An 87,533-nucleotide genomic window follows, 5' to 3' on the forward strand; every position below is an offset into this window, starting at 1 on the left:
CTTCGAACATAAATCAACCCCCGGTATTTTTGTCCTAAGCCCCTTCCACTCCGCTCTCTAAACGCTTTCCTTCACACCTTACTTCAATCCAATCCTCCCAAAAATCTCATCAACCCTGCGGATATGATAATGGTAATCAAAGGCATCGTCAATATCATCCTCTGATAGATGCGACATGATGGTTTCGTTTCCTTCCACTAGTGGTCGGAACTGAACGCCTTCATCCCAAGCCTTTGCTGTTAGTGGTTGAACCAAATCATAGGCCGTTTCTCTAGTTAAACCAGCATCAATCAGCTTCAACATGACCCGCTGGCTGTAAATCAGGCCATAGGTCAAAGTCATATTATGCTTCATCCGCTCTGGGAAGACCGTCAGATTCTCAACGATTCTTGCGAAGCGATGCAACATATAATCCAACGTTGCTGTTGTGTCTGGCAAAATAATCCGTTCAGCTGATGAATGGGAAATATCACGTTCATGCCATAGGGAAACATCTTCATATGCAGTTTGAACATGGCCCCTCAATACTCGAGCCAGTCCGGTAATATTTTCTGAGCCAATTGGGTTACGTTTATGCGGCATAGCTGATGAACCCTTCTGCCCTTTATTGAAATGTTCCTCAACTTCATGAATTTCAGAACGCTGCAACGAACGAATTTCAGTGGCAAATTCTTCTAAACTTGTGCCAATCAGTGCTAATGTCGCAATGTAGTTAGCGTGCAAATCACGCGGTAGGACTTGGCTAGTGATTTCTTGAGCTCGGATCCCTAATTTATCGCAGACGTATTTTTCAACGAATGGTGGCACGTTGGCAAAAGTACCCACTGCGCCACTGATCTTACCTGCTTCAACTTCCTTCGCCGCTGCGTTAAAGCGATCAATGTCGCGGTTAATTTCAGAATACCAGCGGGCTAATTTAAGTCCAAAAGTAGTTGGCTCCGCTTGAACACCGTGTGTCCGGCCAATCATCACAGTATCCTTATACTTAAGCGCTTGTTGTTTAACAACTTCTTTTAAATGTAATAAATCCTGTCGTAACAGTTCGTTGGCCTGCTTCAACCGGTAACCTTGCGCTGTATCCACAACGTCGGTACTAGTCATGCCATAATGGATCCACTTGCGTTCTTCCCCTAGTGATTCAGAAACGTCACGGGTGAACGCCACAACATCATGATGAGTAACAGCTTCGATTTCGGCAATTCGATCCTCATTAAAGGTAGCTTTCTCGTTAATCTTGTCAACGTCTGCTTGAGGGACGACGCCTAACTTAGCCCACGCTTCATCCACCGCAATTTCGACTTCCAGCCAAGATTGGTACTGGTTATGGAGTGACCAAATTTTCGCCATTTCTGGGCGTGTATATCTTTCGAGCATTGTAATCCTCATTTCTGATTGATTTCATTAAAAGACGAACATTATTTGAAATTCAACACTGAATTTCCACTAAAATCATAACATAATATAATCATCATTGCATGCTTAATTTAATGATATGGCGTTTAATCGTTAATAAAAACTCCACTATTAGCTATCGATACAACAAATAAGAACGTTTGCGGAATATATCTTGATATTATTCGTATTTCTCTTGCTTTTTTGTCTTCAACTTGTTAGTATATAAATTGCTGGGTTGTTCGTGTTTAACTTCCACAGCAATTTAAAGATATGAGGTGTTCTAATGTCATCTATCGTAGTAGTAGGGAGTCAATGGGGCGACGAAGGTAAGGGTAAAATTACTGACTTTCTGAGCAAGCAGGCAGATGTTGTCGCGCGTTATCAAGGTGGCGACAATGCTGGGCATACCATTGTCTTTAAAGGTGAAACTTACAAGTTACACTTAATTCCATCTGGGATCTTCTACTCAGACAAGTTAAGTGTCATTGGTAACGGTGTTGTACTTAACCCTAAATCATTGGTTGAAGAACTCCATTACCTACACGACCGCAACGTTTCTACGGATAATCTGCGGATTTCTAACCGGGCACACGTTATTTTGCCCTACCACATCCTCATTGATCAATTACAAGAAGCAGCCAAGACAGCTAAAATTGGAACAACTAATAAGGGTATCGGTCCAGCTTACATGGATAAAGCTGAGCGAATCGGTATCCGGGTAGCTGATTTACTTGAAAAAGATACTTTTGAAGAAAAACTCCGTCAAAATCTCGAGGAAAAGAACGAAATGATCACGAAGCTGTATGATCATGAACCATTGAAGTTTGAAGATATTTACGAACCCTTCTATGAATATGGTCAAGAAATTAAACAGTACGTGACTGACACATCAGTCGTCATCAACGATGCCATTGATGCAGGTAAGCACGTTCTCTTTGAAGGTGCTCAAGGCGTCATGTTAGATATCGACCACGGAACTTATCCATTCGTCACTAGTTCCAGCCCTGTTGCCGGTGGGGTAACGATTGGTAATGGCGTTGGTCCTTCTAAAATCGACGAAGTGGTTGGTGCCTGCAAAGCCTACACTTCCCGAGTCGGTGACGGACCATTTCCAACTGAATTGAATGACGAAACTGGCGACTTCATCCGTGAAGCTGGCCACGAATACGGGACCGTTACTAAGCGTCCTCGCCGTATAGGCTGGTTTGATTCCGTTGTTATGCGCCATGCTAAACGGGTGTCTGGTTTAACTCACCTTTCACTCAACTGCTTGGACGTACTGACCGGGCTTAAGACTTTGAAGATTGCTTCGGCCTACGAACTTAATGGCAAAACGATTTACCACTACCCTGCTAGTCTGAAGGAACTTAGAAACTGTAAACCAGTCTACGAGGAATTTCCAGGCTGGGATGAAGATATTACCGGTGTTAAGAATTTTGAAGATTTGCCAGTTAACGCTCAAAACTATGTTAACCGTTTGGCTGAACTGGTCGGTGTCGATATTGCCACCTTCTCAGTTGGCCCTGACCGGAATCAAACCAACGTTTTAATTGACGCTTGGCAAGATACCGATACAACCGTTAAAGAATAAGGAGACATGCAATGATGAACCCAGAAGTATTTGACTACGAAGACATTCAACTGATCCCAAATAAATGTATTATTGAGAGCCGATCCGAAGCCGATACTTCAGTCAAATTTGGTCCACGGACATTCAAGATCCCGGTGGTTCCCGCCAATATGGAAACCGTGATTAACGACGACCTGGCTGTTTGGCTGGCGCAACACGAATATTTCTATATCATGCACCGTTTCCAACCAGAAAAGCGACACGACTTCGTTAAGATGATGCACGGTAAAGACCTCTTTGCTTCAATTAGTGTCGGCGTTAAGCAGGAAGAACTTGATTTCATTCAGGAGTTAGCAGCTGCCAACGATGTCCCAGAATATATCACCATCGACATCGCGCATGGGCATTCTAACTCCGTGATTCGAATGATTCAGCACATCAAGAAATACCTGCCTGATAGTTTCGTCATTGCTGGTAACGTTGGTACGCCCGAAGCTGTCCGGGAACTGGAAAACGCCGGTGCCGACGCTACTAAAGTGGGCATTGGTCCAGGTAAAGCCTGCATCACCAAACTCAAAACCGGGTTCGGTACCGGTGGTTGGCAATTAGCAGCGTTACGGCTTTGCTCTAAAGCTGCTAGCAAGCCTCTCATCGCTGATGGCGGCATTCGCTATAATGGCGACATTGCCAAATCAATTCGCTTCGGTGCGACCATGGTCATGATTGGTTCACTGCTGGCCGGACATCAACAATCTCCCGGTAGCATCATCAAAATTGATGGTAAAACCTACAAACAATACTGGGGTTCTGCTTCAGAAACGCAAAAGGGCGCCTATCGTAACGTTGAGGGTAAACAAATGCTTGTCCCTTACCGTGGTGATATTGCTGATACACTGTCAGAAATGCAACAAGACCTGCAAAGCTCGATTTCTTATGCCGGTGGTAGCAAACTGATGGATATCCGCCTGGTTGACTACGTAGTGGTTAAAAACTCAGTTCTAAACGGCGATTCTTATTAATCTATATATAAAGATGACCAACGATTTGCGAATCGTTGGTCATCTTTTGTTTGCTAAAATATCAGTCTTCCTAATGGCTTTTCAAACTGCCAATGTTTATAATCAACGTGATTGGTAACCAGCTCTGCAAACAACACCACTAATTTAGAGAGGCGGTGGGCAGTATGCCACTAATGAGAATTGATATGTTGAAGGGCCGCAATGAGGAAGAAATCAAACAAATCCTCGATATTTCCTATCGAGTGATGTTAGATGCTTTTAACGCCCCTGAAGGTGACCGTTATCAAGTCGTCGCACAACACGAACCGTATGAAATGCAGATCCTCGATACCGGTTTAGGATTTACCCGTACCGAAAAGGTATTGGTCTTTAGCATTACTTCACGACCTAGAACGCAAGAACAAAAGGAAACTTTCTACCATAATCTAGTTAAGGAACTTTCAGATCAAGCTGGCGTTCGACCCGAGGATGTCATGGTCAACTTAACCATGAATTCAGACGCTGATTGGAGTTTTGGCAACGGCAACGCGCAATTTTTGACTGGTGAACTTTAGAATATGTTTGTGACATAAGTCTATCTCGACAAGGATTTAGTTCAATTTCTCAACTCACACACATCCTAAAATTTGCTTTAGTTCGTGACTTGCATATAGCCTTAACCTGTTCCACAACTTCAGATTCCGGCCATATAACACCAAAAACGCCATCCCGATAAAACCCATCGGAATGACGTTTTTGGTATTATATTCTGGAATCTACCGAGTTGTGTCACAGCCTCATGATTAGTGATGATATTTTGCAACCACCAACTGATTATTTCTGAACTCTGCTAAATAGACGTCCTTGATACGTTCGATTCCTTGTCGGCGCAAGGCTTCTTCTAACCACGCCTGATCCTTTTCCATCAGGTCAAGAACGTCCGGATCCACTGTACCATCCGTAATCACCGGGAACTTAATGTTAGCGTCACCCTGATTGACAATCGTCAGCTGACCGCTTTGCTCCAATACGGCGCGCTTGACCATGGTCACATCAGTCACGCCAGCCATTCTCAGCTTTAAAGCGACTTCTTTGGCGGGCAAGTTCGCTCGCAAACAATTTTCCACTAATATTTCGCCGTTTCGAACCACGGTTACCGGATCGCCATTTAGAAATTTTTGCATCACCTGACTATGTATCGTGACATATCGCATGATCAAAATCAGTAATGACCAGATCAGTAAAATGATAATGAATTGAATGAGCGTAATACTTGGATTATAGAGCACACCACCAACGATGCCACCTAATACATAGTTTTGAATTTGGTCCATCGCTGAAGTTGGGGCTAAGTTACTCTTCCCAGTCAGATTAATTAAAACGGTAATGAACAAAAAGCCAATCACTAATTTGATTAACACATCACTATACGCAAACATTAGTATTCCCCCACTACTTTCAGTTTTGTTTTTGTTAACTGGACGTTAATTTTCTCAGTCATAAAGCCGGATTGATCATCGTTATACAGCACCCGATAATACTGATGGTGCTGGCTATCCCGAACCAACATTTGATCACTGGCTGTAGCTGTATTGGTTTGCAGATCTCGCGGTGAGACGTGATTTTGCTTTGCAATCCTGCTTAGGATCCCCAACACATTATTACTATTATGCTTAGTATTTTGAAGGATTGAAAAATTTTGAAACTGAAAACTAATTAACAATAGACTCGCTGTCAAAAAGATCACTAGCAAATCACGGTATTTTACTGAAGTTCGATCCCGAAAATACTTTAGAAAAACCACCGCTGCCGCAATCAACAGAATGGTTAAAATTGTGAGTCGAATATAGCTCGTGGTGAAGTTTTGATTTTTCAAGTATGAATAAGTGTAAAAAGTCATCACAAAATGATTCCTCCCTTGGCAAGGTTGCCCGATATTTAGATTCTACCACGCTCGTAAAGTTACCTTGATACTCAACTAAATAAAGCAGATGAACAAGATTACAAGTCTTTGACCATCTGCTTTATAAATTATTTTGGAATTTTTTTAAGACTTTGCTGCACTAGTTTGTGGTAACCTCTTCAAACCAATTCCCGTGTACCCACTCAGAATTGAGAAGACCGGCGACAAAAGGCTGAAGAAACAAAACGGTAGAAATGCTAACGTGCTGACACCTAACGTCCCAGCGGCAAAGGAACTAGCAACGCCCCACGGTACTAAGTAGTTGATAACTGTACCACCATCTTCCAATACTCGACTCAATGCCAGGTTATCAAGGCCATGATCATTGAACGGCTTCTTAAAGGCTTTACCAGGTAAAATTGTCGATAGGTATTGCTCTCCTACGAACAGATTCACACCGATTCCAGCAAAGATTCCGGCGGTTACTAAATCCCCGTTACGATGCAGGCGTGAGACTAACGGCTTCATGGCAATTTGAATCAAATCAAATTTCATCAGTAGGCCACCCAGTGAAAGGGTCATGAAGATCAGCGAGACGGTCCCCATCACAGACGAAATACCACCCCGACTCAGTAAAGCATCCACCGCTTGATTACCGGTGTGAGAAACAAACCCCGTCTCCATCATTTTTACCAAATCCGGAATCTTAGTTGCTGGATTTTCAATAAAAATCATGACGACAGCCACTGTAATATTGATCAATAACGTACCAATCGCTGGAATCTTCATGAACGCACACACGAACATCAGCAAAATCGGTAATGCCGCCCACCAGGTGATGTCATAGTGACCGCTAAGGATGTTCACCGTTGAAGACACCTTAGTCAGTGCATCACTGCTGGCAGCACCGTGACCTAAAATGGCGTATAAGATCAGCGAAACTAAGAAGGCTGGAATCGTCGACCACATCAGGTTCTTAATATGCTTAAACAAATCGGCATCCGCAATCGCTGACGCCAAATTAGTTGAGTCTGATAGAGGTGACGTTTTATCGCCAAAAATAGCACCAGAGATAATTGCCCCTGCAACCAGTGCGGGATTCAAGTTCATCGTAGTTCCCATCCCAAACAGCGCGATTCCAACGGTTGAAATCGTGGTAAAGGCGCTCCCAATCGAAGTCCCAATCAGCGCGCAAACAATAAACACTGATGGCACAAACCATTGAACACTAAGCATATGAAAGCCAGCCACCATTAAGGATGGAATAATTCCAGCTGCGATCCAAACACTAATTAATACCCCAATCAAAATAAAGATAAAAATTGGTACGATTCCTGTCGTGACACCTTCTGTAATCCCCTTATGAATCTCATTCCAACTGAAGTGCCGAAATCTAGCCCACAGCAGTACTAGGGCAATCACCACCAGTACTGGAATCTGCGGACTAATTTTAAAGCCAATCACCCCTACCCCCATCACCACTAACATTATTAATAAAACGGCGATTGCTTCGCCAAATTTTACGTCTGATCTTTTTTCCATCGTTAACAACCCCTTCGAATAAAAAATCGTCCCTGCTACGTCAAAGACGCAACAGGGACGATTGGACTAACCGTGGTACCACCCAGCTTAGAAGTACGCAAATACTCCTCACTCACTAGATGATAACGGATCTAGAACTTTCCGTACGATACTTCTCAGTATTTGGTTACACAGCCCTGATCGGTTCGCAGCAACCACCGACTTTCTGACACCCAGACTGAGCACTACTTGAGTTGAGAAGTAATAAAGTAGACTCATGCTATCATGCTGAAAGGTAATGTGTCAAGCAAAGACCAATTTAAATCAAACTATTGACCCGATCTACCCTTGCTCAATTCATTTCCGCGTCTACCAGCCCTATTTAAACGGCTTAACCCGTTCTTCTTTCGCCCGTTTTTCTAACACATCCGTTAGTCGATTAGTCACACTCAGCGGGACTTGGATAAGCGGCGTCAAAATACTCGGGTGTTCTGGATCTGGTACTTCCGCCGTATTCTTCCGGTCTGGCATCATAGCTTCCAAGTCCACTTTCGTTAAATGAAATTGGCGCGCGTAATAAATCACTTCTTGATAAGCCATATTTTTGAAGTAAAAGTAGTACATAAAACCGGCAGCAGCAATATACCAGAAAACGGTCCATGACAAGCCGATTTTCGCTGGGTCAAGTAACTTGAATTCTACTGCACAGATGACAAAAATCACGTAAATGATAACGGATATCGTCATCCATTTTGCTCGATGCGTCAAAAAATCGCCCCTCTGCTTAGTTGCTTCAATCGTTTAAGAAACCCTATCGTTATTCTAACGAAGCTGAGCTAGTGAAGCAAACCTAACGACAAAAAATAGTCTGAATATCAGTCAGACGACTGCTACTCAGACTATTAAACTTTTTATTTATTTACGGGCACCGTATTCCTGAGACTTTTTCAGCCATTCGGTGTTTTGAGGATCCGGACCAACTCGCTTACCCTGATCTAATTTAGCAATCTCAGCCATTTCAGCTTCATCAAGTCCAAAAGCGAAGATGTCGCGGTTATTTTTAACCCGGTCTTCATGAATTGACTTAGGGATCACGATTTCTTCACGTTGAACGTGCCAACGCAGAATCACTTGTGCTGGTGTCACATTGTGGGTTTTAGCTAATTTTTCAAACAAGGGATCCTTGATGGCGCTGTTTTTACCGCCACCAAGTGGACTCCAAGCTTCATGCTGAATGCCTTGACTCTCTAAATAAGCGTGAAGTTCAGTTTGTTGGAAGTAAGGGTGCGTTTCAACTTGGTCGATTTCTGGTTTGATGTCGGTCTTACTCATTAAGTCTTCCAGTTGATTTTGTTCAAAGTTAGAAACACCGATGTTTTTAATCTTGCCATCGCGGTAAAGATCTTCCATGGCTTTCCAGCTCTCAACGTAACCCGGTGCTGGCCAGTGAATTAAATAAAGATCGAGATAATCCAGACCTAGTTTATCGAGGCTTTCTTGAAAGGCCTGCTTAGTTTCGTCGTAACCGCGAACGTTATTCCAGAGTTTTGAGGTCACAAATAAATCTTTGCGATCCAAACCACTTTCACGAATCGCTTCGCCGACCCACTGTTCATTAGCATAGTAAGCCGCAGTATCAATATGACGGTAGCCGGCTTCTAATGCCCACTTCACCGAGTTTTTAATATCACTTTCGTTATCAACTTGAAAAACACCTAAACCCAATTGAGGAATCGTATTACCATTTGCTAACGGAATCTGAGGAATATCATTATGCACAATTAAAACCACCTTTCGCTATACAATGCTAACTCTAATTTTACCATATTTAATCCTGAGAAATTCGCATCAAATTTTACAAAATGAGCAAAAAATAGTAAACTTTAAGCCTAAATGAGTTAAACTGTCACTAGTAGTATTTCATGGCTTGTTCGCCCGTTCTTGATATTGGAGGTATTTTACGTGAATAATCAAGAACCGCAATCGCGCATGCAACGCTATAATTTCAACACCGACAAGCAATCAGCTTCAAAGCGTAAGCCACCGAAACGGCCATCGCATTTTCGGCAGATTCTCATCAGCATCCTGGTCACATTGGTGCTGGTCATCGGTGTTGGCGTTTGGCTTGCTAACCGCTCGACTAAAGTCGAAAATGGTGCTCAAAACACCGAACAATCTGTTAATGATAATAGTTCAAGTAGTAACACTGGGTCTGATAGCGCATCTGAAAACGATACGCCCAATTCAAACCCTAATAATTCTAGTGCTGGCTCGGCAAACGGGTCAACCTATGCTGATAAAGGGATCACTTCGTCTCAGCGAAGCTCTTTGCAAAGTTCGATTAATCAGGAATCAGATGCAACAATTAAGAACAGCGAACAAAAAAAGCTAGACAACACCAAGCCTAAGGGCAACACTCAGCAGTCGTCTAGCTCCGCCAATACTACTTCTAACTCAGCTGGGTCATCTTCCAAGAAAACCGATAACAGCAACAACAACTCAGGATCCATCACATTCAGTCAGCCCCATACCTTCTCTTCCGTCTCAGACGCCAAGAGTTGGGCCCAAGCCACGAAATCGCAATGGCTGAAGGATGGATATTCCAACTATACGATTACTTCAGATGCACAAGGCAACTACGTGCTTCGTTTTGTGAAGTAATGAGTCGCGCAATATTCAGTCGAACTTGATCAAAAGCAGCGTTCACAAGCTCCCATCAGGGTGCATTGTGAACGCTGCTTTTGAGTACCACTATTTAACTGACTGAAACCGTGAAAAATCGAGTTGCATGATTAGAATAGCAATAATGATCAGCACACCGCCGAGTAACAAGTGCGTTGTAAAGGGTTCGAATCCGAGGACCACTGAGAAAATACTGCCAAACATGGATTCAGTCATCAAAATCAATCCGGCTGGGGTTGGATCGGTAAATCGCTGTCCCAAAATTTGAAGCGTTTGAGCACCAAACGAGGACAAGATACCCAGAACTACCACCGGCCACAGACCAGCCTGCCAATTAATAGCGCTGTAACTGGCATGTTCGAATATGAGTGACCATACCAAGCCAAAACCGCCCTGGGTGATTCCCAACATAAACGACAACGCAAACGGACTGGTACTGGTTGTTCGCATCCCAAAGTAGACAATTTGCAAGGCGTAGAAAAAGGCCGAAATTAACGTTAATAAATCGCCGATATGTAAAGTAAACCCATTTTGAACGACATTGGTTAAAAAGCCCATGCCAATAATGGCAATAATAATTGCGGGGTAACTCTTCGCTTCTGGGCGCCGCTTATAGATAACCCAAATAATGACAGGGATAATCACGACGTAAATCGCAGTCAAAAAAGCGTTATTCGAAGGGGTAGTAAACCGTAATCCCCAAGTCTGAAACTGGTACCCTAAAAAGTTGATAAAGCCGGCAGTTAAACCGGTCCTCAGATCAAGTCTGGTCATTTTGAGAATCGCCTTATGGAAAAAAATAAAAGCTAGACCGGCATAAATGAATCCCCGAATCGCGTTGATCATACCCGCCTGCATATTGGCGTTAGTGGCCAGCTTAGAAAAAATGTATCCGGCGCCCCAAATCATAGCAGCGATAAGCAGCATGAAGTTGGCGTGCCCCTTTGAAATTTGCATGGTTGTTCCTCCAAAAAATAAGGTGCGAGGCCAGGCGATTAGATAGCGGAGTGTAACGGCGTGTCGACAAAGATCCTGGTCTTAGATTTTAGTTGATACGCCGTTACATGTAGCTGTCTGCCTGGAGTAGCCCATTTAGACACCATAACCTCAATCTACCAAAAACGCCAAAGCCAATTGCCGATACAGCAACGTCGCCTGCAAAAACTGATTAATTTCAACATATTCATCCGCTTCGTGAGAAGTATTAGTGCCAGGCCCGTATACAATTGCGGAGAATCGCGCCTTTGATTGCAGAAATTCTGAGGCATCACTAGCTCCGCCAGCACCCACTGGAATGACCCGATTGCCAATCACTCGATGACCGATCTTTTGAGCTAACTTGACCAATGGAGCATCCGGTCGGCCTGGAATGGCCTCCTCTGGATAGCTATACGACAGCTTCAGTTGGAACCCTGGTCTATCGTTTAAGTGATGCACAAGTCTTTCCAGCGTGTCGTATATCATCTGGTTAGGATAAGCGGGAATGGTACGAACGTTAGCCGATAAACGAGCTTTGTCAGGGATTGAGTTGATTTGTTCGCCACCAGAGATCAGGTCAACATTATGCAGAAGACCGCCTAATACCGGATCCATCTTATCGAATTGTTTCATGATTTCAGTCACTTCGTTGTAGAACACAATCAAATTATCAATGGCGTTAATCCCCTTAGCAGACTGCGCACTATGGACAGATTTACCAATGGAATCTACGTGATAATCAATGACCCCGCGAGCGGTGTAGGCAATTTTATCTAACCCAGTGGGCTCGGCAATCACTAAGCCGGCCAAATGATCTGCGTACCCGGCCTTCGTGAGTTGTGCGGCACCGTACTCACCAGTCTCTTCACCCACCGTCGCTAGCAGCCGAACCGAGCCATTTAAGTGGGTGCCGTTTTCCAGTAACTCCAGCATGGCAATCACAATAGCTGCCAGCCCGCTCTTCATATCAGAGGCACCACGCCCAAATAAATGACCATCAACAATTTCTCCAGCGAATGGATCGTGATGCCACGCAGCCAAATTCCCTGGATCCACCACGTCTTCGTGGCCGGATAATCCTAGCTGTTTACCTTCTGGCTGACCGATGGTGACCACCAAATTGTCCCGTCCAGGTGAATACGTCACAAGTTCCACTTTAGCTGACTGGTGATAGGGCTCAAATAAGGACGCCAAGTAATGGGCAACTACAGCTTCATTGCCGTTGACTGACTCGATTTGAACGAGTTTTTGTAAAATTGCAATTTTATCAGTATTCTCCACTTTTGCCTCCACCTTAACATCTTTAAAATAGCATAACCCGCCCAGAAGGCTAAATGCAATGCGAAATCTAGACTATTAGCGATTATTTTGACTTGGTGTCCCCCGTTAAACAGTAGTTGTCGCGCTACAGTTAAATTGCGTTATAATAGAAACAAGTTCAACAAAGGACGTGATACGATGGAAATCAAAGTGCCAGTTACAAACGGTTACTTGCCTGATATCTACGGTAAGTACGCACCCAAGGAGTATCGAATCGATGATGGTCCCGTTCGCTCATTTCCAATTGAAATAAAAGACGCACCTGCAGGGACTGAAACCTATGCAGTTACTATGATCGATCACGACGCAATTCCAGTTGGTGGGTTCACGTGGATTCATTGGGTAGCTGCCAACTTGCCCGGTAATCTAACTGCGATTCCTGAAAACGCCAGCCAGTCTGGCGACGTTCCTATGACTTTCGGTAATAATTCCACTGCCGGACGCTTAGTCAATAACCAAAATCTGCAGACCAGTCAGCACTATACTGGTCCGCTGCCGCCAGATAAGGATCATCGTTATACTGTGACGGTTTACGCTTTGGATGCTAAACTGCCTTTACACGATGGCTTCTGGCTTAACCAGTTACATGACGCGATGGCAGGTCACATACTGGCAGAAGCAACTCAAGTCGTTTTAGGTCGGGTATAGGTCACCCAATTTAAACCTGATTCATCCAATTACAAGCCCAACCTGCTTGATATAGGGGAGTAAGACACATGTTAAAATACAATTCAATCGTTGTACCACTGGATACCTCAAAGTTTGCGGAGTTAGCACTCGCAAAAGCCATCGGTGTTGCAACTCGAAATAAATCACACCTTGATTTGCTGAGTATCATTGATACCCACCAATCCAACTATTACGGCGGATTATCAAACGGTGCCATCGTCAACTCCTTAGTCGAGGATGCAACGGAATACTTAGCTGAATTAGCTAAGCAAGTCAAAGAGAAGTATGGTTTAACTGATATTAGTACCCACATCCGTTTCGGAAATCCTAAAACAGTGATTGCCTTTGACTTCACCAAGGATCACCAAAACGATTTGATCATGATGGGTGCTACTGGAATGGGCGCACTGGAACGGGTAATGAACGGTTCTGTGACGGACTTTGTTACTCGAAATGCAACTTGCGACGTCCTGGTGGTTCGGACGAATCTAGCTAACGAACCTGGTCAAAAAATTGAGAGTCCTTTCCGAACAAAGATGAGTCAGGATCAAGAATAATAAGCTGGGAGGGTCGAATTGGCAATCTTTCAATTCGGCCCTTCTTTCATACATACTTGTAACATTTAGAATATAAAAAAGGGAGGACAGCATATGGAAGCACCAAAATTCAAAAAAATAAACCTCTTCCAACTAGTCATGCTGGCGCTGGGTTCCTTGATTGGGTCTGGCTGGCTGTTTGGCTCGTGGGAAGCCACCAAGATTGCTGGCCCAGCTGCCATATTCTCCTGGATCATCGGGGGCTTAGTCATTGGCTCCATTGCCTATGACTACGTTGAAATCGGAGCGATGTTCCCTGAATCTGGCGGTATGAGCAAATATGCCCAATACTCCCACGGCTCCTTGTTAGGTTTCATCGCAGCCTGGGCTAACTGGGTATCTTTGATTACGTTGATACCCATCGAGGCCGTGGCAGCAGTTCAGTACATGAGCACCTGGCCATGGTCTTGGGCACGCTGGACTCACCATTTTCTCAGCAACGGCGTGATTACGACCAGCGGCTTATTCGTCGTATTTGGTTTCATCATTGTTTTTACGGCACTGAATTTCTGGTCAGTCACCATCTTGACTCGCTTCACCAGTTTAATCTCAGTGTTTAAAATTGGTATCCCGTTATTGACCATCGTGATGCTGACCTTATCAGGCTTTCATCCTGGTAACTACGGCAGTAACCTTCATGACTTCATGCCATATGGTTCTGCCCCCATTTTTACTGCTACTTCCGCCGCAGGGATCATCTTCTCCTTCGACGCCTTTCAAACGGTCATTAATATGGGTGGTGAAATTGAACACCCTAAGAAAAACATCGGTCGCGGAATCACCATTTCTTTACTGATCAGCGGGATCTTGTACGTGATCCTGCAAAGCACCTTCATCACGGCAATTCCACCAAAAATGATTGCAGCTACTGGCTGGCACGGCATCGTCTTCAACTCCCCATTTGCGGACATGGCAATCTTACTGGGAATTCATTGGCTATCCGTCCTGTTGTATATGGACGCTTTTGTCTCTCCGTTTGGTACCGGCGTTTCCTTCGTTGCCAACACAGCTCGGGCACTTTTCGCTATGGAAGGTAACCGTCACGTGCCTCATTTTCTGGGGAAAATCAACTTAAAATACGGCATCCCACGTAATGCCATGATGATTAACACGCTGTTGAGTATGGTCATGGTCACCGTCTTTAGATCATGGGCTGTACTAGCAACCGTCCTCTCAACAGCCACTTTAATTGCCTACTTAACTGGACCGGTCACAGCTGTGTCCTTACGAAAAATGGGGCCGAAACTCTACCGCCCGATTCGCCTAAAACGATTGTCGTGGATCGCGCCATTTTCATTTGTGCTCGCGTCATTAGCAACCTACTGGGCAATGTGGCCCACCACCGTTCAAGTTATTTTAATTATCCTATTAGGATTACCCTTCTACTTCTACTATGAATGGCGTAACCACTTTGTTTCAACTCGACAGGCCTTTAAAGCCAGTGGTTGGATGATTGGTTACCTGATTTTTATTTCAATCATGTCCTACATTGGCAGTCATCAATTTAACGGCCAAAACTGGATTCCCTACCCACTAGATTTCATCGTCATTATCATCGCGTCACTAGGCTTTTATTGGTGGGGAATCCGCAGCTACGTTGTCACCGAAGACTTTGGCAAAGCCCAAAAACTCAATCAAGAAGCCAAGGAACGAGGCGAAATGGAAGATGACCAATAAGCTCTTGGAAATTTATTTGGAAGACGATGATGAGTCATTTATTGTCGGTAGCGTCGTGGGCGAAAACCCTCACCAACTGCTCATTATATCCATTGATGATAACGGACAAGTAGATAGTGTGGAAATCATTAACCATTCGCGCATTGCTAAGATTGTGACTGATTCTGCTTACCTAGATTTTTGTCAATCAATGACCAGAGAAAACCAAGCTGCCGGTATTTTTGATCCGTTTCAGCTCGCAACACAACTCCCGCACAGCTGGCAGACAGTTGACCGATTACTGGCGGAATGCCAAGGAGAACAGCGCCTCATCAGTTTGGTCACTGCTCCAGAGGTCTATGCCGGGCGAGTCTCCATGATTAGCGAACATCAAATTGGGTTACAGTTGGTCGACTTCGAATCTGTCTCCTTTGGCGCACCTACCCTAATCGATAAGGCAGACGTCATGGTGATTGACTATGTCAGCAGACAGAATTATTACGTGACTAAGTATTGGAAAAGTAAGGGACAAAATAAATAAAAGAGATTGATTTTCCATTTTTTTGGAAAATCAATCTCTTTTATTTAACTTCTAAGAATGGTCCAAACGTTACCGAATCACCAAGACAGAGATCGGGGCATACTTTGCCATATAGGCTGCTTGGGATCCAAACCGCTTCCGAATCCCTGTCTTGGACAATGATCCAATGATCAACAAATCGGGTTTAACTTCGGGAATAATCTGCTTAACGATGGTTTCTCCAGGATCACCTTCACCAATGATGACGTTAACCTTTTTGATACCAAACCGTAGCGCTAAATCCCGATAACCCAAAACGTGCTTTTCTAATTCATCACGCTTGCCGTGTACAAAGTCTTTACTTAAGGCCTGATACACATTCATATCATCAGATTCCAGAACTGAAGTAATGGTCATCTCCGCGTCATCTTCTTTAGCGCGGTTCATGGCATACCGGAACGCTAATTGAGCATCCGGCGAGTCATCAACCCCAACTAAAATGTGTTTAAATTTTTTCGGATCTAACTCGGCCATTTCAATCACTCCCTCATCATCGGTTAAAAAGGTTTAACGAACTTTGACTTCACTCTGCATTGTACCAAAACTTAATCCTTTGCACCAATCGAAATTTGGTTTTTACCGTTTCGTTTGGACACATAAAGCAATCGATCGGCACGTTTAAAAATATCTAGTGCGTCTTTGTCATCCTCACGTCGGTTTTCGACACCCATTGACACTGTCACTCTGATCTGCTGACCCTTTTCAGTGGTTGTCCGCAAATCATGAACGGCAGTTTGCAGAATCTCCGCTAGCTGGGTTGCAACTTCTTCAGTAACACCTGGATAAAGAATCGTAAATTCTTCTCCACCAGTCCGATAGAGTCTTGCGCCTTCAGTATTTTGAGCTAAGATTTTCTCTAGTTGATTGGAAAATTGAATTAAAGTGGTATTTCCTGCTAAATGACCATAAGTATCATTAATATGCTTAAAATTATCAATGTCCATGGCAATAACGTTTAAAGCACTATAATTTTGAAAATAATCGTCGGCATCGGATCTAAAACTCAGCCAGTTACGGGCATGCGTCAAATTATCGAAGAGCACGTTACGCGCTGCATCCACGTTATTAAGGTGTTCTCTTCGAATAAGTACCATGTAGTAGTAGGTTATAAATGTTACAACTAAGTATACAACATACATCGTCAACAGCACTATAAATGACAAGTGGAGCATCGCAGTCAACCCCAACCAAGAGATTGCACCAATACACGCTTTAACGCTTAAAACCACAGCTGGATGCCTGTCAAAGGGAAAGAACCATTGACGCTCTCCCATGAGCGCAATAATGCCAATCGCCAGTGTCATGAGTAACCAGTAACTGAAAGAAGTCGTGGTCAGGAAAAACAATCCCACTGTGACTACCAATGCCAAAATTATATTTAGCCGGGTTTTTACCGCATCTGTATAACTCATCATCAACACTAACACACAATTTACCCACATCAATCGTTCCACAGTTGTAGGACAACTGAGCGCCATCCCAAAAACGAAAGCTGTCACAGCCGTAAAATACAGCGTGTACAGTAATTCAGTCCGCCATGGTGACGTGTTTTTGCCTTCAAGATCATAATCCAGCACATGCATTAACCGTTGCAGGATGCTGATAAAGCCAATATTGATAAAGCTGAGTAAAAAAATAGCTATTACCATTTCCATCACGGTATCATCCCCTGACGACGCGTTTCCTTAATTATAGAAGTTTTAAGTTCAATGGTAAACAAATTAGTTGTCATGTTGCCCCGACAACTCTCCAAATTCAAAATAATCTAAAAAGTTAACGAATTAATTGCAAGAAATTATTGAACATCACACAAAGAACACCATATTGCAACAAATAGATTTGGTTAAAAGCCTCTACCTAGGGCTATATCACTATTCATTCCCGAATATTTCATTATCGGAATAAATCCTTGCAATTTTAATATTAACCTGTCATAATGAGCAGTCTTATACAGTCTCTGTATATTAAGACCGTCTTTACGATGTGTAGAGATTGTGATATCATCACAAATAATTGTTATTCCACATATCACGTTTATCTCAAAGGAGAATGCATGCAAAAATTACTGTTTACTTTCAGCCTGCTAATTGCCCTTCTTGGAGGAGCATTGGTCACTTCTACATCAGCTTCCGCAAAATCCTTGCCCAAGCTCAAAACGGAAAAAGTCACGTATGCCTCATCTCGATTAAATACGAAGGTTACAGCGCCAAAGTCTGTAAAACTACTGGCTGTGAAGTACAATCACCATACTACCTACTATAAATTAAAAAATAAAGCTTACAAGTTAAACTATAAATTCTCTGGGTACAAAACTTTTGAACTATACGGTACAACCAGTAAACATCAACGTGTTACCCAGATCAAAAAATTATCAAGTTCAACTTACGCAACTACTGATGTCATCGATCTTGGCGAAATTCGTACCTCTTCAGATGCGACCATCGTCGTCCACACATTAGGTACCCACCGCACTGTTCGGGTATATAGCGGACATAAACTACTCCAGGCTCAAAACACTGGTAGCAGTAAACAAGCTACGTTCAAAATCGCATTAAACCAATACAAGCCTAAGCTAACTTATACAGTTGCTGCAGCTAACAAAAAAGCCACCCGGAATATTTACATTCCATACTTAACTAAGCCTAGCAACCTTGACGTTATCGCTTAGATAAAGGAAATATTTTAACATCCATCTATATGCATCTTAAGCAAACAAGAAGGTCAAACTTTGAGAATACCTCAAAGTCGAACCTTCTTGTTTTGTATTACTCGATTACCTTAAATTCAGAAAATATTCATGTCGCATTACTCACGCACCATATCTATACTTTTCATTAATTCATCTTTTACTTTTTCAGTATCCCATTTCTTCAGGTCGTCCGAAAATGGCTCAAAAGCATACAGACCCTTATAACCGGCAGCTTCAAATCTTTTTGCCCACTGTGCAGATTCCATAATATCATTTTTATCTAGCATATATCGATCTTGGTCATCCAAAACGTTACGTGCTTTTTTGTCGATAACTGAACTAAGGTGTACTAAACCAATATAATTAACGTCAACTTTTTCTTCAAATTCCTTTGGTGTCACAGATGCTAAGTAATAATGAAAAGTATCGGCTACTAATTTAAAATTATCAACGCCCGACGCTTTAATAACATTCTGCCCTTCCCAAGGGGTTCTTAAGGTACTGTCTTCGAAACCTAAAGGTTCCAGCAATCCACTAACGCTATACTTTGCTAATAATTTTGAATATTCTTTAATATTAGCGATTGCCTCTTTTTGTCGTTGTTCAGAACTGCGTGTATCATCCTTTGATCGTACTGGACAAAAGATAATGTTTTTTAATGAAAAGTCTTTACTCATCTCCAGCATCTCTGTCAAGCTTCGCAAATTATCCTCAATTAAATCACGCTTATCCATGTTACCAATAGCGTTAATAGTTTCTACACTTACGTGATTTTCCTTTAATAAGTCAGCCACCTGTTTACCTGAGAGATGATCTAAGATTGTGTTGTTATCAGCACTTCCATACAGATCATTACGCAACTCAATATTAGTCACTCCAACACCTGCCACAAGCGGAATTGTTTTCTCCAAAGAAATTCCAGGTGCTGCCTTACGATTTAAACAAAATCTATTTAATTCAATCATTTTAGATCTCCTTTACAATCCTAAACCCTTTTTAATATTTGGTAGAGTTTGATTATTCGACCAAACCACACGATCAGGCCAAGCAAATACATTATTTGTAACAATCCCATTAAATTTGATTTCCTTCAGCGCTTGATACATAGCTTCAAAATCCACTTCCCCTTCTCCAGGGTTCAAGTGTTGATGAATGGTAACTGGTGCTTCTGGAGGATTAATAATATATCTAAGACCAAAATTACTCTTATAGTTCAACGTATCTGCAATTAAAACATGAGTAAGGACATCTTTACTGCCTAAAATTTGTTTTCGAACATCTCCAACACCACCATCAGAATAAAACGCATGAGCTGAACACCATACTTGGGAAACCCAATCTTTATCCAATGACCGAATCAATTTGGCTGCTTCGTCACTAGATTCGATAAAATCGTTGGGATGAGCTTGAATTTCAAGCTTAATATGATTCCTTTCAAAATCTGGAATTAACTCTTCCATTGATTTGTACCATTGTCCCTCAGACGCCACTGGATTCTGCTTATCACCCGAAAATTCAGTGTTTAGCGTATCAACGCCTAATTCAGACGTGATTTCAATGGTCCTTCGCATATTTCGAACAGCCGCCTGACGTTCTTGTTCATCAGGGGATGACCACTGTTGAACAGGCAAAACGGAAGATAATGCCACGCCAGCGTCATTCAACCACTTCTTAACGTTTTTAATCATTGAAGAATTCACTTTAGGATATTGATAGAACCAAATAAAGTCTTGCCGTGGCGATAATTCTATATACTTGTAACCGAGTTTTGCGGTTTTCTCAATCATGTCATGAAATGATGTGTTATCGCGAAACATCGATGGATCATATGCTAATTTCATTAAATCTTCTCTTCCTTTCTGTAATAAATTAATAAAGACTTGGCTTCTTGTCAGGCAGAACTATAGCTACTCGTTCGGCATCATTATCACGTGATTTGGCTAATGCATCACAAGTTACCATGGCTACCAAACCATCCCAAGAACTTGGCCCCGTAACCTTATCTGCTTCTACGCCGTTAACCCATTCTTGAATTTCATTATCGTAAGCGGTTGCAAAACGTTCCGTACAATCTTTTGGAATATAGGTCTGGTCATACAAGCCCTTTTTAACCGATGAGTTAAATGGAGAACGTAAGCTAATGATACCGTTTTCACAAACAACACTACAATTAATATCGTAGCCAATCTGATCGTTAACAAAGACTTCTAGATCTATATGCACACCGGACTTTGTGTCTAGAGTAATAATTTGAGGATCATGTAACTTAGAATGAGTATATTTTGTCTGTTTCTTCGGTAGGAAAGTAGTCCCTGATTCATAATCCTCACCCAGCAACCAGTGTAACACGTCGGCTTCATGGATGGCAGTTTCTATGATTGACATCGAAGTATCATACGTTTCATCAACTGAACAATTACGATGAGTCGCATGGATTAATAATGGCTCACCATATACATGGTCGTCGATTGCCTTTTTAATTTCAATATAACCAGGATCAAAACGTCTCATAAATCCAACTTGAACTAGCCGTTTCCCACCTTTCACTTCAGCATCTACAATTTTTTTACATCCAGCTGCAGTTAAAGTCAATGGCTTTTCACAGAACACATACTTTCCAATTTCAATGGCATGCAGCACAAATTGCTCATGTGTCTCATGTGGCCGCGTTACAACCATTACTGCATCAATATCTGGTGAATCAATTAAATCAATACCACTCTTGTAAATCTTGGCTCCATATTCCTTAGCATATTTTTCTGCTAAGTCTTGTTTTAAATCCGCTACACCAGCCAACCTTGCCCCGTTAATTTTAGTGGCAACGCGTTTAACATGATCCGATCCCATAAATCCTAAGCCAATAATACCAATATTCAACGTCATAATGAATACCTCCTCAAGGTTAGTTTAAATTATATTTCACAATTAAATTAACATTGATTTTAGCTATTTTCCATGTACAAAAGTTCCAATTATTTGTAAAAAACAACACTTTGTATATTTATTATTAATGTATATTTTAAATAATATAACTAATAATAACGGTTTCATAAGCTCTTTTTATACGAAGGTATTATTGGTGCTTGTAAAATAACACTTCCCTAATATCTTATTAATATTACAGTAGAATTCGATATTTTGTGATAATATGAATTTATAGAGGTGACAACCATGGAAGACTATTCTGCATACATACCGAAAAATGAAGAAGGCAAAACTACACTGCAGGGGCTTTTTTTCAATAACCCCTCAAATACTGCAAAAGAGCTATACCTATACCCTCTCTGGGGCGCTGAATATGAAGTCAATTATACTTATCATATCGATCGTCACTATATGAATTCTTATATCCTTTTTCTGATTGAAAAAGGCAAATTATACTTTACCTTCGATAATAATCAACGTTTTACTGCATCTGAGAATTCTATTGTATTGATGGATTGCAGAAAACGGAACCAATATCACGCAGAATCAAATTGCCGATTTATGTTTTTTCATTTTAATGGCGTGCAAGTTCAAACCCTGTATGACTATCTCACTCAAAATCAACAACATCTTTTTACAAGTACAAACCACTTAACAAACCTTTTCATTCAATTAATGAACTTGCTTTCCAAGAACGAATTTACAGGAAACGACTTACATTACTCCGAACTGCTTTATGAAATTCTTATTAACATGACAGCTACCGACATCACAGAACTAGATCGTTCAATATTACATCAGACACCTGAAATAATAAAACGAGCTATTGCGTACTTAGACACTCATTACAATGATAGTGTCACAATCGAAGAATTGTGTCGTAAACTAAATATTAGTGCAACACGATTGTCAAAAGAATTCAAGACTTATACATCCACAAGTATTCACCACTATCTAATGTTAGTACGACTATCACATGCACAACAACTGCTAACCAGTCGACCGGATCTTAGTATTTCTGAGATTGCACCTATGTGCGGATTTCATGATTCATCACATTTAAATAAAACTTTTGATAAAGAAATTGAAATGACTCCTAGCAAATTTCGTAAGCTGTGTTTCTAAATATATTATTACGTTGATATAACAAAAGAGTTAAGAAATAGCGACCTAATGACCCTCAAAACTGATGTTCAGCTTTTAGTAAAACTAGCGTACTTTTCTTGTCTGCTGATGTGCCTTAATTGCCTGATTGAGTGCGATAATCAGCACCAGTGCAAGAATAGCAAAAAATGCCGAACCTAACCCAATATTTTTCAAACCAATCGCACCAGCTAGAATCGATGAAGTAGCAGATCCTAGCGAAATACCAAAGTTAAAGAAAATTGAATTGAGAGAAGAGGCTAAAACAAGAGACTGTGGATATTCTCGTTCAGCCGTATTTAGAAAATGGATTTGAATTGGGGAGTTAACCAAAGTCACAATAAGGGATAAAATCAGCAAAACGAGTAATCCAGAAGCTTTCGTAGCAAGTGCTAGTGGGAATGACAGCAATAGTATAATATCGGCAACGTAGTACTTTGGCATAGCCCGTAAGCCATTGTGCTCACTGACAGCACCTGACCAGCGATTACTGATAATATTCATAATACCAATAGCAAAAAGTATCATATTAAGATAGTCATTACTGAATCCAAGGACGGTAGTTAGCAATGGCCGAATATAGGTGTAATACCCATACATAGTTGCTGCAGTGAAAAGCACCAAAAGAATACCCAGATAAATTCGATTATCCTTCAATAAACTCAATTGCCCTTTAATTGACCCTTGGACCTGTTCAACATGTTTTGGTAGTAGCCATATTAGAAGAAAAAAAGTGATGATGGTGATCCCTGAAACAGCAAAAAAAGCGTATTGCCACCCATAATTCGTACTAATCATAGTTCCAATTGGGACTCCAAAAACAGAAGCAATACTAAATCCTGCAAAAACCCATGAAACTAGGCTGGCTCGTTTTTCAATGGGTGCGATAGCTGTCGTAAAAGTCATAATCAGCGAAATAATTGAACCTGCGACTGAAGCAGAAATTATTCTTGATAATAACATCCACCCGTAATTTGTAGCAAAACCACTTAAGGTATTACCAATCAAAAAAATCACCATTAATACCAAAAGTGTCTTATACCGACTATATTTACTAGTTAATATTGTAATAAACGGCGTGCTAACAGCGTATACAGTCGCAAAAATCGTCACCAAATACCCCGTTAGCGCAACTGAAACGTGAAGATGTAAAGCAATGTCTGACAAAATCCCAATAACCATAAACTCATTGCAACCTAACATAAATGCAACCAGCACAAATATAATGGTCTGTAATCGATACTTTCTCATATTAGTCACCCTCTAATTATATCAGGGTCTAGAATACTACAATTTTGATGGCAACATAAGTTTTTTTGAGATTTTGCGTACTTTTGTGTGTAAGGAGGTAAAAAATTCTTCAGGATATTTGATTTCCCTATCGTAATGATGCAACAAGTAAGGCCTAGTCATAATTTGATGTCTCTCGTAGACTCTATAACTTGTATTCTGATGATCATCATTGGTTATAAAACGATATCCAAAGAAAAAGGATACCAAGATTTGATAATCTGTGGCATCCCATTATTTAAACCTTTGAGAATTAAACATTTGTATATAAATATTAATCAGTGTTTATAACTTAGTCCTTATATAGTGCGGGCTTTTCAGGCAGGGTGATAGGCTCGCGAACTCCCCCCTCGTCTCTAGATTTACCAAGGGCATCACAGGTCACCATCGCAACTAAACCATCCCAAGAGCTTGGACCAGTGATTTGATTTTTTTGTACACCATTTGCCCATTGCTGAATTTCATTATCATAGGCATCTTTAAACCGCTCTGTAAATTCTTCAGGAATTGGATCTTCATGCTGAAATTTAGTCTTCACAGACATGTTGGTAGGTGTTTTGAGAGCAATAGTACCTTCTTCACAAACAATTTCACAGTTGATATCGTACCCCATGTGATTGTTAACAAAGACCTCTAAGTCAATGTGCACGCCAGATTTAGTATCTAACATTACGATTTGTGGATCGTGAAGGTTGTCATGAGTGTATTTGGTTTGTTTTTTAGGTAAAAAGGTGATACCTGATTCATAATCTTCTCCGAGTAACCAATGCAATAAATCAGCTTCGTGGACAGCTGTATTGGATACAGACATTGTTGTGTCATAAGAAGTTGGAACCTCGTAGTTACGATGAGTAGCGTGTACCAGCAAAGGTTCACCATATTTACGAGAATCAATCGCCTTTTTCATTTCAATGTAGCCTTCGCCATAACGACGCATGAAACCTACCTGGACTAATCGTTTTCCGTGGTTCAATTCCGCATCAATAATTTTTTGGCATTCAGCAACCGTCGGCATCAATGGTTTTTCACAAAAAACGTACTTTCCAGCCTCAATTGCCTGCAATACAAATTGAGAATGTTGATCATCAGGAGAAGTAACAACCATAACAGCATCAATATCTGGTGATGCAACTAAAGCTGCTCCACTCTCAAAAGCCTTTGCACCATATTTTTTTGAATATTTTTCAACTAATTCTGGTTTTAAATCTGCGACACCAGCTAGTTTTACGCCAGAGGTTCTTTCTGCAATTCGCTTTGCATGATCTGATCCCATTGCACCTAAACCGATAATTCCAACATTTAAAGTCATTTGTAACACCCCTTCTAAGATTGTTAATTATTTAATGATTGAATTTTTTAGTGTGTCAATTGAAGTTCTAAGACCTGCGTCTACGCTCATAGTGAGGTCTTCCATTTCTAGCGAAACAAAGTCGTTATTATAACCTGCCATCCCTAGAACAGAGAAAAATTCACGCCAATATTGCAGATCATGTCCACAGCCGACACCGACGTAATTCCAAGTACGATTGTAGGAATCAGTGACTGGTTTAGTTTCCATTAAACCATTGACCTTAGCTAGATCCTTTTCGATTCGTGCATCTTTACCATGGACATGATAAATGGCACCCTTTAAATCTCGAATTGTCGAAATTGGATCAATACCCATGACGAAAAAGTGTGAGGGGTCTAAATTAATACCGATCGTATCACCAGCGGCCCTCCGTAACTTCAACAAAGTACGCGGATTATAAACCAATTGGCTTGGAAACGCCTCCAACGCAATCTTTTCAACGCCGTGTTCTTTCGCTAGCTTGCCGGTGTCTTTCCACCACGGAATTGCCACATCCTCCCATTGATACCTGAGAGCTTCAGGCATATAATCTGGCCACGAAATTGTGGAGCAAATCCAGTTAGGTATAGTGTCGTGAGGCCCACCCGCGGGAAGACCGCTCATTGTGACGATCTTTTTAACGCCCAATTTTTCTGCCAGTAAGATGGTTTCCCGAATTGTTTTTGTGTGTAATTCCCCAAGTTCACCAGGCGCTAAGGGATTACCTGAGCAGTTTAATGCAGCTAGCTCCATACCACGAGCTTCGAGCTCTTTCTTGAATGCTTTCACTTTTCCATTATCTTTTAAAAGAGCCTCACGATCGATATGTGGAGTAGGTTGCCAGCCACCGGCCGAAATTTCGACTGCATTCAGACCATATTTTTTCTGAACAGTATCAAGCATCTCAGTGTAACTTAAGTCTTTTAAAACGTCTGTCACTAATGATAGTTTCATCATTTGCAAAACCTCCTTGTAAATACATTTAGGCTCAAATCAGTCTATGTTTAACCCCTTTTTGATGGTTGGTAGCGTTTTCTCATTCGACCATTCTACTTTATCGGGCCAGGCAAATACATTATTGGTGACAATTCCGTCAAACCCAATTTCGTTCAAAGTGCGGTACATGGCTTCAAAATCGACCTCACCTTCTCCTGGATTTAGGTGTTGATGAATGGTTACAGGTGCTGCAGGAGGATTAATAATGTAACGCAGGCCAAAGTTACTAGCGTAATTCATGGTGTCTGCAATTAAGACATGGGTTAAGGTATCTTTCATACCTAAAATTTGTTTACGAACGTCTCCAACACCTTTGTCCGAATAAAAAGCATGAGCTGAACACCAAACCTGAGAAACCCAGTCAAGATCCAGTGATCGGATCAATTTGGCTGCCTCTTCGCTGGTTTCAATAAAGTCATTAGGGTGGGCCTGAATTTCAAGTTTAATGTGGTTTCTCTCGAAGTCAGGGACGAGTTCTTCCATAGACTTATACCACTGACCTTCTGAAGTTACAGAGTTATATTTGTCACCGGAAAATTCGGTATTAAGTGTATCAACTCCCAATTCAGAGGTGATTTCAATGGTACGTCGCATATTGCGAACGGCTGATTGACGTTCTTGTTCATTAGGTGATGACCACTGTTGAACTGGCAATACCGATGATAAGGAAACACCAGCATCACTAAGCCAATGTTTGACCTGTTTAATCATAGTTGAATTTACCTTGGGGTATTGATAAAACCAAATGAAGTCCTGCCGAGGCGACAACTCAATATATTTATAACCAAGACGTGCAGTTTTTTCTATCATATCGTGAAATGAGGTATTATCACGAAACATAGATGGATCGTATGCTAATTTCAATTTCATTACCTCCCAAAATGTTAATCATGAACACATGTTCAATGTAGCACATGAAACCGCTCCCATGTTTGCAATAAAAAGACTGAAATTTACAAAAAAGTGCCACAGAGTTTTAAATAAATAGTAACCAAACCATCAATATACGCTTGGTATCGCTGATTTAATGGGGAATTAGGAATAGCACTTATTTTTGTGGTACAAAATGAAGATTTTAAAAGCGCTTTCATAATTTAGATAACTGGTTATAATGAACCTGTAAATTAATTTACAAAAGAATAAACAACCGAATTTAAGGGCTTAGTCTCTGAATATACATCAAGTTCCATTCAACGAGGTTTTGCGCTTACGTGGAAACTTTAACAGGCGGTGGATGTTGTGGATAATCCAAAAGTGGTTCATACGCAGCATAATCAACGCAAGTATTTGACTTTGGTTTCATGGATTACTGGAATGGGAGCGCTGTCTTTTGGTTATAATACGTCTGTTGTGAACGGGTCACTGGACTTTATGTCTAAACCAAGTCAGTTAGGTTTAAGTTCTTGGGCCCAAGGAGTGGTTTCAAGCGGATTAACGCTAGGAGCTGCTTTTGGTGCCGTCTTCGGTGGCCCAATCAGTGATAGAGTTGGACGGAAAAAGACTTTGACTTTCTTGGGCGTTATTTTTACAGTTTTTGCATTAATTTGTGGGTTCGCCCCCAACACGACAGTTATGATCATAAGTCGATTTATATTAGGTTTAGCTGTGGGCGCGGCTTCAGGCACTGTACCAGTGTATTTAGCCGAAATTTCACCGACTAAAAAACGTGGCAAAATGGTTGCTATGAATCAACTACTAATTGTGTTCGGGCAATTCTTAGTTTTCGTAGTTAATGCTATATTGGGTAATTTATTTGGAAATAATGCAGGTATTTGGAGGGTAATGATTTCGCTTGCTAGTGTTCCTGGAATTGCATTGTGGATTGGCATGTATGCAATGCCAGAGAGCCCTCGTTGGTTAACGTCAAAGAATCGTTTTGCAGACGCTTTGCAAGTTTTGTACAAGATTAGAAGTAAAGCACAAGCAGAGTCGGAAATTAATGAGATAAAAACAGTCACGAAGCAAGAACAGCAAAATGCTAAAGCCTCTTGGCGAGATTTTAAAAAACCATGGATTATTCAAATTTGTATCACAGGTGGTATGTTAGGCGTGATTCAGCAATTCGCCGGTATCAATTCAGTGATGTATTATGGCACTAAAATTTTAGAGGCAAGCGGCTTTAGAGCTCAAGCTGCATTAATCTCAAATGTTGCAAATGGTGTCTTTTCAGTGTTGGGTGCTATTATTGGAATGTACACAGTTGACAAATTGGGGCGTAAATTTTTGGAATACTGTGGATTAATTGTGTGTGCTACGTGCTTAGTATCGGTGGGATTAATAAAAACTTTTCTGAGCGGATTATCGTGGATAGGAATTGCCGTCATGCTGATTGTTTTAGTCTACATTATCTTTTTCCAAGGGACAGTGGGTGCAGTTACATGGATTATTATTTCTGAAATTTTTCCGTCGAGATATCGTGGTTTAGGAACCGGCATCGCAATATTTACCTTATGGTTCGCAAACTTTATTGTTGGTTTGTGTTTTCCAACGATGCTAGAATATCTTGGGTTGGCGAACTCATTTTATATTTTTGCCGCTTGTTGTGTCTTAGGTATCTTTTTTGTAAAGGCGCGTGTTCCAGAAACAAAAGGTGTGGAACTTGAAAAAATTGAGACATTTTTCCGAGCTAAATATGACCACAGCTATAAGGGGCAAAGTCACTTGAATTAGGTTAGAGTTTTTATGCGTGGAGGTGACAATATGTTTTATAGCGAAATAGTTTCAGCAAAGGTTATTCTTAATAAACTGGTGACGGCCGTTGAATTAAACGGGAATCGTTTTGATATTTCTTATTGGGGAGCTTTTGACCAACATTTTGGCACCAAACCACATTCACATGCCTTTTTTGAGATTACTTTAATCACTAAAGGTGACGGCCAATATATTGAGAACGGTGAAGAATTTATTTTGAAGAAAAATTCATTAATTGTCACCAAGCCAGGACAAATCCACCAGATAGTTAGCAAAAGCGGACTTGAAATGATCTATTTTGCATTTTCTTCGGATGAGGTTCAAGTTAAATTAGGTGAACCAGTTATTAATTTGTCGAGTAAGGACCCATTAGTATTAACGTGGCAATCACTTATTTATACAGCATTGATTTTTCAAGAATCTAATAGTGAGGAACCCTTGTCGGTAATTCAACTGGCTAAAAGCTTAATTCAATTAGTGTTAGATCGTTCCAATAGTACACGTGAAACCAGTCAAATGTTGGTGGCGATTACTGAACAAACTGAATTATTAAATAAAATCAAAAAATATATTCGTGAAAATATTGAAAAAAAATTATCCATAGAATCAATTGCTGATCATTTCTTTATATCTAAAAGGCAGGTTTTCAGACTGTTTCAAAAGTATGAATCTTATACGTGCAATAATTATATAAAACAGGTAAGAATTAATGACGCCGCTGATCTTATTAAAACTACTAAGATGTCAATTACGGATATTTCGGACAAAGTTGGTTTTAGTTCTGTACATTATTTTTCAAAGGTATTTAAAGATGAGATGCGTGATACACCACAAAAATTTCGTCTTCTATATAGTAATGCAACTGTTAATAAATTTAATTTCAAAAAGGTCTAGTGGTCTGCCGTTTAACATAAAATATCCCATAATAGTTAGATTTCTTGTCTAACTACTATGGGATATTTAAAATTTTGGACCTTTACCTGGTTACCTTTTGACCTTTTTCACCGTGCAAAGTACTAAAAGTCAAGGGGGTCAGAAAATATCAGTATGAGCATTTTCTGCCCCCCTTGACATCTGTGTTTGATTCGTTTAATAACTGAAAACAAAAAGCTACGTTTCCACAATAGAAACGTAGCCAATAAGTTTAACTAACCGATTATCAGACCCACCAGGAACGTTGCATCCACTACTTATCCACATAAACAAAATATTCGACTCTCGAATGCAAAAAAGTTTTAAATTAAACTAACAACATTATGACTACAACTGCTACTGGAAAAATCAATATACTTTCAGTTAAGATACGAGTAGAGAATGGTATATCCATCTTAGCCTGGTCCGCCAGTATAGGAAGCACGTTAAGCATGGGTGTTGCAGCCTGAACCACCATAGTCTTAATGAATATTGAACCCAGAGAGACTATTTGCATTCGTTGTGCCGCTACAATTACCAGCAACATCACAAACGGTGAAACAACGAATTTACCAAACTGAGCCATTAAATCTAAGCGTTCGACCTTCATTTCCGAAAATTTTGTTTTGCCTAATTGCAGTCCTAAGAACATCAGCGAAAGAGGCGTCACTAGATTTCCAATATAAGAAAAAGATTCCTTCAAAAAACCTGTGACTTCAAAACTGGTTGCAAAGAAGATAAGCCCTAAAATAAACCCCCACATGGGTGGCGTAAATAAATTGACTAATCGTTTTAAAGGTTTTCTCGAGCTTGTGCTTCTATTTTGTGGACCATCCTTGTAAACTATCTTTACACCAATGCCCCAAGTAGCTATTGTATTGGCAACAAAATAACACAGAAAATATGGCATACTTTTAATGCCAAAAAGGGCAATATTCAAAGGCATTCCAACAAAAAGTGTGTTTGAATTTACAAAACCATTTATAAAAATGCTCCGTCTGCTCTTGTCTAATTTCAATCCACGACTAATTAAATATGCGATAAAAAAGCATATTAATATAGCCACCATAATCAGTATGGTACCAACTGTCAATATTTTGAAATTGTTCTTTGTCACATAACGCTGAGTTAAGAGCATTATAGAAAGCGGTAATGCAACATCAATGAGTACATTGGAAATATCGGTTGAGAATTGGTCACTGACAATATGCATATTTCTAATTATGATCCCAATAACAATTATGGTGATAATAATCAACACACTATTCATTGATACCAAAAAAACTGAAAGCATCTGAATATCTCCCCCCTTATTTATCCGGTTTAGGCTGTGTGATTGTGCCTATACTTCAAACTCAGTATCAAGCTTTACCGGTTTCCCTGTTTTAATTGATTCGTCCGTCGCAATAGCTGCTCGTTGTGCAAATACCGCATCAACACCATCAGCTACCACGGGAGCATCGTTTTGTACTGAATTAATAAAACTCTTCACTTCGTCAACATAAGCTTCGTGGTAACGTTCATTAAATATAGGCAAAGGATTTTTCTTGGACTCAGATGTTGAATTATACAGTTCCACAGTTGATTTAGAAACATTTTCGGCCTTCAGCATACCTTCAGACCCAAACACCTCAAGCCGCTGATCATAACCAAAAACAGCTTGCCGTGAGTTATCAATTAAACCAAATGCGCCATTTTCAAACTCCAAAACTAGTGCGATAGTATCAACGTCGCCTATCGACTTTAACGTTGGGTCAATTAGAGTTCCACCCTTTGCATAAATCTCTTTAATGTTTGAACCCATCATGTAGCGCGCCAAATCCAAGTCATGAATTGTAAAATCATATGGAAGAGTCCCAATACGTTGTATCAATTCCTTCTTCAATACAAATGGATCTCTGGATGTTGTTTTGACAACTTGAGGGGTCCCTATATTTCCATCTTGGATTTGCTTATAGATATCTCTGAATTGAGGATCCATCCGCCGGTTAAAGCCCATTTGTAATTTAACATTATTTTCTTTAACCGTTCTCAAGATATTAGCAATCTCTCCATCTGAAACAGTTAAACTAAATGGCTTTTCGCAAAAAATATGTTTTTTTGCTTTTGCAGCATCTAAAACAACCTGTGCATGCGCATCAGTTGAGGTTGCAATTAAAACAGCGTCAATAGATGGATCCTCTAAGATTTCATGATAATCTTTAACCACGTGTGGTATATTACTGTATTTTTCTTTCCAAGATTGATCAACTTTCAAGTCACAAATGTATTGTAAATCAACCTGATTAATTGATAATAAGTTGTTATAATGATTTGATCCTTGACGACCAACACCAATTAATCCCATTTTTAATTTTTTTGTCATGACAAAAATACCAACCTTTCAATTTACGAGCGCAAATATTTAACTTTTGGCAAAAGCATCAAAAAAGCGCGTCAATTCTCTAATTAAGAAAATTAACGCGCTTCTGAATAAGAGAATTCAGTACCGTATCTGAATACTCACTTTCAAAGGAGAACCGTATCCATTCCGTACCGCAAACGATGTTAAGGGCTTTAACAACAATCTAAGAAAGATTTACATAGCTTTGAAAACTCCTTAAATTGGGAAAACCTTTATTAAATCTTTGACTCGCCAGTGTAGTTCTTATCATAGCGAGAACGGAAGAATGATTCAATATCCTCCAGATTTACACCCTTGGTTTCAGGAACACGGACAACAACAAACCATGCCCCCAGTAGACAGCAAGCAGCAAAAATGTAAAAGACATTTGCTAGCCCAATGGCCGCCATCAGAGGTGGGAAGAGTAATCCAACAAAGAAGTTTGCAATCCATAATGTGAAGATTGTAATTCCTGTACCCAATCCACGATACCGGTTAGGAAAGATTTCTGAGTTCAACAACCAAGTAACAGGTCCAAGAGTACCCTGATCAATAACGATATAAACCAGAATAATGATCATAATAGCATATGGTGTCCATGATGCTGTACCAGCATATGTTTTAATAAGACCAACTGTGACTAACGCTATTCCACAGAAAATCAAACCTGTTAATTCAAGCTTCTTTCGACCAAGTTTGTCAACAGTGTACATACCTACAATGGCACCAATACATGAAAAGACACCATTGGCAACATTCGCAATAAGGGCAGCATTGGAACCGAACCCTGCATTGACAAGAACTTGGGAACCATAATACATGATTGAGTTAATCCCAGCAAATTGCTGAATAACACCCAGCATTCCACCAGTAATACAAATTTGAATAATCCAATTCTGTTTAAAGTCTCTAAAGGAAGCTGCTTGTTCTTGTTCTTCTTCTTCCTTTTTGTTATTAGCTTTAATCTCTTCAAGTTCTAGTTCAGCCTGCGCCTTGCTACGAATTCTATAAAGCACCTTTAAAGCCTCGGCAAACTTATTCTTCGAGGTTAACCAACGAGGGCTTTCTGGCATAGCATACATACCAATCCAAAGGGCAATACCTGGAATACTTGCTAAGGAAACCATAACTCTCCAGATCCCTGCATTGCTACCAAACAAGTTACCCAGCAAAGCATTAATACCAAACACTAAGAATTGACCGAAGACAATCAAAAATTGGTTCATTGAAACCATTCGCCCACGGCGGGCAGCAGGAGCGATTTCAGCAAGATAAACCGGAACCGTACCTGAAGCAGCACCAACTGCTAGGCCTAAAATAAATCGAAAAGTAATAAGTGTCCCAGTGTTGGGTGCAAGACCACAACCAACACCAAAGATTGTGAATATTACACCTAACCAAATTAACATTTTTTTACGACCAATTTTATCACTAATTGGTCCACCAAAAACTGCACCAAAAGCGGCACCTAAGGTCAAACCACTGGATACAACACCTTGGGCCCATGGCGACAACCCTAATTGACTAGGCTTAGCCATAAATCCTAAAGCACCATTGACAACTGCTGTGTTATATCCAAATAGTAGGGAACCCATACCGGTAATCCAAGAAACTAATGTCAGATATCCGCTATGCTCATTTTTTGATTTTACATCTGAATTCTGCATCATTTTCACCTCCGAATATTCAATGATATAGAATAACTATTTTAAATAATTGCTATTTGCAGGCCCTATCTAATTGGAAGGAAGACCTGCATAATCTACATCATCTTAAGAAACTAACCAACTATTTTGCTGCGTAAAATGCAGGCGTTTCTGGGAAGTCAAGATTTTGTGTTTCACCTTTTTGATCAATAGACTTCAGCGCTGCATCAGCGGTAACAGCTGCAATATATCCATCCCAAGATGAAGGACCAACTGGTGATTCATTCTTTGAAACATGATTAATAAAATCACGGAATTCAATATCATAAGCACTTTCAAAGCGTGCCTTCCAATCGGTTAAAATAGCTGTGCTATATTGAGCATTCAAACGCGTAGCAACTTGTGGCACAGTTGGCAGTTCAAGTACCCCTTCTTCACCGATGACATCGCACTTAATATCATAACCATACTGACAACGAACAAAGACTTCAATACTGATATTAATTCCCGTCTTAGTCTCCATCATAACAATCATTGGATCCATGATATCTTTATTCTGAGCATGGCGTGTTTGCTTAGCAGCAAATACCCGAATGTTCTTATAATCATCGTTAATCAACCAGTGATCCAAATCAATTTCATGAATAGCAGTTTCAATAATTGAACGAGATGTATCGTATTCCTCAGGTTGAGTCTGGTTATAATGACGTTCATCAATCATTAATGGATTACCAATAACACCATCATCAATCATTTTCTTCATTTGTACATATTCAGGAGCATAGTGACGCATGAATCCAACTTGTAGCATACGACGACCAAGCTTCTTTTCAGAGTCAATGATATCCAAACATTGTTGTGCATCAAGTGCTAATGGCTTTTCACAGAATGTGAATTTCCCTGCAGCTAATGCAGCCATCACGATTTCATAGTGTGCCTCATTGCTTGCAGTACATACAACCACTTCTACATCTGGATCATTAACAAGATCATGATAATCAGAATAATCTTTTGCTTTTAATCCTAATTTATCAAGTTGCTTCTGTGCCTTACCTGGCACAATATCACAGACTGCTGTGACATCAACGTTTGCAACGACCTTTGATAAACGATGCAGATGATCTGAACCAATAAAACCAATACCAACAATACCTACTTTTGTTACATGTGTTTCAGCCATAATGCATACCTCTTTCTTTTTTTAGTTTTTACCCAATAATTCTTGATCGATATACTTTTTAGCTTTCAAAGCATATTCCAAAGGATTTGCCTTGTCAGGATCTTGTTCGGCTTCGACAACAATCCATCCTTTATAACCATGGTCAATTAATTCTTTGTAAACTGGCTTAAAGTCAAGATTACCATCACCTGGAACCGTAAACATACCATTTAAGAATGAACCTTGGAATGTCAAGCCTCTTTCACGGCTGTCCTTTTCCTTATCAAAACGGACATCCTTAAAGTGAACATGCACAACACGATCAATATGTGCTTTTAATAAGCTCATGTAGTCACCATCGGAAACAGCAATATGACCTGTATCATACAATAAACCAACCTTCTTAGGATCAGTGTTTGCCATTAAGCGGTCGGTTTCTTCCTTAGTCTGAATAACAGTACCCATATGATGATGATAAGCTACCTTGATACCATACTTAGCTGCAATGTCACCATAGTGATTAAGACCTTCGCAAACCTTATCCCACTCTTCGTCGTTCATGTGATACTTGTCAGTGAAAATATTCTTCGAGTCAGATTGTTGAATTGTATGGGTTTGTTCAGAAACAACTGCCACTGGAGCGTGAACCGCTTTCAAAAATTGGCAATGTTTTTCGAATGCTTCACTAGCTTTGTCAATACCGTCGCGCAGAATGAAGCTACTAAACCACTGACCGGCAATCTGTAAATTACGAAGCTTAAGTTCATAGTTTAACTTATCAGGGCCTGGGAAAAAGCCACCAACTTCGGTACCTTGAAATCCTGCTACTACAATATCACTTAATAATTGCTGTAAATTATTATCTTTACCGATTGAAGGAATGTCATCATTACGCCAACCAATTGGAGCAATACCCCATTTAATATCTTTACTTGGATCATATGCCATAACTAAAGACCTCCTAAAATTAAATATCTTGAACCTTCACTTTTTGACCTGTTTCCAAAGACTTTTTAGCCGCCTGAGCTAGCCTAATTGCCTTTATGCCATCCTCAAATGAACACTCAACTGGTGTATCATTCAAAACCGCATTGAAGAAGGACACTAATTCATTAAAGTATGCATCCACATACCTTTGAAGGAAAAATAACATTGGCTTATCACCACGAGTTGACTCGCTACCCGAATAGGTAGTTGTACTATTCAGCACGTTGTCCGCGTGTGCCATACCCTTAGAACCAAACAACTCAATTCGTTGGTCGTACCCGTAAACAGCTTTCCGACTATTATCTATTGATCCAACCATGCCATTCTTGAAAAACAATGTGGTAAGCGCTGTATCAATATCTCCAGCTTCACCAATCTTTGGGTCAATCATCACTCCACCAGCGACAAACACAGAATCAACTTCCTCACCGGAAACGAATCGCGCAATGTCAAAATCATGAATTGTCATATCCATGAAAATGCCGCCAGACCGCTTAACATAATCCATCGACGGTGGTTCTGGATCTCGTGACGTAATCTTCAGAATTTGTTCATCACCAATTTGTCCTTGATTACGATAATCAACAATCCTTCTAAAGTTTTTATCAAATCGTCTATTAAATCCTACTTGAAATTTAACGTGCGATTCCTTCACAACTTTAAAAGCCTTCAAAATTTCATTGTCATCAAATCCTACAGGCTTTTCACAAAAAATATTTTTTCCTGCTCGAGCCGCATCAATAGTCATTTGCGGATGAAGATCAGTAGGCACACACAACATCACAGCTTGTACATTGGCATCCGCAAGAACCTCATGATAATCTTTAACTATTTTTCCTGCCAGTGGATATTTTTTGTTCCACTCGTTAGTTGCGACAATGTCACAAATATAAGCAATTTCAACATTAGGCATTTTTTGTAGGTTTTTATAATGAACATTACCAATACGACCCATGCCAATAATACCGATTGTGATTTTTTTCTTTGTGAATAATGAGCTATCAGCCATCGTATCACCCCTTTCTATCAGTATTTTGAACTGAGCAAGCTATTGTGAAATTTAGTTCTAACTCAGGAAATATTATTATTTTGGTTAATGTATCGCTTGCTTTGTTCTACCTCAGAATAGCACGATTAAAGCCATTGTCAATAGCATTTTTTGAAAAAACAAGAAAAATGTAAGCGATTTATAAGTGCGTGTTGACATTCACAAGTTGTCGTGAAATAATCTAAGCAGAAGCTTTTAAATACTTTGTGTTTTTTTTAATTTACATTCGACTACTTCTCGGTCGTTCTGATTACGTTCTGATTATGATGAAAGTTGCTACATTTTAACCAGTCACACTGACTTTATAGTTAGACTCTTTTTTTTAAATCATTTTACTATAGCTGTGTTGATATGGTTTCTATGACACGAAGCATAATGGTTCGCATCTACATTTGATGTACCGCTGAATAGTGTTTTTACCTTGATTGACGTTTGATTTATGTTTGTTTTTCGTTATCTGACGGGAATGTGACTTGTATATATAATATGGAGATGAAAATATGATGACCAAACTAAGCGCGGAAAATCAGCTGGGTAGTTCTAGTGATCAGCAGACTAATTCTGTTGCTGAAAAACGTGCAAAATATCATTTACAAAGAACAGCGCTAATATCAACCCTTGGTGGGTTGCTATTTGGTGTCGATACTGGAGTAATTAATGGTGCAATTGGTTATATGGCAACTCCCTCTGAGTTAAATCTAACACCTGGTGATGAAGGCTTGGTGACTAGTGGAATTACACTTGGAGCTGCTGTAGGGGCAGTTTTTGCTGGTAAAGTTTCCGACTTAATTGGTAGAAGACGTCTATTAAAGTATCTTGCAATTGTATTTTTCATTTGCACGCTTGCATGTTCCATTGCTCCCAATGCTATTTTTATGATTATTTTCAGAACTTTACTTGGCCTTGCCGTTGGAGGAGCCTCAGTAATAGTGCCAACCTATTTATCTGAAATTTCAACGCCTTCCATTCGTGGCCGCCTTGTAACACAAAACGAATTAATGATTGTAACGGGACAGCTATTGGCATTCGTTGTTAATGCAATTTTAGGAAATGTGTTTGGCTATGTTTCCCACATTTGGAGATATATGATTGGGTTTGGTATGATCCCAGCTATACTACTATTTATTGGTATGTTCTTCGTTCCAGAATCTCCAAGATGGCTCGTAATGAAGGGCAAAGTTCAAGAGGCTTTTAAATCCTTATCAACACTTCGAGCACAACCTGAATCATGCAAAACTGAAATCAGTCAAATCCAAAATGCACTTGATCAGGAAAAGGAAATTAAGCAAGCAACACTAAAGGACTTAACTACACCTTGGGTACGTCGACTTGTCTTTATTGGTATTGGTCTCGGTGTGATGCAACAATTCATCGGCATAAACATTATGATGTATTATGGAACAACTATTCTGACTCAATCTGGCTTTGCACACAATGCCGCCCTCATCGCTAATATTTTTAATGGCATAGTTTCTGTCGCAGCCACGATTATTGGCATGTCTTTGATGAACAAGGTTAATCGGCGCAAGATGCTAACGTCTGGAATAATTGGTACCACAACCTCATTGGTTTTAATTGTTATAGTTTCAGAAACTATGTCAAAATCACCGATTTTACCAATTCTAGTTGTGGCATGTACGATGATGTTCCTTGGCTTTTTCCAAGGATTCATTTCTCCACTTGTATGGCTTCTTCTATCTGAAATTTTCCCACAGAATTTACGAGGTCTCGGTATGGGTGTGTCAACGTTTTTCCTTTGGTTCTCAAACTTTTTAGTTGGGTACTTTTTCCCGATTCTTTTATCAGGTCTTGGAATGTCGTACACATTCATGGTCTTCGTTTTCTTCAACATTTTATCTTTCTTCTTTGCCTACAAATTTACCCCGGAAACACGAGGCAAATCGCTAGAGCAGATCCAAATGGAATTTCAATATGGTGACAAATCTGGAGTCAATCCAGAATCAAAATAATTTTTTTCACGAAAGGGAGTTTTTTATTATGAAACAGATCCATGCAGGTATTATTGGTTTAGGCAGAGCTGGGCAAATGCATCTAAATAATTTGTTAATGATGCCCGAAATCAAAATTGTTGAAGTAGCCGATGTTTTTATTGAAAACATCTCTGAAAAATTAAATAACCTGGGGTTAACCAATCAGACTCGGGATTATCATGAGTTGTTAAACAACCCTGAAATCGATACTGTATTCATTTTTACATCAACTGATACACATGAGGAGATTGTTACAGCAGCTGCTAAAGCTGGTAAGAATATTTTCTGTGAGAAGCCTCTAAGTATGAACTTACACGAAGAAGCCAGCTTAAATGTCTTAAAGGCAGTCAAAGAAGCGGGAGTAAAGTTACAAATTGGCTTTAATCGTCGAATGGATCCTCAATTCAGAAATATTTACGAAAATGTCCGGAATGGAAAAATTGGGACTCCACAAGTTGTAAAAATTACTTCTCGGGATCCTGACTTGTTGCCTCATGACCTAATCCAGCGTATTGGTGGGTTGCTTTTCGATTTCACGATGCATGATTTTGATATGGCTCGCTACATGATGAATAGCAATATTTCTGAGGTATACGCTAAAGGAGGCACTCTTATTGATCCAACGTTAAAAGATATCAATGATATTGATACTCTAGCCTTAGTTCTCCAGTTTGAAAACGGAGCGTATGGATTAATCGATAACAGCCGAAAAGCTGTCTACGGATACGATCAACGGGTTGAAGTGTTTGGATCTGAAGGTATGTTAAAAGCCGAAAACGTTAGTGACAGTACGGTGGAATTGTATAACGATAAGCGAATTGAATTGCAAAAGCCACTACCAATGTTCCAAGAACGTTATAAGCCAGCATATATCGCTGAAATGAAAGCATTTGTAAACTCCATCTTAAATAATGAACCAGTAGTCGCCGAAGGCCGTGATGTTGTTATGGCTCAACGAGCTGCTGTTGCCGCACAAAAATCAATTGAAACTGGGGAACCTCAAAAGGTTGATACGAGTTACCCACTAGAATAATTTTATTATGGAGGATTAATTATGTTGAGTGCTGAAGAAATTCTAAATCAAGAAACTGAAACTACACTGCCCCACTTTGGACTATCAGATTTAAACGATTTTGTTGATTGTTTACAAAAAGTTGGTAAAGATGACTACGAAAAAGTATGTGTTTTAATTAAATTAAACAAGCGTCCTGTCTTCTTTCACGCTGGAAAATTTACTACGAACGAAAACAACATCTGGATCAGTAAAAAAGAAAAGGCCGTTGATTTATTCGACCATTCGTCACTCTATGAGAAAGCAATCAATCTTAACAATGAATCAGAGTTCTTTACGTCTAGTGGATTATCACCAAAAGATGTGGCCATTGTTGGTGGCGGTCTTCCAATCTTTGTTGCTGATACTGGTATTGTTGGCAGCTTGATAATCTCTGGTTTAACAGACGAAGGCGACCACAATCTTGGCTATCAAACGCTCGTAACATTCAAAAAAAGTTTGCAGTAGAAAGTAGGCATGTCAATGAAAGCATTTGGAATAAATCAATACGGTAATTCACATGTTATGCAGGAATATGAATTACCGACTCCCAAAATTGGTGCGGATGAAGTTTTGATTAAAACTGCTGCTTTCGCCATCAACGCTTTTGACATTTCTGTTCGAAATGGTACTTTCAGAGATAGAGTGACACTTCTGTTCCCATTTATTCTAGGCTCAGACGCGATTGGACGAATCGTGAAAGTGGGCAGAAATGTTAATAATTATCATGTAGGCGACGATGTAATGGCACATCCCGGTTTAGGAACCTATGCTGAATATTTTAAAGTTTCATCAACTCATTTAGGACTGGTACCCAATAACGCTGATCCGAATACAGTTGCTGGTCTCCCACTGTCAGGAATAACGGCTTATAATGTGCTTGTTCATGCAGCCCAAGTTCAATCGGGTCAGACCATTGCGATTCTTGGAGCAGCTGGCGGAGTCGGATCGTTACTTGTACAAATGGCAAAGGCTATGGGACTCTATGTAATTGGAACCGATATTTCAAGTACAAAAAACCGAGTGCTCGCAAATGGTGCTGATGAATTTGGTGGTTATGATAACGAGACCGTCAGACAGAAATTTTCTCGTGTTGCAGATGTCTTAATCGATGCCACCAATAACGGTGTCGGTGGAAAAGCTGGCATCGAGATAATCAAAGACAACGGCACATATGTCTCTTTAACAACGCTACCAGCGGAGAAGTATACAAGACCTAATGTATTCTTTAAACAAGTCGTTCCCAATCCAAAATATCTTGACAGTGACGCATTTTTTGCAATTTCTCTAATGATTAGAAACAACCAGCTTCATGTCCCAATTGATCGGATTAAAGCCTTCACTCTAAATGGCATCATCGAAGGACAGGAGATCGTTGAGAATAACCTTTCAGATGGAAAGGTTATTATTAAAATCTGATTTCATTAAACGTAAATATCTTGCCATAAAACCTTAAATTAACTATTATTAATGTTAAAACATTATAATATTTCGGGGGATTGTGTTATGGAGGATGTTATTATTGATTGTGATCCGGGCCATGATGATGCTATTGCATTAATTTTAGCTGTTTACTCCAAAAAGATTAATTTGCTTGGGGTCACGACTTCTGCAGGGAATCAAAAACATAGCCAAACACTTAGAAACGCCATGTCGTTACTAACTTTAATGAAGGTTCACTCTGTACCGGTCGCTTCCGGGAATCGAACGCCATTATTAAGGACATTAGTATCTGGTGTTGCAATGCACGGAATTACTGGTCTAGATGGTGCTGAATTGCCTAATCCTGACTTTCAAGCAGAAAATTTACCTGCAATCGAACTAATTGCGAAACTTGTTTCTGAGAATCCGAATGAGATTACATTAGTTATTACCGGTCCATGTACCAATATCGCATTATTTTTAGCAGTTCATCCGGATTTAAAATCCAAGATTAAACAGTTAGTTATTCTTGGCGGCGGCATGGGAGTTGGAAATTGGGGACCAACAACTGAATTTAATTTTAAAGTTGACCCTGAGGCCGCAAAGATTGTCATTAATTCTGGAATTCCAATCGTCCTGGCACCATTAAATGTGGGCTTTGAAGCACAACTTCTGGATGAAGATTTAAAAAGAATCCATAAAGTCAAAAACCCTGTTGGCAAAACTGTCGCTGGCCTGACTGACTTTTACGGGATGACCTTTGATCTTCATTGGAATTTTGAAGGGCTACCAATGTATGATCCATGTACCATTGCATGGTTGATTGATCCGACAAAGTTTACTAGCAAAAAATGCAATGTTGATATTGAAACAAAGGGTGAATTAACTGCCGGCGAATCCTTAATTGATTATTACAATATCACTAAAGACAAACCCAATTGCAAGGTCCTCTTTCATATTGATAGAGAGTGGTTCGCTGATTTGGTTCTCCAAGCAGTGAAATCCTTTGATTAAAGTCTAACTTTTAAAATTTTGGGAACAAAAATTCACATATGTACAGCAAAAAGGAGTACTTCACAATGAAGCGCTCCTTTTATCGTGCGTAAATTTTTCACTCTTACCCCGCCGAAACGCGCTCCGCAACACTGACTCCGGCCATATAACGACAGTAAGGCGAGTCCCCAAGTTCGGGGAACCCGCCTTACTGTCGTTATATTCTGGAGTCAACCCGTGTTGCTCCACGCTCTACTTTACTAACTTATCCCAAATCACAACTTTGCCACTCTTTAATGATTCAGGAACATTAATGATGCGTTGGTTACTACTGCCACGGAACTGTAGCGTGAGATCTTTTTGCGCCTGCAAGAACCTGCCATCCACAAGAATGTCGATTAAACTCAGCAGTTCTTTTTTATCGTCAGATTCCTTCATCAGTTCGTCCCACGTATACCCAGTCCAACTCCAGATATCCTTATCGTGCCCAAATTCTTTACGGATTCGGTGACAAAGATGGTTGCAAACCTGCGTATTCAAAAACGGTTCGCCACCCAGTAAGGTCAATCCCTGTACATAGGATTGGCTCAGATCTTCAATGATTTGATCCTCAAGCTCTTGCGTATAGGGCGTTCCAAAATGAAAATTTTGAGCAACTTTGTTATAGCAGCCTGGGCAGCTAAACTTACAACCGCTCACGTACAGACTGCAGCGCACACCTTCACCATCCACAAAGTTAAACGGCTTATAGCTCGCGATTCGCTGTTCACTTAAGTCATCCGCCAGCCATTCTTTGGGTTGGGGATTCTTTGGTAATCTCACTTTTTTAGTCTGCATACTGTCACCTTACTGTCTCGCAATATTGTTATTATCGTTACCTAAAGTCATGTGCTTGACTCGACTAGCAATTTCAACGTGCCGCCCGTGAACCATTGGCCGCTGATTAGGGTTACCGAGATAACCGCAAGTCCGCTTGACCACGTCACAAGTTGCTGGATCAGTATTACCACATTGTGGACATTCAAATCCACGAGCCGTTGGTTTAAATTCACCTTTGAAACCGCACTTGAAGCACTGGTCAATTGGCGTGTTGGTGCCTAAATAACCGATTCGATCATAAGCGTAGTCCCAAACAGCTTCCAAAGCCTTGGGATTCTGCTTCAAGTTAGGATATTCGCAGTAGTGGATGAAGCCACCAGCACTGTATGGCGGGTAATCCTTTTCAAAATCAATTTTCTCAAATGGGGTTGGTGCTTTACGGACATCGTAGTGGAAACTGTTCGTATAGTATTCCTTATCCGTAACGTCTTTAACCCGGCCAAACTTCTTAATATCAGCTTGGCAGAAGGTATTGGTCAGACTTTCAGCCGGCGTTGCGTAAACACTAAAGTGATAACCATACTGATTCTCCCAGTCGTTGCAGCTGTTATACAACTTCTTAACCACGTCAACCGTAAACTGCTTAGCTTCGGGATTGTGTTCCCAAGTAGGCCCATAAAAGACTGTTCCCACTTCGTATAGCCCGATGTAGCCAAGCGAAACGGTGGCACGACGGTTCTTAAAGAGTTCGTCCACAGAATCTTCTGGCTTTAATCGTTTGCCAAAAGCCCCATATTCATAAAGAATCGGTGCGTTTTGGGGCGTCGCTTGCTTAGCGCGGTTGACCTTGAATACTAAGGCTTCTTTACAAATATCAAGCCGTTCCTTTAGGATTGACCAGAATTTGTCCTTATCACCCTTCGATTCAAGCGCGATTCGCGGCAAGTTCAGGGTCACAACCCCTAAATTCATCCGCCCAGCGTTAACTTCCTTTCCATTCTCGTCTTTCCAGCCCTGCAAGAAACTACGGCAACCCATTGGTGCTTTGAATGAACCAGTGAGTTCAACGATTTTATCGTACATTAAAACATCAGGATACATCCGCTTGGTGGCACATTCCACAGCCAATTCCTTGATATCATAGTTTGGATCTTCGGGTTTTAAATTCAATCCACGTTTAATGGTAAAGACAAGCTTAGGAAAAATAGCAGTCCGCTTTTCCTTACCCAAACCGGCAATTCGAACATTGAGAATCGCCTTTTGAATTTCACGTTCAACCCAGCTCGTACCCAGGCCAAACCCAAGCGTTGTAAATGGCGTTTGTCCTTGAGATGAATATAGCGTGTTAATTTCGTATTCCAACGCCTGCATGGCATCATCGATATCTTTAATGGTCTTTTGTTTGGCGAAGTCTTCTTGGCGGTCTTTGCCTTCGATCCACTTCTTAGCATCTACCATGTGCTTATCATAGTTCTTCATGGCAAATGGTGCTAAAAGTTCGTCAACCCGGTCTGCTGAACAGCCACCGTACTGGCTAGAAGCCACGTTGGCGATAATTTGTGACATTTGTGCCGTAGCGGTTTGAATTGAGTGAGGCGGTTCAACCTCGGCGTTACCAATCTTAAAACCGTGATTCAGCATCTCTTTAAAATCAATCAAGCAACAGTTGGTCATTGGACTGTATGGTTGGTAGTCCAAGTCATGCCAGTGAATATCACCCTTCAAATGTGCGTTAGCAACCTTTGGCGGCAACATCTTCAGTCCCATCGTTCTGGCAACTGTTCCGGCAGTTAAATCACGCTGCGTATTAAAAACGTTACTATCTTTATTGGCATTTTCGTTGACCACTGTCTCATCTTTATGTAGCAACTTCTGAATCGTAAAGTTAATATCAGTGGCTTGGTTGCGCTTAAGATCTTTTTGGGCACGATAATTAATGTAAGCTTGTGCCCAGTCGAGCTGCTGACGTTCCATTAATTCGTGTTCAACGATGCTTTGAATCTCGTAGATCTTGACGTTTTCTTTGAACCGACTGCTAATTTCAGTCAAAACAGCCTCCACCACGTCATCAATGGCGTGCTGGTCTTCATCCGTTAATTCGGGTTCAACTGAAATGGCAGCCCGTTTAATTGCACGTTCGATCTTTTTGGTGTCGAACTTAACGGCCCTGCCATCACGTTTAAGAACAGTTAACGTTTCTATTGTTAATTCTTTGGGTTCCTGCATTCCAATCAACTCCATATATGGTACTTTATTTGCTCACAAATACATAATATAGTGTTGCCTTCGTCACTTCAACCATATATTGTGTACAATCTGAAAGAATTTCCAATTATTACCACAATATATAGTAATCACCGTTAAAGTATTCTAGAAATGTATCTGGGAACGATTTGGTCACACAATATGTCTAAAACTCATTTTTCAGTAATATACTTAACATCCATCGAGGATATATTAGATTTTGAAACCGTAACCGTTACACGACCTCACCGTGTTTATACTAGCTGCTTTAAAATTTCTTTATTATTTCAAATATTACGAAAGTTCAATTTATTGTTGCATAGTGACTTATTTTCTTAAATTCAGTGATACGCCCAGGTAACACCTAGCATGTAAACTCAGTCCTGTTGATTGATATGAATCGACACATTGATGGACCTCACAGGTTTAAATTATAGGAGTGTATATACTTGAAAAAATTTGTTACTTCAATCTTAGCAACATCAGCAGCAGCTATCGGTTTGTTCTTTGCAGGTGCAGGTAGCGCCAGCGCATCTACGACTTACACCGTTAAGTCAGGTGACTCAGTATGGGCGATTTCACAAACCTTCCATACCACTATCAATTCAATCGAACAAGCAAACCACATCAGCAACCACTTAATCTTGCCAGGTGACAAGTTAACGATTCCTGATGGCTCAACGACTCATCAAGCAACTGCTACTACGAGCCATGCAACCACAGCCTACAACAGCAATAACCAAGCTCAAACAAACAACTACAACGGTTCAACCAACACAACTGCTACTCAAACTAGCAACAACGCTAGCTCATCAAGCTACACTGGTAGCAACATGAAGAGCTACGTCTTGAACCAAATGGCTTCACGGACTGGTGTTTCTGCTTCTACTTGGAACGCAATCATCACTCGTGAATCAGGCTGGAACGCTGGTATCCGTAACAGTTCAAGCGGTGCTTACGGTCTGTTCCAAAACATGCACATCAACGGTGGCGATGTTACTGCCCAAGTGAATGCTGCAGTTTCACTGTACAAGGCACAAGGTATGGGTGCCTGGGCTTTATAAGATAAACCCACTCACCATAGTATAAAAAATGACGGCAACTTTGCCGTCATTTTTTGTGCTCAATTTTTTGTTCAAACATTTGTGCCAAACCCCATCCGATCACTAGCCCAATCAACGCAGGTACCGTCCAACCAAGACCAACGCTGAATCCCGGTAACAAGTGGCCCAGCGATAGCAGATCCGCAATCCAGCCATGATGTAAACCAGCTGGTAATGCATTTAACCCATCAAGTACCGCCGGAATCAAAGTAAATACCGTTACGGTGCCAAACAGCCACCGTGACTCACCAAGAATCGGTGTCAATAAACTCATCAATATCAAGGTAATCGCTAGCGGATATATAAAGTAAAGTAACGGTGTGGAAAATAACAGTAAGCGATTTAGGCCAATGTTGGCAAAAATCAGCGGTACTGCGCTGGCCAAAATGATCAGCACCGCATAGGGAATACGAGGAAATAGTTCTTTAAAGGTATCCCCAAACGCAGTGATCAGTCCAATAGCAGTTTTCAAACAAGCTAAAATCACCAAAACAGCTAAAAGTAGATTTCCGAAATCACCAAAATAATAATTGGCAACATTGGCTAATACTGGCCCCCCATTAGCAGCCCGGCTGAATTGCCCCAGTGCGTTACGACCTAACAGACCCAGCAAACTGTAAATCACAGCCATGAAGATCACCGCAATGCTGCCAGCCCGAATAGTATCGCTGGCCACCCGAGTTGGTTCCGTCACCCCTAGCTCACGAATTGCGTTGACGACAATAATGCCAAACGCCAATCCTGCTAAGGCATCCATAGTGGAATAACCCGCGGTAAAGCCCGCGGCGACAGGTGACTTCACATAATCATCCACTGGCAGTTGACCACTGCCCATCGGCTTAATCACCACCATGATCAATAGTGCTGCTAGTAAAATTAAAAAAGCTGGCGTCAAAAACTTACCAACGTAAACCATGATTTTACTGGGCTTTCGGGCAAACCACCAAGCCGCTAAAAAGAATAGGCAGGAATATACCAATAAGCCACTACTTTGATGCCTTTGAACCACAAATGGACTCAACCCAACTTCGAAGGAAATCGATGCCAATCGTGGCAGTGCAAATAACGGCCCGATACAGAGATAAAGTAAAACGGTGAAGGCATAGGCGTAAAACCGGTTGACCTTTTGGGACAGCTGAAAAACGCCATCTGATTTGGTAATTCCGATTGCTGCTACACCCAGCAGGGGTAGACCAACACCAGAAATCAGAAAACCAATTAAGGCAGGCAAAAAATTGGTGCCAGCCTGTTGACCAACAAACACTGGAAAAATCAGATTACCAGCACCGAAAAAGAGGCCGAATAACATCATGCCGATAAAAATGAGGTTGCGGGTACTTAATTTTTGTGTTGCCATGAAATTCTCTCCCATATGTCACATTCTGTCTTTATTTTACTGTGGGTTGAGATTGTTTTGGGGAGAAAATGGTGAAAATTTGGTCTATGTTGGTTTTATTTCTGCTATTTAGATTAAACGTGCTCAAGCAGGCAGAGACTTGCACGTAAGCCAAGGAAAACGGCGATCAGACAAAAAACGCCTAATCACCGTTTTCCTTGGCTTACGCTCCAGTCTCTAAGCGCCGGCTTTCACACTCTCAACTCTTTTCTCATCAACACATCCCTCTGCCTTGCGCCCCCTAAAGTAAACAGATGATCATCAAATTGAGTGAAGCCTAACGCTTCGTAGAATTTTTGCGCAGCATGGTTATATTCCCAGACCCCCAACCACACGAACTTTTTATCTAATTGGTATGCCCGCTTGATGGCGAAATCCATCAACTGCCGACCATAGCCCAATCGCTTATAGTCCGGCCGCACATAGATGCGTTCAACTTCTAACGCATCACCGCCCTGATCCTCGGATTGAGCGTCGTTAATATTTAGCTTTAAATAACCCACAACTTGACCATTCTGTTTTAAAAAATAAAAGAATGAATGTGCATTTTCCAGCTGCCCTTGGAGTCGTTTAAGACTCAACTCATTGTTAAGGTACCACTCCATATCGTCATCGGTATTATACGCGCCGAACGTATCCTGAAACGTTTCGCGACTGATTGTCTGCAGTTTCTCAGTGTCAGCCACCGTTAACTGCACAATTGAATCTGCCATGATTGACCTCACCATACCTTCACCCTATATTGTGTAAATAATCACTAAGTATATTCTACGATAGGCAGGGCTATCTTTTCAAGCGGTTATACCATCTAAAATTGGTCAATGATTCCGCCAACAGCGCACAATCAGTAGTACAATCAACTATGAAACCATATTGCAAAGGGGATTGATTAGAATGAAAATTCAAGAAGGCTACATGCCATTTCGGGACTATAAAACCTATTATCGAATCGTGGGCGAAAAAACGCCGGGTAAAGCACCGCTATTATTGATTCATGGCGGCCCCGGTTCATCTCACAACTATTTTGAATTACTAGACGACTACGCAGAAACCGGCCGTCAGCTGATTATGTACGATCAAGTTGGCTGCGGCAAGTCTTCGCTACCCGAAGACGAAAGTGTCTACGTCAAGGAAACTTGGGCGGAAGAGCTGATTGCCTTAAGAAAATACCTGCACCTCGACCAGATCCATATGTTGGGTCAGTCTTGGGGTGGTATGCTGGAAATGCTTTACCTGACTCAATACGACCAGACCGGCGTGAAGAGTGTCATGATCGATGGTTCCCCTGCTTCAATTAAGCTATGGACGCAAGAGCAGCACCGGCTAATTTCCTACCTAAGTTATGAAGACCGGCAAGCCATTGCGGAAGCAGAACGAACCGGTAACTTCACTGGTCCTAAGTATCTGGCCGCCAATGACCGCTACATGGAACGCTATTGCTGGGATGACCCAGATGAAAATTCACCAGAGCCTTTGCGACGTGAAACGAATGGTAAACGGGCCAGCCTCATTGCGGAAGGACCTAACGAATTCACCGAAAATGGCACCATCAGCGATTATGATGTGACTGATGATCTGCATAAGATCCACGTACCCGTCTTAGTGACCAACGGTACTGATGATCTATGTACCCCACTGATTGCTAAATCCGTTTACGATCATATTCCGGGTGCAAAGTGGCACTTATTTGCCAACAGCCGACACTTGGCCTTATTAGACCAGCATGACGAGTTCATTCAAGTTCTGGATAACTGGCTGAAAGCTAACGATTAGCATAATCTGATTACGACAAACATCATGCAAGCGATGAACCGTCTGAATTGTAAGCACGTTATTCGTCGTGCTAAACTGAAACAAAAGGAGTGACCGTTTTGGATACAATGAAAGCATTATTGGAACGCAAGTCTGTCCGTAGTTATACAGGGACACCCGTTACGATTGAACAGCGTAATCAGTTATTGAAGGCAGCCTATGCCTCACCCGTTTCAATGGGTCAATATGACACAGTTGAACTGACCGTCGTGCAAAATCCTGAGCTGTTGGCGCAAATCGATGACACAGCGGCCAAACGCTTTGGTCGGGAGAAGATGCTTTATGGTGCACCGATGTTGATTATTGCTTCAACTCAATTAAAGGGCGATGCCACTGACAACGCGGCGTATTCCAACACTGCAACTATCATTGAGAACTTAAACCTGGCAGCAGTGGACCTCGACCTTGGTGCCTGCCATATTTGGGGCGCCATTGTCGCTGTCGCTGGTGATGATGGCTTGAAACGGTCATTGAAAATTAGTGAAGGTTTCACCCCAGTCGCTGGCTTAGTAGTTGGGCAAACTGCCGATGGATACACAGATCGTGATATTCCTGAAGGCCGAATCAAAACCGAAATTTTGGACTAACACCACGGCAATTTCAAAGGGATCTGACGCGCCACAGTGTCAGATCCCTTTTGCGTACAATTAATTTGCCCAAACAAAAAGCTCCGAACTGGGGAGGTTCGAAGCTCTTCGACGCTATAATCAATACTCACGCGATCATCCTTGTACGGGAACTAATTGGTTATCTATTATGGGGGAAATAACACTTAGTTTACTAAAATTTACAGGGAGAAGTTTATTTTATCCCGTTAGGACTTATAGCGATCGGTTTTCTCAATTATAGTGGATCTTTAAAAAGACACATCTTTGTCAAACAGCTGAATAACAATAAATAGTTAAGTTGATTAATCAACTCGCCTACAACTGTATCCGCTGCTTGACGGTAATTCAGCAAATTTGATTTATCATCAGATTACTGAATGCCCAACACACGAATGTTTTGGGTACATTTAGTTTAACACTTTTAATTCAAAAATTAAATTTAATTCCTTAATTTTTTAACAAAATGCTTGATTTGTTTAAGTAATTGTGACGGATACAGTGAGGAACAAAACTCGGTAGATTTCAGAGTGTAATGTAATCTGAGTTTTGGCGCTCGATTAGACTATATCAAAGTATAGAACCATGTCCAATCAAAACCAGGTTAACTCCACAGAAATTAATCACCAACCGGATGAATATGATCCACAGCAGCAACTTGATTTAAAACGGCCATGTCGTTATCACTGATTTCAAAATCAAGTTCGGCATTTGCCTTAACGTGTGCCATTGACCGCGCTTTTGGCAGTGGTGCAATATCATTTTGAATCACAAAGCGTAAGGCTAGTTGTGGTACCGAAACCTGATAAGATGCCGCAATCCGTTGCAAATCGGGATCATTAACTAGGTCACCTGTTGCTAATGGTGAATACGCCTGAACGACAATCCCGTTGTCCTTAGCTGTTTTCACAATCGAATCTTGCGTGTAGCCGACGTAGTATTGAATCTGGTCCACAGCGGGTGTAACTGACAAACCATCCCAATTTAATAAGTTTTCCAAGTCATGGGTATTGAAGTTTGAAACCCCAACTGACTTTGCTCGACCACTGTTGTAGATATCCTGCATGGCTCGCCAAACATCACGATTTTCAGCATCGTGGTTGGTACCTTCCTGTGCCCATGGCCATGGTGCGTGAATGATATAAGAATCAACGTAATCAAGGTTCAAAGCCTTTAAACTACTTTCAAAATCAGCTATGGCAGCATCATATGTTTTTGACTCTGCTGGCAATTTAGTTTGGACGAATAAATCTTCCCTTGCCACATCACCATCGGCAATTGCTTCGCCAACACTCTTTTCATTGCGGTAAGCCTTCGCTGTATCAATAAACCGGTAGCCAGCCTTCAATGCATTACTAACGGCATCATAAGTCTCCTTGCCAGGCTTGGTTTGCCAGGTACCAAAACCCACTTTGGGCATCTTTAACCCATTATTTAATTCAAATGTATCTGTAATTGTGGTCATGAAAAATTCCTCCCTATCCGTTCTACAGTATATTGTATGACCTTCTAGTAGGTCTAAGGCAACTAAGAACACTCACCAAGTTAACTATTTCCTGCCGAGAAGTCCTGACCGTTAAAACCAGTTCGATCATCATCAGTAATTTTCCGCAGCACACGACACGGATTTCCAGCCGCAATGACATTATCCGGAATATCCTTAGTCACAACGCTACCAGCGCCGACGATAACGTTGCTACCGATAGTCACTCCTGGCAAAACCGTCACGTTAGCTGCCAGCCAAACGTCATTGCCTATAGTGATAGGCTTAGCAATACAACCACCTGTGCGCCGTTCACTCGGATCAAAAAGATGATTACTGGTATAAAGCCCCACTTTGGGCCCGAAAAGGACGTGTGAGCCAATGGTAATAGGCGCACCATCCAACATCACGCAATCATAGTTGGCATAGAAGTGGTCGCCGACAGTAATATTACGACCAAATTCACATCTAAAATTAGGTTCAACAAATGGCGCCTCACCAGCATTCCCAATCAACTGAGAAAACAATTCATTCCGCGCCGCCGGATCAACCGTACCATTCAGCCTTTGAGTAAACGTCGTCGCTGTTTCTCGAACCTTCACTAATTTTGGATCTAAATCATCGTATGGTTGCCCGGTTGCCATGTACGCAAATTTTTCGTCAAGATTCATGTTAATCCCCCTGCTTCACGAATTTTAATTGATTCCAGTATAACGCAAGAATCCCGTTATCGCTGAATGATACAGGCATGCACCATCCAATTCATAACGGGATTCACTATTCATTTTAACTAAACTTACTTGGTGGCTGGTTCGGACATCACTTCATCCAATGCCTCAGCTAACTGCTTGACGCCATCCACAATACCATCTTCAGGCGTGTTGGAGTAGTTCATTCGAAACGTCCCTGGTTCTGGTTGGTTCCCATAGAATGGGTCGCCTGGAACCACGGCTACGTTACGTTTCATGGCTGCATCAAACAACTGTTGCGAACTCTTAACGCCAGGAACCGTAACCCATAAGAACATCCCACCTTCAGGATAACTGTGTGAAACACCCTTTGGGAAGTACTTATCGATTGCTTCCATCATGAGTTGCTCGCGCTTATGGTACAGTGCAGTGATTTTTTTGACGTGTTCATTAATATCATTATCGGTAAAGTACTGCGCACAAACATATTGTGAGAAGCTGTCAGTATGCAAATCAGCAGACTGCTTCATCATGGTGTACTTCTTCATTAATTTTGGTTCTGCAACTACCCAGCCGATCCGTAAACCGGGTGAGAAGATTTTTGACATGGTTCCCATGTAAATGACATGACCAGTCTTGTCTAACGACTTTAATGAAGGCAGGTTTTCACCTTCCCAACGAATTGCACCGTATGGATTATCTTCTAGAACCATTACGTCGTACTTGTCAGCTAATTCAACTAACTTCTTACGCCGTTCCATGGTCATCGTTCGACCAGTCGGGTTTTGGAAAGTGGGTACAGTGTAGATTAATCGGGCATCCGGATTGTTCTTTAACGCTTCTTCAAGAGAATCCATCTTCATCCCGTCTTCATCCATGTCAACGCCAACAAAGTGGGCACCGTATGAACGGAAAACGTCAACAGCAGTTAAGTAAGTTGGGTCTTCAACAATCACTGCGCTGCCTTCATCTAGAAACATTTTCGCAGTCAAATCAATGGATTGTTGTGAACCAGTCGCAATCATGACATGGTCAGCAGTGGTATGAATCCCTTCAACTTCAAGTCGTTTACAAACGACATTCCGTAACTCAGGCACGCCTTGTGCAGAACTGTACTGTAACGCTGCGGCACCCTTTTCATCTAACACCTTATCAGCTGCAGCCTTAACTTGCTTGACTGGGAATAATTCTGGTGCCGGTAAGCCTCCAGCAAACGAAGTGACTTTAGGATCCGCTGCAGCCTTTAAAATGTCGCCAACGGGGTCGTTATCAGTCTTAGGGACACGGTTAGAAAATTTATAGTTCATTTGAAACACTCCTCTATGTATGTTGTCTTTAGTATCATATGTTAACCACTGAACATGTAGTAGTTTAGAACACATTATATCACAAAAATTAAAGTATGATTAGGAAATTCATGATAATACCACTCTCAATCCAGAAAAAAAGTGATGCACCTTTCCGTGCATCACTCCATAAGTATTAATCTAATCGCCCTTTACGATGCCGAACGAGATAAAACAGCGTCGCGACAATCAGTACTGCCGCGCCAACTATAACAGAGATTCTAGTATCGGGATTCACAAACATGAACCCAACAATGACCAGTAACATCACGATTGCAAAGTAATCAGAGAATGGGTATAACGGTAATTTGAATGGATGATCCTTCATCACCATGGCATTATTTCTCCGAAAACGCAGCTCAGCCAATAGGATGACGAACCACGGAATCATGCCTGGAAGAACTGATGAACTGAAGACCACCACGAATAGATTCGACGTGGACTTGTTATAAGCAGAGAAAACTATATCAAGAATGAACCCAAGTAAGATCCCACCAGAAATTCCTAGAATTGACGCGCTAGGAACGACCCGCTTTGACAAATGGCCAAAGACCTTTGGGGCATCATTTTCATGTGCTAATTTAAACAGCATCCGACTGGAAGAGTAGATTCCGGAGTTGGCACTGGATAAAGCAGCAGTCAAAACCACGAAGTTGATGACCGATGCCGCGGCAGTTATCCCAACTTTTGCGAACGTCGAGACGAATGGCGATCCAATGGCACTAAGTTGATTCCACGGATAAATGGTCACGATAACGAAGATGGCACCCACGTAGAAAATCAGGATTCGGAGTAGAACCGATTTTACCGATTTAACGATTGCTTTTTGCGGATTGGCAACTTCTCCAGCAGTGATACCCAGCAACTCGATACCTTCATAAGAACCGACAATGATTGACATTGAGAAAAAGAACCCTTTAACCCCACCGGTGAAGAAACCACCGTGAGACCAAAGATTACTGAATCCTGTTGGGTGACCACCATTACCAAAACCAAAGAAGATGACCAATAGGCCCAGAATAATCATCAAAATAATCGTAATGACTTTGATCATGGCGAACCAAAATTCCAGTGAGCCATATGCTTTCGCGCTAGCAAGGTTAGCGACGACTAAGAAAGCAATGATGATGACCCCAACGGTGAAAGTATTAATATGCGGCCACCAATACTGCAGATACTGAGTCGCAGCCACGACTTCGGACATACCGACAACGATATACTCAAACACGTTGGCCCATTTTGCCAAATAACCGGCTAAGGGGTGTACGTATTCGGTAGCGTAGTCTGCGAAAGAACCCGTTCCGGGATTAATGTAGATCATTTCCCCCAGCGCCCGCATGACAATGTACAAAATCAAACCGACGAACATATACGCCAACAATACGGAAGGTCCGGTCCACTTAATGGTTGAAGTGGAACCCATGAACAGGCCAACACCGATTGCGCCCCCCAAGGAAATCATTTCCATCTGTCCGGCTGTCATTGACCGACGTAACGCAGGTGACTCTTTTACTTTTCGCTTCATTACAAAATTGCCTCTCCAACTAATCAATTTATTGATCCCATTAAAATGAGCGTAATGTCGGTTAGCACCGGATCATTACGCCCGAAGTTAAATACTGCCATCTGTGTTACAGGGATGCTACAACACATTTACTCTTAATATATTAGCACCAACAGATAGTCAAACAAAATAATCTTTAATAGATAATATCGTGGCTTGAAAATCGTGGCTTATTATCCCTCACAAATTCAGCAAAGGATGTCGCTGGCCGATTCAAAACAGTTGCAATCGTCTGGGTAACCTTTTTAGCGGTCCCCAATTGCGTCATCACATACAGCATCACCATAACGTTCACAAATTCTTTCTTGATTCCCCGTTGAATCATGGTACGGCGGAACTTCAGCAGACTGGGTTTGCTGTAAGTGATTGTTACCCCTAACTCTTGCGTCATAATGTCAGCTGCTTGTTGATAAGTAATCGCCGCAGGTCCCGTAATTTCTAGTGCTTGACCCAGATACTTTGAATCCTGCATCACTGCTACAACGACCGCCGCAATGTCTCTGGTATCAATAAAACTAGTTTTGGAACGACCAGCAGGCACGAATAAGTCGTGATTTTGCTGGATGTCCTGCAAGTGAGTGCTAGTTAAATTCTGCATGAAGAAACTTGGCCGAATAAAGGTATGTGGCAAGTCCATGTCGGTGATCATCCGTTCAATCTTACGGTGCGGTACCATGGGATTCTTCTCCACACCAATCAACGACACAAACACCACCTGAGCAATTCCGTGTCGTTTTACTGCCGCCAAGAATGGCTTCATATCTTCCTCTGGTTTCGCTAACTCTGGTGGTCGAACGAAGAAAACTTTGTTGACACCTTTTAACACTGGTTCGAAGGTCTCGCTGTCCAAGAAGTCGAAATGTCGAGTCTCCACCCCCAACCGTTTCATCTGATCTGACTCAGCGTGATAAATTCCTGCGACCACAGTCACATCATCAATAGCAGCTAGTTGTTGTACTACCGGCCAGCCAATATTACCGGTACTGCCTAAAACCAGAATTTTATCCAACGTGATGCCCCTCTTCCAATTTAACCAACAAACTGACTAGTGTCGCTTGTTCTTTTGGTGCCAGTGGGGCTGCAAAGTCTGACATCTGAACGTTAGCGATCCGCTTGCAGCGCTTGAAGGCTTTCTCACCGTCAGCAGTTAAAGTAAGGACCCGTGCCCGACGATCCTCGCTGGAAGGCTGAATGGTAATCATTTCTTTTGCTTCAAGCCGTTTAACGATCCCAGAAATAGTCGCTCGATCCATCCCGACAATGGCTGCAATTCGTGCTGCAGTGAGCGGCACCTTAGAAATTTCAATTTGAGCAATGACGGCCCACTGAGCGCTGGTGATCCCTTCTTTTTCTAACGCAGTGTTCATTTGATAGCGTAGTTCCTTAGCGACATCCATTATGAGGTAACCGAAGTTATTCATGGTGATTCTTCCTTCTTATATAGTTAGTATACTAACTATATAAGATTGACTGATTAAAGTCAAAACGAGGTAGGACAACATCTTGCCCTACCTCATTTTGTATATTCTTCCTTAGTCTTGAACCAGTTGACATTTAGCTCTCTCTGTCTATTTCTCATGAATTTTCTGATAAGCTTTCGAGAACAAGTCCACCGCTTTAATTCCTTCAAACACATCTTGCGGCGTTACTTTAAAGCCCATATTATTAATGGTTTCACCCGTTTGCGTGGTCAATTCAGCAACCTTCATCAAGTCGGCATCACTGGCATCCGCCAAGTGTAAGTCAGCTAGAGTCGTTGGCAAACCGAATTTCAATTCGAACTTCAAATAGCGTTCAAGTGTAGCGTCGTCTGCACCTTCCAGTACGAGATTCAACAGTGTACCGAAAGCAACCTTTTGACCGTGAGACATCTTGTGCACATCCCCAGTCAAAGCGGTCAGTCCATTTTGAAAACTATGCGCCGCTGCTAAACCAGAGCTTTCAGCCCCAACACCACTTAACAAAATATTAGCCTCAACAATGTGTTCCAAGGCGGGTGTCACCACGTGGTCGTTAGCTGCATCTACTGCTTGTTTACCATATTTAAATAATAGCTCTTCGCACTTTTCTGCCAGCGCTAATCCAGCAGATGTCTGCTGAGTTTGCAGAGGCAATAATGTCACTTCGCGCGCACGTGCCACAGTCTGAGCTTCCACATTTGTGGATAAGGCATCCGCCATACCGTCAATCAGGAACTTAACCGGTGCGTTAGCAATCACCGACGAATCCACTAGAACCAAATCCGGATTTTTATCATAAAACATATACTTCATAAATTCACCAGTTTCCGAGTAAATCACGCTTAATCGCGTACATGGCGAATCGTTTGAAGCTAGCGTTGGGACAATAACCACGGGAATCTTCAATTGGTCGCCAACTGCCTTTGTTGTATCGTTGGTCTTACCACCGCCTAAGGAAATGATGAAGGCGGCGTCAGTTTTTGACCCAATTTCCTTAACCCGATCAATTTCCTCTGGTGAACTTTCACCATTAAATGCAACATGTTCAATGTTTAAACCTGCACTAACCAGATCTGTATAAAATGTCTCGCCAATCAATTTCCAAACAATATCGTCTGTCAGCAAAATACCATGGTCCCCATATACCTTGATGTACTTCGCGGCATCTTTCAGCAATCCTTTGCCTTGAATAAAGGTCGAAGGACTAGCAAAAGCTGTTGTCATAAGATGATACCTCCAAAAGTAAGATTTTTATTACGTCAAGATTGTAACCGCTACCCTTACTGGGTACAAATAAGTTGTCTTGCTATTTTTCGAACAAAATAATGAGTTGGGGGAACCTGGATCACCAGACTATGGTAATATAAAAAAATCTACTGAGCACTATTTTGAAACAGTCTGCTAATTGTGGTTTAATAGTACTATTGTGCTGAAAATTAGGAGACATGAAATCATGAAAAAACAGTTATTACTTATGATTACCACACTGTGCATGGCAATCGCTGGAAGCGCGTTGTTCACGACTGGCGCACACGCTTTATCCATTAAACAATATAACGTTGAGCACCCGCTCATTATCAGTCATCGGGGCAGCCCTTTGAAATTTCCAGAGCATAGTTATGCAGGCTATAACTATGCAATGAAGCATGGCAGTCATTTTATCGAGCAAGACATCGTGCTTTCAAAGGATAAAAAGTTGGTCGACTCCCACGACAATAACCTTAAACGAACCCTTCACCATAACGTCAATATCACGTCGTCTAAGTTCCATAAAATCAAGCGGTACAAGTTTAAGAACGGTGAGTCCCTTCATACCTTACCTGAGCTATTTAAAAAGTACGGTAAATCCACCAATTATGTGATTGAATCTAAAAAATCAACGGCTGGCGGTCACAAGCTAGAAAAAGGAATTATCGCGGCTATTAAGCACTACCACGTTTCTAACCACGTCATTCTCCAATCGTTCAACCAGAAAAGTCTGGCTTACATGCACCACCGTTTGCCTAAAGCGCCTACGATGTTGCTGTTGTCTGGCAACGAGTCGAAAGATATTTTTCAGATTGCCAGAGAAGTCCCCAGGTACGTCAGTTTCACAACGGTCTACACGAACGCGATGAAGCCTGGTCAAATCGCAGCAATTCACGCTACCCACAAAAAGGCCGCTGCTTACACCATCGATTTCCGATCACAAGTCGAAATGGCAAAACGAGCTAAGGTAGACGGTTTCTTTACAGATGACTCGTACTATACCGAAAAATTATTCTAAAAACTCAAAAATGGTTAGCCTTTCAATTGCGAAGGACTAACCATTTTTATTTTGGGTAATGAACTTAACTCATCCGTTCCTCAATCATCCGCGCCAACTTCAACGTCGTATTCCGATTTCGAATTGAAACCACAGGATAGAACGGCTCCGACAACATCTTCGCGAAAAAAGATCGTGAGTAATTGATTTGCGTTGGTGTTCGCCAAAAGATGACGTGAGAAGTAAACACAACTTCGTCATAATCAGAACGTTTATCCTCAATTAATTGATCGTACTCAGGTTGATAACCTGGCAACTTGAATAACGCATTATAGCGCCCTTCCTTATCGGTGCGCCACCATTCAGGCGCAGCGTTCACTTCCGCCAAATAGTCTTGCGCTGCAATAACGGCGTGAGTGATTTCAAAATCGTAATGTTGAGCCAAGACTTGGTCAACCATTTCATGGGCGTCACCCTGATAGCTAAATAACAGATTGCCACTGTTAATATAACTTTTGACGTTCTCAGCGCTAGCAGCCGTCAGCCAATCACGCAGCTCGGCCATCACTACGCGTCGATTACCACCGACGTTGATTCCACGCATTAGCAATACGTACTCCATCTGAACCCTCCAGATTTAATCAGCGGTAAACGCATCAACTTGTGCTTCGACGCTAAATTCAGCTTGCAGCCGTTGTTGCATAGTCGCTACCGCCTCAGCTTGACGTTCACGCTGCTCCGCATTGATTGCCTCAATCACCAGAATGGCATCCGTAGTTTTCTCAGTTAACATCGTCCGCTCACCATCTCGCCAGTTAAAACAACGGCAGACAGCGCCAATTTTGTCGTAGTAAATCACTTCACCTGGTAAAGCTGGTTCATCTTCATCAACACCGAGTGGCTTGAAGGCTTCACCGCCCTTGGCAACACCCAGGTGCATAGGACCATCTATTGCGGCGAGATCTTCACCACCGCAAGGAACACCGAACTCTAACGAAACACTATTGTACACATCCACCAAAGGATTAATGGGCGACAAGTGCTTACCTTGATCGACCCGTTTCAGTAACGCTTCGATGGACGAACGAGCGCCCTTCTTTTTCTTGAATTTGCTATAAGCCTCACGCCACTGTGCCACGATGGGATTTTCGCGAAAAACGTCGGCGGTTAAATACTGGTGCGACTTTTCCATGGCTTCATCCAATAGCGCCTGAAAATGCGGATCCTGTGACTCATCCACGGTGTTATCTAATCCATGAACGGTTAGCGTATTAATTTGTGCCTCCGGGAAAAGCTCCCAGAAAGCGGAATCGACAACTAAATTTGTCATAACAGCACGTCCCATCCCAATTTACTGAGTATTGATATTTTAAATCAACTATCACTACCCTGACTGTTTCTCAAATAAAAGCTGATTCGATAGGCAATACTTGTCCTCAAATCAGCTCAATAAACTCAATTTTAAAATAAATCTGACAAGCTACTCAATGCACTTACGCCAATAATACCACCTAGCAAGCCCATCACAATTGCCATTCCAATTACTAATATAATACTCCCAACAAAATATGCGTATACACGGTCAAAATGATTTTCAGTGTGTGCTCTGAAGACCAATGCGATGTAACCCATTGAAACCATACTATAATAAAACATCAAGCACATTGCCGCCAATATAATTGCAAAAGAACCAATGATGGAGAGGACAAAACCAATAAACGCGACTAACAATCCCACGCTTGAAATATGAAAATAGCGGGTCATATCTTCCATATAATTAGCAGACTTATCACCCAAGAAACCACGAGTTACTAAGTGAGTAACACTGAAAACCAAAAATAAGAAGAGGATACAAACCAGTAGCACCCCAAAGAATGTTCCAAAGCTAGCGGTGGCTGAAGTATTACTGCCTGCATAACTGTCTAGTTCAGACAAAGCACCACTGGCCAAATGAACCTCCGTCATCAAAAACGTTAGTGCAACAATCAACGACCCAGCGAACAATGAAATCAGACCAAAGTACTTATTGAATTTCGTATCGATATCTGAAGGATGCCTAACACCATGCATCAGGTAAGCCCAGTAATTCTTAGCATAAGCTGAGGTTTGATCCATGTTGATATTAATGTTCACGCCACCTTGACCCGTTTGATTAGACTGATTGAAACCTTGTTGCTGGTTCATCCCTTGGTTGAAGTTAGGCTGACCATTGTTAAATTGGTTGTTATTAAATTGGTTAGGCTGACCTTGACCGTACTGTGGTTGTGGACCAGGCTGCGTGCCTTGTGCCTGAGCACCCGTAGCGGCAACTTGTGGAATTTTAAACCCACAGTACGTACAGAACTTTGAATTGGCAGGAATTTCGTTGTGACAATTTGGACATTTCATATTAATTCACTCCTTTTATTGATGAGTAATAGCTGTTTGATTGTAGGTGCGCGTGCCAGAGGTTGGTAACACATCCTTGCTGTGATTGGGACCAACAAACCGGTACGAAACGATATTGTAGTTAGTGGTCTTTTGCTTCAACGAGTATGTGTAATCGTTGACGTTGCCATGATAAGTGGCAACCATGTCGCGAATATCGTGCTGAGTCGTGTTGGGCAGCGCATTGAAGCTTCTGGCATTGCTACCACGTTGCGCCATTACTTGAGTCCTCAGCGCGCTAACCGTATGCGCGTGGTATGCGTATCCGCCACCGATAATGACGAGGATGACTACCACAATACTTGCAATAATTGCGATCCGTTTCGTCCGCTTGCTAGCGCTTGCCTTCTTAGCTTTTTCAGCTGCCAACATGGCGGGTAACTTAGCTTGCAACGCTGCGCTCTGTTGACGAGCATCCTTATAATCGCCAAATTGTGCCAAATCATTCAGCGCAATTTGAACATCAACTGAACGACTAGCTTGGTTCGCACGGACTAATGTTGCCTGGTAAGCCTGCTCATAGTTTTGTGCTTGTACCCGCTTTTGATTGTCAGCCAATGCTTTTTGAACTAAGCCTAGCTTGTCTTGAGCATCCTGGTAGTTGCCAAGTTGCGCAAACATGTTAGCTGCATTGGTCAAATCACCCTGAGTGAACGCTGACATGGCGTTGTCGTAAAGCTGTTGTTGCTGAGCTTCTAACTGTTTTTTCTCTTGCGCAGCAGCTAAAGTCTGGTTGGCAACCGCCTTCTCATGGGCATCTTGATAATCACCAAGCTGTTCGAATAAGGTTGCTGCTTGACGAGCATTACCCTTATCTGCCAGCTCAACTGCTTGCCGATAAATAGCTTCTTGATTCGCCTTAGTTTGTGCTTCAACCCTTGCTTGAACCTGTGCCTTCGCCTGAGTTAAATCCGCGCCGCAGTTTTGACAAAAAGCAGCTGACATCGGGTTTTCAGTGCCACAGTTAGGGCAGAATAACTTTGCATTTTCCATCAATAATCCCCCCTAGTATTCAACCAATGACACGTCGGTACTCTTCAAATGACCGCTCTTAGTCACATAATCAACCGTGACAGAATCGCCATCCGAATAATCGCTGGTAATCTGGTCGATGCTATGCTCGGTACCAACCGTTTCGTCATCGATCCGGCAAATGACATCACCCGGTTTAAGATCACTATCGCTGGCCGAACTGTCGTCTTCGATGCTGGTGATCACCATACCGATTTCCTTATCGTTATTGTGAGTTCGGATACTATAACCCTTAACCCCAAAGTCAATATCAGTATCGCCATCGCCTGATGGATTCTTAAAGTCTTGCATATCACCTGTGTTGACATCGTTATGGGACAAGTTCAGCTTGATACGATGAGTGGATCCATCCTTCATCTTGACTGTTGCCTCGGAACCTAACTCGATTTGTTTCATAGCGTTATCCATGCTGTCATTACCAATAACTGATGATTTAACAGGATATTGGTCAATCCCGACAATCACGTTACTGTCGTCCCAACCGCCATCATCAACGGTACTCAACCCGGCTTTGGCTGCAGGACCATCATCCATTTCATCAATCAAAATCACTCCGGCACCGTATGGTAAATCACCACGTAGGGCACCGATGGAAGGATAATTGCCAGAAGTAGCAGCCTTAGCCAAGGCATTAGCTTTAGCCGTCTTCTTTTGAATCAAAGTAGCCGTTTGACCCGCCAATGATTGCAGACCAGCAACCGAAACGTTCAAGCCAACGGCATCTTTTTGCTGATAGTAGGTCTGACTCAGTTGCGTCAATGAATCAGCATCCTTCTTTGAAGTAGCCGGGAAGCTAGATTTATTTTTCAAGCCATCCAGCTTCTTTTCGGTTTGACCTGCCAACTTGTTTTGCTTATCGAGCTCCGACTGATTAGTTTTGGCTAGCTGCGTTTTAGCTTGCTTAAGCAACCTTTCAAACTGTTTGCGATTAAGTCGTTTTTCAAGCTGAGCATCCGTTGTTTTATCCCCTGTACCAGGTAACTCATCTTGTAATTTTTGCGCCGCACCAGTTTTAACCAGTGGATTATATAACACCAGTTTCCGTGCTTGCGCAATATCGCTTGCGAAGGCTTTTTTCGTTTGTTGATGTTGGTAAAAGACGAAGCCACCCGCAACAACAACGATGACGATGAGTGCTGAAATCCCCCACGTCATTAATGCGTTCTTAGATGATTTTTGACTGTTTGATCGATTTGGCATAGCCATATTCCCCCCTAAACTTTCTAAATTATTGTTGAACCATCCAATTTGTCACGTTTGCCCCTAATCGAGCAATCGCAGCTACCTGACTGTCAGTTTGCTCTTCACTCGCATTTTGTGGCGTCTGACCATCACCGTCTAACTCAATCAAGGCGGCAATCATAAACACATGGCCCTGATACTTGATAATTGCCATATCGTTTTCAACGCCACGATAGTTGGACTCGCCACTCTTGTTCCAACAGATAGCCCCTTTTGGTAACTTCGCCGGTAGTTTCGTCCGGTTCTCGGTTTTGAGCATTGGCGTTAACATTGCCTGATCAGTGGTAGCATCGATCAAGTGTCCACGATAAATGGCCCTCAATGTCTGCACGGCCTCCCAAGCGTTGATTCGATTAGTTTTACCATTATTAATATTTGAAATATCCATCATCTTCCGTTCAAGATTGGAATAATGAGTGGGACCAATAACGGTTGAAATCGTTTGGTCAACGCCCTTGAATCCGCCTAACCGATCGATCAAAACATTAGTGGCAATGTTATCACTCTTTTCAATCATCAGTTTTACCAGTTGTTTTAACGTGTATTGGGTCCCAACTGGCTTGTGTAACAAAATACCCGAGCCGGAAACCTTATCAGTCTTCTGCAACGTATAACGGTCAGATGCATGAATCGTGCCCTTCTGCAGCTCCTGATAATAACGAATTAAAATGAATAATTTAATGGTTGAAGCTGATGACTGTGCGTGGCCCGGCGACCAATTCGTCATGTACGCTTGTTGGCTGCCATCCAGCGATGTCACTGCCACTGTCCACTTAGCAGGACCATGCGTGCCTGGCTGAATGCCTCGCATTGATTGGTTGATGACGTTAACCAGTCCCGTTGAACTGTGCGTGCCCACCCAATCTTGACTCCCGCCACCAGTTGACAGCTTAAGCTGTGGTACGTGAACGTGTTGCGGATCTGCTGTCTTTTGGGGCTGTTTGCTGTCCGCGTTCTGACTAGTTTGTGGATCACCATTGGCATGTGCCGCTGTCTTTGCGTGGTTATTAGTGCCACAGCCAGTCAGAAGCACAGAAAGCGCCAGTGTCCCAAGTATGTAAAATTTTGTCTTCATAAGTGCCATCCATCCCTAAAACATATGCTTTAATGCTAGCATAACTAGGATTCTTAATAAATAGTTAATTTTCATATAATATAATTAATTATTTTGCTAACAAAATTCAATCCAAAGTTAACGATTGGTTATATTGATATTAATTTGGATTTAATCCAACGAAAACACATTGGCTAATTAATAATAGAAAAAATCGCACGTTAAACTGGTTATAACCAGTTTAGCGTGCGATCCTATTTATAAGGATTACGTTTATTTCAAATCCTTAACATACCAAGCATTACATGCCTCATGCGACGGCTGATCTCCCAGCGGTTCATCAAGCTGCTTGAACCCAACGTGCTGGTAAAGGCCACGGGCTGCTTTATAGTTCAAAAAGGTTTCAATATAGAATTTTTCATAGCCGTATTCCTTAGCCGTTTTCTCCGCTAAGGTTTCTAATTGATGGCCGATATGATGACCGCGCGCAGCAGGTGATAAGTATAATTTCTGGAATTCGGCCGTATTGGGATAGGTAAATGGTCCTAATCCAGCACCGCCGACCAATTCACCATCGACTTCTGCCACCCAATATTTAGCTTTGTCCAACTGGGCATAATGTTCAGCTAAATGGTCTAAGACTTGATCATAATATGGCGAGCCTGGGACGTCGTTACCGTACTCCCGAATAGCAGATTGAATGATCGCTTTTAGTGGTTGATTATCCTTTGGTTCAATTGGACGAATTTTCATAAATATTCTCTCCCTATGGGTGTTTGATGGCGCCAAAATCTAAGTTATTTAAATCAATTTGTTTTGTATTTAAATTTAATAGTTGTTGCCGGCAAGTCGAAGTTAAAAATCAACTGAAGGCCATTTATTCTAAAGAAACGTGCTATAATGCTACTTGGGGCGAAGAGCAGTCCCGAGAGAGAAAGCCATAGGATGTGGAAAAGTTCACTAGGCTATAACCAAGGCGTGTGTAAATTACACGTCTTTTTCTTTTGTCAATTTCACTTCTCAGAACTGACATGTTCTGGAAAAAATCAACTAACTGCAACCAACAAGTACTTTAAAGGAAGGAGGCAATCATGGAAAACTTTTCAAATGGTTTTGACTGCCTATTCAGTTGCATGAGTAGCTGTATCACGCTTATTGTGACTCTCGCAATTGCTGGAGTGGTACTTTGGATCAGTATTGCAACAATTATTGGGATTGTTACACAATAATCACGCATTAGGAGAAATGGTTACAAGTTCTTCCCTAAGAACGTCAAAACAATCTGAATCACTTCCGGCTGTAAGAAATCTGCATCGAGATGTCGAGCACCATCCAACTCATATAGATCAGCAGTCATATCATGAGCAATCAGATCGTTGTAAAACTCTTCGTCATCTTGCAACGGCGCCACATCGTCATTGGTACCGTGTAGTAATAGGAAAGAAACGTCTTGTCCATGGATAAAACTCCGCGGATTGGCTTTTGCCACCAATGCCGGATTGTCCTCTGGTTCACAGTCCAATAATTTATCATAAATGTAGTCCAGCGTATCCGTCTGGGAACGTTGCTTAGCGGTCAGTGGACTCACGATGCCACACCACGGAATGGCGACTTTCACATCACTATTCTGATATAGATAGTTACCCTTTTCATACTCCTGGATCCCGCCGGTTAAAGCAACCATGCTGGCTAAATGCCCTCCAGCTGACTCGCCCATAGCTGTTGTACGCTGGGGATCAATGCCATAATGTTTGGCGTGCGCTTTAATATAGCGAATAGCTGCTTTGGCGTCTTCTAATTGAGCTGGCCAGTGTGCTTGATCACTCGTACGATATTCGACGCTCACCACAACGTACCCAGCACGGACAAAATCAACTAAATTGGGTAGCCGGCCAGTGTGATCAACAGTGACCCAGCCACCACCGCAAAACCAAAAGATAACTGGTAATGGATGTGACGGGCTTTCGAAGGGTCGAAGAACTGACAAATGTAAATCAACTTCCGTATGCTCATCTTGGGTGAATACGCGCGCATAAGTGACGTCAGTATCTTGCCAAACTGCTGGACGTGTTGCTGAAACTGTAATCTGTTTCTTCATTCCGACTGATCACCTCGATGTAAATTATGTAGTTGATACTAGTTTATCATGAGATCAATTTAATTTTGGGACATTATCTAGTTATGTCCCGTCTTTTTTTTGCGTGAGCTGTAATGTGTATAGGTTAACTCTTCTTCACATGGTACAATTTTAAATGTTGCCTAACCCATACCGCAACGGTTGGGAGGTGTATACAGTGCTTAACTTTTTAATTGCCCCACTTGTGGTTTCGATTATATCGATCTGGTTTGCGGATTGGCTAGACCGTAAGCACCGCAAGTAAATTTTCTAGGCAACACTAGCCCACCCCGTCTATCAACGTAAAAAAGCCTTAGCAGTGGCAGCTGCTAAGGCTTTTGGTGTATATAGTGCTACTTTTTTAATTGCAACTTTATTATATCATGTCTCCAGCCTGCCGCAAGTTTTAGGCCTGAATTGAGACCTAACTGGGACAATCAATCTTTAAATGTAAAGACATAAAAGCAATTATCAACAGTAATCTTCCTATAAGACTTAACTTTCCATCTATTAATGCGTAATAATCTTTGCCAAGAACTGCCGTGCCCGCTCATTCTCAGGTTGGCCATTGAAGAAGTGCTCCTTGCTATCGTCTTCCAGAATGTGACCATCCGCCATAAAAATAACCCGGTTGGCCACTTCTCTAGCAAAGCCCATTTCGTGAGTCACCACTAGCATGGTCATGTCAGAGTCTCTAGCGATATCTTTCATAACGTTGAGCACATCATCAATCATTTCAGGGTCCAAGGCACTAGTTGGTTCGTCAAATAATAATGCCTTAGGATGCATGGCTAACGACCGGGCAATGGCGATTCGTTGCTGTTGCCCACCAGAAAGTTGTGAAGGCAGCTTGGCAGCTTGATCAACGAGTCCGACCTGATCCAGCAAGTCCATGGCAACCTTTTTATTCTCTTCTTCTGGCCGTTTCAATACCATCCGTGGCGCCAACATGATATTTTCCAAAATGGTTTTGTTAGCGTACAGGTTAAAGTGTTGAAACACCATGCCCACATTTTTACGGATCCGGTTCATATCCGTGGATTTATTGGCCAGATCTTGACCGTTAACAATTAATTGCCCCCTTTGAATGGTCTCCAGTCCATTGATTGTTCGAATGAGGGTAGATTTTCCGGAACCAGATGGCCCGATCAACACCACTGTTTCGCCACTTTCAATCGTCAGGTTAATATCATGTAAAGCATGAAAATCGCCATAGTACTTTTCAACATTATGAAATTCAATCATCGACATATTGCTACCTCCATTCCGTACCTTTTCAGTTACTGAGCACGTTCAATAAAATAATCAAATATAGCGTTAAACTCCGGTGTTGTTTTGAACATCCGCTCCGGGTGGAATTGCACACCCACCACGTTTCCGTCTGAAGATCCAATGGCCTCAATCACGTTATCATCACTTTTTGCCACTGCGGTTAACCCATCTCCCAGCTCATGAATGGCCTGATGATGGAAAGTATTGACCAGAAAACGGTGTCCTAACAACCTATCCAACCACGATCCGGCTATTGTCGTCACGTGCTGGGTTGGAATTTCCCAAGACGTTGGTAACTGATTGTGTTTTTCGGTGGCACCCATTTGCGAGTAGATGTCCTGATATAACGTGCCGTTCAACGCGACATTGATGACTTGAGACCCCCGGCAGATGCCTAGGATTGGTTTGCGTGCGGCAATTGCTGCTTTAACTAATGCGATTTCAAACCGGTCACGATACACATCCGTATCGGTCACTTCTCGAAGTGGTTCCGTCCCATACAAAACCGGCGTCACTCCTTGGCCACCAGCTAACAGCAAGCCATCCACCATTTCGATGTAAGTTGCTGCCTCACTTGGATCCCCGATCGGTAAAACCACTGGCGTTCCACCAGCGTGACGAACAGCATCCACGTAATCAATTTGGATATAGTCAAAATAGTTCGTGTCTAGCGTTTTTGTTGGATGAATCATATGGTTACTTGCAATACCAATTTTTACAGTCAAATGCAGTCCCTCTCTTCATGAATAGTTTTTAGATTACAGAGTTAATAATCAGAATAATTACAGTTTTTTTGAATGAATATTACTCACTAGATTAAAATATACTAATTATTTTCTAATCTGTCAACAATCTACAATTCACGCGTTTTTAGATGAATATTCAAGCTTTTATTTGAAGTAACACCGCTTTTAATTTCTATTTAGCCGTGCTATAGTATGTAAAAAACGTCAGGGATGTGAATTTGATGAGAAAAAACTTGATTAAATTATCACTTGTATTTGTTTGTTTATTCGCTTTCACCCTACTTTTTCCGGGCCAAGCTAAAGCGGCTGATCACTATACGATTGGAACAGGTCCAACTTTCATGCCTTTCCAAATTCAGGATAATAAGGGTGGCTACACCGGAAAACATCCGGGATTAGAGATTGAAATTTTCAAAGCCATTGCCAAAAAGGAACATTTTACCTATACCTTTAAACCCATGGAACTGACCGCCAACATCACTGCTCTGGAAGGCAACCAGACAGACGGCGTCCTCGCCGCTCTGATGATCACCCCTGAACGGAAAGAAAAAATGGACTTTTCCGATTCCTACTTAAATGTCGGGTTGACCTTGGCCGCTCCAACTAAGAGTAAAATTAACAGCTGGTCTGATTTAAAGGGGAAGACCGTTGCCGTTAAAGCCGGGTCTACCTCTGAAGCCTTCGCCGAGTCCATGCAAAAGAAGTACGGCTTTCAACTACGACGTTTTAAGGATAGTAATACCGAATTAAACGATGTGCTGGTGGGCAACACTGTGGCAGCTGTCGATTCTACTGCAACTGTCGAATCCGCCATCAAAAATAAAATGAAACTTCACCTCGTTGGTAAAGCCTACAATAAAAACCCAGTTGCCTTTGCAGTTAAAAAGGGAACTCACAAGAAGTTACTGCAGCAATTTAACACGGGCTTAAAAGCCATTAAAGCAGATGGAACCTACAATAAAATTATGACTACCTACCTTGGCAAGAACAGTACCGTTACTGGTGCCACTAAAGTGGATCGTTCCTTCATTGGTCTGCTGCGTCAAAACGCCGACTCATTTATTAGTGGTATCACGATGACTATTGAAATCACCGTGTTAGCCATCATTTTTGCCACCATTATTGGTGTGATTCTCGGCGTCTTAGGCACGGTTCCTAGTAAAACGCTCCGAGCCATCTCGAGCACATACGCTTTCATCTTCAAGAGTATTCCCGTTATGGTGCTCGCCTTCTTCGTTTACATCGGGCTGCCAGATTTGACCGGTCAAAAAATTCCTTTATTCATCGCTGGGGTTGTGACCATCACGCTAGAAAACAGCGCCTATACAGCGTCTTTCGTTAGCGGGGGAATTGAAGCTGTTCCAAGCGGGCAAATGGAAGCTGCCCGTGCCTGTGGGATGTCTTACTTTGACACCATGCGCCAGATTGTTCTTCCACAAGCGGTTCGAATCATGGTGCCATCCTTCATCAACCAGTTCATTATCGCCCTCAAGGGTACTTCCGTTCTGTCCGCTATTGGGGTTGCTGAACTGACCCAACAAGGAACCATCATCATCGCCAAGAACATGGAAGGTTTCAAGGTCTGGTTCTTGATCGCCATGATGTACCTGATTCTGATTGCCATCTTAACTTACCTCTCTAACGCGGTTAAGAAGCACTATCAACTGGCAGATTAAACTACTAACAAATAAAATGGCTTCACTCCGGAATTTTTCTGGGGTGAAGCCATTTCTTTATACGAATTAAAATTCTCCTGCAAAACTACTTATTTAAAGAATAAATGAAAACAGCAGCCAATCACTAAGCGTTCTTAAAGTTTGGATTCTCCTTAAACATTTCCCAAACTTTTTCTGTCATTTCTTGATTCTCCTGCTTAGTTGCACGTAACTGCGTCCATGAGGTGTCGTAGGTGATTTCTGGTAAATCATTACCAAGCTGCTCGATAACGGCGGAAACAAATTCATTCAGATCAGTACCATATGTGTGTTCACCGCTACCACCAAGGTTAGTATTGACAGCTGGTGGCAAAATCTCAAATACGGCGGTGTCAGTATGATCTAGCTGCAGCCGCAACGATTGAGTGAAGCCATGAACGGCATTCTTGGATGCCGTGTAAATTGGCACCCACGCTCCAACTGTGATCACCAAGCCTGAGGAAACATTGATAATGGCGCTGTCTTTATGACTGGTAATCAGCGGCAGCAGCAACATGGTTAGATGTAATGGTGCCTCAAAGTTAATCGCAAATTCTTGGCGATACCAATCCCACGATTGACGATTATTTCCATTTAGAAGATTGATCCAACGCTGGATACCAGCATTATTAATCAATACATCTAACTGACTATAGTTGACCTGAACCCAATCAGCTAAGCGTTGACGTTCGCTATCATCGCTCAAATCAGCTTTGAACGTTTTCAGTGCTGGAAGTTCTTTTTTGGCGTGATCAATATTTTCTTGACTATAATCGACGACTAAAACTTCATTTCCTAAATCGACCAATTTCTGTGCCAGACCAAAACCTATCCCTGTAGTTCCACCGGTAATTAACACATGATGATTAACAAGTTTCATGATGGTGACCTCCTAAAAGATATTGTTTATCCAAGTGCATAGTATCACAAATTAGGTGCATATGCACTTAATTTGTGATACTATTTTGGTGAGGAGATGATAATCATGATTATTGTGACATCCGCTGCCGGTCATACAGGTTCGATTATTGTAAAGTATCTCGTTGATAAAGGTTACCCGGTTACCGCAACTGACATTAATCCCAAAGTTGCCGATTTACCGGGAATCCAAGATTCGATTGTTGGCGATTTGACTGATTTATCAGTTCAACACAAGGTGATTGATGCTGCCGACGTACTGGTTTATATTCCGCCGCTGTTCTCTGCCGAAGAAGCGTTAATTGGTAAATCATTAATTGATTTAGCCGCCGCAAAGCCATTACAGCAATTTGTCTTCGTATCGGTTACTCACCCCATTTTAAGCTCATTATTACAGCATATTGCTAAACGGGACGTCGAGGAACATCTCATTTACACCGGAATGTCGACTCAGCTCCCATATACGATTTTGCAACCGATGCACTATATGCATAACTTTGACCCCAACCAGGTAAAGAAGACGGGCGAGTACCAAATTTTCTATAGTTTGGACGGCCGCGTTGCTTACGTCGATCCTTTAGACGTATCAGAAGTTGTCGAAAAGGTTATTGCTGATCCAAAGAAACATAACAAGGCAACCTACGAATTGGTGGGTACGCAGCCTTACACACCCAAACAATTAGTCACTATGTTTAATGCCTATACTGGACTCAACGCAAAGGCTAGTTACATCTCACCAGACCAATTTCTTGATCAGATTGGTGCGCAAGATTTGTACTTCAGGGCTGGATTCCATCAGTTAGCTGATAGCTATAGCCAGTGGGGATTAGATGGCAATCCAAATGTCTTAACCATGTTACTGGGCAGAAAACCGCACAGTTTTGAGGATTATCTTAAGCGGGAATTGGGATAGTACTTTGCGCGGTGCATAAGATCAGGTTTGTTTAAATTAATCAAGTTAAAAATATAGCGACAGATTTTCTAAAAATTGAAAATCCGTCGCTATGTTAGTATTCACAACAAATAATGCTGGGCAGACAATTGTGCAGTGACACTATTCCAGCCATAAATTTTGGAAACCGAGTTTTACACTGATACGAAATCAGCTAATAATATTACATTGAAAAGGTCAAAATAATGGAATAATAAACAACCATTGGGGCAGTATGGTCGGTTGTTAACTATGCCGCCTGACAGTTTTGTAAAAGGCATATATCTAAATATAAATCACAATGGTATACTTTTATTCAATTAGGGGGGGACTATTATGAAAAACAAAATCATTAAAAGTATCATAACGATTACTGTAGGTTTAACCGTTGTCGGGAGCGGATCAGTTTCAGTCAATGCTGCCAGCTGGCATAAAGGAACGCCTAAGTCACTTCAAGGGAAGTGGCAAGCTCAATGGTATACTCGGGATGGGGGGCCAACTAAATACTTGAAGGTCATTCGGACTAGCATCAGCAAGAAAAACGTTAACTCATACGAAACCGGCTATATCAAAGGGAAACGAGGATCATCTGATATGTCCAGGCCGATTGCTATGAATGCCAAATACAAATATCTTGGCAAGCACACTTACCAAATTACTGGTAAAGCGCTTTCGACGACTTACACTTTCAAAGCTAAATGGTACAGCCATAATAAAATCAAAATCAGCGATAAGTACGAGACCCATTACTTCCATCGTTACTAATTTAATCAAAACCAGCTCAAGTAAAAAATCCAATGGTTACCCTACTATTTGGGCAACCATTGGATTTTTTCAAACAGACATAACACAATAATTCATAAAAACATGGCTGTATTATCGTCAAAGAAAGCAACTTATTAATATCTGTCCCCTATTCGAAACTAAGTTGCAAGAAGATTATAATGAAGTCCAACCAGAATTACTTCAGTTAACAGCTAAGTTCATTCGATTGACGTACGCATTCACGTACTGATATAATTAACTTACTAAGATAGAGGTGATTACGATGGAAAAAATTGTTAATCCAACTAAAGCTCGTTCAAACCTATACGCCCTTATTAAAATGACAAATCAAGATTCGCACCCAGTTATTATTGCTGGTGCTGATGAAGAACGCAGCGCAGTATTAATGAGCAAAAAAGATTATGATGCCATGCAAGAAACCATGTCTTTAATTATGAATGGTCAATTACAAGACGCCATCGCTAGACAAAATGACAAAAACGACGAAGAAGTCGATCTAGATCAAATGATTCGAGAGATTGACAATGAAAAATAATTGGCAGATCAAGATTAAGTCATCCGCAAAAAGTGACTTAAAAAAGGTGCTTCAGAGTCCGTTGCGCAATGCATTTATAGCAATCGAAAAGGTATTAGCTACTAATCCCTATGAACCAGTACAATCATTTGAAAAATTAACACCACCTGGTGCTGGCTTCTATTCCCGCCGAATAAACAGTCAGCACCGTGTTGTCTATACAATTGATCAAAAATTAAAAACGGTTACAATCCATTCTTGCTGGTCCCATTACGAATCTGGTACACTTGATTGGCGCGGAAAGTCACCAGCTCGACGTCATTAATCTTACATTTAGAAATCGCCAAAAAATAGAACTGAAAAGCACTGATTTAACGGTGTTTATCAGTGCTAGTTTTCTAAACACACTCATTAATTAACAACCAAAAGTCACCAAAAATGTCACCAGTAAAATACAGCTTGATCAAGAATCGCTATATATCAGCGTTTGTACCGCATATAATACTCATATTATGCGCCCCCCGAGAGTCGAACTCGGATCATGAGGACCGAAATCTCATGTGCTATCCATTACACTAAGGGCGCTCAACATAACTATGATAGCGGTGTTTCCCAAGGATTTCAAGTATTGTAGTAGGCTACCATCCGTCCACACTCAGCTTCAGAGAGCGAAAAGTCCGCATCCCATCAACAAATGGAATGCGGACTTTTCATATTAATTTTTAAATACTATCTTGCTACAAGCTTTCAATTAATAACGTCCAGCAATCACAAACTTTTTGTTGGTCGTGAAATATTGGCCGTTACTCATAATATAGCGAGTAGTCAAATTGTGCTTCACAATTTTAACGACTTTTAGATGAGTCCCCTTCTTGTAGTGCTTTACTTTGTTGGTTAAATTAACTTTTCGATACGAGTTAATGCCATGGGTCGCAATTACTGTAACCGTCTTAGAAGCTGGCAAGGAGCTGTAGTATACTGGCACAACATAGTCCTTATTAGCTGTGATATACCCCTTCTTACCATCCGTCTTCTTGGTGTGATTGACATCACGCACGATATATCGAACTGCACCATTCTTTGAACGGGTATACCCCGTGACAACAAACATTGGCCGGTTAATTCGCTTCTGTTTAGGATAGTAGATCTTACGATACTTGGTAGCAAAATCCCGTTTTGAATACATGTAAATACTCTTTACCGCATAAACGGCTTGCCCCTTCCGGACACTTGTACCGGGAACAACCGTACCTGAGCCAGAAGTTGTCGTCACAGCTTGCGATGGTGCTGTGGCACTATCATTGCCGTTGTTAGGAACAGTCTGTGTCGAGTTATCGATCGGTGTTGAGGACGAATCGCCACCAGTAGGCGGAGTTAACGTTGAGCCACCCGTAGTTCCTGAATTATTTGTTGGCTTGGTATAAGTTGTATCAAACGAGTAATCTGGGAAGAAAGTCCCAGTTCTATCTTGGTAGCCCTGCATAACTTCCGTGTTTAGATTCGATGTCATCGTATCAGTGGCGCCATCGCTAGCTTTGTGCACCACTTTAAATGACCCTAATTTATCCAAAGTGATGGTATATGGACCAACCACGATTGGCTGATCAATACCTTGATCCGTCACCGTCGTTTTAGTGGCATCGTCTGCCGGCTTAATGTTGACATCATATTCATTATGGGTCAACGCACTGTTTTTACCGATTAATCCATCGTCGGATAAACTGGTGACGGTTGGCTTTGTATTGGTTTTGACGTAGGCTGTCGCAGTCGTCACCTTTTCCGTCTTAGGATCAAAGGTCAGGCTAATCATATCGCCATTCGGTGACATCCGGGTAAATCCAGTGAGTTGGCTGTACACATCTTTAGGATGTTCATCTGGGCTTTGACTGACCCGCGTCACATCGCCATTTCCACGAAGCACATAGTTAAGCTCGTAGGTCTGATTCCCGCCCATTAAGGCGATATCTTGTGTGTAAGCACCATAATAGTCGTCGGTATCACCAACAACAAACTTAGCTCGAGCTAAATAGTCGGACTTAGTGTAGCGCTCGACTGTATAAGTTGAAGTATCCGGATTAATCGATTTATATAGCACTGGATATTTAATCTCACTATCAGATTTTGTGACTGTGGCCGCTAACACTACTGATTCACTCATCTGACTAACCGGGCTTAATCCATTAAAATTAAAAATTAAGCCAGCGGTTAATGCCGTCACGCCAATCCCTAATAGCGCACTTAATTTGACTGCTCTTTTTTGCATAGTATCCTCCTCCAATTGTGACTGCCCTAACGTAGACCATTCACAACTCGAGTATAGGTATGAACATATAACTTTACAAGTTTTGGATACTAATTTCTCAAAAGAAAAAGAGTAGAACACTAATCAGCGTTCTACTCTATATAGAAAGAAAATTCAAATTAACGCATGCCGGCTATTTTTGCCGCTGCTTCCTGCAAATATAAGAAACAGGCATCATTGCTGGCTTTAAAATCATTCACGAATGAATCAGTTTGCGGCGTAATGGTCTCAACTGGTTGTTTCATGATATCGATTACTTCAATGTTTTCATCTTGCCACTGAGCTGAATCATAGTGGCCTTCTTCGGCGAACTCTAAATAAGCCTGAAATGAGGCTAACACTGTATCTTTAATCACGTCGGCAACTGTAACGGTTTCACCGTTTGCTTGACGCCGGGTAACTTCTTTTTCGACTTCTGCCATGGTTTCCGGAACTTCAATTTCCATGAGTGAATCCTCTTTTCGTCATAGTCTTCAAGCCATTTTAGCATGATACGTTGTAAAAGACCTGTTAAATTTCTTTGAAGAATCGTTTCGCTGTAAATCATCTTAACAATCATTAGCACTAAAGGAAAGTGATGGTTACTTTCCGATGTAGAAAAATGAACGATAAATTAAAATCTCCTCTGTAATTTCTCATTAAATCAGGTAAACTAGTCATAAAGAGACTCAATTCAGATGAAAAAAGGAGACAATCATGACACTCTTATATCGCAGTACCCGTGGAGACGCCAGTGACGTCTTAACTGCATCCGCCGCCATTCTACAAGGATTAAGCCCAGACGGTGGCCTTTACGTGCCAACTGAAGCACCCCAACTTGATTTGGATTTACAGCAATTACCAACCATGGCCTATCAAGAAGTAGCTTTTAAAGTACTGAAAGCTTTCTTGACCGACTTTACAGACTCGGAGATTCGAGATTGTGTCAACGCAGCTTACGATGATAAATTCGATGACCAGTTGATTGCCCCCGTCAGTCACCATGGCGATGATTATTACCTGGAGTTATTCCATGGCGCCACGATTGCTTTCAAGGATCTGGCATTATCAATCTTGCCTCACCTGATGACCACGGCTGCCAAGAAGAATCATTTCAAAAAAGAAATTGTGATCCTCACCGCAACCTCTGGCGATACCGGTAAGGCCGCCATGGCCGGTTTCGCAGATGTTCCCGGCACGAAAATTATCGTCTTTTATCCTAGCCAAGGCGTCAGTGCGATCCAAAAACAGCAAATGATTACCCAAGTGGGTGAAAATACTTACGTGGTAGCAATCAACGGTAACTTTGATCAGGCACAGACCAATGTTAAGGAAATCTTCAATGATCAGGAGTTCCAAGCTCAGTTGGCTACTCACGGCTTCCAGTTCTCATCGGCTAATTCGATTAACATTGGTCGTCTGGTTCCTCAAGTGGCTTATTACTTTTACGCATACGGGCAACTGGTGAAGCAAAACGCCATTAAAAATGGTGACACAATCAACTTTACGGTACCCACTGGTAATTTTGGCGATATCTTAGCGGGTTATTATGCTAAACAGCTGGGCTTACCAGTTAACCGACTGATTTGTGCTTCCAACCAGAACAATGTTTTGACCGATTTCTTCAAAACGGGTTATTACGACCGGATCCGGCCATTCTTCACCACAACTTCACCATCCATGGATATTCTGGTCTCCAGCAATTTGGAACGGCTGGTTTTCCATGCAACCGGTGAAGATGCAACTCAAACCGCTGCATACATGCATGAACTTGAAAAACTTGGCCACTATCAAGTAAAACCGGCTGTGCTCCAACAGTTGCAGACCGTCTTTTCGGCCGATTTTGCCAGTAGTGATGATGACCGACAGGCAATTGCTAACGTCTTCAACCAGACCAAGTTTGCCATCGACCCGCATACCGCGGTTGCCAAGGCTGTGGCTGACAAATACCGCCAGACAACTAACGATGCTCACCCAATGGTCATCGTATCAACCGCCAGTCCTTATAAGTTCCCTAACGCCGTACTCAGCGCCATTGAAGGCCACGACGTCGAAGTTGACGGTCTGAAGGCGGTTAAGCGGCTGCAAGAACACATCAACGTACCGCTGCCTAAAGCAATTCAAGCCCTCTTTGATGCTAAAGTTCGCCACAATACCACGGTTCAACCTGATGAAATGCAGGCAGCTATCACGAGAATTTTAAAAATTGACTAAGTAAAGCTATTCAAATTATATAAAGACAGTTATACTTTAATAGTCAAATGCTTAAGTTACCGAGGTGAAAGTTAGTGGCAGAACTCAAGAAAGATTATTTAACCGTTTCAACTTACAGTGCGATTCTTCATCGTCAACTCCAACGTGATATGAACCAACTGCTGATCAAGGATAAGTTACCCGTCAATATTACTGAGATGTATCTGATGGTCCTTATCCTCGAAAGCCAACCTATCAGTCAGCGTCGGGCATCTACCACTTTGGCCGTTGATGAAGGTTTGATGAAACGGATGGTCAAACACTTAACTGCGCTTGGTTTAATCCATAAAGAAGCCTCCGCCAAAGACAAACGGGTTAAAGAACTAACCCTTACTGAAGATGGTAAAGAATTGCTGGATTATGGGTTGTCCCAAGTTGAGAAATGGTGGGACTCTATCGCACCGGACTTAAAAGATATCGATATCAACCACTTAGGACGCGAACTTTTCGATATTTCGAGAGTCGTGCTGTCAGACCGGCACCAAATTCCATTAAAGAACGATGTTGTTGATCCGAAAGTTAAAAAATAATCTACCATTTTATAATCAATTAAAAATTCCGCTGCGATTAACGAAAATCGTCAACGGAATTTTTTGCTTCTTCTAGAGGCGCCCCATTTCTGACTAGTATTTTACGCCAGAAACGACTACGCTAGATTTGAAATAAACTAACTAAGGAGTGGTTATTAACATGGCACGAACAGTAAGCATCGCTCAGGCACGTCAGGGTGACTCACATACAATTCAAGAAATTGGAATTCCATCGTTAGTTTTGATGGAGCGGGCGGCGCTAGGCGCAACAGGGCGGCTATTAAATGGCAACTTTGATCTCACTAATGTGCTGATTTTTGCTGGTACTGGCAATAACGGCGGTGACGGTCTGGCGATTGCGCGGATGCTACACGTTCGTGATGTCAAAGTCACTGTCATGCTAACGGGAGCAGAAGACCACACTTCCACGGAAACAGCACAGCAACTTAAGATCTTGCACTATTACAAGATCCCAGTGATGCCTGCTAGTACTGACCTCGCTGACTACACAACCATTGTTGACGCAATCTTTGGGATTGGTTTGGATCGACCGGTTGAGGGTAAATTTGCCGATTGGATTGACGCTATTAACGCCTCATCCGCTAGAGTCTTTAGCGTTGACGTCCCATCTGGCTTAAACGCCGATACTGGTGAGCCTCAAGGCGCCACGGTTAAAGCAACTGCCACGAGTTCATTTGCATACGCCAAAAAGGGATTCGTTACTGAATCAGGTAAACAGTATACTGGCCAATTATTTGTGGAGGATATCGGTGTTTATCTGGATGATCATTATGAAGCTTAACTAGTTCAAATCAAAAGGACTGAGAAACGGCTATGATAACCAGTTTCTCAGTCCTTTTATTGACTATTTGCTTACAATTGCCTTAATTGCCGCAGCATAAATGTCCATCGCGGTGAACATTTTTTCCAATTCCCACTGTTCATCAACCTGATGCATGTAGTCCGTTACATCGGGCAGCATCGCACCGAATGCCACACACTGATTCATCGTCCGAGCATAAGTGGCTCCGCCAGAAACCTGTGGCTCAGTCGTATCACCCGTAACTTCGCGATAAACTGTCATTAATTTTTCAACTAACTCACTATCTTTCGGTACGTATAACGGTGCTAAATAATCAAAGTCTTCGTAACGATAACCATATCCGTCAATCTTTTGAGTCATTTTCTCAATCAATTCATCGTGATCCACGGTTACTGGAATTCGCATATCAACTTGCATTCGCGTTTCTTCTGGACTTACTTCGATGTTTGAAATATTGACGGTCAAATGACCGGAGGCGCTATCGGCCACGTCACCTACTAGATTGGCACCGGTGGCATCTTCTTTGAAGCACCGTCCAATCAGTCCTAGTGGCCCATCTGGGAACACTTTGTCTAACGCCATCGCTAATCGCAACACTGCGTTGGTCCCTTCTGGCGCCAGCATTGCGTGCACGGATTTACCGGTGACTGTAATCCCCTCGTCATCCGTTTCATAGCCAAAGCCGAATGCATCAAGTGCTGGCTTAACCGCTTCCAACTTTGGCCCATTATATTTAGCTTTAGCAGGAACAGCATTGAAGGCGTTTTGCATTTTAAGGCTAAATTCAGTGCTGCCCGGCCCCACAAAGTAGGATTGCTGTAACCCTTTTTCCGCATAAGTCACCGGGAACTCAGAGTCAGGTGCAATCCCATGAGTGATGGGTTCTTCATTTTTCTGATAAACAGCAATGCCGCGCCAAAGGGTCTCTTCGTCAGTCCCGAAAATAAACCGGATTCGTTCTTTAAACGTTACGCCGGCATCCATCAGCGCTTTAACAGCATAGAGGGCAGCTACTGACGGTCCTTTATCATCCTGGACGCCGCGCCCGTACATCACGCCGTTTTCAACGGTGAGATCAAAGGGGTCATAACTCCAGTCAGCAATGTCTCCGGCAGGCACAACGTCTACGTGACCGAGAATGCCAAAGATGTCCATACCTTCACCAACTTCGGCATAACCGTAATGGCCTTCGGGATCCGTATAGGTCTTAAAGCCGAGCTCATCACAGATTGTCATCATTTCATCTAATGCATCTCTGATGGGTTGCCCAAATGGCGCACCTGGAGCTGGGTCAGTGGTGCTTGAAGGATGTTTGACTAGTCGTTTGAGGGCCTCTATTGCAGCTTTTTGGTGGGTTGCTTTGATTTCGGTTTGCATGTGGGTGCCTCCTTTTTTGTTGGTGGATTTTTTATATAGAATGTTTTCGTGTTTTTGCTGTTTGAGGTTATATTGCCTAATCAGGCTACAACAAGCAGAGACTTGCACCTAAGCCAATACCGGTATAAATCCAAGATCGGGATTTTTACCGGCATCAGCTTAGGCTCCAGTCTCTAACCGCTTGTTTGCGCACCTTGCCTAATCGGGCTACAACAAGCAGAGAACTGCATGTAAGGGACAGCCACCTAAAATCCAAGTTCGGGATTTTTGGCGCCCGTCCCTTACACTCCGCTCTCTAAGTGCTTTTTTTTGCACCTTGCTTGTTTCCTCACCTTTTCTTAATCGGGCTCCTACAGGCAGAGACTTGCACCTAAGCCAATACCGGTATAAATCCAAAACCGGGATTTTTACCGGCATCAGCTTAGGCTCCAGTCTCTAACCGCCTGTATACGCACCTTACAAAATTGCCAATATTCCAAGAAATACACTCGTCACAACGAACAGGTAAATCATCAGCTTAGCAATCCACTTCCACCAAACGCTAATGTTGATGTGAGCAATTGCCAAGGCCCCCATTACAACACCTGAAGTTGGGGTAATTAAGTTTACCCAACCGGATGCTGCTTGGTACGCCGTGATAACTACGCTGCCATCCACGCCGGCGAATTTACCCATTGGGCCGATAATGCCCATGGTTGCAGACGCTAACCCTGACGTTGACGGAATCAGGAAGGACATCGGGATGTAGAAAATGTACGTGATGATAATGAAGACACTTTCTGAGAGACCCTTCAGTCCCATTTCACCCCAATGCAGTACTGTATCGGTGATTAAGCCATCGTTCATAACCACTTGAATTCCACGAGCCACAGCCACGATGATCGCCACACTCAGGAACTCTGCCATCCCGCCAATGAAGGCATTAATGAAATCTGCTTCCTTCATCTTGTAGACGAACATCACGACAACTGACATTAACAAGAACAACATGGTAATTTCTGAGAAGTACCAGTCACCCATTGGCACCATATCGCTCCCCAAAATATTACCGATAACTGGAATACTTGCTAACCACTTCGTTGCACTTTCAAAGAACGTCCATTTATCGTTGATCGTGCTCCAAGGAATCAAGCCGATAATCATCAGCAGGAAGGTCAACCCAAACAGTGCCAGAACACCCTTTTGCCGACCCGTCATGGTACCAGCGTCATCCGCATCGTCCACGGAGAAACGGTCCAAATCTTCTTGCCGCTGTTCAAATACAGCGGACTTACTCGGATCTTTTTCAACCTTGGATGCATAGCGATATACATACCAGATACCTAATACCAAGGTGATCACTAACAGTGCTAACCGAGGAAAAATTCCCTGACCCATGGATAAGTCAAGCGTCTGGCTAGCCACCCCGGTTGCAAATGGGTTCACGGTAGATGCCAGCACACCAATTTGTGAGCCAACTAAAATGATGGCCACGGCAGTCAGCGAATCAAACCCAACGCCAATCATTACCGGAATCAGTAATGGGTAAAAAGCGATGGTTTCTTCCGCCATCCCGTAAGTCGTTCCACCTAATGCAAACAAAATCATCAGAATTGGAATCAAGCGTTTTTCTTTACCCTTATATCGACGGACGACAGCACCAATCCCGTCATCCAGGGCCTTGGTTTTATTAACGACGCCAAGGAAACCACCGATTACCAGAATAAATAGTGAAATCGAGATTGCGCCCTCAGTATGGTCGTTACCGATCATGCCGTATACTGGCGCCATAAAGACATCCCAGATACCTTGCGGGTTAGCGGTAACTGACTTATAAGTATGCGCAATAATATTGCCGGCCTTATCGGTGTTATACGCTCCCGCTGGAATAACCCAGGTAAGAACTGCCACTAAGGTAATAATCATGAATAAAATCGTGTAGGCTGACGGCATTTTAAACCGTCTTTTTTTTGGTTCCGTTTTAGGTGCTTGCATCGTCCTCATCTCCTTATTACTAATCTTTTTACAATTTTTAGTTTATCGGAGATAAGTAACCAAATTATGACCATTCTTTGAAAATTTCTAATTTTCTATTAATTGTGAGCATAAATCTTTACTTATTGGTCTAAATCAAACAATTAACGTCGCCCACCAATTGCGAAATATCGGTTCCCAGCAGTATTGGTATATGCTATAATCCACTTGAAACTGCTACCCTAGGAGGGATTTTGATGATTGAAGAAGGCTATATGAACATTCAAGATGCTGATCCAGACATTATTGTTGACCTTAAATACGCGACTACTGATAATTTTACCGGTCGCGTCATTTACGACTTTACGACCGCGATTGCTCGAATTGGTACAGCAAAAAAGCTTGGCAAGGCCGCTAAAGCATTAAAGCAACAGGGCTACCGAATCAAAGTTTGGGACGCTTACCGGCCAACAGCGGCTCAGGAAAAACTATTCGAAGTTGTCTCCAACCCAACTTGGGTGGCTAAACCAGATCCGAATTACTCCCATCAAAAAGGGGTCACTTTTGACCTCACCTTAACTGACTTAGAGGATAACGAAATCGAAATGCAATCTGGCTTTGATGATTTCACTGGAAAAGCTGTCCGCGACTATCCACGAACCCCCGCTCAAGAAAAGAATTTTCAAACCTTAGTGAAGGCGATGACTGACGCCGGCTTTGTCGGCTATGAAAACGAGTGGTGGGATTACCGTGATACGAATATGGATGATTACGGTCCGTTAGATGCCAATCCAAACGACTTTTCTCATTGATAAAAAATTGAGCTATATATTAAACATTCACCGCAAAACTGACTATACTATTCCATGGTGATTACCACCTCCAAACGATCAGCTCAAGTACGTGGCTCCGCAGAGATGCGACCAGGCTTGACCATGGTGATTACCCCCAATCTGCTAAAGGATTGGAACTGAGTTAACTCAAAAAAACACCGCCCTTTATGTGAAGGACGGTGCTTTTAGTTTCTACATATGTTATTGCTCATTATCGTGTGTCACTTGCTTAACAAATGAATGATCTGGCACTCGAATCAACGTGAAGCGGTTAGCTAGTCGACCGGCGTGAAGGCCAATACCATTTAAGAAATTCTTCTTATAAGTGGTCTCCACAACGCCAACCCAGGCTTTTTGATGATTTTTTTCCATCTGACCAACTTTCTTCATATCCCACTTATAGGATGAAGCAACCAGGTTGATTGGATGACTCCCAGTTGAAACGGTTGCGCTGTCACCAGGGACGATGTCTTTTTCACCCTCCGTATAGAAAGTATAATATTGGGCTGGCTTACGGCCATTACCCGTTTTAACAGTCACATAATCTGAACTATTAGTCGCACTGGTATCTAAGACTAGCGGTTTGTAATGGTAAGCCACCGTGACCCGATTAGGATTAAGCTGCTGTACGTCCTGAAATAAGGTGGCATAGCTCATCCCCCACAGACCAAGCAAGAAGATCACGAGTTCAACACCAGATTTAGTGATGTTTTGCCATGACCAGGAACGTTTCTCCGTAACCAAAAGCTTCAGCCGGCGAACCCGCATGTCGTGCACCATCCAAATTAAGTAGATTAATAGTAGGAGCCATAGCCCCATACCAACTAAATTCCATGCTGATTTCATGTCAATTTCTCCCATTCTTATCCATGATTTAACGCTTTTGTCACTATGTCCTACCTAGAGTCGCGCTTAACTTTCCTTTAGGTTATCTAAAATGAGGTTTGAAAACAAGTCTTTATGTAGAAATGTTTCACTAGCCTATAATGGCATTATACAACATATCTAGGGGGCTTTTGAAATGTGCACCAGTCTTACATTAACCGCAGCCGATGGCACACACCTGTTGGCAAGAACGATGGACTTTCCTAACGTTGATCCTTGGCAGCCGACAATTCTTGAAGTTGGTACTAATTGGCAGCCAATTTTTGGTGAAAGCCACGCTACTCAGTACCGCATAGTTGGCTCAGCTCGCCATTTAAACGGCCATTATCTTTTTGGGGATGGATTAAACAGTGCAGGATTGGCCTGTGCTGAACTCTATTTTCCAAATCGGACTCACTATTTTGACGAGCCGCAAGCCGAAAAGACTAACCTGACACCACAGGATTTAATTTTGTGGGTGCTCAGTCAGCACAGTACGATTGCCGAAGTTGCCGCCGACCTTCCTAACGTTGCTCTCGTTGGTAAAATCTGGTACGCAGAAAATAAAGTCTACCCATTCCACTGGCTATTGGCAGATAAAACCGGAGCAACTGCCGTCTTAGAACCAACGACCCTGTCCTTGAAGCTAATCAGCGATCCGCTGAACGTATTAACTAATACACCCGAATTAGCCGACCACCTACAGCGCGTTAATCAATTTTTAAGTACTGATAACGTGCACGTGAAGGACGCTGCCAAACGCTGGCTTGATGAACATCGGCCTCTACCAGAGGGGCCAATTCCCACGAATCGTTTCATTAGAACAACCATTAACCTCTGGGGGCAGCCACAACCAGCAACGGCAGCAACAGCCGTTTCAAGGGCAAGCTCAATTCTTGATCAAGTCATTATCCCAAGGCAAACCGGTAAACAACCTGCCAATCATAATTTTACTCACTACATTGGTATCATTGATATGACCCATCTTCAGTATTTACAATTGCCAACTGACGCAACACCAAAATCTAAAATTAACCTCTGATTTTCAGCAAATGATGTTTAAAACCCGCAATTTAATTTTAAAATTGCGGGTTTTTTACGTTATTTTGCAGAAATTCCCCTGAATTTCCAGGCTTTGTTACAGTCTTGCAACAAACAATGAGAGCCTGTTATAACAGCGTTTAGTCATGGAAAGGGTCGTTTTCTGACTGCAAAAATTACGACCCTGTCGTTTTCATTAATCTAATAGATAATTCACTGAAACACTACTGTAATCTCCAATTGATACACTTAGTCTCGTTGAATTGATTAAGATAAATTTAAAATTTAAAAAAACGTTATTCGACTACATATCAAAAAGGGGATATTTCAAAATTATGAAGAAATGGTTCGTTAAACTCGCATTAACCGCAATCGCAGTACTTGGCTTTACAATTGCTACTAACATGACTCACAGCACCACAGCAAAAGCTGACACACCATCTTACTCAAAGATTTATAAGGTTGCCAAAAACCAACTTGGCAAACCATACGGCTGGGGTTCAACTGGTCCTTCACGCTTTGACTGCTCAGGTTTAACTTCATACGTTTACAAGAAGGGCGCTTCAAAGGCCATTCCACGGACTGCCCAAGCACAATACAACAAGCTGAAAAAAGTTAAGTACGCCCACGCTAAGAAGGGTGACTTGGTATTCTTCGGTGGCAGCAAGCACAGTATCAGTCACGTTGGGATGTACATCGGTAATGGTAAGATGATTGATTCTCAAAACCGCGGTGTGATCATCGAATCCGTTAAAGCACCCTGGTGGCATCATGTTGGTACTGCTCGAGTAACCGACTTAGACTAATTTAAACGAATATCCCTAGCCCCGATTGCCAAACTGGCAATCGGGGCTTTTTGCATATGACGACTTTCTGTTTCTAGCAAATTTTTCTATCAAAAAAATAAGACAACACTCTGTTAGTTCTTAAAAAGCGATATCTACCATATCTGGTAGAAAAATAATTAAGTTATGCTATATATTGTTGCTTTTTTCAAACAGATGTTCTACGATTAACATATTGATAAAAAGGAGACTTAGCCGTGAACAAACAAAAACCGCAACAGTCACATATTCAGATTACGGTTCACTTTGTGGAAAAGCAAAACGGGAAAAAAGCGGTGTTTGATGCGCGCAAGATTCTACGGAGCTTGAACCACTTGACGCACGATGACCGTCTGATTCGCCGCATCAACGCACTTGTGCTCGCCCAAATTGCCGGTTATTCTCAGATTGATACAGCAACGATTCGCCAGCTGGTCATTTCAACTTTGAATCTGCTGGATCACCCTGAACTGGCAAAACGCTATGACGAGTACCATCCTTCCGCCACTAAACAAGACCAGTTTAAGCAACTATCATTCTTTAACTTTTAAAAAAGCACCCCTGCCCGTTGTGGTTGGGGTTTTTATATTTCTGCAGACTAAAAAACGCTATCCAAAATGGATAACGTTTTTTGGTTCTACAATATCTGTTGTTGGTAATAGATTTTATCTATTACTGATAACAGATTTTTTGTTACACTACTATTTAATAAAAAAACGGGCATTCCCGCCC

General features: G+C 41.8%; 83 protein-coding genes and 1 tRNA gene. 33 read left to right on the forward strand and 51 right to left on the reverse strand.

The genetic code is table 11. The features are described 5' to 3' along the window. Positions 1–78: 78 nt before the first annotated feature. Positions 79–1,374 carry an adenylosuccinate lyase gene (purB, locus tag HC026_RS06445; RefSeq protein ID WP_168925177.1) on the reverse strand — a complete coding sequence of 432 codons (1,296 nt, stop codon included), beginning with the start codon at positions 1,372–1,374 and terminating at the stop codon, positions 79–81. Between the two features lie 304 nt (positions 1,375–1,678). On the opposite strand from purB, the gene HC026_RS06450 reads away from it, so the two are divergent. The 3 genes from HC026_RS06450 (at position 1,679) to HC026_RS06460 (ending at position 4,538) form a co-directional block, all read left to right on the forward strand. Further along, complete coding sequence (locus HC026_RS06450) at positions 1,679–2,986, forward strand: adenylosuccinate synthase (RefSeq protein ID WP_168925178.1); 1,308 nt, start codon at positions 1,679–1,681, stop codon at positions 2,984–2,986. Between the two features lie 14 nt (positions 2,987–3,000). Further along, the gene (locus HC026_RS06455) at positions 3,001–3,984 is read left to right on the forward strand and encodes a GMP reductase (protein ID WP_168925252.1); all 984 of its coding nucleotides are present in this window, start codon (positions 3,001–3,003) and stop codon (positions 3,982–3,984) included. 164 nt (positions 3,985–4,148) lie between these two features. Further along, positions 4,149–4,538: a tautomerase family protein gene (locus HC026_RS06460; RefSeq protein WP_168925179.1), complete on the forward strand. Its 390-nt coding sequence runs from the start codon at positions 4,149–4,151 to the stop codon at positions 4,536–4,538. A 228-nt stretch (positions 4,539–4,766) separates the two neighbouring features. On the opposite strand, the gene HC026_RS06465 is transcribed toward HC026_RS06460, so the two are convergent. From HC026_RS06465 to HC026_RS06485, 5 genes are all read right to left on the reverse strand, one after another. Continuing rightward, complete coding sequence (locus tag HC026_RS06465; protein WP_168925180.1) at positions 4,767–5,402, reverse strand: DUF421 domain-containing protein; 636 nt, start codon at positions 5,400–5,402, stop codon at positions 4,767–4,769. Continuing rightward, positions 5,402–5,863, reverse strand: coding sequence for a DUF3290 family protein (locus tag HC026_RS06470; protein WP_232843668.1), 462 nt, complete (start codon positions 5,861–5,863; stop codon positions 5,402–5,404). The genes HC026_RS06465 and HC026_RS06470 overlap by 1 nt, the downstream gene beginning before the upstream one ends. Before the next feature lie 147 nt (positions 5,864–6,010). Further along, a complete protein-coding gene (gene nhaC / locus HC026_RS06475; RefSeq protein WP_168925182.1) occupies positions 6,011–7,408 on the reverse strand; it encodes a Na+/H+ antiporter NhaC in 1,398 nt (465 codons plus the stop codon). A gap of 357 nt (positions 7,409–7,765) precedes the next feature. Next, on the reverse strand, positions 7,766–8,155 hold the full coding sequence (locus HC026_RS06480; protein ID WP_168925183.1) for a hypothetical protein: 390 nt from the start codon (positions 8,153–8,155) through the stop codon (positions 7,766–7,768). Between the two features lie 147 nt (positions 8,156–8,302). Continuing rightward, complete coding sequence (locus HC026_RS06485; protein ID WP_168925184.1) at positions 8,303–9,166, reverse strand: aldo/keto reductase; 864 nt, start codon at positions 9,164–9,166, stop codon at positions 8,303–8,305. A 183-nt stretch (positions 9,167–9,349) separates the two neighbouring features. Here HC026_RS06485 and HC026_RS06490 point away from each other — a divergent pair, with 183 nt between their 5' ends. Next, complete coding sequence (locus HC026_RS06490) at positions 9,350–10,048, forward strand: hypothetical protein (RefSeq protein ID WP_168925185.1); 699 nt, start codon at positions 9,350–9,352, stop codon at positions 10,046–10,048. Positions 10,049–10,138: 90 nt separating this feature from the next. On the opposite strand, the gene HC026_RS06495 is transcribed toward HC026_RS06490, so the two are convergent. Then, positions 10,139–11,026: a DMT family transporter gene (locus tag HC026_RS06495; RefSeq protein ID WP_211089439.1), complete on the reverse strand. Its 888-nt coding sequence runs from the start codon at positions 11,024–11,026 to the stop codon at positions 10,139–10,141. 150 nt (positions 11,027–11,176) lie between these two features. Further along, positions 11,177–12,328 (reverse strand): ArgE/DapE family deacylase, encoded by a 1,152-nt coding sequence (locus HC026_RS06500; protein ID WP_168925186.1) that lies wholly within the window; start codon positions 12,326–12,328, stop codon positions 11,177–11,179. A gap of 177 nt (positions 12,329–12,505) precedes the next feature. On the opposite strand from HC026_RS06500, the gene HC026_RS06505 reads away from it, so the two are divergent. The 4 genes from HC026_RS06505 to HC026_RS06520 all read left to right on the forward strand — a co-directional run bounded on the left by HC026_RS06505 (position 12,506) and on the right by HC026_RS06520 (position 15,829). Further along, the gene (locus HC026_RS06505) at positions 12,506–13,015 is read left to right on the forward strand and encodes a YbhB/YbcL family Raf kinase inhibitor-like protein (protein WP_168925187.1); all 510 of its coding nucleotides are present in this window, start codon (positions 12,506–12,508) and stop codon (positions 13,013–13,015) included. Between the two features lie 68 nt (positions 13,016–13,083). Then, positions 13,084–13,593, forward strand: a complete 510-nt coding sequence (locus tag HC026_RS06510; protein ID WP_168925188.1) for a universal stress protein — start codon at positions 13,084–13,086, stop codon at positions 13,591–13,593. A gap of 93 nt (positions 13,594–13,686) precedes the next feature. Further along, on the forward strand, positions 13,687–15,309 hold the full coding sequence (locus HC026_RS06515) for an APC family permease (protein WP_168925189.1): 1,623 nt from the start codon (positions 13,687–13,689) through the stop codon (positions 15,307–15,309). Next, positions 15,299–15,829 carry a hypothetical protein gene (locus tag HC026_RS06520; RefSeq protein ID WP_168925190.1) on the forward strand — a complete coding sequence of 177 codons (531 nt, stop codon included), beginning with the start codon at positions 15,299–15,301 and terminating at the stop codon, positions 15,827–15,829. Before HC026_RS06515 ends, HC026_RS06520 begins: the two co-directional genes overlap by 11 nt. A gap of 69 nt (positions 15,830–15,898) precedes the next feature. Here HC026_RS06520 and HC026_RS06525 read toward each other — a convergent pair whose 3' ends face one another. Both HC026_RS06525 and HC026_RS06530 read right to left on the reverse strand, forming a co-directional pair. After that, complete coding sequence (locus HC026_RS06525) at positions 15,899–16,342, reverse strand: universal stress protein (protein ID WP_168925191.1); 444 nt, start codon at positions 16,340–16,342, stop codon at positions 15,899–15,901. Between the two features lie 71 nt (positions 16,343–16,413). Beyond that, positions 16,414–17,523: a GGDEF domain-containing protein gene (locus tag HC026_RS06530; RefSeq protein WP_168925192.1), complete on the reverse strand. Its 1,110-nt coding sequence runs from the start codon at positions 17,521–17,523 to the stop codon at positions 16,414–16,416. 398 nt (positions 17,524–17,921) lie between these two features. Here HC026_RS06530 and HC026_RS06535 point away from each other — a divergent pair, with 398 nt between their 5' ends. Further along, the gene (locus tag HC026_RS06535) at positions 17,922–18,536 is read left to right on the forward strand and encodes a hypothetical protein (protein ID WP_168925193.1); all 615 of its coding nucleotides are present in this window, start codon (positions 17,922–17,924) and stop codon (positions 18,534–18,536) included. 137 nt (positions 18,537–18,673) lie between these two features. On the opposite strand, the gene HC026_RS06540 is transcribed toward HC026_RS06535, so the two are convergent. Genes HC026_RS06540 through HC026_RS06550 form a run of 3 tightly spaced genes read right to left on the reverse strand, consistent with a single transcriptional unit; the run spans position 18,674 to position 21,440 of the window. After that, positions 18,674–19,522 (reverse strand): sugar phosphate isomerase/epimerase family protein, encoded by an 849-nt coding sequence (locus HC026_RS06540; RefSeq protein WP_168925194.1) that lies wholly within the window; start codon positions 19,520–19,522, stop codon positions 18,674–18,676. Between the two features lie 12 nt (positions 19,523–19,534). Continuing rightward, positions 19,535–20,398, reverse strand: a complete 864-nt coding sequence (locus tag HC026_RS06545) for a sugar phosphate isomerase/epimerase family protein (RefSeq protein ID WP_168925195.1) — start codon at positions 20,396–20,398, stop codon at positions 19,535–19,537. Between the two features lie 28 nt (positions 20,399–20,426). Further along, positions 20,427–21,440: a Gfo/Idh/MocA family protein gene (locus HC026_RS06550; protein ID WP_168925196.1), complete on the reverse strand. Its 1,014-nt coding sequence runs from the start codon at positions 21,438–21,440 to the stop codon at positions 20,427–20,429. Between the two features lie 288 nt (positions 21,441–21,728). On the opposite strand from HC026_RS06550, the gene HC026_RS06555 reads away from it, so the two are divergent. Continuing rightward, on the forward strand, positions 21,729–22,607 hold the full coding sequence (locus HC026_RS06555) for a helix-turn-helix transcriptional regulator (RefSeq protein ID WP_168925197.1): 879 nt from the start codon (positions 21,729–21,731) through the stop codon (positions 22,605–22,607). Between the two features lie 84 nt (positions 22,608–22,691). On the opposite strand, the gene HC026_RS06560 is transcribed toward HC026_RS06555, so the two are convergent. From HC026_RS06560 to HC026_RS06575, 4 genes are all read right to left on the reverse strand, one after another. Beyond that, positions 22,692–23,876: an MFS transporter gene (locus tag HC026_RS06560; protein ID WP_168925198.1), complete on the reverse strand. Its 1,185-nt coding sequence runs from the start codon at positions 23,874–23,876 to the stop codon at positions 22,692–22,694. A gap of 331 nt (positions 23,877–24,207) precedes the next feature. Continuing rightward, positions 24,208–25,224: a Gfo/Idh/MocA family protein gene (locus HC026_RS06565; RefSeq protein ID WP_168925199.1), complete on the reverse strand. Its 1,017-nt coding sequence runs from the start codon at positions 25,222–25,224 to the stop codon at positions 24,208–24,210. A 27-nt stretch (positions 25,225–25,251) separates the two neighbouring features. Further along, complete coding sequence (locus HC026_RS06570; RefSeq protein ID WP_232843663.1) at positions 25,252–26,202, reverse strand: sugar phosphate isomerase/epimerase family protein; 951 nt, start codon at positions 26,200–26,202, stop codon at positions 25,252–25,254. A 36-nt stretch (positions 26,203–26,238) separates the two neighbouring features. Further along, positions 26,239–27,105, reverse strand: a complete 867-nt coding sequence (locus tag HC026_RS06575; protein ID WP_168925200.1) for a sugar phosphate isomerase/epimerase family protein — start codon at positions 27,103–27,105, stop codon at positions 26,239–26,241. A gap of 375 nt (positions 27,106–27,480) precedes the next feature. On the opposite strand from HC026_RS06575, the gene HC026_RS06580 reads away from it, so the two are divergent. Then, positions 27,481–28,911 carry a sugar porter family MFS transporter gene (locus tag HC026_RS06580; RefSeq protein WP_240890975.1) on the forward strand — a complete coding sequence of 477 codons (1,431 nt, stop codon included), beginning with the start codon at positions 27,481–27,483 and terminating at the stop codon, positions 28,909–28,911. Positions 28,912–28,941: 30 nt separating this feature from the next. Continuing rightward, on the forward strand, positions 28,942–29,826 hold the full coding sequence (locus HC026_RS06585; RefSeq protein WP_168925201.1) for a helix-turn-helix domain-containing protein: 885 nt from the start codon (positions 28,942–28,944) through the stop codon (positions 29,824–29,826). A 346-nt stretch (positions 29,827–30,172) separates the two neighbouring features. Here HC026_RS06585 and HC026_RS06590 read toward each other — a convergent pair whose 3' ends face one another. From HC026_RS06590 to iolG (HC026_RS06615), 6 genes are all read right to left on the reverse strand, one after another. Continuing rightward, complete coding sequence (locus HC026_RS06590; protein ID WP_168925202.1) at positions 30,173–31,138, reverse strand: AEC family transporter; 966 nt, start codon at positions 31,136–31,138, stop codon at positions 30,173–30,175. Positions 31,139–31,186: 48 nt separating this feature from the next. Continuing rightward, entirely contained in the window at positions 31,187–32,209 is a 1,023-nt protein-coding gene (gene iolG / locus HC026_RS06595; RefSeq protein ID WP_168925203.1) for an inositol 2-dehydrogenase, read from the reverse strand. A gap of 254 nt (positions 32,210–32,463) precedes the next feature. Beyond that, entirely contained in the window at positions 32,464–33,897 is a 1,434-nt protein-coding gene (locus HC026_RS06600) for a sugar porter family MFS transporter (protein ID WP_232843665.1), read from the reverse strand. Between the two features lie 118 nt (positions 33,898–34,015). After that, positions 34,016–35,053 carry a Gfo/Idh/MocA family protein gene (locus HC026_RS06605; protein ID WP_168925204.1) on the reverse strand — a complete coding sequence of 346 codons (1,038 nt, stop codon included), beginning with the start codon at positions 35,051–35,053 and terminating at the stop codon, positions 34,016–34,018. A 21-nt stretch (positions 35,054–35,074) separates the two neighbouring features. Then, positions 35,075–35,980, reverse strand: coding sequence for a myo-inosose-2 dehydratase (gene iolE, locus HC026_RS06610; protein ID WP_168925205.1), 906 nt, complete (start codon positions 35,978–35,980; stop codon positions 35,075–35,077). Positions 35,981–35,999: 19 nt separating this feature from the next. Beyond that, the gene (iolG, locus tag HC026_RS06615; protein ID WP_168925206.1) at positions 36,000–37,028 is read right to left on the reverse strand and encodes an inositol 2-dehydrogenase; all 1,029 of its coding nucleotides are present in this window, start codon (positions 37,026–37,028) and stop codon (positions 36,000–36,002) included. A 539-nt stretch (positions 37,029–37,567) separates the two neighbouring features. Between iolG (HC026_RS06615) and HC026_RS06620 the strand changes: the two genes are divergently transcribed. The 5 genes from HC026_RS06620 to rihA all read left to right on the forward strand — a co-directional run bounded on the left by HC026_RS06620 (position 37,568) and on the right by rihA (position 42,545). Next, positions 37,568–39,037 (forward strand): sugar porter family MFS transporter, encoded by a 1,470-nt coding sequence (locus HC026_RS06620; protein WP_408640983.1) that lies wholly within the window; start codon positions 37,568–37,570, stop codon positions 39,035–39,037. A gap of 28 nt (positions 39,038–39,065) precedes the next feature. Further along, positions 39,066–40,091 (forward strand): inositol 2-dehydrogenase, encoded by a 1,026-nt coding sequence (iolG, locus tag HC026_RS06625; RefSeq protein ID WP_168925207.1) that lies wholly within the window; start codon positions 39,066–39,068, stop codon positions 40,089–40,091. A gap of 21 nt (positions 40,092–40,112) precedes the next feature. Further along, the gene (locus tag HC026_RS06630) at positions 40,113–40,577 is read left to right on the forward strand and encodes a heme-binding protein (protein ID WP_168925208.1); all 465 of its coding nucleotides are present in this window, start codon (positions 40,113–40,115) and stop codon (positions 40,575–40,577) included. Between the two features lie 15 nt (positions 40,578–40,592). Then, entirely contained in the window at positions 40,593–41,528 is a 936-nt protein-coding gene (locus HC026_RS06635) for an NADP-dependent oxidoreductase (protein WP_168925209.1), read from the forward strand. An 87-nt stretch (positions 41,529–41,615) separates the two neighbouring features. Continuing rightward, positions 41,616–42,545 carry a pyrimidine-specific ribonucleoside hydrolase RihA gene (gene rihA, locus HC026_RS06640; RefSeq protein ID WP_168925210.1) on the forward strand — a complete coding sequence of 310 codons (930 nt, stop codon included), beginning with the start codon at positions 41,616–41,618 and terminating at the stop codon, positions 42,543–42,545. 231 nt (positions 42,546–42,776) lie between these two features. Here the strand turns inward: rihA and nrdG are convergent, their stop codons facing one another. Together nrdG and nrdD are read right to left on the reverse strand one after the other, a co-directional pair. Next, a complete protein-coding gene (gene nrdG, locus HC026_RS06645; protein WP_168925211.1) occupies positions 42,777–43,361 on the reverse strand; it encodes an anaerobic ribonucleoside-triphosphate reductase activating protein in 585 nt (194 codons plus the stop codon). Positions 43,362–43,370: 9 nt separating this feature from the next. Further along, positions 43,371–45,569: an anaerobic ribonucleoside-triphosphate reductase gene (gene nrdD / locus HC026_RS06650; protein WP_168925212.1), complete on the reverse strand. Its 2,199-nt coding sequence runs from the start codon at positions 45,567–45,569 to the stop codon at positions 43,371–43,373. Positions 45,570–46,036: 467 nt separating this feature from the next. Between nrdD and HC026_RS06655 the strand changes: the two genes are divergently transcribed. After that, a complete protein-coding gene (locus tag HC026_RS06655; protein ID WP_168925213.1) occupies positions 46,037–46,651 on the forward strand; it encodes a LysM peptidoglycan-binding domain-containing protein in 615 nt (204 codons plus the stop codon). Positions 46,652–46,697: 46 nt separating this feature from the next. Here the strand turns inward: HC026_RS06655 and brnQ are convergent, their stop codons facing one another. Then, entirely contained in the window at positions 46,698–48,047 is a 1,350-nt protein-coding gene (gene brnQ / locus HC026_RS06660) for a branched-chain amino acid transport system II carrier protein (protein ID WP_168925214.1), read from the reverse strand. Positions 48,048–48,277: 230 nt separating this feature from the next. Next, a complete protein-coding gene (locus HC026_RS06665) occupies positions 48,278–48,799 on the reverse strand; it encodes a GNAT family N-acetyltransferase (RefSeq protein WP_232843666.1) in 522 nt (173 codons plus the stop codon). A gap of 181 nt (positions 48,800–48,980) precedes the next feature. Between HC026_RS06665 and pepI the strand changes: the two genes are divergently transcribed. After that, positions 48,981–49,859 carry a proline iminopeptidase gene (gene pepI / locus HC026_RS06670; RefSeq protein WP_168925215.1) on the forward strand — a complete coding sequence of 293 codons (879 nt, stop codon included), beginning with the start codon at positions 48,981–48,983 and terminating at the stop codon, positions 49,857–49,859. Positions 49,860–49,966: 107 nt separating this feature from the next. Continuing rightward, a complete protein-coding gene (locus HC026_RS06675; protein ID WP_232843669.1) occupies positions 49,967–50,485 on the forward strand; it encodes a nitroreductase family protein in 519 nt (172 codons plus the stop codon). A gap of 637 nt (positions 50,486–51,122) precedes the next feature. On the opposite strand, the gene HC026_RS06680 is transcribed toward HC026_RS06675, so the two are convergent. The 7 genes from HC026_RS06680 to HC026_RS06710 all read right to left on the reverse strand — a co-directional run bounded on the left by HC026_RS06680 (position 51,123) and on the right by HC026_RS06710 (position 58,269). Then, complete coding sequence (locus HC026_RS06680) at positions 51,123–51,968, reverse strand: aldo/keto reductase family protein (protein WP_168925217.1); 846 nt, start codon at positions 51,966–51,968, stop codon at positions 51,123–51,125. 80 nt (positions 51,969–52,048) lie between these two features. Continuing rightward, positions 52,049–52,657: a sugar O-acetyltransferase gene (locus tag HC026_RS06685; RefSeq protein ID WP_168925218.1), complete on the reverse strand. Its 609-nt coding sequence runs from the start codon at positions 52,655–52,657 to the stop codon at positions 52,049–52,051. A gap of 125 nt (positions 52,658–52,782) precedes the next feature. Further along, positions 52,783–53,982, reverse strand: a complete 1,200-nt coding sequence (locus HC026_RS06690; protein ID WP_168925219.1) for an aminotransferase-like domain-containing protein — start codon at positions 53,980–53,982, stop codon at positions 52,783–52,785. Between the two features lie 175 nt (positions 53,983–54,157). Beyond that, positions 54,158–55,546 (reverse strand): amino acid permease, encoded by a 1,389-nt coding sequence (locus tag HC026_RS06695; RefSeq protein ID WP_168925220.1) that lies wholly within the window; start codon positions 55,544–55,546, stop codon positions 54,158–54,160. A gap of 175 nt (positions 55,547–55,721) precedes the next feature. After that, positions 55,722–56,594 carry an SDR family oxidoreductase gene (locus HC026_RS06700; RefSeq protein WP_168925221.1) on the reverse strand — a complete coding sequence of 291 codons (873 nt, stop codon included), beginning with the start codon at positions 56,592–56,594 and terminating at the stop codon, positions 55,722–55,724. Further along, a complete protein-coding gene (locus HC026_RS06705) occupies positions 56,587–57,006 on the reverse strand; it encodes a MarR family winged helix-turn-helix transcriptional regulator (protein ID WP_168925222.1) in 420 nt (139 codons plus the stop codon). The genes HC026_RS06700 and HC026_RS06705 overlap by 8 nt, the downstream gene beginning before the upstream one ends. Before the next feature lie 147 nt (positions 57,007–57,153). Beyond that, positions 57,154–58,269: a glycerol dehydrogenase gene (locus HC026_RS06710; protein WP_168925223.1), complete on the reverse strand. Its 1,116-nt coding sequence runs from the start codon at positions 58,267–58,269 to the stop codon at positions 57,154–57,156. A gap of 229 nt (positions 58,270–58,498) precedes the next feature. Here HC026_RS06710 and HC026_RS06715 point away from each other — a divergent pair, with 229 nt between their 5' ends. Further along, positions 58,499–59,311, forward strand: coding sequence for a glycerophosphodiester phosphodiesterase (locus HC026_RS06715; RefSeq protein ID WP_168925224.1), 813 nt, complete (start codon positions 58,499–58,501; stop codon positions 59,309–59,311). Between the two features lie 64 nt (positions 59,312–59,375). Here the strand turns inward: HC026_RS06715 and HC026_RS06720 are convergent, their stop codons facing one another. The 10 genes from HC026_RS06720 to HC026_RS06765 all read right to left on the reverse strand — a co-directional run bounded on the left by HC026_RS06720 (position 59,376) and on the right by HC026_RS06765 (position 69,158). Continuing rightward, on the reverse strand, positions 59,376–59,912 hold the full coding sequence (locus HC026_RS06720) for a DUF1697 domain-containing protein (protein ID WP_168925225.1): 537 nt from the start codon (positions 59,910–59,912) through the stop codon (positions 59,376–59,378). A gap of 15 nt (positions 59,913–59,927) precedes the next feature. After that, entirely contained in the window at positions 59,928–60,620 is a 693-nt protein-coding gene (locus HC026_RS06725; RefSeq protein ID WP_168925226.1) for a B3/B4 domain-containing protein, read from the reverse strand. A 131-nt stretch (positions 60,621–60,751) separates the two neighbouring features. After that, complete coding sequence (locus HC026_RS06730; RefSeq protein ID WP_168925227.1) at positions 60,752–61,678, reverse strand: zinc ribbon domain-containing protein; 927 nt, start codon at positions 61,676–61,678, stop codon at positions 60,752–60,754. 15 nt (positions 61,679–61,693) lie between these two features. Next, entirely contained in the window at positions 61,694–62,710 is a 1,017-nt protein-coding gene (locus tag HC026_RS06735) for a zinc ribbon domain-containing protein (protein ID WP_168925228.1), read from the reverse strand. A 12-nt stretch (positions 62,711–62,722) separates the two neighbouring features. Beyond that, positions 62,723–63,949 (reverse strand): PDZ domain-containing protein, encoded by a 1,227-nt coding sequence (locus HC026_RS06740; protein WP_168925229.1) that lies wholly within the window; start codon positions 63,947–63,949, stop codon positions 62,723–62,725. A gap of 28 nt (positions 63,950–63,977) precedes the next feature. Then, a complete protein-coding gene (locus HC026_RS06745) occupies positions 63,978–65,066 on the reverse strand; it encodes a serine hydrolase (protein WP_168925230.1) in 1,089 nt (362 codons plus the stop codon). A 252-nt stretch (positions 65,067–65,318) separates the two neighbouring features. After that, a complete protein-coding gene (locus HC026_RS06750; protein ID WP_168925231.1) occupies positions 65,319–65,798 on the reverse strand; it encodes a GNAT family N-acetyltransferase in 480 nt (159 codons plus the stop codon). A 496-nt stretch (positions 65,799–66,294) separates the two neighbouring features. Then, entirely contained in the window at positions 66,295–67,143 is an 849-nt protein-coding gene (locus HC026_RS06755; protein ID WP_168925232.1) for an alpha/beta hydrolase, read from the reverse strand. Between the two features lie 528 nt (positions 67,144–67,671). Next, positions 67,672–68,412 carry an amino acid ABC transporter ATP-binding protein gene (locus tag HC026_RS06760; RefSeq protein ID WP_168925233.1) on the reverse strand — a complete coding sequence of 247 codons (741 nt, stop codon included), beginning with the start codon at positions 68,410–68,412 and terminating at the stop codon, positions 67,672–67,674. A 29-nt stretch (positions 68,413–68,441) separates the two neighbouring features. After that, positions 68,442–69,158 (reverse strand): gamma-glutamyl-gamma-aminobutyrate hydrolase family protein, encoded by a 717-nt coding sequence (locus HC026_RS06765; RefSeq protein WP_168925234.1) that lies wholly within the window; start codon positions 69,156–69,158, stop codon positions 68,442–68,444. Between the two features lie 242 nt (positions 69,159–69,400). Between HC026_RS06765 and HC026_RS06770 the strand changes: the two genes are divergently transcribed. Continuing rightward, positions 69,401–70,855 carry an ABC transporter substrate-binding protein/permease gene (locus HC026_RS06770; protein ID WP_168925235.1) on the forward strand — a complete coding sequence of 485 codons (1,455 nt, stop codon included), beginning with the start codon at positions 69,401–69,403 and terminating at the stop codon, positions 70,853–70,855. 124 nt (positions 70,856–70,979) lie between these two features. Here HC026_RS06770 and HC026_RS06775 read toward each other — a convergent pair whose 3' ends face one another. After that, positions 70,980–71,753, reverse strand: coding sequence for an SDR family NAD(P)-dependent oxidoreductase (locus tag HC026_RS06775; RefSeq protein ID WP_168925236.1), 774 nt, complete (start codon positions 71,751–71,753; stop codon positions 70,980–70,982). Positions 71,754–71,858: 105 nt separating this feature from the next. On the opposite strand from HC026_RS06775, the gene HC026_RS06780 reads away from it, so the two are divergent. The 4 genes from HC026_RS06780 (at position 71,859) to HC026_RS06795 (ending at position 74,347) form a co-directional block, all read left to right on the forward strand. Then, positions 71,859–72,704, forward strand: a complete 846-nt coding sequence (locus tag HC026_RS06780; RefSeq protein WP_168925237.1) for an SDR family oxidoreductase — start codon at positions 71,859–71,861, stop codon at positions 72,702–72,704. Between the two features lie 354 nt (positions 72,705–73,058). Continuing rightward, positions 73,059–73,487 carry a hypothetical protein gene (locus HC026_RS06785; RefSeq protein WP_168925238.1) on the forward strand — a complete coding sequence of 143 codons (429 nt, stop codon included), beginning with the start codon at positions 73,059–73,061 and terminating at the stop codon, positions 73,485–73,487. 283 nt (positions 73,488–73,770) lie between these two features. Then, positions 73,771–74,043, forward strand: coding sequence for a type II toxin-antitoxin system Phd/YefM family antitoxin (locus HC026_RS06790; RefSeq protein ID WP_168925239.1), 273 nt, complete (start codon positions 73,771–73,773; stop codon positions 74,041–74,043). Then, the gene (locus HC026_RS06795) at positions 74,033–74,347 is read left to right on the forward strand and encodes a Txe/YoeB family addiction module toxin (RefSeq protein ID WP_168925240.1); all 315 of its coding nucleotides are present in this window, start codon (positions 74,033–74,035) and stop codon (positions 74,345–74,347) included. The genes HC026_RS06790 and HC026_RS06795 overlap by 11 nt, the downstream gene beginning before the upstream one ends. 188 nt (positions 74,348–74,535) lie before the next feature. Here the strand turns inward: HC026_RS06795 and HC026_RS06800 are convergent. From HC026_RS06800 to HC026_RS06810, 3 genes are all read right to left on the reverse strand, one after another. Further along, positions 74,536–74,607: transfer RNA gene (locus tag HC026_RS06800), tRNA-Arg, on the reverse strand. Positions 74,608–74,773: 166 nt separating this feature from the next. Next, positions 74,774–76,285 (reverse strand): DUF5776 domain-containing protein, encoded by a 1,512-nt coding sequence (locus HC026_RS06805; protein WP_168925241.1) that lies wholly within the window; start codon positions 76,283–76,285, stop codon positions 74,774–74,776. A gap of 158 nt (positions 76,286–76,443) precedes the next feature. Further along, positions 76,444–76,770 (reverse strand): hypothetical protein, encoded by a 327-nt coding sequence (locus tag HC026_RS06810; protein ID WP_168925242.1) that lies wholly within the window; start codon positions 76,768–76,770, stop codon positions 76,444–76,446. 250 nt (positions 76,771–77,020) lie between these two features. Here HC026_RS06810 and thrC point away from each other — a divergent pair, with 250 nt between their 5' ends. The 3 genes from thrC to HC026_RS06825 all read left to right on the forward strand — a co-directional run bounded on the left by thrC (position 77,021) and on the right by HC026_RS06825 (position 79,888). Next, entirely contained in the window at positions 77,021–78,517 is a 1,497-nt protein-coding gene (gene thrC, locus HC026_RS06815) for a threonine synthase (protein ID WP_168925243.1), read from the forward strand. A gap of 74 nt (positions 78,518–78,591) precedes the next feature. Then, entirely contained in the window at positions 78,592–79,086 is a 495-nt protein-coding gene (locus HC026_RS06820; protein ID WP_240890976.1) for a MarR family winged helix-turn-helix transcriptional regulator, read from the forward strand. 160 nt (positions 79,087–79,246) lie between these two features. Then, entirely contained in the window at positions 79,247–79,888 is a 642-nt protein-coding gene (locus tag HC026_RS06825; protein WP_168925244.1) for an NAD(P)H-hydrate epimerase, read from the forward strand. Positions 79,889–79,951: 63 nt separating this feature from the next. Here HC026_RS06825 and HC026_RS06830 read toward each other — a convergent pair whose 3' ends face one another. Both HC026_RS06830 and HC026_RS06835 read right to left on the reverse strand, forming a co-directional pair. Further along, on the reverse strand, positions 79,952–81,286 hold the full coding sequence (locus HC026_RS06830) for a M20 family metallopeptidase (RefSeq protein ID WP_168925245.1): 1,335 nt from the start codon (positions 81,284–81,286) through the stop codon (positions 79,952–79,954). Between the two features lie 456 nt (positions 81,287–81,742). Beyond that, positions 81,743–83,260 (reverse strand): YfcC family protein, encoded by a 1,518-nt coding sequence (locus tag HC026_RS06835; RefSeq protein WP_168925246.1) that lies wholly within the window; start codon positions 83,258–83,260, stop codon positions 81,743–81,745. Between the two features lie 236 nt (positions 83,261–83,496). Between HC026_RS06835 and HC026_RS06840 the strand changes: the two genes are divergently transcribed. Beyond that, positions 83,497–84,051, forward strand: coding sequence for a M15 family metallopeptidase (locus tag HC026_RS06840; protein ID WP_168925247.1), 555 nt, complete (start codon positions 83,497–83,499; stop codon positions 84,049–84,051). 222 nt (positions 84,052–84,273) lie between these two features. Here the strand turns inward: HC026_RS06840 and HC026_RS06845 are convergent, their stop codons facing one another. Continuing rightward, entirely contained in the window at positions 84,274–84,918 is a 645-nt protein-coding gene (locus tag HC026_RS06845; protein WP_168925248.1) for an LVIS_2131 family protein, read from the reverse strand. Between the two features lie 175 nt (positions 84,919–85,093). Here HC026_RS06845 and HC026_RS06850 point away from each other — a divergent pair, with 175 nt between their 5' ends. The 3 genes from HC026_RS06850 to HC026_RS06860 all read left to right on the forward strand — a co-directional run bounded on the left by HC026_RS06850 (position 85,094) and on the right by HC026_RS06860 (position 87,352). Continuing rightward, positions 85,094–85,978 carry a linear amide C-N hydrolase gene (locus tag HC026_RS06850; protein ID WP_168925249.1) on the forward strand — a complete coding sequence of 295 codons (885 nt, stop codon included), beginning with the start codon at positions 85,094–85,096 and terminating at the stop codon, positions 85,976–85,978. Between the two features lie 334 nt (positions 85,979–86,312). Then, positions 86,313–86,783 (forward strand): C40 family peptidase, encoded by a 471-nt coding sequence (locus HC026_RS06855; RefSeq protein WP_168925250.1) that lies wholly within the window; start codon positions 86,313–86,315, stop codon positions 86,781–86,783. Positions 86,784–87,019: 236 nt separating this feature from the next. Further along, positions 87,020–87,352, forward strand: a complete 333-nt coding sequence (locus tag HC026_RS06860) for an ATP cone domain-containing protein (RefSeq protein ID WP_168925251.1) — start codon at positions 87,020–87,022, stop codon at positions 87,350–87,352. Positions 87,353–87,533 lie beyond the last annotated feature (181 nt).

This window comes from Secundilactobacillus angelensis, from assembly GCF_012641075.1.
Taxonomy (GTDB): domain Bacteria; phylum Bacillota; class Bacilli; order Lactobacillales; family Lactobacillaceae; genus Secundilactobacillus; species Secundilactobacillus angelensis.

Coding starts and splice junctions, on each gene's coding strand:
- HC026_RS06810 (WP_168925242.1), bottom strand. CDS start 76,770: ATGGAAATTGAAGTTCCGGAAACCATGGCAGAAGTCGAAAAAGAAGTT.
- HC026_RS06525 (WP_168925191.1), bottom strand. CDS start 16,342: ATGGCCGAGTTAGATCCGAAAAAATTTAAACACATTTTAGTTGGGGTT.
- HC026_RS06600 (WP_232843665.1), bottom strand. CDS start 33,897: ATGATGCAGAATTCAGATGTAAAATCAAAAAATGAGCATAGCGGATAT.
- iolE (WP_168925205.1), bottom strand. CDS start 35,980: ATGGCATATGATCCAAGTAAAGATATTAAATGGGGTATTGCTCCAATT.
- HC026_RS06520 (WP_168925190.1), top strand. CDS start 15,299: ATGACCAATAAGCTCTTGGAAATTTATTTGGAAGACGATGATGAGTCA.
- HC026_RS06740 (WP_168925229.1), bottom strand. CDS start 63,949: ATGCCAAATCGATCAAACAGTCAAAAATCATCTAAGAACGCATTAATG.
- brnQ (WP_168925214.1), bottom strand. CDS start 48,047: ATGGCAACACAAAAATTAAGTACCCGCAACCTCATTTTTATCGGCATG.
- HC026_RS06530 (WP_168925192.1), bottom strand. CDS start 17,523: ATGGAAATGGTAATAGCTATTTTTTTACTCAGCTTTATCAATATTGGC.
- HC026_RS06825 (WP_168925244.1), top strand. CDS start 79,247: ATGGCACGAACAGTAAGCATCGCTCAGGCACGTCAGGGTGACTCACAT.
- HC026_RS06555 (WP_168925197.1), top strand. CDS start 21,729: ATGGAAGACTATTCTGCATACATACCGAAAAATGAAGAAGGCAAAACT.
- HC026_RS06535 (WP_168925193.1), top strand. CDS start 17,922: ATGCAAAAATTACTGTTTACTTTCAGCCTGCTAATTGCCCTTCTTGGA.
- HC026_RS06680 (WP_168925217.1), bottom strand. CDS start 51,968: ATGACCACAATTACAGATACATTTGAATTAAATAATGGGTTAAAGATG.
- HC026_RS06675 (WP_232843669.1), top strand. CDS start 49,967: ATGAAAGCATTATTGGAACGCAAGTCTGTCCGTAGTTATACAGGGACA.
- HC026_RS06755 (WP_168925232.1), bottom strand. CDS start 67,143: ATGAAGAAACAGATTACAGTTTCAGCAACACGTCCAGCAGTTTGGCAA.
- HC026_RS06750 (WP_168925231.1), bottom strand. CDS start 65,798: ATGAAAATTCGTCCAATTGAACCAAAGGATAATCAACCACTAAAAGCG.
- HC026_RS06565 (WP_168925199.1), bottom strand. CDS start 25,224: ATGACTTTAAATGTTGGAATTATCGGTTTAGGTGCAATGGGATCAGAT.
- HC026_RS06470 (WP_232843668.1), bottom strand. CDS start 5,863: ATGACTTTTTACACTTATTCATACTTGAAAAATCAAAACTTCACCACG.
- HC026_RS06665 (WP_232843666.1), bottom strand. CDS start 48,799: ATGGCAGATTCAATTGTGCAGTTAACGGTGGCTGACACTGAGAAACTG.
- HC026_RS06710 (WP_168925223.1), bottom strand. CDS start 58,269: ATGACAACAGCTTTTGCTAGTCCTTCGACCTTTATTCAAGGCAAAGGA.
- purB (WP_168925177.1), bottom strand. CDS start 1,374: ATGCTCGAAAGATATACACGCCCAGAAATGGCGAAAATTTGGTCACTC.
- HC026_RS06805 (WP_168925241.1), bottom strand. CDS start 76,285: ATGCAAAAAAGAGCAGTCAAATTAAGTGCGCTATTAGGGATTGGCGTG.
- HC026_RS06635 (WP_168925209.1), top strand. CDS start 40,593: ATGAAAGCATTTGGAATAAATCAATACGGTAATTCACATGTTATGCAG.
- nrdG (WP_168925211.1), bottom strand. CDS start 43,361: ATGCAGACTAAAAAAGTGAGATTACCAAAGAATCCCCAACCCAAAGAA.
- HC026_RS06545 (WP_168925195.1), bottom strand. CDS start 20,398: ATGAAATTAGCATATGATCCATCGATGTTTCGCGATAACACATCATTT.
- HC026_RS06460 (WP_168925179.1), top strand. CDS start 4,149: ATGCCACTAATGAGAATTGATATGTTGAAGGGCCGCAATGAGGAAGAA.
- HC026_RS06690 (WP_168925219.1), bottom strand. CDS start 53,982: ATGAACTATAAATTTTCTAACCGTGTCCCTAAGACTGATAACGACCCC.
- HC026_RS06760 (WP_168925233.1), bottom strand. CDS start 68,412: ATGTCGATGATTGAATTTCATAATGTTGAAAAGTACTATGGCGATTTT.
- HC026_RS06785 (WP_168925238.1), top strand. CDS start 73,059: ATGAAAAACAAAATCATTAAAAGTATCATAACGATTACTGTAGGTTTA.
- HC026_RS06685 (WP_168925218.1), bottom strand. CDS start 52,657: ATGAATCTTGACGAAAAATTTGCGTACATGGCAACCGGGCAACCATAC.
- HC026_RS06515 (WP_168925189.1), top strand. CDS start 13,687: ATGGAAGCACCAAAATTCAAAAAAATAAACCTCTTCCAACTAGTCATG.
- HC026_RS06550 (WP_168925196.1), bottom strand. CDS start 21,440: ATGACGTTGAATATTGGTATTATTGGCTTAGGATTTATGGGATCGGAT.
- HC026_RS06620 (WP_408640983.1), top strand. CDS start 37,568: ATGATGACCAAACTAAGCGCGGAAAATCAGCTGGGTAGTTCTAGTGAT.
- HC026_RS06745 (WP_168925230.1), bottom strand. CDS start 65,066: ATGAAGACAAAATTTTACATACTTGGGACACTGGCGCTTTCTGTGCTT.
- HC026_RS06715 (WP_168925224.1), top strand. CDS start 58,499: ATGAAAAAACAGTTATTACTTATGATTACCACACTGTGCATGGCAATC.
- HC026_RS06505 (WP_168925187.1), top strand. CDS start 12,506: ATGGAAATCAAAGTGCCAGTTACAAACGGTTACTTGCCTGATATCTAC.
- HC026_RS06775 (WP_168925236.1), bottom strand. CDS start 71,753: ATGAAACTTGTTAATCATCATGTGTTAATTACCGGTGGAACTACAGGG.
- HC026_RS06720 (WP_168925225.1), bottom strand. CDS start 59,912: ATGGAGTACGTATTGCTAATGCGTGGAATCAACGTCGGTGGTAATCGA.
- HC026_RS06840 (WP_168925247.1), top strand. CDS start 83,497: ATGATTGAAGAAGGCTATATGAACATTCAAGATGCTGATCCAGACATT.
- HC026_RS06455 (WP_168925252.1), top strand. CDS start 3,001: ATGAACCCAGAAGTATTTGACTACGAAGACATTCAACTGATCCCAAAT.
- HC026_RS06560 (WP_168925198.1), bottom strand. CDS start 23,876: ATGAGAAAGTATCGATTACAGACCATTATATTTGTGCTGGTTGCATTT.
- HC026_RS06730 (WP_168925227.1), bottom strand. CDS start 61,678: ATGAAATGTCCAAATTGTCACAACGAAATTCCTGCCAATTCAAAGTTC.
- HC026_RS06735 (WP_168925228.1), bottom strand. CDS start 62,710: ATGGAAAATGCAAAGTTATTCTGCCCTAACTGTGGCACTGAAAACCCG.
- HC026_RS06835 (WP_168925246.1), bottom strand. CDS start 83,260: ATGCAAGCACCTAAAACGGAACCAAAAAAAAGACGGTTTAAAATGCCG.
- HC026_RS06465 (WP_168925180.1), bottom strand. CDS start 5,402: ATGTTTGCGTATAGTGATGTGTTAATCAAATTAGTGATTGGCTTTTTG.
- HC026_RS06630 (WP_168925208.1), top strand. CDS start 40,113: ATGTTGAGTGCTGAAGAAATTCTAAATCAAGAAACTGAAACTACACTG.
- HC026_RS06495 (WP_211089439.1), bottom strand. CDS start 11,026: ATGCAAATTTCAAAGGGGCACGCCAACTTCATGCTGCTTATCGCTGCT.
- HC026_RS06850 (WP_168925249.1), top strand. CDS start 85,094: ATGTGCACCAGTCTTACATTAACCGCAGCCGATGGCACACACCTGTTG.
- HC026_RS06695 (WP_168925220.1), bottom strand. CDS start 55,546: ATGAAGCGAAAAGTAAAAGAGTCACCTGCGTTACGTCGGTCAATGACA.
- HC026_RS06855 (WP_168925250.1), top strand. CDS start 86,313: ATGAAGAAATGGTTCGTTAAACTCGCATTAACCGCAATCGCAGTACTT.
- HC026_RS06450 (WP_168925178.1), top strand. CDS start 1,679: ATGTCATCTATCGTAGTAGTAGGGAGTCAATGGGGCGACGAAGGTAAG.
- HC026_RS06605 (WP_168925204.1), bottom strand. CDS start 35,053: ATGGCTGAAACACATGTAACAAAAGTAGGTATTGTTGGTATTGGTTTT.
- HC026_RS06830 (WP_168925245.1), bottom strand. CDS start 81,286: ATGCAAACCGAAATCAAAGCAACCCACCAAAAAGCTGCAATAGAGGCC.
- HC026_RS06510 (WP_168925188.1), top strand. CDS start 13,084: ATGTTAAAATACAATTCAATCGTTGTACCACTGGATACCTCAAAGTTT.
- nhaC (WP_168925182.1), bottom strand. CDS start 7,408: ATGGAAAAAAGATCAGACGTAAAATTTGGCGAAGCAATCGCCGTTTTA.
- HC026_RS06795 (WP_168925240.1), top strand. CDS start 74,033: ATGAAAAATAATTGGCAGATCAAGATTAAGTCATCCGCAAAAAGTGAC.
- nrdD (WP_168925212.1), bottom strand. CDS start 45,569: ATGCAGGAACCCAAAGAATTAACAATAGAAACGTTAACTGTTCTTAAA.
- HC026_RS06585 (WP_168925201.1), top strand. CDS start 28,942: ATGTTTTATAGCGAAATAGTTTCAGCAAAGGTTATTCTTAATAAACTG.
- HC026_RS06590 (WP_168925202.1), bottom strand. CDS start 31,138: ATGCTTTCAGTTTTTTTGGTATCAATGAATAGTGTGTTGATTATTATC.
- HC026_RS06845 (WP_168925248.1), bottom strand. CDS start 84,918: ATGAAATCAGCATGGAATTTAGTTGGTATGGGGCTATGGCTCCTACTA.
- iolG (WP_168925203.1), bottom strand. CDS start 32,209: ATGACAAAAAAATTAAAAATGGGATTAATTGGTGTTGGTCGTCAAGGA.
- iolG (WP_168925206.1), bottom strand. CDS start 37,028: ATGGCTGATAGCTCATTATTCACAAAGAAAAAAATCACAATCGGTATT.
- HC026_RS06770 (WP_168925235.1), top strand. CDS start 69,401: ATGAGAAAAAACTTGATTAAATTATCACTTGTATTTGTTTGTTTATTC.
- thrC (WP_168925243.1), top strand. CDS start 77,021: ATGACACTCTTATATCGCAGTACCCGTGGAGACGCCAGTGACGTCTTA.
- HC026_RS06570 (WP_232843663.1), bottom strand. CDS start 26,202: ATGATGAAACTATCATTAGTGACAGACGTTTTAAAAGACTTAAGTTAC.
- HC026_RS06705 (WP_168925222.1), bottom strand. CDS start 57,006: ATGAATAACTTCGGTTACCTCATAATGGATGTCGCTAAGGAACTACGC.
- HC026_RS06780 (WP_168925237.1), top strand. CDS start 71,859: ATGATTATTGTGACATCCGCTGCCGGTCATACAGGTTCGATTATTGTA.
- iolG (WP_168925207.1), top strand. CDS start 39,066: ATGAAACAGATCCATGCAGGTATTATTGGTTTAGGCAGAGCTGGGCAA.
- HC026_RS06725 (WP_168925226.1), bottom strand. CDS start 60,620: ATGACAAATTTAGTTGTCGATTCCGCTTTCTGGGAGCTTTTCCCGGAG.
- rihA (WP_168925210.1), top strand. CDS start 41,616: ATGGAGGATGTTATTATTGATTGTGATCCGGGCCATGATGATGCTATT.
- HC026_RS06540 (WP_168925194.1), bottom strand. CDS start 19,522: ATGATTGAATTAAATAGATTTTGTTTAAATCGTAAGGCAGCACCTGGA.
- HC026_RS06790 (WP_168925239.1), top strand. CDS start 73,771: ATGGAAAAAATTGTTAATCCAACTAAAGCTCGTTCAAACCTATACGCC.
- pepI (WP_168925215.1), top strand. CDS start 48,981: ATGAAAATTCAAGAAGGCTACATGCCATTTCGGGACTATAAAACCTAT.